The sequence below is a fragment of the Aliiglaciecola sp. NS0011-25 genome (assembly GCF_040370605.1).
GTDB lineage: Bacteria > Pseudomonadota > Gammaproteobacteria > Enterobacterales > Alteromonadaceae > Aliiglaciecola > Aliiglaciecola lipolytica_A.
Genome location: NZ_BAABWR010000014.1, coordinates 57,672 through 153,207, shown reverse-complemented (window position 1 = coordinate 153,207; position 95,536 = coordinate 57,672). Strand labels below are relative to the sequence as shown.

General features: G+C 40.2%; 90 protein-coding genes and 2 tRNA genes (1 of these 92 running past the window's edge). 26 read left to right on the top strand and 66 right to left on the bottom strand.

Translation table 11 applies throughout. The features are described 5' to 3' along the window. Positions 1 to 247 precede the first annotated feature (247 nt). The 22 genes from ABWV72_RS13790 to ABWV72_RS13685 form a co-directional block, all read right to left on the bottom strand. Positions 248 to 323 (bottom strand) — tRNA-Lys (locus tag ABWV72_RS13790). 94 nt (positions 324 to 417) lie between these two features. Beyond that, positions 418 to 493, bottom strand: a tRNA-Lys gene (locus ABWV72_RS13785). Positions 494 to 717: 224 nt separating this feature from the next. Further along, on the bottom strand, positions 718 to 1,488 hold the full coding sequence (gene ybgF, locus ABWV72_RS13780) for a tol-pal system protein YbgF (RefSeq protein ID WP_353371187.1): 771 nt from the start codon (positions 1,486 to 1,488) through the stop codon (positions 718 to 720). Positions 1,489 to 1,500: 12 nt separating this feature from the next. Next, entirely contained in the window at positions 1,501 to 2,067 is a 567-nt protein-coding gene (gene pal, locus ABWV72_RS13775; protein ID WP_353371185.1) for a peptidoglycan-associated lipoprotein Pal, read from the bottom strand. Between the two features lie 49 nt (positions 2,068 to 2,116). After that, on the bottom strand, positions 2,117 to 3,472 hold the full coding sequence (gene tolB / locus ABWV72_RS13770) for a Tol-Pal system beta propeller repeat protein TolB (protein ID WP_353371183.1): 1,356 nt from the start codon (positions 3,470 to 3,472) through the stop codon (positions 2,117 to 2,119). A 3-nt stretch (positions 3,473 to 3,475) separates the two neighbouring features. After that, entirely contained in the window at positions 3,476 to 4,342 is an 867-nt protein-coding gene (tolA, locus tag ABWV72_RS13765) for a cell envelope integrity protein TolA (protein ID WP_353371181.1), read from the bottom strand. Positions 4,343 to 4,349: 7 nt separating this feature from the next. Then, positions 4,350 to 4,772 (bottom strand): protein TolR, encoded by a 423-nt coding sequence (gene tolR / locus ABWV72_RS13760; protein WP_216048586.1) that lies wholly within the window; start codon positions 4,770 to 4,772, stop codon positions 4,350 to 4,352. 8 nt (positions 4,773 to 4,780) lie between these two features. Next, positions 4,781 to 5,470, bottom strand: a complete 690-nt coding sequence (gene tolQ, locus ABWV72_RS13755; protein ID WP_353371179.1) for a protein TolQ — start codon at positions 5,468 to 5,470, stop codon at positions 4,781 to 4,783. Next, positions 5,460 to 5,870: a tol-pal system-associated acyl-CoA thioesterase gene (gene ybgC / locus ABWV72_RS13750; protein ID WP_353371177.1), complete on the bottom strand. Its 411-nt coding sequence runs from the start codon at positions 5,868 to 5,870 to the stop codon at positions 5,460 to 5,462. Before ybgC ends, tolQ begins: the two co-directional genes overlap by 11 nt. A gap of 543 nt (positions 5,871 to 6,413) precedes the next feature. Then, positions 6,414 to 7,424 carry a Holliday junction branch migration DNA helicase RuvB gene (gene ruvB, locus ABWV72_RS13745; RefSeq protein ID WP_216048350.1) on the bottom strand — a complete coding sequence of 337 codons (1,011 nt, stop codon included), beginning with the start codon at positions 7,422 to 7,424 and terminating at the stop codon, positions 6,414 to 6,416. A 154-nt stretch (positions 7,425 to 7,578) separates the two neighbouring features. Continuing rightward, positions 7,579 to 8,202, bottom strand: coding sequence for a Holliday junction branch migration protein RuvA (gene ruvA, locus ABWV72_RS13740; protein WP_216048349.1), 624 nt, complete (start codon positions 8,200 to 8,202; stop codon positions 7,579 to 7,581). Positions 8,203 to 8,250: 48 nt separating this feature from the next. Then, on the bottom strand, positions 8,251 to 8,775 hold the full coding sequence (gene ruvC / locus ABWV72_RS13735) for a crossover junction endodeoxyribonuclease RuvC (protein WP_216048348.1): 525 nt from the start codon (positions 8,773 to 8,775) through the stop codon (positions 8,251 to 8,253). After that, on the bottom strand, positions 8,766 to 9,236 hold the full coding sequence (nudB, locus tag ABWV72_RS13730) for a dihydroneopterin triphosphate diphosphatase (protein ID WP_353371174.1): 471 nt from the start codon (positions 9,234 to 9,236) through the stop codon (positions 8,766 to 8,768). The genes ruvC and nudB overlap by 10 nt, the downstream gene beginning before the upstream one ends. A gap of 1 nt (position 9,237) precedes the next feature. Further along, a complete protein-coding gene (gene aspS / locus ABWV72_RS13725; RefSeq protein WP_353371172.1) occupies positions 9,238 to 11,004 on the bottom strand; it encodes an aspartate--tRNA ligase in 1,767 nt (588 codons plus the stop codon). Positions 11,005 to 11,302: 298 nt separating this feature from the next. Further along, on the bottom strand, positions 11,303 to 12,658 hold the full coding sequence (locus tag ABWV72_RS13720; protein ID WP_216048345.1) for a sigma 54-interacting transcriptional regulator: 1,356 nt from the start codon (positions 12,656 to 12,658) through the stop codon (positions 11,303 to 11,305). Then, positions 12,655 to 13,227: a hypothetical protein gene (locus ABWV72_RS13715; RefSeq protein ID WP_303499125.1), complete on the bottom strand. Its 573-nt coding sequence runs from the start codon at positions 13,225 to 13,227 to the stop codon at positions 12,655 to 12,657. The genes ABWV72_RS13720 and ABWV72_RS13715 overlap by 4 nt, the downstream gene beginning before the upstream one ends. Further along, positions 13,224 to 14,630, bottom strand: coding sequence for a sensor histidine kinase (locus tag ABWV72_RS13710; protein WP_216048343.1), 1,407 nt, complete (start codon positions 14,628 to 14,630; stop codon positions 13,224 to 13,226). The genes ABWV72_RS13715 and ABWV72_RS13710 overlap by 4 nt, the downstream gene beginning before the upstream one ends. Before the next feature lie 198 nt (positions 14,631 to 14,828). Next, on the bottom strand, positions 14,829 to 15,092 hold the full coding sequence (locus ABWV72_RS13705) for an EF-hand domain-containing protein (RefSeq protein ID WP_252729088.1): 264 nt from the start codon (positions 15,090 to 15,092) through the stop codon (positions 14,829 to 14,831). A 401-nt stretch (positions 15,093 to 15,493) separates the two neighbouring features. Next, positions 15,494 to 15,946: a tellurite resistance TerB family protein gene (locus tag ABWV72_RS13700; protein ID WP_353371169.1), complete on the bottom strand. Its 453-nt coding sequence runs from the start codon at positions 15,944 to 15,946 to the stop codon at positions 15,494 to 15,496. 150 nt (positions 15,947 to 16,096) lie between these two features. Then, positions 16,097 to 16,549 carry a GNAT family N-acetyltransferase gene (locus ABWV72_RS13695; RefSeq protein ID WP_353371167.1) on the bottom strand — a complete coding sequence of 151 codons (453 nt, stop codon included), beginning with the start codon at positions 16,547 to 16,549 and terminating at the stop codon, positions 16,097 to 16,099. 3 nt (positions 16,550 to 16,552) lie between these two features. Continuing rightward, positions 16,553 to 18,196 (bottom strand): ATP-binding SpoIIE family protein phosphatase, encoded by a 1,644-nt coding sequence (locus tag ABWV72_RS13690; RefSeq protein WP_353371165.1) that lies wholly within the window; start codon positions 18,194 to 18,196, stop codon positions 16,553 to 16,555. Between the two features lie 13 nt (positions 18,197 to 18,209). Then, positions 18,210 to 18,515, bottom strand: a complete 306-nt coding sequence (locus ABWV72_RS13685; protein WP_353371163.1) for an STAS domain-containing protein — start codon at positions 18,513 to 18,515, stop codon at positions 18,210 to 18,212. 206 nt (positions 18,516 to 18,721) lie between these two features. Here ABWV72_RS13685 and yciH point away from each other — a divergent pair, with 206 nt between their 5' ends. The 3 genes from yciH to pheA all read left to right on the top strand — a co-directional run bounded on the left by yciH (position 18,722) and on the right by pheA (position 21,362). After that, positions 18,722 to 19,045: a stress response translation initiation inhibitor YciH gene (gene yciH / locus ABWV72_RS13680; RefSeq protein ID WP_216048583.1), complete on the top strand. Its 324-nt coding sequence runs from the start codon at positions 18,722 to 18,724 to the stop codon at positions 19,043 to 19,045. Between the two features lie 27 nt (positions 19,046 to 19,072). Further along, positions 19,073 to 19,873, top strand: coding sequence for a response regulator transcription factor (locus ABWV72_RS13675; RefSeq protein ID WP_216048339.1), 801 nt, complete (start codon positions 19,073 to 19,075; stop codon positions 19,871 to 19,873). Positions 19,874 to 20,180: 307 nt separating this feature from the next. Beyond that, on the top strand, positions 20,181 to 21,362 hold the full coding sequence (pheA, locus tag ABWV72_RS13670; protein ID WP_342804653.1) for a prephenate dehydratase: 1,182 nt from the start codon (positions 20,181 to 20,183) through the stop codon (positions 21,360 to 21,362). 75 nt (positions 21,363 to 21,437) lie between these two features. Here pheA and tyrA read toward each other — a convergent pair whose 3' ends face one another. Both tyrA and ABWV72_RS13660 read right to left on the bottom strand, forming a co-directional pair. Further along, entirely contained in the window at positions 21,438 to 22,583 is a 1,146-nt protein-coding gene (gene tyrA / locus ABWV72_RS13665; protein ID WP_216048337.1) for a bifunctional chorismate mutase/prephenate dehydrogenase, read from the bottom strand. Between the two features lie 12 nt (positions 22,584 to 22,595). Continuing rightward, on the bottom strand, positions 22,596 to 23,687 hold the full coding sequence (locus ABWV72_RS13660) for a 3-deoxy-7-phosphoheptulonate synthase (RefSeq protein ID WP_216048336.1): 1,092 nt from the start codon (positions 23,685 to 23,687) through the stop codon (positions 22,596 to 22,598). Positions 23,688 to 24,358: 671 nt separating this feature from the next. Here ABWV72_RS13660 and ABWV72_RS13655 point away from each other — a divergent pair. The 3 genes from ABWV72_RS13655 (at position 24,359) to ABWV72_RS13645 (ending at position 27,685) form a co-directional block, all read left to right on the top strand. Beyond that, positions 24,359 to 25,894 (top strand): putative bifunctional diguanylate cyclase/phosphodiesterase, encoded by a 1,536-nt coding sequence (locus ABWV72_RS13655; protein WP_353371159.1) that lies wholly within the window; start codon positions 24,359 to 24,361, stop codon positions 25,892 to 25,894. A gap of 214 nt (positions 25,895 to 26,108) precedes the next feature. Next, the gene (locus ABWV72_RS13650) at positions 26,109 to 27,269 is read left to right on the top strand and encodes a hypothetical protein (RefSeq protein ID WP_353371192.1); all 1,161 of its coding nucleotides are present in this window, start codon (positions 26,109 to 26,111) and stop codon (positions 27,267 to 27,269) included. Then, positions 27,269 to 27,685, top strand: coding sequence for a hypothetical protein (locus tag ABWV72_RS13645; RefSeq protein ID WP_353371157.1), 417 nt, complete (start codon positions 27,269 to 27,271; stop codon positions 27,683 to 27,685). Before ABWV72_RS13650 ends, ABWV72_RS13645 begins: the two co-directional genes overlap by 1 nt. A gap of 35 nt (positions 27,686 to 27,720) precedes the next feature. Here ABWV72_RS13645 and ABWV72_RS13640 read toward each other — a convergent pair whose 3' ends face one another. From ABWV72_RS13640 to ffh, 13 genes are all read right to left on the bottom strand, one after another. Next, entirely contained in the window at positions 27,721 to 28,302 is a 582-nt protein-coding gene (locus tag ABWV72_RS13640) for a DNA-J related domain-containing protein (RefSeq protein ID WP_353371155.1), read from the bottom strand. A 123-nt stretch (positions 28,303 to 28,425) separates the two neighbouring features. After that, positions 28,426 to 29,166, bottom strand: coding sequence for an enoyl-CoA hydratase-related protein (locus ABWV72_RS13635; protein WP_353371153.1), 741 nt, complete (start codon positions 29,164 to 29,166; stop codon positions 28,426 to 28,428). A 40-nt stretch (positions 29,167 to 29,206) separates the two neighbouring features. After that, positions 29,207 to 29,779, bottom strand: coding sequence for a sugar O-acetyltransferase (locus ABWV72_RS13630; protein ID WP_303499112.1), 573 nt, complete (start codon positions 29,777 to 29,779; stop codon positions 29,207 to 29,209). 121 nt (positions 29,780 to 29,900) lie between these two features. Then, entirely contained in the window at positions 29,901 to 30,707 is an 807-nt protein-coding gene (locus tag ABWV72_RS13625; protein ID WP_303499110.1) for a Rossmann-like fold-containing protein, read from the bottom strand. A 137-nt stretch (positions 30,708 to 30,844) separates the two neighbouring features. Next, complete coding sequence (locus tag ABWV72_RS13620) at positions 30,845 to 31,471, bottom strand: YiaD family glycine zipper/OmpA-like lipoprotein (RefSeq protein WP_303499108.1); 627 nt, start codon at positions 31,469 to 31,471, stop codon at positions 30,845 to 30,847. A gap of 350 nt (positions 31,472 to 31,821) precedes the next feature. Continuing rightward, a complete protein-coding gene (rplS, locus tag ABWV72_RS13615) occupies positions 31,822 to 32,181 on the bottom strand; it encodes a 50S ribosomal protein L19 (RefSeq protein WP_216048581.1) in 360 nt (119 codons plus the stop codon). A 19-nt stretch (positions 32,182 to 32,200) separates the two neighbouring features. Further along, on the bottom strand, positions 32,201 to 32,986 hold the full coding sequence (gene trmD, locus ABWV72_RS13610; protein WP_502902146.1) for a tRNA (guanosine(37)-N1)-methyltransferase TrmD: 786 nt from the start codon (positions 32,984 to 32,986) through the stop codon (positions 32,201 to 32,203). 12 nt (positions 32,987 to 32,998) lie between these two features. Further along, entirely contained in the window at positions 32,999 to 33,523 is a 525-nt protein-coding gene (gene rimM, locus ABWV72_RS13605; RefSeq protein WP_216048328.1) for a ribosome maturation factor RimM, read from the bottom strand. A gap of 23 nt (positions 33,524 to 33,546) precedes the next feature. After that, positions 33,547 to 33,798 (bottom strand): 30S ribosomal protein S16, encoded by a 252-nt coding sequence (rpsP, locus tag ABWV72_RS13600; protein WP_353371150.1) that lies wholly within the window; start codon positions 33,796 to 33,798, stop codon positions 33,547 to 33,549. A gap of 212 nt (positions 33,799 to 34,010) precedes the next feature. Further along, positions 34,011 to 34,172: a hypothetical protein gene (locus ABWV72_RS13595; protein WP_353371148.1), complete on the bottom strand. Its 162-nt coding sequence runs from the start codon at positions 34,170 to 34,172 to the stop codon at positions 34,011 to 34,013. A gap of 29 nt (positions 34,173 to 34,201) precedes the next feature. Next, positions 34,202 to 34,396: a hypothetical protein gene (locus ABWV72_RS13590; RefSeq protein WP_216048325.1), complete on the bottom strand. Its 195-nt coding sequence runs from the start codon at positions 34,394 to 34,396 to the stop codon at positions 34,202 to 34,204. Positions 34,397 to 34,784: 388 nt separating this feature from the next. Beyond that, the gene (locus ABWV72_RS13585) at positions 34,785 to 35,342 is read right to left on the bottom strand and encodes a CHRD domain-containing protein (RefSeq protein ID WP_216048324.1); all 558 of its coding nucleotides are present in this window, start codon (positions 35,340 to 35,342) and stop codon (positions 34,785 to 34,787) included. Between the two features lie 321 nt (positions 35,343 to 35,663). After that, positions 35,664 to 37,070, bottom strand: coding sequence for a signal recognition particle protein (gene ffh / locus ABWV72_RS13580; RefSeq protein WP_342804661.1), 1,407 nt, complete (start codon positions 37,068 to 37,070; stop codon positions 35,664 to 35,666). Between the two features lie 172 nt (positions 37,071 to 37,242). Between ffh and ABWV72_RS13575 the strand changes: the two genes are divergently transcribed. Together ABWV72_RS13575 and ABWV72_RS13570 are read left to right on the top strand one after the other, a co-directional pair. After that, positions 37,243 to 38,034 (top strand): cytochrome C assembly family protein, encoded by a 792-nt coding sequence (locus ABWV72_RS13575; RefSeq protein WP_216048322.1) that lies wholly within the window; start codon positions 37,243 to 37,245, stop codon positions 38,032 to 38,034. A 79-nt stretch (positions 38,035 to 38,113) separates the two neighbouring features. Next, a complete protein-coding gene (locus tag ABWV72_RS13570; RefSeq protein ID WP_216048321.1) occupies positions 38,114 to 39,406 on the top strand; it encodes an HlyC/CorC family transporter in 1,293 nt (430 codons plus the stop codon). 37 nt (positions 39,407 to 39,443) lie between these two features. Here ABWV72_RS13570 and ABWV72_RS13565 read toward each other — a convergent pair whose 3' ends face one another. Then, a complete protein-coding gene (locus tag ABWV72_RS13565; protein WP_216048320.1) occupies positions 39,444 to 39,623 on the bottom strand; it encodes a hypothetical protein in 180 nt (59 codons plus the stop codon). A gap of 74 nt (positions 39,624 to 39,697) precedes the next feature. After that, the gene (gene sixA / locus ABWV72_RS13560) at positions 39,698 to 40,177 is read right to left on the bottom strand and encodes a phosphohistidine phosphatase SixA (protein ID WP_216048319.1); all 480 of its coding nucleotides are present in this window, start codon (positions 40,175 to 40,177) and stop codon (positions 39,698 to 39,700) included. A gap of 355 nt (positions 40,178 to 40,532) precedes the next feature. On the opposite strand from sixA, the gene ABWV72_RS13555 reads away from it, so the two are divergent. From ABWV72_RS13555 to ABWV72_RS13545, 3 genes are all read left to right on the top strand, one after another. Next, positions 40,533 to 43,298 carry an insulinase family protein gene (locus tag ABWV72_RS13555; protein WP_353371143.1) on the top strand — a complete coding sequence of 922 codons (2,766 nt, stop codon included), beginning with the start codon at positions 40,533 to 40,535 and terminating at the stop codon, positions 43,296 to 43,298. Between the two features lie 310 nt (positions 43,299 to 43,608). Next, positions 43,609 to 48,093, top strand: a complete 4,485-nt coding sequence (locus tag ABWV72_RS13550) for an EAL domain-containing protein (protein ID WP_502902145.1) — start codon at positions 43,609 to 43,611, stop codon at positions 48,091 to 48,093. A gap of 348 nt (positions 48,094 to 48,441) precedes the next feature. Beyond that, positions 48,442 to 48,672, top strand: a complete 231-nt coding sequence (locus ABWV72_RS13545) for a hypothetical protein (RefSeq protein ID WP_303499101.1) — start codon at positions 48,442 to 48,444, stop codon at positions 48,670 to 48,672. Between the two features lie 79 nt (positions 48,673 to 48,751). Here ABWV72_RS13545 and ABWV72_RS13540 read toward each other — a convergent pair whose 3' ends face one another. From ABWV72_RS13540 to fadI, 3 genes are all read right to left on the bottom strand, one after another. Next, positions 48,752 to 48,949, bottom strand: a complete 198-nt coding sequence (locus ABWV72_RS13540; protein WP_216048316.1) for a hypothetical protein — start codon at positions 48,947 to 48,949, stop codon at positions 48,752 to 48,754. A gap of 192 nt (positions 48,950 to 49,141) precedes the next feature. Then, the gene (gene fadJ / locus ABWV72_RS13535; RefSeq protein ID WP_216048315.1) at positions 49,142 to 51,331 is read right to left on the bottom strand and encodes a fatty acid oxidation complex subunit alpha FadJ; all 2,190 of its coding nucleotides are present in this window, start codon (positions 51,329 to 51,331) and stop codon (positions 49,142 to 49,144) included. 10 nt (positions 51,332 to 51,341) lie between these two features. Further along, the gene (gene fadI, locus ABWV72_RS13530) at positions 51,342 to 52,652 is read right to left on the bottom strand and encodes an acetyl-CoA C-acyltransferase FadI (protein WP_216048314.1); all 1,311 of its coding nucleotides are present in this window, start codon (positions 52,650 to 52,652) and stop codon (positions 51,342 to 51,344) included. Positions 52,653 to 52,907: 255 nt separating this feature from the next. On the opposite strand from fadI, the gene ABWV72_RS13525 reads away from it, so the two are divergent. The 9 genes from ABWV72_RS13525 to ABWV72_RS13485 all read left to right on the top strand — a co-directional run bounded on the left by ABWV72_RS13525 (position 52,908) and on the right by ABWV72_RS13485 (position 63,271). Next, positions 52,908 to 53,864 (top strand): AAA family ATPase, encoded by a 957-nt coding sequence (locus ABWV72_RS13525; protein WP_216048313.1) that lies wholly within the window; start codon positions 52,908 to 52,910, stop codon positions 53,862 to 53,864. A 10-nt stretch (positions 53,865 to 53,874) separates the two neighbouring features. Beyond that, positions 53,875 to 54,822 (top strand): DUF58 domain-containing protein, encoded by a 948-nt coding sequence (locus tag ABWV72_RS13520; RefSeq protein WP_216048312.1) that lies wholly within the window; start codon positions 53,875 to 53,877, stop codon positions 54,820 to 54,822. After that, on the top strand, positions 54,819 to 55,325 hold the full coding sequence (locus ABWV72_RS13515) for a DUF4381 domain-containing protein (RefSeq protein WP_216048311.1): 507 nt from the start codon (positions 54,819 to 54,821) through the stop codon (positions 55,323 to 55,325). The genes ABWV72_RS13520 and ABWV72_RS13515 overlap by 4 nt, the downstream gene beginning before the upstream one ends. Beyond that, the gene (locus ABWV72_RS13510) at positions 55,318 to 56,322 is read left to right on the top strand and encodes a vWA domain-containing protein (RefSeq protein WP_216048310.1); all 1,005 of its coding nucleotides are present in this window, start codon (positions 55,318 to 55,320) and stop codon (positions 56,320 to 56,322) included. The genes ABWV72_RS13515 and ABWV72_RS13510 overlap by 8 nt, the downstream gene beginning before the upstream one ends. Next, positions 56,319 to 58,223, top strand: coding sequence for a vWA domain-containing protein (locus ABWV72_RS13505; RefSeq protein ID WP_353371136.1), 1,905 nt, complete (start codon positions 56,319 to 56,321; stop codon positions 58,221 to 58,223). The genes ABWV72_RS13510 and ABWV72_RS13505 overlap by 4 nt, the downstream gene beginning before the upstream one ends. Before the next feature lies 1 nt (position 58,224). Continuing rightward, positions 58,225 to 59,973: a BatD family protein gene (locus ABWV72_RS13500; RefSeq protein WP_353371134.1), complete on the top strand. Its 1,749-nt coding sequence runs from the start codon at positions 58,225 to 58,227 to the stop codon at positions 59,971 to 59,973. 18 nt (positions 59,974 to 59,991) lie between these two features. Then, positions 59,992 to 61,845 (top strand): DUF885 domain-containing protein, encoded by a 1,854-nt coding sequence (locus ABWV72_RS13495; protein ID WP_353371132.1) that lies wholly within the window; start codon positions 59,992 to 59,994, stop codon positions 61,843 to 61,845. Between the two features lie 162 nt (positions 61,846 to 62,007). Continuing rightward, the gene (locus ABWV72_RS13490) at positions 62,008 to 62,565 is read left to right on the top strand and encodes a sigma-70 family RNA polymerase sigma factor (protein ID WP_216048306.1); all 558 of its coding nucleotides are present in this window, start codon (positions 62,008 to 62,010) and stop codon (positions 62,563 to 62,565) included. Next, entirely contained in the window at positions 62,558 to 63,271 is a 714-nt protein-coding gene (locus ABWV72_RS13485) for a DUF3379 family protein (protein ID WP_216048305.1), read from the top strand. Before ABWV72_RS13490 ends, ABWV72_RS13485 begins: the two co-directional genes overlap by 8 nt. Positions 63,272 to 63,373: 102 nt before the next feature. Here the strand turns inward: ABWV72_RS13485 and ABWV72_RS13480 are convergent, their stop codons facing one another. Next, positions 63,374 to 63,880 (bottom strand): DUF3087 domain-containing protein, encoded by a 507-nt coding sequence (locus ABWV72_RS13480; RefSeq protein WP_353371129.1) that lies wholly within the window; start codon positions 63,878 to 63,880, stop codon positions 63,374 to 63,376. Between the two features lie 130 nt (positions 63,881 to 64,010). Here ABWV72_RS13480 and ABWV72_RS13475 point away from each other — a divergent pair, with 130 nt between their 5' ends. The 3 genes from ABWV72_RS13475 (at position 64,011) to ABWV72_RS13465 (ending at position 65,706) form a co-directional block, all read left to right on the top strand. Next, a complete protein-coding gene (locus ABWV72_RS13475; protein WP_353371127.1) occupies positions 64,011 to 64,535 on the top strand; it encodes a protein-tyrosine phosphatase family protein in 525 nt (174 codons plus the stop codon). A 23-nt stretch (positions 64,536 to 64,558) separates the two neighbouring features. Then, positions 64,559 to 64,753, top strand: a complete 195-nt coding sequence (locus ABWV72_RS13470; protein ID WP_216048302.1) for a YwbE family protein — start codon at positions 64,559 to 64,561, stop codon at positions 64,751 to 64,753. 95 nt (positions 64,754 to 64,848) lie between these two features. After that, entirely contained in the window at positions 64,849 to 65,706 is an 858-nt protein-coding gene (locus ABWV72_RS13465) for a PA4780 family RIO1-like protein kinase (RefSeq protein WP_353371124.1), read from the top strand. Between the two features lie 57 nt (positions 65,707 to 65,763). On the opposite strand, the gene flhB is transcribed toward ABWV72_RS13465, so the two are convergent. From flhB to ABWV72_RS13370, 19 genes are all read right to left on the bottom strand, one after another. Next, on the bottom strand, positions 65,764 to 66,888 hold the full coding sequence (flhB, locus tag ABWV72_RS13460) for a flagellar biosynthesis protein FlhB (protein ID WP_216048300.1): 1,125 nt from the start codon (positions 66,886 to 66,888) through the stop codon (positions 65,764 to 65,766). A gap of 11 nt (positions 66,889 to 66,899) precedes the next feature. Beyond that, the gene (gene fliR / locus ABWV72_RS13455; protein WP_216048299.1) at positions 66,900 to 67,682 is read right to left on the bottom strand and encodes a flagellar biosynthetic protein FliR; all 783 of its coding nucleotides are present in this window, start codon (positions 67,680 to 67,682) and stop codon (positions 66,900 to 66,902) included. Between the two features lie 4 nt (positions 67,683 to 67,686). After that, entirely contained in the window at positions 67,687 to 67,956 is a 270-nt protein-coding gene (gene fliQ / locus ABWV72_RS13450; protein WP_216048298.1) for a flagellar biosynthesis protein FliQ, read from the bottom strand. A 12-nt stretch (positions 67,957 to 67,968) separates the two neighbouring features. Further along, entirely contained in the window at positions 67,969 to 68,718 is a 750-nt protein-coding gene (fliP, locus tag ABWV72_RS13445) for a flagellar type III secretion system pore protein FliP (protein ID WP_216048297.1), read from the bottom strand. Beyond that, complete coding sequence (fliO, locus tag ABWV72_RS13440) at positions 68,711 to 69,199, bottom strand: flagellar biosynthetic protein FliO (RefSeq protein WP_216048296.1); 489 nt, start codon at positions 69,197 to 69,199, stop codon at positions 68,711 to 68,713. The genes fliP and fliO overlap by 8 nt, the downstream gene beginning before the upstream one ends. Then, on the bottom strand, positions 69,159 to 69,572 hold the full coding sequence (fliN, locus tag ABWV72_RS13435; RefSeq protein ID WP_216048295.1) for a flagellar motor switch protein FliN: 414 nt from the start codon (positions 69,570 to 69,572) through the stop codon (positions 69,159 to 69,161). The genes fliO and fliN overlap by 41 nt, the downstream gene beginning before the upstream one ends. 27 nt (positions 69,573 to 69,599) lie before the next feature. After that, positions 69,600 to 70,658, bottom strand: a complete 1,059-nt coding sequence (gene fliM, locus ABWV72_RS13430) for a flagellar motor switch protein FliM (protein ID WP_216048294.1) — start codon at positions 70,656 to 70,658, stop codon at positions 69,600 to 69,602. Positions 70,659 to 70,689: 31 nt separating this feature from the next. Beyond that, complete coding sequence (gene fliL, locus ABWV72_RS13425) at positions 70,690 to 71,211, bottom strand: flagellar basal body-associated protein FliL (RefSeq protein WP_216048293.1); 522 nt, start codon at positions 71,209 to 71,211, stop codon at positions 70,690 to 70,692. Positions 71,212 to 71,304: 93 nt separating this feature from the next. Next, positions 71,305 to 73,593: a flagellar hook-length control protein FliK gene (locus tag ABWV72_RS13420; RefSeq protein ID WP_353371120.1), complete on the bottom strand. Its 2,289-nt coding sequence runs from the start codon at positions 73,591 to 73,593 to the stop codon at positions 71,305 to 71,307. Positions 73,594 to 73,634: 41 nt separating this feature from the next. After that, a complete protein-coding gene (fliJ, locus tag ABWV72_RS13415) occupies positions 73,635 to 74,072 on the bottom strand; it encodes a flagellar export protein FliJ (RefSeq protein WP_216048291.1) in 438 nt (145 codons plus the stop codon). Next, positions 74,072 to 75,406: a flagellar protein export ATPase FliI gene (gene fliI / locus ABWV72_RS13410; protein WP_216048290.1), complete on the bottom strand. Its 1,335-nt coding sequence runs from the start codon at positions 75,404 to 75,406 to the stop codon at positions 74,072 to 74,074. The genes fliJ and fliI overlap by 1 nt, the downstream gene beginning before the upstream one ends. 3 nt (positions 75,407 to 75,409) lie before the next feature. Then, complete coding sequence (gene fliH / locus ABWV72_RS13405; RefSeq protein ID WP_353371117.1) at positions 75,410 to 76,219, bottom strand: flagellar assembly protein FliH; 810 nt, start codon at positions 76,217 to 76,219, stop codon at positions 75,410 to 75,412. Between the two features lie 28 nt (positions 76,220 to 76,247). Further along, complete coding sequence (gene fliG, locus ABWV72_RS13400; protein WP_216048289.1) at positions 76,248 to 77,285, bottom strand: flagellar motor switch protein FliG; 1,038 nt, start codon at positions 77,283 to 77,285, stop codon at positions 76,248 to 76,250. An 8-nt stretch (positions 77,286 to 77,293) separates the two neighbouring features. After that, positions 77,294 to 79,000, bottom strand: a complete 1,707-nt coding sequence (gene fliF / locus ABWV72_RS13395; protein WP_353371115.1) for a flagellar basal-body MS-ring/collar protein FliF — start codon at positions 78,998 to 79,000, stop codon at positions 77,294 to 77,296. Between the two features lie 19 nt (positions 79,001 to 79,019). Next, complete coding sequence (gene fliE / locus ABWV72_RS13390; RefSeq protein ID WP_216048287.1) at positions 79,020 to 79,340, bottom strand: flagellar hook-basal body complex protein FliE; 321 nt, start codon at positions 79,338 to 79,340, stop codon at positions 79,020 to 79,022. 272 nt (positions 79,341 to 79,612) lie between these two features. Further along, on the bottom strand, positions 79,613 to 80,956 hold the full coding sequence (locus ABWV72_RS13385; protein WP_353371112.1) for a sigma-54-dependent transcriptional regulator: 1,344 nt from the start codon (positions 80,954 to 80,956) through the stop codon (positions 79,613 to 79,615). Continuing rightward, a complete protein-coding gene (locus tag ABWV72_RS13380) occupies positions 80,953 to 82,134 on the bottom strand; it encodes a sensor histidine kinase (RefSeq protein WP_353371110.1) in 1,182 nt (393 codons plus the stop codon). Before ABWV72_RS13380 ends, ABWV72_RS13385 begins: the two co-directional genes overlap by 4 nt. A 179-nt stretch (positions 82,135 to 82,313) precedes the next feature. Further along, positions 82,314 to 83,783: a sigma-54 dependent transcriptional regulator gene (locus tag ABWV72_RS13375; RefSeq protein WP_216048284.1), complete on the bottom strand. Its 1,470-nt coding sequence runs from the start codon at positions 83,781 to 83,783 to the stop codon at positions 82,314 to 82,316. A 348-nt stretch (positions 83,784 to 84,131) separates the two neighbouring features. Next, positions 84,132 to 84,932 carry a flagellin N-terminal helical domain-containing protein gene (locus tag ABWV72_RS13370; RefSeq protein ID WP_216048283.1) on the bottom strand — a complete coding sequence of 267 codons (801 nt, stop codon included), beginning with the start codon at positions 84,930 to 84,932 and terminating at the stop codon, positions 84,132 to 84,134. 304 nt (positions 84,933 to 85,236) lie between these two features. On the opposite strand from ABWV72_RS13370, the gene ABWV72_RS13365 reads away from it, so the two are divergent. From ABWV72_RS13365 to ABWV72_RS13355, 3 genes are read left to right on the top strand one after another with little or no spacing between them, the layout of a single operon-like run. Next, positions 85,237 to 88,785 (top strand): 6-hydroxymethylpterin diphosphokinase MptE-like protein, encoded by a 3,549-nt coding sequence (locus tag ABWV72_RS13365; protein WP_353371107.1) that lies wholly within the window; start codon positions 85,237 to 85,239, stop codon positions 88,783 to 88,785. Beyond that, on the top strand, positions 88,775 to 89,812 hold the full coding sequence (locus ABWV72_RS13360) for a zinc-binding dehydrogenase (RefSeq protein WP_353371105.1): 1,038 nt from the start codon (positions 88,775 to 88,777) through the stop codon (positions 89,810 to 89,812). Before ABWV72_RS13365 ends, ABWV72_RS13360 begins: the two co-directional genes overlap by 11 nt. After that, positions 89,812 to 90,516 carry a nucleotidyltransferase family protein gene (locus ABWV72_RS13355; protein ID WP_353371103.1) on the top strand — a complete coding sequence of 235 codons (705 nt, stop codon included), beginning with the start codon at positions 89,812 to 89,814 and terminating at the stop codon, positions 90,514 to 90,516. Before ABWV72_RS13360 ends, ABWV72_RS13355 begins: the two co-directional genes overlap by 1 nt. Before the next feature lie 17 nt (positions 90,517 to 90,533). Here the strand turns inward: ABWV72_RS13355 and ABWV72_RS13350 are convergent, their stop codons facing one another. The 4 genes from ABWV72_RS13350 to ABWV72_RS13335 all read right to left on the bottom strand — a co-directional run. Further along, positions 90,534 to 92,012, bottom strand: coding sequence for a PfkB family carbohydrate kinase (locus tag ABWV72_RS13350; RefSeq protein WP_353371101.1), 1,479 nt, complete (start codon positions 92,010 to 92,012; stop codon positions 90,534 to 90,536). Positions 92,013 to 92,270: 258 nt separating this feature from the next. Next, positions 92,271 to 93,134 carry an FkbM family methyltransferase gene (locus ABWV72_RS13345; protein WP_353371099.1) on the bottom strand — a complete coding sequence of 288 codons (864 nt, stop codon included), beginning with the start codon at positions 93,132 to 93,134 and terminating at the stop codon, positions 92,271 to 92,273. Between the two features lie 14 nt (positions 93,135 to 93,148). Then, positions 93,149 to 94,936, bottom strand: coding sequence for a thiamine pyrophosphate-binding protein (locus ABWV72_RS13340; protein WP_353371097.1), 1,788 nt, complete (start codon positions 94,934 to 94,936; stop codon positions 93,149 to 93,151). Positions 94,937 to 94,963: 27 nt separating this feature from the next. Further along, positions 94,964 to 95,536, bottom strand: the 3' portion of a protein-coding gene (locus ABWV72_RS13335; protein ID WP_353371095.1) for an SDR family oxidoreductase. 228 nt of this gene lie beyond the right edge of the window; only the last 573 of its 801 coding nucleotides appear in the window; its start codon lies beyond the right edge, outside the window — the gene reads right to left on this strand; its stop codon occupies positions 94,964 to 94,966.

Genomic DNA, 95,536 nt, shown 5'->3' with positions numbered 1-95,536 from the left:
GGTCTTTAGGCCGTGGCCTTAAACGAGGCCACAAAAACCACGGGGCTAATACACCCGCCTACACAACCTTGTAGCACGGTCTTTAGGCCGTGGCCTTGAACGAGGCCACAAAAACCACGGGGCTAAAGCACCCGCCTACAGAATTGTTCCCGACAATTTGTCGAACGGGCTGGTTCTCACCCTGCACGAATTGCATGATATTTTGTGGATTGATTGTTTAATTTTTATATTGAGAAATTTTCTAAGATGGTGGGTCGTGCTGGATTCGAACCAGCGACCAATTGATTAAAAGTCAACTGCTCTACCAACTGAGCTAACGACCCATCTATTGAAGCTTCTTGCTAATTCAGTAAATGTTGTACTGAATTATTTTGGACATCCTGTCCTCCCCGAAGGGATGTTACTCTAAACTGAAAGTGGTGGGTCGTGCTGGATTCGAACCAGCGACCAATTGATTAAAAGTCAACTGCTCTACCAACTGAGCTAACGACCCTTTTTCAGTTTTGTTACAGACCTCCTGCAACGGCGGCATATAATACTCAAATATCTTCGTGGTGCAACCTAAAACTGAGGTTATTTTAAATTATTTGTCTTTTCGTTGAAAAACTAAGCAAGTAAGGCGAAAACGGTATAAATTATGTGCACTAAAATATGATTTATACCGTTTTTAATCCTAAAATTAATTCAAACTAATTTAAAAAATTATTAATTTTTGAATTAATTCATCGCACTTAAACGTGAATTTGCGAGACGACTTGATGCAGAGTCTGGATATTCAGATAAAACCTGTTCGAACAGTTGTTTTGCTCTGGCTAAATTATCTCTGCGCTGTTCAACCACACCTAATTTAAATAATGCATCAGCACGTTTTGATGAATCAGGGTAACCACTCACCAATATTTGAAATTGTTCTGCTGCACTTTCCCACTGTTGCTTATTAAACAACAGTTGCCCCAACCAATAATGTGCATTAGCCGCATAACTGGAATTTGGGTAGGTTTTTATAAACGATTGAAATTCTGGAATCGCTAAATCGTATTGTTTATCCCGCAATATTAAATTAACAGCGCGGTCATACGCATCGCTTTCACTTACATTAGTAGAAACTGGCACTTCTACTTGCGAAATCTGTGCAGAATTATTGGAGCTTGAAATTGCGCTCGACTGTTGTTGATTACTTTGAGTATTAACAGCAGCAATACGTTTATCAATTTCCAAGTACAACTCTCGTTGTCTTTCTAAAATCTTTTCAAGTTGATGATTATGCAATTCTAACGTTCCGCGCATTTCGCTTACTTCGTTTTGCATTTCATCTAACTGTTGTTGTATTCGATGCTGCATCTCTGTGCGCGAATCTAAGATACGCTCTAACACTTCGACACGTTTAGTCAGGGATCCATCGTTTAAGTCTGTTACAGGCGCAGGAGCCGCATTTACTGCGGCTCCGTATACAAGTAAAAGACTAATCGCTTTTATGCGTTTAATCATAATGACTCAATCTTATTGATATACCAAAACACCACGGCGATTTTGCGCAAATGCAGATTCAGACGTGCCATTTGCTGCAGGTTTTTCTTCGCCATAAGAAACCACAGAAATCTGTGATGCGCTAACGTTAGCATTTAACAGGTATGTTTGTACTGATTTAGCACGTCTTTCACCCAATGCAATATTGTACTCAGGAGTGCCACGACGGTCACAGTGACCTTCAATCACCACAGACTGATTTGGGTTTGCCGCCAAAAACGCCGCATGCTTAGATAAAATAGCTCTTGCAGATGAAGTTAGATTCGACGTGTCAAAGTCGAAGTAAACGACTTGATCTTGCTCTAAACTTGCCAAATCTCTTGCCCGTTGTTCAGCTTCCATTTTTTCACGTTGCTGCATCGCCATAACTTCTGCTTGTTCAGCTTCTGCTTCTCTTGCTGCTTGATCAGCCGCTGCTTGTGCCGCTGCTGCTTCTTTAGCCGCTGCTTCGTCTACACCATTGTCTGTTGTAGTACATGCCATCACGGTCACCAATGGCAGTGCAATCACCAAACCTTTAAATACTTTTTTAAGTTGCATTTCGTTATTCCTTCTCGTTTTCGAAATTTCTAACAGTTTTGAATTTATATTACAAAAATGGTGACCAGCTAGGTGACTTAACCTGCCCTTCTGACACCGGCAACCTTGCCTTAAATCGTCCATCAAGTGACACCAATGATAATACCTGTCTTCCTTCGTGCAAAGTACTGTAGATTATCATACTGCCATTCGGTGCAAGACTTGGTGATTCATCTAAAAAAGTTTTAGTTAATACCAACATATCGCCTGAGTCCACGCCTTGCTTAGCAATATGGTAGTTCCCACGGGTACGATTAACCATGACCATTTGAGTGCCATCTGGTGTAAACGTTCCGCCTAGGTTCATATCACCCTCGAAAGTGACCCGCCGAGTCTTACCTGTAGCTAAATTTACTCGATAAATCTGAGGTTTACCACCCCGTTCTGAACTAAAAATCAAATGTTTACCATCTGGTGACCAACTTGGTTCTGTATCAATTGCCCGATTACGAGTTATTTGACGCAAACGCTTCGACGCGATATCCATCACATAAATTTCTGGATTTCCGTCTTTAGACAATACCATGGCTAACTCATTTCCATCTGGTGAAAAAGTGGGTGCACCATTTATGCCAGGAAAGTCGGTTAGCATGGTTCGGCTACCTGTATAGATATCCTGCATAAAAATTTGCGACTTTTTATTCTCAAACGACACATAGACTAGCTTTCTGCCATCTGGCGACCATGATGGTGACATTAGCGGTTCATTTGAACGCAATAATATATTTTCATTTTGACCGTCATAATCAGCCACGATTAATTGAAAGGGTTTGGCTTCCGTTGCAGAATCTCGAACAATTACGTATGCAATTTGCGTCAGAAATGCGCCTTTTTCACCGGTTAGTTTTTCGTAAACTATGTCGCTAATACGGTGAGCATACTGACGAAACTCATCACCGCCGATAACCCAGCTCCACTCGTCAAGGATATGGTCACGGTTAGTTACCAGCTGGCCATTGCTCATCATTTGTGTTTGACCACCGGTAATTTGGCCACGTATAACGTCTAGAAGTTGCAACGTAATTTTAAATTCATCCGCTGCTTGTTGTTGAATATGACCAATAAGCACAGCTTCTGCACCGGCTGCAGCCCATTCACTGTAGTCCACCTCGCTGTCTGATTTTGGTAACTGTGGCATTTTGTCGCGACTTAACGCGAAAAATTTGCCACTGCGAGTTAAATCAGCAGCAACCACTTCGTCAATGCTGCTTGGCGGCTGACTCCCTGCAGAGACGTGGAAAGGAACGATACCAATTGGACGGGCATTATTGACCCCTTCCGTAATATAGATTTCTAAAGTAGCACGTGACTCCAATGAGAAGCAAAGAAGTAAAAGGGTTAGCAAAATAGTGTTTATTTTATTCATTCATTAAAAACCAAAGTTAATAGTTATATCTTTTAGATTGTTGTACACCTGAGGGTCTGAGGACATCGGCAGCTCACCTGCTCTGCGAATTGCCTGTTCACCCGCCACACATACAACTTTATCTCCGCCAAGGGTACGAATCTGAATAACAAATCCAGATGATGATAAACGAATATTAATTCTGCATGATTTTCCTTTCATCGAATCATCTTTATAGGTATTTTGATCAATCTTTGCGTTAATCAACGCAGTATACTTTTCAGTCTCGGAGAGAACTTGACGCTGTCTTTGCTGATTACGTGAAGATTGTTCCATTTCCAACTGTTCTTGCATTAACCGTTCCTGTTCTCGCAATTCAGCTTCTTCTCGTTTTTTACGCTCGGCTTCTTTTTTCGCCCGTTCTTCATTTTCGCGCTTTTCTCTAGCCTTGCGCTCTCTTTCTTCTGCAGCTCTGCGCTCTAATTCACGTTGCTTTTTTTGCTGCTCTTCTACACGAGCTTTTTCTTCAGCTAAACGTTTTTTTTCTTTAGCTTCCGCCGCAGCTTGTTTTTGACGCTTTGCGTCTTCTATACGCTTTTTTTCTTTCGCTGCAATATCTCGTTTACGCTGTTCAGCTTCCGCCTTACGCCTTTGCTCATCTCGTATTTTTTGCAGCTCTTTTTGCTTTTCGGCTTGTTTTTTCTGCTCAATACGTTTTAGCTGGTCATTCACCGCCTTTTGATCAACTACAGTCGCTTCGATTGGCGTGAAATTGGCGGTATTTAATTCAATCTGCTTGGGGGGCGAATGAAAGTCGACACTTAGCGCCAGCAATCCGCCTAAGATAATGTGTAAAGCAATTGAAATGAAAATAGGGCTAAACTTAAACATGCAAAGCCTATTGTTCAGGAGACTCGGTCATTAAACCAACAGATGGTACCCCAGCGCGCTGCAATAAGACCATTAACTGAACTACGTTAGCATAAGGAACAGCACCATCTCCTTTTACAACAACAGGAGTATTCGGTTCTTTCTTAATTTGCTGTGCGACTATGACGGCCAAATCTGTGGCTGACATAGGATCCTCTTGCTTATCACCAACGTTAATAAAGTATTCACCTGCGGCATTAACCGAAGCAATAATAGGTGGTTTAGAATCATCTTGAAGCGCTTCAGCTTCCGCTTTTGGTAGATCAACTTTTACCCCTTGGGTTACCAAAGGTGCGGTCACCATAAATATGATCAATAGTACCAGCATGACATCGATGTAAGGAACAACGTTAATTTCCGATACTGGACGTCGCCGTTTACGCTCATACACAACCATGGTTAAACGCTCTCAACTCGTTGAGACAAAATCTGACGATGCAGAATACTGGAAAACTCTTCCATGAAATTACCGTAACTATTTTCTAGCTTTTCAACTTGATTACTAAAACGGTTGTAAGCAATAACCGATGGAATCGCTGCAAATAAGCCCATAGCGGTTGCAATAAGCGCTTCAGCAATACCTGGAGCCACCATAGCTAAGGTGGCTTGTTGAACTTCACCTAACGCAATAAACGAATTCATGATCCCCCAAACGGTACCAAATAAACCAATATAAGGACTAATAGAACCAGCAGTAGCAAGAAAGGATAAGTTAGCTTCGAGGTGATCGACTTCTCGTGATAGCGAGACGCGCATTGCTCTGTAGGTCCCTTCCATAGTGGCTTCGGTTGAACTGCCTGTGGCTTTACGCAATCGCACAAATTCTTTGAACCCAGCACAAAACAAACTGCCCATGCCCTGCACAGATTGACGGGCAGAAAGTTCTTGATACAGTTTATTCAGGTCAACCCCAGACCAAAATTTATCTTCGAATTTTTTGGTTTCAGTTTTTGCCAGTTTTAACACTTTGACACGTTGAAAAATGAATGCCCAAGAAACAACTGACGTTGCTAGTAGTAACAACATGACCAATTGAACCAAAAGACTTGCCTGCAAAAACAGGTCAAAGAATGACAAATTAGATGACACTTGAAATTTCCCCTAAAATGAATGCTGGTATTGCAATAGGTTTCATCTTTTTCAGATCAACACATGCAACCCTAATTTTCGCATTTACCAAACTTAAATTGTTTGAATTTGTTATTTGTTGTTGGAACAACATGCTAGCACGTTTTAATTCAATTATTTGTGTATTGACTTGCAATAAATCGTCGAATCTTGCTGCTGCAATATTGTCCATTTCCACCCGTTTGACGACAAAACCGATGAATTGTTCCAAAAGACTATGTTGTTCTATGCCAAAACTTCTTAACCACTCCGTTCTAGCACGCTCTAAAAATTTTAAATAATTAGCATAATATACAATACCACCTGCGTCTGTATCTTCGTAATAGACTCGCAATTTAAATTCATGAACAGGAAATTGCATCGAATTTTCTACCTCTTTAAATAACGCTTATGGTTAGTCCAGCGGACTTTAAAATAATTCAATTTTAATACGACAAATCGCATAATTATGTATGAGTTAAAATCATAATTTTAATGATAACCAGTAAATTTAAGCCTGTAACTAGATAATAGTGTGTTTTGCTTTTTAATAAGCATGCATAAGTTCAGCATAAAATTCAACTTTTACACTAGTTTTGTTAATCCAATTTTACTTCAATTGAGTTATCAAACAATAGCGAGAATCAGCTTAGAACAGCTAAAGCGTGAGATACAAAGAATTTAATCAAACAATTAAAAATATTAAGCATTATTTTTTCTAATCCGAAAATACAATTTTTTTCAATTGTGGATTTTTTCCTAACGTATAGAATGCGCGTCGTTCTCTTGACTAACGCAACGAATTTTCGAAGCGGTAGTCAGAAAATGTGTCAATTTTTGTTGATAGATGTGTTCCCTGGAATTTTCCTTTCCAAATACTTGTTGCTTTGCCCGCGATCTTCGCGGGCTTTTTTTTGCCTGTAGATTAATTTTGTGGTTTGTAGTCTTTACCAAAATGCAAGAAAGCGCGCTGTGACACTATTCGTCCTCGAGGGGTTCTTTGTAAAAATCCCTGTTGAATAAGAAAAGGCTCTATTACATCTTCGATGGTTTCTTTTTCTTCACCAATAGCAGCTGCCAAGTTATCCAATCCCACTGGCCCGCCCATAAATTTGTCGATAATGGTAAGTAACAGCTTGCGGTCCATGTAATCAAAACCTTCTTTATCAACGTCAAGCATATCCAGTGCTTGGGCGGCGATATTTTCAGATATATCACCGTCAGCTTTGACTTCTGCAAAATCTCGCACCCTGCGCAGTAAACGATTAGAAATCCGAGGAGTACCTCTAGAACGCCTTGCTATTTCTAAAGCCCCCTGTTCGTTGATGCTAAGGTTTAAGTATTTTGCTGAGCGTTTAACTATTTGCGTGAGATCTTTGAGATTATAAAACTCCAAACGCTGAACAATACCAAATCGATCACGTAAGGGAGAAGTAAGAGAGCCTGCACGGGTAGTAGCACCAATTAATGTAAAAGGGGGAAGCTCTAACTTAATTGAGCGAGCGGCTGGTCCCTCACCTATCATTATGTCTAACTGATAATCTTCCATTGCTGGGTACAGGACTTCTTCAACAACCGGGCTCAAACGATGTATTTCATCAATGAATAACACGTCATGTTCTTCTAGATTAGTTAATAAAGCGGCTAAATCTCCTGCCTTTTCTAAAACGGGTCCAGAGGTGGTTTTAATATTAACCCCCATTTCGTTAGCAACAATATTCGCAAGTGTGGTTTTACCTAACCCTGGAGGACCAAAGATAAGTAAGTGATCTAGTGCGTCACTGCGATTTCTGGCGGCTTGAATAAAAATATCCATTTGTTTACAGACATGATCTTGCCCAGTGTAGTCGGCCAGTAATTTAGGTCGGATTGCACGGTCCACCGCTTCGTCTTCGGTGTCTGCCGTGGGGTGGATTAATCGATCAGCTTCAATCATGAATGTATCTTCTGGTTAATATTTCGCATAGGGTAAAAGCAATTTTTGACGCGCTTTAGTTCATTTATTGCAAGTTCACAAACGACACTAAACAATAGTGTTTTTTTATACAGTAAATTGTAATATCTGTACAGTCTAGATTATGTTGCGAAGGTTACACCATCGAACGCAATGCTTCACGGATCAATTCTTCGCTACTAATGCCTTCTCGATACACTGAGTTAATCGTTTTCGCCGCTTGCGCAGGTTTATAACCCAATGCAACCATCGCACTTAGCGCATCCTCTTTTACGTCGGTTGGCTTGATTAGGCTATCTTGAGGCGCTTCTAATTGCATCGGTGGTAGATGGTGTTTTCCGTCGCCTTGCTCTTCTAGCTTTTTAAGGCGATCGCGCATTTCAACCACAAGTCTCTCGGCAGTCTTTTTACCGACGCCCGGTAATTTCACTAATCCAGAATAATCATCATGACTAACACACTGAATAAACTGCGATGCCGACATACCTGACAAAATTGTTAAGGCTAATTTGGGACCTACACCATTTACTTTGATCAACTCTCGGAACAAGGCTCGTTCAGATTTATCTGCAAACCCAAACAATAATTGTGCATCTTCGCGGACCACAAAATGAATATAAACTGTGGCTTCATGGCCAATTTCTGGCAACTGATAAAAGCTGGTCATGGGGAGTTGCACTTCATAACCTATGCCACCCGCTTCAATCAGAATTTCAGGGGGTTGCTTTTCTAATAGTTGGCCTCGAATTAAGCCGATCATAAACACGTCCTATTATGCTGGGTAATGTAATTGGGTATTTAGGAATGGTTATTTCCTCAATCTACCACGCACGGTCTTGCTAGCTTGACCAGCAAGCTTAATTAAAGTTTGGTAACTATGTCCATGGCACAATGCCACAGCAAGTGCATCCGCCGCATCTGCTTGTGGTTTTTTGGTTAACTTGAGTAAGTAGGTGACCATGTGCTGAACTTGGTTTTTTTCAGCGCTACCCTTGCCGACGACACTTTGTTTAATTTGGCGTGCCGAATATTCAGCTACCGGTAAATCAGCGTTAGTCGCTGCCACAATAGCAGCGCCCCGCGCCTGACCGAGTTTTAATGCAGAATCGGGGTTTTTCGCCATGAAAACCTGTTCTATAGCAAAGAACTGCGGTTGAAACTGGCAAATTATTTCAGTCACACCTTTGTAAATTTGATTCAATCTTGGGGCCAACTCATCACCTTGAACACGGATACATCCGCTGCCAAGATAACTAAAGGTATTGCCTGTTTGTTTAATAACACCGTAGCCTGTTATCCGTGAACCGGGATCGATACCGAGGATTATCGACATGCTTTTTCCACAGCAACTGTTAGCGCAGAATTGGGTACGAATTTTTCAATTGCCACCTTGTTGGTTGGTGACCAGACTTTTTCGATTGCCAATTCTTTAGACAACCATTGATAGGATAAATGTTCGGTTAACTTAATGTTTTCATCCCCACGCACTTGCAAAGCAAACACATGTTCAGTGTTGAATCGGCAGTCGGGAGGATATCGATGTTGCCATATATCGCGAATGGGATACTGATTGACACTTCGACAGTCCACAAGCTGAAGCTTATTTAGCGCTACATTTATACCTGTTTCTTCTTCCACTTCACGAATTGCAGTTTGTAACGGCAACTCCCCCGGTTCGAGTGTACCTGTCACGCTTTGCCAAAAATTAGGATCATCTTGACGCTGCATGACGAGTACATTTGCTGCCCCGTCAAAAATGACAACTAAAGCAGATTCCGGACGCTTAAACGCCATACTATTCGGCTTTTTTCTCTATGACTGTTGCAATGGATAGTTCTTTCAACTGCAAAGGGTTAGCTTCAGATGGTGCATCAGTTAAAGGACATGCAGCAGTGGTTGTTTTCGGGAATGCCATCACGTCTCTAATTGAAGTTGCACCAGTCATTAACATCACTAAGCGGTCTAAACCAAACGCAAGACCAGCGTGAGGAGGCGCGCCAAATTTAAGGGCTTCTAATAAGAAACCAAATTTCAATTCAGCTTCTTCTTCACTAATTCCCAACAAACGGAATACTTCAGATTGCATAGCTTGGTCGTGGATACGAACTGAACCACCGCCTAGTTCGACACCATTAAGTACCATATCGTAAGCATTAGAAATGGCGGTAGCAGGGTTCTGTGCTAGCTGAGAAGGTGTCATATCACGGGGGGCTGTGAATGGGTGATGTAGCGCATGGAAGTCTCCATCTACCTCTTCAAACATTGGGAAGTCAACAACCCAAAGAGGCTTCCACTCACCTTCAAGTAGGTCAAGATCTTCACCCAACTTCAAACGCAGAGCGCCCAAAGCTTCAGTAACCACATTGGCACTATCTGCACCAAACAAAATAATATCGCCATCAACAGCGCCACAACGCTTAACAATCCCCATGGCAACATCTTCGCTCAAGAACTTCAATATTGGTGACTGCAAACCATCCATGCCTGCGGAAAGATCATTGACCTTCATCCACGCTAAGCCTTTAGCACCGTAGATGCCGACAAAACTGCCGTAATTATCGATGTTTTTACGAGATAAAGCTGCGCCGCCAGGAACACGGAGCACGGCAACTCTGCCTTTAGGATCGTTGGCTGGTCCAGCAAACACTTTAAATTCAACATCTTTAAGTAAGTCAGCTACGTCAACTAACTCAAGAGGGTTACGTAAATCAGGTTTATCACTACCAAAACGACGCATTGCATCGGCAAAGGTCATGTGAGGAAATTCACCAAGATCGACATTTAACATTTTTTGGAATAGCTGTTTAATTAAACCTTCGGTTATAGACATCACACCTGCGGCATCTAGGAAGGTTGTTTCAATATCAATTTGGGTAAATTCAGGCTGGCGATCAGCACGCAAATCTTCATCGCGGAAACACTTAACAATTTGATAATAACGATCCATTCCTGACATCATCAACAACTGTTTGAACAGCTGAGGAGATTGCGGTAGTGCGAAAAACTCACCTTTGTGAGTGCGACTTGGCACTAGATAGTCTCGGGCACCTTCAGGTGTCGCTTTGGTTAGAATTGGCGTTTCAATGTCTAGGAAACCTTCACCTTCGAGGTAACTTCTTACCGCACTGGTTACTTTAGCGCGAAATTTTAAACGATCGCTCATAATTGGGCGACGTAAGTCTAAATAACGGTACTTTAGACGCTGTTCCTCTGAGTTTTCTTGGTTCCAATCTAATGGCAAAGCGGCAGATTTATTAAGTATAGTCAGTGCCTTACCTAATATTTCAATCTCGCCAGTGGACATATCTTTATTAATCTGGCCTTCAGGACGACTACGAACCAAACCACTGATTTGCACACAAAATTCATTACGCAGACTATTCGCAGTGGCAAATACATCTTCCAAATCAGGATCATAAACTACTTGTACGATACCTTCGCGATCACGTAAATCGAGAAAGATAACACCGCCCAAATCACGACGTTTATTTACCCAGCCACATAATGTGACTTCTTGACCTATATAACTTGCGTTTATGTTTCCGCAATAATCTGTGCGCATGAAAAGCCTCTGTTGCCAGTACATAACCAATAATTTTATAAATTATGTCATGTAACTAAAAAATTATGGATAAAATCCGAAAGGATTGAAAAGCCGCATAGTATAAACAAATCCGCGCCAAAGCACAGTCTTGAGAGTAACATTTATGGGGGATTTTACTTCAACCGATGAAAAATCCTCAGTAGTGGCAGAAAATTTAACTAAATTAATCTTGTGTGCTGTAAACCAAACACCTTGAAGGCTAGATTCGCTCCCTCAAATTATTATTTGAAAGAGCGAATATAGTGCTTATTGCGGATTAGGCGACTTCAGGTTTAAAGTCACTTGAATGTAAATCGTGTTTTTTCATTAATTTGTGCATATCGGTTCGATTTCGCCCAGCTAATTCCGCCGCACGAGTCACATTACCATCCGTCATTTTCAGCAATTTTAACAAATAGTTTTGTTCAAACGCGTCTCTGGCTTCAGTTAATGTTGGCCATTTTTGCTCAGAAGCCGACAGTGCTTGCTCGACTAAATGCGAGGCAATAACCGATGTTTGTGTTAACGCTACACATTGTTCTACCACGTTAACCAATTGTCTGACGTTACCAGGCCAAGGTGCAGTAGCTAAAAGCTGCATTGCATCATCAGAAAAACGGCTGACATTAACGCCATGGCGTTCTGCACTTTTGGCTAACAGATAGCGCGTTAATAATGGAATATCTTCTGAACGTTCCCGTAAAGATGGCAAGGTTAAATTCACCACGTTTAAGCGGTAGTACAAATCTTCACGGAAGTTTTGCTCTTGCATTTCTTTGGTAAGATCTTTATGAGTAGCAGATATCACTCTTACGTTAATTGGGATCTGTTTACTGCTGCCCACAGGACGAATTTGCTGTTCTTGCAAAGCCCTTAGTAACTTAACCTGCAAAGGTACCGGCATATCACCGATCTCATCCAAGAAAAGCGTTCCGCCGTCAGCTTCACGAAAAAGACCTTGATGCTCGTTGACCGCTCCAGTGAAAGCCCCTTTTGCATGACCAAATAATTCAGACTCCAACAAATTTTCTGGCAATGCACCACAGTTAATGGCTACGAATGGTTTGTTCCCCCGAGTACTGGCTTTGTGTAATGCTTTGGCAAGCAACTCTTTACCGGTTCCACTTGCGCCACTTATCAATACACTGACGTCGCGCTTGGCAACTCTGAATGCTTGGTCAAGCAGTTGCTCCATCTGCATCGAGCGGGTGATGATTTCTTCACTCCAAGTTCCATTTTGAGCACTTTGACTTTGACTCACTGCTTTGACTAATAACTCTCGCAACGCTTCATGATCAATCGGCTTGGTGAGAAAACCAAAAACCCCTCTTTGCGTTGCTTCAACGGCATCTTGAATAGTGCCATGGGCAGTCATTAAAATGACTGGAATATCGCGGCGAAGGGATACAATTTCTTCAAATAAGCTAAGACCGTCTAAGCCGGGCATACGTAAATCACTAAGAACAACATCAAAACTCTGGGTATTGAGCAATCTTAGTGCCTCTTTACCACCTTCAGCTGTAGCAACTTGATAACCCTCTCCTTGCAATCTGATAGTCATCAAACGCAACAAATTTTCATCGTCATCCACTAACAATATACGTGGTAATGCGTTTGTTTCAGATTTGCTCATTGGCTTATCCCCTCTTTTTTCTCCATCATAGATGCCTCAATTTTTAATAATTGGTCGATTTGCTGTTGCTGTTCAAACAATCTTTGTTGTTGAACATCTAGTTCTTTCGATTGATTGGTATTCATCCGAGTGAGAATCGTCAAAGCAGATTCAAACTCTAATAATTCCTGACTTGGCCGATAAACCAACACAAATAACAGCTGTTTCATTTGTTCGGTAAGCGAAGGAATCAAGTCATCAGCCCAACCTTGCGCTCTTAATCTATTTTGATACGGCGTACCTTTGCCTTGGCTTAACAGGACTTTTTTCATTAACTCGCCCGTTGAATCTCCTAGCTGATTTATTAACTCTTTTCGTTGTGTCCAAGAAAGAGTGTCGTGTTCAACCCAGAAATCTAGCCAATATGTCAGTTCACAATTATGTTCAACCGCTGAATCAGCCACAAACAAACAAAATTTATTCTGCTCTGGTAAAATGACCTGTGTTACCGGTACGGCTTCTTTAGGTGTGATTTCACATCCAGCCAACCCAATAAAACAGCCTAAAAGCAATAATGTTAACTTTTTCATGCCGCCACCTCGTCTTGTGGCAAACTTACTCGCATGCATACGTCTGCGTAGTCAACATCAACAATTTCAACAGTGCCATGCATCATTCGTGCACAATCTGCAACTATAGATAAACCTAGCCCCGATCCTATCACTCTATCGTTACGTCTATGTTCACCACGTTTGAAAGGTTCAAATAGTGATTTACGCTGTTCCATTGGAATTTTCCGCCCACGGTTAGCCACATCCAAAATTAAGGTATCCTTTTGTTTATAAAGCTTAATATCTATAGGACGACCTGCCGTGCCATGGGCTAAAGCATTCGACAAAAGGTTATCAATTATTCGTCTATATAAATTGGGATCTACAGTCATATCTATCACTTTGTTATCAACATTCACTTCATTTTTATGCTGTTGTATTGCTAAAGCGTTATCGATTAATGCTGCTTCTAGCAAACTTTTAGTGTCTGTTTTTTCATACACAGGCTTAGCCTGTTGCAATAGTAAGTTGTAGTCAAGTAATTGTTCAATGAGTAAATTCAATCGCTCTGTACTACTGGTTAATAAACTAACCACTTCTTTTTGTTGATCATTTAGCGGACCAACAACACTTTCAGAGAGTAATGAACAACCTTCTTTGATACTTGCTAAGGGAGTTTTAAGCTCGTGGGAGGCATGCCGTAGAAGCGCATGACGCAAATGTTCAAGTTGATTTAAGCGATCGGCTAACCAGTGTAATTTGTGCTCCACTTCGATCAATTCTTTAGGACCGGAGGTAGAGACTTTAGGCAAGGTTTCTGATTGTTTGGCAATTTCACTGATAATGCGTTCAATTTTTGTCACCGGCGAAAGAATCAATTGGCTGGCAAAAATGATTAACAACAATGAAAACGTGACCAGTAGAGCCGTAGACCAGGCTTGAGTTTGTTGCACCGAATTTACGTAGTCTTGTTGTTGTTTAATGCGTTCATCGAGTAACGAATCAACTTGTTGCTGTAACTCTTCAATAGAGCGACGAAATTCCGCTAATTGCGCATCGAGTAAGAGTTTATCTTCGATTTGGCCGTTATTTTCAAACCATGCTATGCGTTTTTGTAAAGCAGAGCAGACGTATTCACTGGGTAATTCAGCACACACGTTAACTAGCTTGGTTTCAAGCCGACTGATTGAATTATCAGTCAGTTGCTTTAATTCAGGCTTTTTTAATACGTGATATTGGCGGATCAATCTTTCCACATCAATGGCGATATTCTCCATATCACCGATTTGTCGCGCCATGGTTACTGAAAATTGAGCTTCACTGGCCGCTATTTGCGCCATTTTAGTCAACGTACTTTGGCTATGCCATAGCAACACAGCAAGAGGAATCAGCGCGATAAGAAAACTGATTAATGTGAGTTGTCGTAACGATCCAATTTGCATTTTCATACCTTAAACTACTTCGTACAAATTGGAGTATCCTATGTCAGAGACGTAAATGAAACCAAACAAATAATGAGTTTTTCATAAAGGACCTCAACATAAGGTTTTTTAGGGAAGTAACACGGTTTCAGAGCCGAAAAAACCAGAATGTTGAGGTAAAAAGGTTAAGCGTCAAAAATTAACGAACTCGCTGCTTAGCTAAGCTTTTTTGTTAATTTGTTTAATTATATTTGATTCGGACAACTCTTCGGCACTGATCTTTCCATCACCATTAGTGTCAATTTTGCCAAACGCTGCCAACAAATTAGGATCCGCGACCGCTTCTCTAATACTGATCATACCGTCTTCATCTAAGTCCATTTCGGCAATAAGATCGGATTGGGCATGGGCTACACTGCTAACTACCGGTTGCAGCATCATCATGCCCGCAAACATTAAGCCCGTAAAAATAAACTTTTTCATACAACAATCTCCATTTGAATTGCTTAGCGAAAAGGAAGAGGCATCCTTGCCATGCAATGCGATTAAACGCATTCAGAATGACTTAAAGTAAGTTGCAAACGCCATCGCAGCCAATAACAAAACCGTTATTTATAAGTCACCTTCGCTGTGTTCTTCCTTGAAAAGCCGTAGGAACCAGTACAGCTAACACAGTTACACCTAGGGGCTATAACATGTTTTATGCCAGACTTAAATTAGGCAATAAATTCAATCACTTATAATTAGTTCTCGATAGAAAGAACAGTGAACCCAAGTGCTACCGTTACTTTTTCGCAACACCAACCGTTCAAGATTAATATTATCTTTACAATTCAATTAGTTAGTATGTCTTCAATCAATGACAATTGGCATTTTCACTGGGGTTAAGAGGTACCATCTGTCACTTTGAGTTTACTTTGTATGAATTGACTGTGGGGTATATGCAATAGATCTGAGATACGACGGATTAGGTGAATTTCGTGCACATCAAGGTGTTTATCGGCATAAGCCACCCGCCACAATGATTCTAAAATTTGCAGCTTTTCTGGCACATCACAGTGTTGGTTAATAGTTCTGGTAAACTGGTGGTAATCCACCGCTTGACCTGCTTTATCTGAGGACAACTTGATTAAACTGTCTAGTTCATTGGCTGATAAATCAAAATGCCGTTTAAGTAATGTTTGATAAGCTAGTTGTTCCGACTCTTCAAACTTGCCGTCAGCCCGCATGATCTCATACAAAAGTACGGCTGTGGCTAATTCAACGGTGTGCTTTTCTGACACAGGTTCATTTTGTTGTAATTGTTGCTCAAACCAATCACCTAATGCTTTAAACATAAAAACTCCTACATTTTTAAAGCGAAATGTAAAAATAATACCGCTACTAAACGCAAAACAAGAGGTTTGGGCTGAATGGACTAACATTTACGTTTGCTGACCCAATTTAAGGGTGGTATTTCAAAATTCCACCCTAACCTTTAATCGTATTTAGTTTTCAGTCTCAAACATATAATAATGACTCGCTTTCATGCCAAGTTTTTTATAGGTTTCTTGAGCCACCAAATTATCGTGCTCAACATATAATCGAAAGCCACAAACCCCTTGGGATTGTTCAGCTAATTCTTTTACTTTTTGATATAGCATTGAATATACGCCTGTGCGTCTGTTTTCAGGACGAACATACACACTTTGAATCCACCAAAACTGGCTATTTCGCCAATCACTCCATTCCGAGGTCACCATTAAACTTCCAGCAATAGCACCATCATCTTGCTCGGCAACTAAATAAAAACCCTTTGCTCTGTCTTTAATAAGTGCGCTGACGCCGGCACTTAATACATCACCTTGCAGTTTTTTTTGTTCAGTTTCCCAAGCCATTGCTTGATTAAAATCCACTAGCGCTTGGATATCGGCTTTTGAAGCTTGTCGTATTGTTATCACTATTTACACCTTAATTGTCGCTGATACAGAGCGTCCTTGATCGGAATATTGAACGCTTTGACATAATGTTTTAATTAGAGGAATTCCCCTGCCATAGGTATCAGAGTCTTGGCTTGCCTGAATTTTTTGAAAGTCAAAACCCTCCCCCGAGTCCGATAAATTAATCGTCAAAATATTGATATTAGGGGTAAAACTAATCGCGATTTTGATTTCGCCTTGAGTCAATTTCGCTAATCGTTGATTACGCAGTTTAAAATATTCGAAGAACCCTTCAGTGGACTTTTTAATATCTGAATTTAATTTCAAAATACCGTGATCTAAAGAATTCATAAACAATTCGCTAATCACAGTAGATAAATCAGAACGCACTTTTTGCATACCCAACTGACTACACACCATCACCACAACATCATAAATTGGCGTAAATTTAGTTAACTGTTCGACTTTCATATCAACACTAATGTTAAAGGGTAATCGCGTAATTTCGATTTCAGCTTTTAAATCATCAAGATTTTGGCAGGTATAACTCACGAAGGTTATGTCGTCTAGTTGCTCGGCTTTTCCTCTATATTTTTCAGTTCGCTGGATAATTTGTTCTACAGTCATCAAAGGATTGGATGCCAACCAACTCATTACCACCTCTTCCCCCAACATTTGTTCTTCAGCGTTGGTAAGCTCAATAACGCCATCGGAATATCCTATTAATCTGTCACCGATTTTTGCATTAAAGTATTCAACATTTTCCTCAAACTCATCGACTTCAAGAATCCCCATTGCCATATGCGACGAAATAAATCGTTTTGATATGCGCCCCTCAGGCGTCATAACGGTGAGGTCTGGCATGCCTCCATTCCAAACAGAAAACTGATGACCTGACGCTGAAATTTCAACGACAACTGCCGCAAAAAACATATCTGAGGGCAGCAATGCTAAAAGAATTTGATTGAGGGTTTGTGAGATTTCAGAAACTGAAACGCCTTTTCTAGACATCGCTTGAAATGCTCTAGCCACAGGAAGCGCACCAATAGCTGATGCTAAACCATGACCAGTAAAGTCACCCATTAAAAAGTACATGCCTCCAGAGGGACTAGGTTCAGTTAAAAACACATCACCATTAAATGTACTGGCCGGGGCTAAGCGATAATCAAAATATTTCGTGGTGGCTTGATTGATAGTTAAGGCATTCGCAAAAATATGTTCAACAATGGCGTGCTCTCGTTCTACGCCCCTGCGAAAATAATTTAATTCGGCATTTTGCTTATTAGCGCGAATACTCAATAGTCGAGTACGGGCATGGGCTCTTATTTTTGCGGTTAAAATCGTTCGGTCAAAAGGTTTGGTAGCAAAATCATCACCGCCCACTTCAAGACATCGAGCTAACGCTGGCTGATCATCTATTGCGGTAATAAATATCACGGGTAGATAGGTATCACCTGCCATTTTTTTAAGAAGTGGGGCTACTTCATACCCGTCCATATCTGGCATGATCACATCAAGTAACACAAGGTCTGGACGAATCCTTTTAGCTAATTGCAGCGCTTCTCTACCCGACTCTGCTTCGAAGCAATCTAAATATCCTGCCTCTTCTAACATATGAACCAGCATGAACCGATTCAGGGACTCATCGTCAACTATTAATATACGCAAGGTATTGACTCATCTAGGACATATCGAACTTTTTATCAAAACGTGAAATTTTCAAAATTTTAGCCACTTGGGGACGACTATTAGCAATTTTAAAAGTGCGGACTTTATCTTCCATCGTTTTTTGCATATTCAACAGCATACCTAATGCGGAACTGTCCATGTATTCTGTATTCGACAGGTCTACTATGATTGTTTCAACATCATTTGAAGCGGATAAATAAGCGTCTCTAAATTCTTGTACTTTGCCAAAATCGAATTTTTCTTCCATGTAGATTATTAGCTCTTTTCCTCCGTCACCGGGGCGGGTCTCCAAGCTCATTTGTGACTCCATTTTTTACTTCTTGCTAAATTGCCCCTACTTTCGCACACAGATTCTATTTGGCAACTCTTTTTAGTATAGCCAAGATAAATATGTTTCAGCGAGTTAGTTTGTACCAGTTAAATGCATTGATCATTCTGATGTGGTTTTAATAGGTGCATTTTTTGTCTAAACTGGAGATATCCTTAGATTCAATTATTTCACATATGTCACAAAATAATCTTGTATACAGCACCGGCATCGGTAGATTAGAACCTCAAGTAAAAGAACAACCGAAATCAAAAAACACTGATGGGATAGTCAGGATTCGCCGCGAAACCAAAGGCCGGAAAGGTAAAGGTGTGACCACCATAGATGGCGTTGACTTACCAGCAGAGGCTTTAAAAAATCTATGTTCTGAGTTAAAGAAAAGCTGTGGAACAGGCGGTGCTATTAAAAACGGCGTGATCGAAATCCAAGGTGATAATCGCGATAAAATTAAACTGCTTCTAGAGAAAAAAGGTCTAACAGTCAAACTTGCAGGCGGTTAACCTTTACAACATCACTTCAGGATTTTTATGAACCATATTTCGTTGAGCGACGTCAATATTCTACTAATTGAGCCATCTGACACCCAAAGAAAAATCATTTCATCTTTGTTAATCAAAGAAAATGTCGGCTCCGTAGATTCTGTCTCCACTCTTGCAGAAGCTAAAAGCGTACTAAGATCTCACGGTAGTGATGTGGTGGTAAGTGCTATGTATTTTGAAGATGGAACAGGTTTAGATTTAATAAAACACATTAAAGGTAACGTGGAAACAGCCTCAATTCCTTTTATGTTAGTGAGTAGTGAAAATCGCGTCGCCAAATTAGAAGAATTTAAACAGGCCGGTGTCGCAGCCATTTTACCTAAGCCTTTTGAACCCTTGCATCTAGCAAGAGCATTAAATGCCACTCTAGACTTAATTAATTCTGAAGAATTGGATTTAGAATTGTACGATATTAAGGATGTGCGAGTGCTATTAGTGGATGACAGTCGTTTGGCGAGAAATCATATTCACCGCGTATTGGAGGGCATGGGATTAAGCAATATTAAAGAAGCTGAAAATGGCGCAACAGCACTGACTCTGCTCAAAGATAATATCTTCGACTTGGTTGTCACTGACTACAATATGCCAGAAATGGATGGTCGTGAATTATCTGAGTATATCCGATTTAATCCGGACACCTCGCATATTCCAATCATTATGGTAACCTCAGAAGCCACCAATAGTGCTCACATGGCGAATATCCAACATACCGGTGTTAACGCCCTATGTGACAAACCCTTTGAAGCACAAGAGGTACGTAAAATTCTTGCCACTTTGTTAGGTAGTTAACGGTTAATTCAACGAAGTTACATTGAAATTAGCAATAACTAATATCATCTTGCGATTGACAATATGGCGTTGAATTAATAGATTCTGCTCACCACTATCAAATCCAGTGATGAAGCTAGCTTGCAACTGGTTTCTTTACTCCTTTGAAGAACTTACAGATAGTTTTATATTTACCTGAAAAAGGCGCTTAAAACCGGTTTCATTACTTTTATCCACGGCCAATGGGAAAATATGATAATCCACTAGTCTTCTGCAAAGCCTCCATAGTTGGAGGCTTTGCATTTATAGTTTAAATAAAGTGAATTTTATGTCGACCTCAGAACTACAAAAATTACGAGAACAAATTACCGCTCTTGACTCCGAGTTACTAGAGATGTTGGCAAAACGTCAACAATATACCAACAGTGTTGCGGAAACAAAAATTCGCAATCAAATTCCGGTTAGAGATCATGTACGAGAAGAGGAGCTTTTGATCAGGTTGATCAAAAAAGGACAAGAGTATGGCCTAGATCCACATTACGTCACGCAAATATTCCACGTAGTGATTGAAGACTCAGTACTCAACCAACAGGCACTGTTAGCGGAACGAGCCAATCCAGGTAGTCGTCTGCCATTGAGCCGTGTTGCATTTTTAGGTGATAAAGGGTCGTACAGTTATTTAGCGACACAAAAATACTTTTCTAGAAGAGCTGGCGAATTGTTAGAAATTGGCTGTTCTAGTTTTGCAGAAATTGTCGAAAAAGTGGAATCTAATCAAGCTGACTATGCGGTACTACCTATCGAAAACACAACATCGGGCAGTATCAACGAAGTTTACGATTTACTGCAGCATACTAGCTTGTCAATTGTTGGTGAGCTAACTCATCCGATAAATCATTCATTGTTAGCATCAACAGATACGGATATTAGCAAAATAAAAACACTGTATGCCCACCCTCAAGTCTTTGCTCAGTGCAGTTATTTTTTAGCAGAATTAGGGAATGTAGAAGTTAAACCCTGTGCCAGTACCTCGGCAGCAATGTTAATGGTAAATCAACTTAATAGTGAATCTGTGGCAGCAATTGGCAGTGAGGCGGGAGGTAAGCTTTACGGCTTAGCTGCAATAAAGTCGAATCTGGCTAATCAAAAAGAAAATCATAGCCGCTTTATTGTTGTCGCTAGAAATGCAGTGAAAGTACCATTACAAGTGCCTGCTAAAACGACGTTAGTTATGTCAACAGTGCAAAAACCAGGGGCCCTAGTTGATGCTTTATTGATTATTAAAAATAATCAAATCAATATGACCAAATTAGAATCTCGACCAATCACGGGCAACCCATGGGAAGAGATGTTTTATATTGATGTAGAAGGTAATGTACAAGATGGGCCGATGCAAAAAACCCTAGAAGAATTAGCAGCAACGACCCGATACTTTAAGGTGCTTGGCTGTTACCCTAATGAAGAAATAAATGCGACTAAAGTCGCCGCAGTAAACGCCTTAACGGCTTAGCACTGCTAGGCATAAAAAATGCCCCTAATAGGGGCATTTTTTTGTTAACGCAAAAACTGTAACATCTACCTAATGTTAGGAATTAACATCCATAACTCTGTCATCGTCGGCCTTCAATAATAGCTTTTTACTGCTAACCAAACATTGCTTGGCGTAAGGTCCAAACCAATGTCCGATACTAAAGAATTGTTTAACAAATTCACCTTTGTCACCTTCTTCTAATAGTTTTAAAGCATCATCGAAACGATCACGGAAACGTTTAAGCAAACCTATACTTTCAGCATTGGTGAAAATGATATCTGCGTATAACTCGGGATCTTGCGCGAATAATCGGCCAACCATTGCCAACTCTAGGCGGTAAATAGGCGAACTAAAGGCAACTAACTGATTCAGATCAGGATCTTCACCGGCTAAGTGAGCGCCATACACAAAACTACTGAAATGGCGCATTACCTGAATAAATGCCATGGCATCATCGTGCTCTTTTGCCGTGCTTTCATGCACGATAGCACCCCAGATTTTGATTTGTTCAACCAACCATTGATATGTTTCAGGTTGTCTTCCATCGCACACCACAACCACTTGTTTTACCAAGCTTTGTACATCTGGACCAAACATAGGGTGTAAGCCAACAACAGGCCCTTTGTGGCAGGCCATCATAGCTTTGAGCGGGTTAAGCTTAGTACTAGTCACATCGGCTAAAATACAATTTTCCGGCAATAATGGACCTAGTTTTTGAATAATAGATTCAGTTATTTTGATAGGCACTGCTACCAACACTAACTCACTGTTAGCGAGTATATCTGCAGCATTTGGCCAATCGCTTTGTTCTAGCACGGTCACTGCATAGCCACTTCGGGTAAACATATCCACAAAAATACGTCCCAAAGCCCCTGCTCCACCGACTACCACAATTTTTTTAATTTCAGGGGCTTTACACAGATATTGGTTATTCTGAGTTTGGTATGACTCTCGCATTATTCTGCGTAGCAAATCTTCGATTAAATTTGGCGGAACGCCTTTGTCTTGTGCTTCGTCTCGGCGTTTTGCAATCAGTTCAGCTTCCCGCGTAGGAACATAAATAGGCATACCAGTGCGACTCTTAAACTCGCCAACTTGAGTGGTCAAACTGGCTCGTTGAGCCAGTATATCGACCAATTGGCTATCTAATTTGTCAATTTTGACGCGTAATTCATCAAGCGAAATGGGTTTGTCTGGCATGCTAGTTTTACCTTAAGCAGAATCTTTAAATTTATTTAATCTCATTGGCAATACCGTAATGAGTTTTTCTCTAGACCGATTAATCAAATCTTCAGTATCTTCCCAACCGATGCAACCATCAGTTATGGAGATGCCGTATTCTAGCTCACCCGGTAGCTTGCCGTCACTTTTTTGATTGCCAGCACGTAAATGACTTTCCAACATGATACCAATAATTGATTGATTGCCTTCCAAAATCTGGTTAACCACATTTTGCGCTACCAACGGCTGACGACGATAATCTTTACTTGAATTAGCATGACTACAATCAACAACTAGACCAGCGTGTAAATTGGACTTTTTCAATTCGATTTCACATTCGGATACACACACAGAGTCGTAATTAGGCTGCTTACCACCGCGCAATATAATGTGACCATCAGGGTTACCCTGGGTTTTAATTACACTGACTTGTCCTTGCTTATTGATGCCCATAAAACTATGACCTGAAGCAGCAGATTGCAGCGCATTAATCGCGATTCCTAAACTACCGTCAGTACCATTTTTAAAGCCAACCGGCATAGACAAGCCACTGGCCATTTCTCTGTGAGTTTGAGATTCAGATGTTCTCGCCCCAATTGCCGACCAACTAAATAACTCAGCTAAGTATTGTGGGCTAATGGGATCTAATGCTTCAGTGGCAAGTGGAATTTCCAAATCAGCCAACCAAATCAGCAGTTCACGGGCTTTGCGCAAACCGGCTTCGATATTAAATGTGCCGTCTAGTGCCGGATCATTAATCATGCCTTTCCAACCAACCGTAGTTCTAGGCTTTTCAAAATAAACACGCATCACAATAAATAGTGTGTCTTTGCATGACTCATGCAGTTCTTTGAGCTTGAGTGCATACTCTTTAGCGGATTCAATGTCATGAATTGAACAGGGACCGGAAATAACTAAAAGGCGATGATCTTTACGATGAATGATGTCGCTGATAATCGCTCGGGAATCTTCGATTGCTTTAAGGGCCTTGGCGCTCACTGGAAGCTGTTGAGCTAACTGCTCAGGTGTCACTAGCACGTCTTCGGCGCTAACGTGTACATTATTTACTAAATCTTTATACATAACTATCTTTGATTACCTACATCTAAAAACGCAAAAACTTAACCAGAAAACCCATGTAAACTTTTCAATACAGCAATATTTACATCAATTTTCAAAACAGGCTTGACTTTTTACCAGCCTTTATACGGTAGTGCAACCAGAATTTACTAAAACCAGTGATTTCGGTTGATTGCTGTGCGAATACGCTAAAAAAGGGAGTTAATAGGCACTTAATTGGATTTTAAAATAATACAAAAATTTACGGTTTACAGGATCAAAACTAGGGCTTAAGTAATTTACAGCAAATAAACACAAGGTAGTAATTTTACCCACTTTGTGAAGATTAAATCCACTTCAAGTCTCGATCTTTGAGGTCTGATCGTTTACCTTTAATAATGAAACCTATTGATTCGTTTCAGGTGAAGATTTTTCACAGCAAATAAAAAGGACTTTTAAATGGCAAATTCAATTTCGCTAATAATTCAGCTTCCATTAACAGGGTTTTGTGGAAGGCCAACGTGTTAATCAATTCGCTACTGTTCGTTAGTTTAGGCGTAGTAGCAGTTGTAATTTTGGCGAAGATATTATTACCTTGGATACGTAAAGCTAAACTGAACAAGGGCCTCGCTTTATATCCGCTACACTCCTCAAATTTATTTATTATTCTGGATAAAAACAACCAAGTTGTTTTTATGAACACCACTGCAACGGGATTTATAAAAGAACTAGGGTATCCAGGCAATGATCCTAAGTCGCTGCTACCGAAGAACTTAGTTGATTATCAAAACAGCGCCTTAGCAGACGAAAAACAACAACACTTTGAATTCAAAATTAATCAACATACATTTGACTGCGAATTATTGTGGCATGCTAATGCAAAGCAATGGAATATTAATATGGTTAATATTTCTAGTCGTAAACTTGAGGAACAAAAACGTGATTCACAAGCCCAAATTAACCCCGATACAGGCTTGGATAACCATTATGTTTTTAAACAAGTTATTGAGCAAATGGTGGATCAAAGATTAACTTTTACCGTGGGTCAAATAGAGATTCGCTCATACTCCAAGTTGTTGGCTGACAACGATTTTGAAACCAGCCGCAAAGTAATGAAAGAACTTTCTGATTTACTCCAAGGCACCTGTGTAGAAAAACATCAAAATGTGCGTTTATTCCAATTAACTGAAAAGAGTTTTGGGCTAGTTTTTCAAAAAAGTAACTGCCACGCAACAGTCAAACAAATAGTTGCAACGATAAATAATCAGGTAAAAAACCAGCTATTTTCAGGACAGCATTCTGTCAAACTTGATTATGGTTTTACTAGTTTTCCATCAGATGGAAAAAGCGCAGACGAAATTATCCGCAATACTCGTATTGCACTAGAAAACTCTGCAAGTCAGGAATTTACCGATTATATGATGTTCAGTAATGAGCTAGGTAAATCAGTAGAGCGACAAAACAGCCTTCAAGATGCGATGCGTTCAGCCATAGTAGACAATCATTTCCTGTTGTTTTTTCAACCCCAATATTCTCTAAAAGAAAAAAGAATCATTGGGGCAGAGGTATTAATTCGATGGCAATTAAATGAACAATGGATTTCGCCCTCTGAATTTATTCCCTTAGCTGAACATTCCGGTTTGATTTTACCTTTAGGTGATTGGATTCTGACGAGTGTGTGTCAAAAAGCCCAACACATAGTCGCAATGGGATTTGAAGATATTGTTATTGCGGTGAATATATCACCCAAACAATTTTCCGCACCAAACTTTGTAAAAATGGTTAAACGCGCATTGTTAAGCAGTGGCTTGGCCGCCAAAAATCTTGAATTGGAGATAACTGAAGGGGTACTGTTTAATAAAGAAGCCGATACCATAAACACGTTAAATCAGCTAAACCAAATGGGCATTAAATTAGCTATCGATGATTTTGGAACCGGTTACTCAAGTTTAAGTTACTTACAGGTTTTCCCCGTAACCAAACTCAAAATAGATCAGTCATTCGTGCGTAATATGCACCTTAATAAAGCAGACAAGTCAATTGTAAGAAGTGTTATAGAGCTTGGCAATGAATTGGGGGTGACACTAATAGCAGAAGGTGTAGAAGAGAGTGAACAAGTTGATCTATTAACCCAGATGGGCTGTGATGAAATACAAGGATATTGGTTAAGTAAACCTTTAGATGAAAGCTACTTTAGCCACTTTTTACACTCTAATAAGTTACTCTCTTAATTTCTTAGAGGAATAGCAAAACTCAAGAAAAAATACTAATTTGTTGCTGTTCAGAGCTCAAATGCCAAATTTTATATTTTTATTAGAATTTAAGTGGTTATGTTTATTGACTCTGGCTTTTAGCAGAGTATTTTATAGGTAACTATATTTCCTATTCAGAATGTTTCTTAACTTGAAAGTCCCAACTGTAAAAATCACACTTTGTATCGTCACCATGTTATTCGGTTTTAGTTCGCCTGCCCTTTCCCAAAGCAATGAAAAACTCCAATTTTCCGGGTTTGCACGAGTAATTTTAGGCTACCTTGATGATGAAAACGCTGAATACGTCGGTTACGACAACAGTGTTAGTTTGGATAAACAATCTTTATTAGGCATTCAAGCCGATTACTTATTAAACGATGAAATATCCATTACAGGACAAGTTGTCGGTTTTACCGATGAGCAGCGTAACTCAGGTTTAGAGTGGCTTTATCTCACCTATGCCCCCAGCAATGCTTTACAAGTCAAACTTGGCAGACAACGCATTCCGTTTTTTAATTATAGTGACAGTTTAGATGTGGGCTTTGCTTATCCTTGGTTGACCTTACCACAACAATTTTATGACACGGCTTTCTTTTCAACTTTCGATGGTCTGCTAGCTAACTATGAATTTACCTTAAAAGACTGGTTAATTAGTTACGAGGGTTACTGGGGGCGATTTGACGACAAAATTTATTTAAATAGCCAAGAAATCAACACCAAGGTAATTGGTCTTTTTGGTGTCAATGCAAGCGTGTATTACAACAATTTTACCGTGCGAGCATCTTTCAACCAGGGGGATGTCAGCATTGAACAATCAGAAGCTAGCGAATTTAGCCAACTGTTGCGCCAGTTGGGATTTAATAACAGTGCGGATTGGTTGAACGCTAGCGGTATTATTCAACTTTATCACTTTAGCGCCAATTATGAGAATGTAGATTATTTTATACGCAGTGAAATATCGAGATTTAACGGAAAAAGTGGCCTAGTGGCTGACATCGATAGTTTTTACATCTCTGTTGGTTATAATTTCTACCCATACACAGCGTACATATCTTACAGTAAAAAGAACTTGCACTTTGATCACCCTGGTAACGAAATCCCTGTTGGTATATCACCGGACTTAGATACACTCGCTGCCACTTACTTAGCGGTTTTAGCAGCCTTTCCTGATGACAAGGCAGAAGGTACTAAAGTTGGAATTCGTTGGGATTATCACGCCAATTTAGCTTTCAAAGCTGAAATGACCTTCGTAGAAGCTAAAGAGAATATTAGCAATGATTATGCAGTGAAAGATTTAGGTGGATTTGATGGCCATGGGCTTTTATACCAACTGGGTATTGAGTGGGTGTTTTAATGAAACTTTACCTCATTCTTATTCTGATCACCTTATTTAGCTGCGTGCACAAGGCTTCAGCAAAAGAAATTATTGTTGTCGCCAATACCTCAGATAAATCCATTCAACTTAATCGTCAGCAAATTAGAAATCTATTTATGGGAGGCGCGATTCCCTATGATTTGCACGCCATTGCCCTTTCTCCAGACAATGAGACGCGACTTATATTTAATACAAAAGTGATCGGCCTTACGGAGTCCCGAATTCAGTCTTATTGGGCACAGATGCGCTTTACTGGTCGCAAAAAAGAACCTAAAGAAGTTGGTTCCGAAGCCGAACTTGTAGAATATCTAAAAAATAACGAAGGGGCTTTGGGCTATTTCGGAACTGATGTTGATATTCCTAGCGAGTTGACGGTAATTCTAACAATCAATTAAACAAAATTGCAGTACAGCTTATTTATGTCTTAAGGTTATTTAAGTAGGTTGTATGCCCACTCTATTTTTTTACATGTTTCCACATCCCCGCCTTTATCGGGATGATGTTGATGGAGCATTTTTCGATAGTTAAATTTTAGCTTAGTAAGATCATAATTAGCCTCCAGCCCTAATAATGTTAATGCCGTATGTTTATCTTTGGGATTAACATGCGCAGAGCTAACCTTCATCTGCGTCCAAAATGATGCCAACATTTCTTGCACGTCATTTTCTGACGTCAAATCGAAGTTTTGCCAATCCAAATAATAGTCTTTTAGGGAATCAGAATTGTCAATCGATAAGCTAGTATTGTTCAATGGGGATAGCACTATTGTACTTACATTGATTCGCAACATTCCATGCCCTTGTCTTAACCAGCGCTCTTGCAACAAGTATAAGTGATGGAACAATATAAAATGACAACGAAAGAGCGTTAGAGGCTCCCTGAGAGCCTTTTTGTCAAATATTGAATAAGGAGGACGCTGTAGTAAAGTTATAATATCGTACTCGCTAATAGCGCGTTTACGAGCAAGCAATAAATCTTCGAGCGTATCCAGCAGTTCTTGGTTTTGCCACAAAATATTCTTTCACTTGATGATGGAATAAAACACGAATTCTATGCCATTTAACACCACAAAAAATTGATTCTCAACTATATTTAGCCTGCCAACTTTGTGCGCCCCAAAAATGACGATTTGGCCTTATTTCTTTTTAAAATAAGGCGCTACTGCTTGTTTAAATTCATCGGAGCCTAATTGATTAGCGAATTCAATACTTTCTTTAGCCATTTGCGTCTGAATCTCGCTGCGTTGCGGATCACGAATGAGGGCTTTACTTTTCATCACCGACTTAATAGGTAAGCTAGCTATATGCTGACTTAACTCGGCAGCAAGAGTCGCCAAATTATCATCTGTAGTCACTCTAGAAACTAGACCAAAATTCAGTGCTTCAGCGCTACTGAGAGTTCGACCTGCCAGTAAAATGTCATTCGCAACTGCATGGCCAACAATACTTGGCAGCAAAATAGATGATGCTGCTTCAGGCACTAACCCTAACTTGGTAAAAGGGGCTATAAAAGAAGCGGATTCTGAAGCCAAAACAATATCGCAATGCAATAACATGGTTAAACCGATACCTATGGCTTGTCCATTTACTGCAGCGATCAATGGTTTATTCATCTTCGCTAGGCCGCGCAAAAACAACTGTACTGGTGTGGCATCAGTCATTTCCATCTGCAAAAAGTCTTTTAAATCGTTTCCTGCAGTAAAAGTGTTACCTTCAGCACTTATCAAAACACAATGAATCTCATCATCGGTTAAGCTTCTTTCTAACCCTTTTGCCAACTCAGCATACATTTGCTGATTGATAGCATTTTTTTGCGCTGGGCGATTAAAGGTCATGGTTAAAACATTATTTTCGAGTGTTGTGATGATTTCTTGCATTTAGCTCTCTCTCGCTGTTTAGTAACGAATTTTTAGTTAATTAATCGCGTTGATTGTTTTTATTATCAATAACTGTAGCCGGCACGCCAGCCACAGTGGTATTTTCTGCAACATCTTTAGTTACAACTGCGCCGGCGCCAATAATGGCATTTTCGCCGATGTTTACTCCAGGCAAAATTTTAGCGCCCATGCCTATCCACACTCCGTTACCAATGGTAATAGGGCTGGCTGTTTCCATTCCTTTTTTGCGCTTTTGCGGATCTTTAGGATGAGTAGCGGTAGAAATTAATACGCTAGGAGCAAGTAAAACATCGTCGCCAATAGTCACAGGGGCCGCATCTAAAATGACGACATTATGATTGGCATAGAAATTCTTACCAATATGGATATTGTAGCCATAATCACAATAAAATTGCGGCTCTATCCAAAAGTTATGACAGCTTCCAAATAACGCTTTGAGCAACTTCATTCCCTGTTTATAGTCTTTTGGTTCTAGTTGATTGAACAAATGACATTGGGTTTTAGCGTGCATCCGCTCAGCGTGCATTTCTTTGTTACTGGGGAAATATTCCAACCCGGCTAACATTTTCTGTTTTTCGCTCAAATCATTCATTACGCACGACTTCCTCTATACTGATAAGCACTCTATATGATGGCACCCATTTTTTCGAATCATTGGCAATGATAACTAAGCATAAACCACCCACCCTATTCGCTTACACGGCTTTTCAAATCTAACCTTGTGTTTGCTCTTTGTGATTAAGATATGATTGCCAAAGCTGTTCATAACCAGCTAAACGAAGGTGGAATGAAGATGAACAATGCTCTTGCCAATCTTTATCAGCAGAAAATGGCCCTTTACCGCATAAAGAACAACAATTCGCTTGATGTTTTGAACTTGGGGTTAAATTAAGTTCAGAGTAATCAATGTTTTTACTTCCCCAAACATAGGTTTTGCTAGCGGTAGACTTGAGGATTTTATCGCGATCGACATTGCGTAGTTGATAGCGGGGAAAATCAGTTGGCTGAAATGTCATGTACCCTAAAAAATTGATTTGTTCCGGCACTGGGTTTAAGTTTTCAATATTCCAATGGGAATACGGCTTTACATCTTTGGAAGTGATGTAAGCTAACTGCCTTCCTTTTGGATCAAGAAAGTAATCAAAACTATGTTGTAAAAAGCGCCAGATAAGTAATCTATTTAAGGTGTTTTTATGTAACTTTCCCTTGGTATCGAATTCGGCTTTATTAGAAAAAGCGGGGATTAACGGAAATTGAAATATAATCAGGTCGAAAGCGTGATGTAGACTGCTCGAAAAACTACTCTGGTTACAGATATCCAACTCATGCAAAACCTTCACACCATGAGCGTGTAAATTAGCTAATTGGTTTTTACTATATTTGCTGGTTAAAGTGTCCTTGTCGTCTAAAACAGACGCTGTCACATTTTTAATCGCTAAATCTTTGAAAATAGACCAGGAAAAAGACAAATCACCATCACCAACGGTCAGTACTCTCCAATCTTTATCTAAATACATCATTTTTGTGGTAATCGTTTCATTGGTATAAGTCTGCGTGAGTTTATTGCAAATACAAAAACGGTTTCAAAAGAAACCGTTTAAAAGATTTATACAGACAGATAAAAGCATAAATCTACACGCTTATGGAGGTACCGCTATTATTGCACAGGTATAATCCGTAATTCCACTCGACGATTTTGTTGGCGACCGCTTGCCGTGTCGTTGGTGGCTATGGGTTGAGACTCGCCAAAACCTAAGGTTTGCAAACGACTGGTAGCTACGCCATTTGATTCTAAGTATGCTGCGACACTATTGGCTCTTTGGATCGATAATTGTTGATTATAAGCGGCATCGCCCACTGAGTCAGTATGCCCCTCAACGCTCAAACGCGTTTTTTCATAGCGATTGATAACTTTAGCGACATCATTCAAGACCGGATAGAAATTGGTAACAATTGACGCTTTGCCTGTTTCAAACGTGATATTACCTGGTATGGCAAGACGTATACTGTCGCCTTCTCGATACACTTCAACCCCACTTTGTGCCAACTCATCACGGAACTCTTCTTCCTGATTATCCATGTAGTTACCAATAGCGCCCCCTGCTAAAGCGCCTAAAGCTGCTCCCCATACGTATCGGCTTTTATCATTGTCGCCAGTACCTTTTCCGGCTAGCGCACCTAGCACAGCCCCTATTCCCGCGCCCTTCTGAGCATTGTTGGCATTAGAAGCACATCCGCTGATAATCAAACTTGAAAGGGTAATTGCTAGAAGTGTTTTTTTCATTCTGGTCTCCGTTAGTGAAAATACTAAATAATTTTTCAACTTTATTGCCAATAACTTGCATATAAATAATCAACTATGAGGTTAAAAAGCAGAATCTATACCAATGTCATTATAAGTTAGCTTCTTTTTTCAAATGTTGACGTAAATCATACAATTAGAATAATAACTTGAAAAAACTGAAGCTTGGCTGAACAAAATCTTTGGCCTGCTTGAGAATCTTTTACACTGTGATTTGAAATTATGAATAAAATGTTAAGGTTGAATAAGTTGCTCCAAGAATAACAAGCAGCCATAAAAAAACCCGCTTTCGCGGGTTTTCACAAGTTAACAATAACGCATTAATTAAAATCTTAGTTAAGCTTTTCTCTGATACGTGCAGATTTACCTGAACGCTCACGAAGATAATAAAGCTTAGCTCGACGTACCGCACCACGACGTTTAACTTCAATAGAAGAAACTGCAGGGCTGTGTGTTTGAAAAACACGTTCAACGCCTTCGCCGTTAGAGATCTTACGTACAGTGAATGCAGAGTGTAGGCCACGGTTACGCTTAGCGATTACAACGCCTTCGTAAGCCTGAAGACGCTCTTTGTCGCCTTCTTTAACTCGTACTTTAACAACAACTGTGTCACCCGGCCCGAAAGACGGAAGATCAGTTTTTAACTGTTCTTGTTCAATTTTCTTGATGATATCTTGACTGATTTTGCTCATCATATCCTCTCATCCTAGATTAACTGTCATCTTGCTGCGAAAACGATTTTTGAAATGCATCCAATAGTCGTTTTTGCTCCTCAGTCAGAGCTAGGTCATTTAACAATTCAGGGCGTCGTAGCCAGGTTCTCCCTAGCGACTGTTGTAACCGCCACTGCCTGATTTTTTGATGATTTCCACTTAATAACACTTCAGGAACATTACGACCATCTAAACTTTCTGGCCGAGTGTAATGAGGACAATCTAATAAACCGTCAGTGAACGAATCTTGTTCTGCTGACTGTTCATGCCCTAACACACCTGGCACAAATCGCGATATCGCATCCATTAGCACCATCGCTGGAAGTTCTCCACCACTAAGCACATAATCACCAATCGACCATTCTTCGTCGACTTGTGACTGTATGACTCGTTCGTCGATACCTTCATAACGACCGGCTACAAATATCAGACTGTCATTTTCAGACAATGCCTTCACGCCGGCTTGGTCTAACTTCTTTCCCTGAGGTGAAAGGTAAATCACCTTAGTTTGTTTACCCGCTGCTTTCTTGGCAGCGTGTATTGCGTCTGTTAATGGCTGAACCATCATTAGCATGCCAGGACCACCGCCGTAAGGACGGTCATCAACAGTTCGATGTTTGTCGTGAGTAAAATCCCTTGGATTAAAGAATTCTACTGCTAACAACCGGTTTTTCACCGCTCGACCTGTCACTCCTTGTTGTGTAAAACTGTTAAACATCTCTGGAAACAGACTTACCACACCAAACCAACGAAGTTCACAAGAGCTCGGCTCTTGATCTATCATTAGTGGGTTCATTTAAAACCCTGGATCCCAATCAACCTTGATTGTTTTCGCCTGCATATCAACCACTTTAATAACCTGCTCCCGCAAGAATGGCAACATGCGTTCTTTTTGACCAAAAGCATCATTTGAATTGGCTTTTACTAACATCACATCGTTAGCACCAGTTTCAAACAGTTCTTTCACTACACCCAAATCATAACCACTTTCAGTTACCACTTGCATGCCGACTAGGTCTCGCCAGTAATAGTCGTCATCGGCCAGTTCAGGTAGCTGTTCAGCTTTAATGAAAATCTCCAGATTTTTGATACTTTCAGCATCATCCCGAGATTCCACCCCAACCAGTTTCGCGACAACGCCTTTATTGTGCGTTCGCCAGAGGTCAACGATATATTCTTTTTTACCATCGCCCAAAAGCCATGGTGAATAATCAAATACACCCTGTGTTTCATCAGTATAGGTAGTGATTTTAACCCAACCTTTCACACCATAAGGTGCACCGATTTTGCCAATCACTATTGTGTCAGACGCTAGACTCATCTATACCTCAATTTCTGTAGTGCTTACGCAACTACGACTTTTGCATCTTTTACCAAGCGAGCTACGCGGTCAGACAAAGTTGCACCATGTCCTACCCAATGCTCAACACGCTCAAGATCTAAACGCAGACGTTCTGCTCGACCTTGTGCAGTTGGGTTGAAAAAGCCAATGTTCTCAATGAACTTGCCGTTACGTGCACGACGACTGTCTGCAACCACTACTTGATAAAATGGACGCTTTTTAGCGCCACCACGCTGTAAACGAATAGTAACCATATAAATGCCTCAAACTCGTAATAGCGTTACTGTTAACTTGTTTGCCCTGCTCTTTAATGTCAAAGACACCGAAAATCAAGGCCGCCGAATTATACTGATATGGCTTAGGAATGCAACTAAGAAAGGCTTAAAAATGCTAATATTTAAACAATTAACCGTGAATATTAAAAACTGTCAGAATAAACATGAAATAAGAGTGATTAAAACGCAGTTTAATTAGCCTCGGAAAACACGTCTAACCCAAGCTCTTGCCAGCGCTGTTTAAACTCAGTTCGCTCTATTTCAAGTAATTGTTCATACGTATTCATCTTTTCTTGATAAGCAGATGTCTGGGTAATTTGGTAATGACTAGGCAAATACTTTAAATTTTCCATCAAATAATAATCCTTCACCTCGACAGTTTCTAATAACTCATTGGCCAGGCTATTTCCCCCTGTTCTGCCAACAAAATGGCATAATAGGCGTCTCTGGTGGTGGAATAAAAGTTGAGTTTACCCCATGCAGTGAAAACCCTATGCAGTTGAGCATCAATCTGTTTGGCATCTTCAACTAAACCACTGATCCGAAAACTATTGGTAATACCGATTAAATTTAACATGAAATAGTAACTCCTCCTTTTTAAGTAATCTTCAGCAGCACCATAACAATATAAGAGGAAATCTGTTACGCGGTGCTCAATTGTACAAACAATAGAAGTAGATTCAATCTGCAGACAGGATGCCAACTAAAGCGAAAAAAATTAACATTGCTGTTCTGCAAAAACCAGCAATAGACGTGACCTCATCTTATGTATTTATTCCGTTGTGGATTAAATTGCTATTTGAGACGAAATTTAGTCGTAATACCAGAATACAATTTGCCGAATAAATTAGTGGTGAAAATGGTTAAACTTAGGTGTTTTGACTCTAAGCAGCTAAAAAACTACAGATGGAGGTTCCCCCCCATCTTTTAATAATTTAGCTAATTTTGTACATCAACACAGTTAGCTAACAACCCCTTTTATTGCGACTCATTACAAATAACATACCCGTCACGAATAAAAACCACGTTGCCGGCTCAGGCATTACGGTTAATTGGCCGCGCAATTCACCACCATTAAAGTTTTGAGTATGTAAGTTAATGTAGACATTACCAGCCATGAGTTGCTCAGCTAGAGCATCGGTAAGCGGGTTGGTGACATCATCGAAACGCCAGTCGCCCATAATTGAGCCTGAGGTTGTCCCGAGAAAAGTAAAAGTGTCAGTGTCAAAGAGGTGAATCACTCCTCCATTTGCCCCCAGAGGTGCGTTGTGAAAATGTCCACCACCAGCTATATCAATAATTGGCGAGCTTAAATCCATATAATCTATTTGATAGTTAAATACATAGGAACCTGACATTCCACTAAGCTCCCCCATCGCCATGCCAGAGGCTGTGGTTACAATGGATGGAACTTCCTGCTCCCCTTCCAAGGTTGCTGAAAACATGAAACTAGCATTGGCTAAATAAGAGAAAGTAGAAAGAAGTAGCACGTAAGAGATCTTTATCATGAATTTAATTTTCATAATATTATCCTGGGTTAAATGGTGATTAAAAAACAAGCAATTAATCAGCCAATTTTTTTTACCTTCGTTATTAGTAGGTTGCAAATCATCAATTGGCAAAGTGTTAAAAAGGGTGACAGTTTTAAGGTTTGTTAGGCCGCTAAACGAAGCAAAATGTAAACGGGGATTTAAAGCATCAAACAGTATTTTTCGGTGAAAAAAGGCTAGATATGAAATTAGCGCGAAATGAATATTTAACAGCTGTGATAAGAGTTAATTGTTATTGCTGATATTCACACAGATTGCTGGAGGATATTCCTCCAGCTTAAAAACGAAAGGTAATTAACGCTTGGGTGGGAACATTCCGCCCATACCGCCAGGACCAGGTCCCCCCATTCCACCACCTGGTGGCATCATGCCCTTCATGCTACGCATCATTTTTTTCATGCCGCCACCGGACATTTTTTTCATCATCTTTTGCATTTGCATAAACTGCTTGAGCAAGCGATTGACGTCTTGAATTTGCGTTCCAGAGCCTTGGGCTATGCGACGTTTACGTGATCCTTTAATAATATCCGGACGCTGACGTTCACCAGGAGTCATGGAATTAATAATGGCTTCCATTTGCGTGAACTGCTTGTCGTTGGCTTTTTCTTTCATTTGCGCAGTCATGTTACCCATGCCAGGCAATTTATCCATCATGCCCATCATGCCACCCATGTTGCGCATTTGTTCTAACTGCTCTTTAAAATCTTGCAGATCGAAGCCTTTTCCTTTTTGAACCTTCTTGGCCAGTTTTTGCGCTTTGTCTTTGTCAACTTTGCGCTCAACTTCTTCAATAAGGCTCAGTACATCCCCCATCCCTAATATGCGAGAAGCAATTCGCTCAGGGTGGAAAGGTTCTAAGGCATCGAGCTTTTCGCCCATACCAATAAATTTAATTGGTTTACCGGTAATATGACGAACCGATAATGCTGCACCACCTCGAGCATCACCATCAGCCTTGGTCAGAATCACCCCAGTTAACGGTATCGCTTCATTAAAAGCTTTAGCCGTATTGGCTGCATCTTGTCCCGTCATGGCGTCTACCACAAACAAGGTTTCGACTGGTTTTACCGCTTCGTGGAGGTTTTTGATTTCCCCCATCATTTCATTATCAACGTGTAAGCGACCCGCGGTATCGACAATCAATACATCAAAAAATTGCTTTTTAGCGTGATCAATTGCGGCATTGGCAATATCGATAGGACGTTGCAGTGAACTGGATGGGAAAAAGCCCACATCTAAATCTTCGGCAAGGGTTTGCAGTTGCTTAATCGCCGCTGGACGGTAAACATCGGCACTGACCACCAAGACTTTTTTCTTTTCACGTTCTTTTAGGTATTTTGCAAGCTTACCGACACTGGTGGTTTTACCCGCACCTTGAAGACCGGCCATCAAAATAACCGCTGGAGGCTGCGCCGCTAGATTGAGGCTTTCGTTAGCGGCCCCCATAACTGATTCAAGTTCAGATTGGACAATTTTGATGAAAACCTGTCCAGGCTTAAGACTTTTAGTAACCTCAGTACCCACTGCGCGCTCTTTAACCTGCGCAACAAAATCACGCACTACGGGTAAAGCTACGTCAGCTTCAAGTAAAGCCATTCTGACTTCACGCAAAGTTTCTTTGATATTATCTTCGGTTAATCGGCCTTTACCGCTAATGTCTCTAAGCGTTTTACCTAAACGTTCTGTGAGGTTCTCAAACATAATTCTATTATTTCCTATTTCTGATAGTCAGGATTATACCTAATGTATTTGAATATAAGAACCTTACTATTAAGAAGATTTATTTGGGCTGATCTAATATATACGGTAAACTTATCCCGTTTTCTAACTCTAACTGTTTGAATTACTACTACTTACCATAGGGCTTTTAAAAGTGTTAATACAAATTGTCTGCATCGTTTTTTATCTGTTCGCCGCAGGCTGGGTAACCTCTCGCTTATTTCATCACCAAGGTCCGAACCCTAAACTGATGATAATACCGGCTTTTTTAGCCTTAACAACGCATCTATATCTGTTAATTGAAGCCCTCAATCAAGCTCCAGGTGCGAATATGAGCATGCTCAATGTTGCGTCATTAATTGCTTGGTTAGTAACAGTAACTATGACGGTCGCATCATTTGCTTTGGCTACCGCGATTTTAATGCCTGTTGTATTCGGTTTTTCTGCCCTAATAGTATTGCTTGGTGCGTTGATCCCAGAAGTACATATCATGCAAATTCAACTGCAACCGGACTTGGTGATTCATATTACCTTGGCTCTTCTGGCTTATGGCTGTCTAATTATTGCGGTTTTATATGCCCTTCAATTGGCTTATATAAATGAACGTCTAAAACAGAAAAAAACATCTCTTTTGCATTCTTCGCTACCTCCTTTGATGACAGTTGAGACAATATTTTTTAAATTATTGTTAGCTGGAACCATACTTTTGACCTTATCATTGATCAGCGGTTTCGTATTTCTTGATAATATGTGGGCAAAAGAACAAGCGCATAAAACCATATTGTCAGTAATCGCGTGGATAATATTTTCAGTTACTGCAATAGGTCATCACAAGTGGGGATGGCGCGGAAAACCGGTTATATCGGCAACCTTAGTTGGCGCTTTCTTACTAACATTGGCTTATTTTGGTAGTCGTTTTGTGAAAGAAGTTATACTTGGCTCGTGAAGTATTTAAATATTCAGCTTGAATACTGATGAAGATAAACATACATTCATACCTGAACCTTAATATAGGAACAATTTAGTTGGACGACATCTCGACGAGTACGTTAATAACTCTGCTCGGCATTCTGATATTTCTTTCTGCATATTTCTCAAGTTCTGAAACAGGAATGATGTCTATTAACCGATATCGCCTGAAACACCTTGAAAATGAAGGCCACAAAGGTGCGCTTCGTGTAACCAAGTTACTATCGCGACCGGATAGATTAATTGGCCTGATCCTGATTGGCAATAACCTAGTTAATATTGCTGCTGCATCTGTAGCAACCATTTTATGCTTGCGTTTGTTCGGTGATGTTTGGGGTTTAGCCATCGCCAACTTCGGTTTAACCTTTGTGATTCTGATTTTTGCTGAAGTCACACCAAAAACCGTGGCCGCTCTGTATCCTGAGAAAATTGCCTTCCCTAGTTCGATTATTCTATTACCCCTAATGTTCCTGTTATATCCCTTGGTATACCTTATCAACGGAATTTGTAATGGATTATTAATGTTGTTGCGGGTTAATCCGGTCAACAATGATGGTAAAAATTTAAGTCGAGAAGAGCTACGCACAGTTGTGCATGAAGCCGGTGCCTTGATCCCTCAGAAGCACCAAGAAATGCTAGTCGGTATTTTAGATTTAGAAAAAGTTACCGCTGAAGACATTATGATCCCACGTAGTGAAATTGTATCGATTGATATTAATGACGAATGGAAGGATATTCAGCGCCAATTAGTCAACGCACAACACACTCGTGTGCTGTTGTATCGAGACAGTATTGACGATGCAGTTGGCTTTGTTCACATGCGTGACGCATTAAGATTGTTGTCTAAAGATCAATTTACAAAGGCGAGCCTGTTGCGTGCAGTGCGAGAAATTTACTTCACTCCAGAATCAACACCTCTGCACACCTTAATGTATCAATTTCAAGCGGCCAAAGAACGAATTGGTTTAGTCGTTGATGAATACGGCGATATACAAGGCTTAGTCACACTTGAAGATATCCTAGAAGAAATTATTGGTGATTTCACCACTAGTATTGCGCCAGATCATTCCAAAGAAGCAAATATTCAACAAGATGGCAGTGTCTTGGTTGATGGCAGTGCTAACCTTAGAGAATTGAATAAAGAAATGGATTGGCATTTTCCGACCGAAGGTCCAAAAACACTAAATGGACTTATATTAGAGCACTTAGAAGACATTCCAGACGCAAACATCAGTGTTCGTCTTTATGGTTATCCTATAGAGGTTATTGAAATTAAAGATAACATGGTGAAAACCGTGAGAGTATTACCAGCTTATTACAGCATGCCACCTGAAGAAGACACGAATTAACCGTAAATTTTCCTAGCGCGTAAAATTACTTTCCGTATTAAGATTGTTTTTGTGCACGCTTGAGTAGGATGGCTTGCTTCATTTTCTCTACGTTTTCGTTAAGTTTTGCTAAGCGCACGTAAATATTCTCCAACTCATCATCATGAGTTAGTTGCGATTGTTCCACGTGCTGCTGCAATGCCTGCTGTAAGTAAGCAGGTAAACTTTTACTAGACATAGGCCTCCCCTCAGATTTTTATCGGAATAAAACGCAAAAACTGTAGGATATTGAAGCGGAATTTAGCAGATATATTATTTAGGGGTGTATGTTTTAACGATGTGACCTTTCGACTCTTCAACATTATAGTCAATACAAACAATTGTACCGGTAGAAAACATTCTCAATTCATCTATTTCACACATCTCATCAACCAGATAACTGACAAATGGCATATGGCTAACTAAAAGCAATCCAGTAACATTTGGGTGTTGTTCAGCAAATTGGTCAATAGAATAATGTAATGCCTGACAATTGCCGCTAGGCACTAAATCTGAATTAGAGCGTATATCAACAATCTTTGTCGCAAGGTTTACTTGCTGAAATGTTTGTTGCGCCCTTACAAATGGGCTCACCATGGCGTGGCTTAGTGGTACCTTTGACTCTTCTGCAAACGATTGCAGCCAATTCCCACTTTGCTTAGCCTGAGAAATACCATAGTCATTTAACGGTCTTAATTGATCATTTTGCAAAGATGGTTTGGCTTCACCATGGCGCATCACAAAAATGTACATAATTGGTCCATATTACGAGAGCTTTCAACACAAACTATTGTGCAGATTGTTATGAATATCAATATTGCCTGAATTCAATTTCATATAGTAGAGTCGAAATGCAATAAAAACGATATGTTTTAGAGGTTTATTTTTTAATTTAGACAAAATAGCTGTTAAGGGTAAGTTAACTACTCATTTATTGAGATTTAAAGTCGATATGAATAATTAAGCACGAAAAATAAACAGGTTCAATTCGTTTCTACTTTTTCATTTTTCCAATTCGTCATTTTTTAATAAACAAATTCAGCCAGTTTATTTAAAAAAATTTTTATTGAGTTATGCTTGTTATCAAACTTCCAAGAAGGTGATCTAGTTGCAGCTAAGTATAAACGACAAACGGGCCTATCTACAGGTTACACTTGCCAATGGCCTGCGAGTATTATTAGTGAATGATGCTGATTGTCGAAAATCTGCAGCAGCAGTGTGCGTTCAAGCCGGACATTTTGATGATCCGGCTGATATTCATGGCCTAGCCCATTTACTTGAACATATGCTATTTAATGGCAGTGAGATGTTTCAAGATGCAGACAACTTAGATAAATTCCTTTCGCCCCATAGCGGCAGTGTTAACGCTTATACCGGCACGGAATTTTCGAATTACCATTTCGATGTATCACATACATATTTGCCAAAGGGGCTGCAGCGGTTTGCTGACATGCTGTTTAACCCGCTATTTAGCAAAAAGGCAATCGACAAAGAAATAAAAGCCATTGATGCTGAGTTCAACTTAAAAATACATGACGATTTACGACGCCTCTACCAAGTACACAAAGAAACATGCAATCCAAATCACCCATTTAGTAAATTTTCAGTGGGTAACGGAGAAACGTTCTGCGCGCACTCCATAGAAAAAATTCAAAGTGCGCTAATTGAGCTGCATAAAAAGCACTATATACCCAACAATATGACCTTATGTGTTGTCAGTAACATGTCTTTAGAAGAACAACAAAAATGTGTAGAAGACAGGTTTGGCACAATCAAATCTGGTAGTGATTTTGAGCGCCCCACGCCACCACCTTTGTATTTGCCAAACCAGTTGGGTGTCAAAATAAGTATTAAACCGATCAAAGATGCGCGCCGCTTAATAATTAGTTTCGCATTACCAGACATGCAACATTATTGTGATTCAAAACCACTGGAATTTATTAGTCATTTATTAGGGGATGAGGGTAAAGGTAGTCTACTGACGCATTATAAGCGCATGAATTGGGCGACTAACCTAAGTGCTGGAGGCGGCATCAATGGAACTGGCTTCAAAGATTTTAATGTCAATTTACAACTTACTGAAGTCGGCAAAGACAATATTTCAGAAGTGCTAAATAGTCTATTTTATTACCTCAAGCTCATTCGCAATAATGCACTTGACGAATGGCGCATTAAAGAGAAAGCCATTTTAGGAAAATTGGCTTTTGACCACATCGAAAATGCAAAACCCTTAGATGACGCAGTACAATTTTCCAATTTAATGTTTCACTACCCTGAAGCCGATATTTTAACAGGTGATTATTTAATTACCGATTTTTCAGTGCAACCAATTGAGACTTGCTTAACTTTCATGAGTCCAGAGAATATGCGCTTGAAGTTAATCAGTAAAGACGTGCAAACAAACAAAGTTGCACGTTGGTACGAAACCCCTTATGCGATTGAATCTATAGATGGGAATTTATTAAAAGCACTGTCGACACCTAGCGACCTCGATGACGTTCATTTGCCTCCCCCCAATCCATACATAACAGAATCCTGTGAACTGGTAGACGTGGATGACAAATATCTCTTACCTAGCAAAATTTTGCATGAGCAAAACTTACAGGTATGGTTTGCGCAGGATTCACTGTTTAGTCAACCCAAAGGAGATTGCTTTATTTCGTTTGATTGCGAGGCAGTTACCCAAGGGGCCAAAATTTCGGCCTACAAGCGTTTATGGGTTGCATTGATGGTGGAGCATTTAAACGACCAATTTTACCATGCCGGTGTTGCTGGGTTGCATTATCATTTGTATGCGCATCAAGGTGGTTTTTCTATTCACACAAATGGTTTTTCGCACAACCAACTTGAACTCAGTATAAATATTTTAAATCAAGTGATGGCCGACGTTGATCTAAAACCGCTGTTTGAACAGGTAAAACACAAACAACTTCAAAACTTACAAAATTCACTATTAAATAAACCGATTAACCGTTTGTTTTCGCGGCTTTCAGGCTTAATTCAGCGCTTTACTTATGCGCCACTAGAATTATTACCACTGGTTGAAAATGCCACAATAGAAGATATCTACTGGCTCAAAGAGCAATTATTTAAAAATTACTCGGTTGAGGCGTTTGTGTTTGGCAATTGGACAATGCAACAATCTAAGCAGTTTGCAAGTAGATTGAAAGATATGCCTAAACCTAGTCAAACGGGAAGTCAAATAAAGCGTGAAGTAGTTGATTTAAAGCATACTATTCACTATAAAAATCAGGTAATGAGTCAACACCCAGATTCTGCAGTAGTGCTTTATTTACAAACACCTACAGCCTCAATTAAAGATGTTGCGTTAACCATTTTAGTGGAACAGCTATTGGCCTCACCCTTTTTTCATGAAATTCGAAATGAAAAACAATTAGGTTACTTGGTTGGCAGTGGTTATTTACCCCTTAATCAACACCCCGGCATGGTTTTTTATGCACAATCACCTAATTTCAGCGCGAAACAAATTTTGATTGAAATACAGAGTTTCCTTGCACAAATCACTGCAAGCATAGATGACTATGAAGAAGTTTGGTCGCACGTTAGAACCAGCGTGTCTAAACAGTTGCAAGGTAATGACACCAATCTAACCGCTAAAGCACAAAGGTTATGGCTTGCCATTGGTAACCAAGACCTTGAGTTTAATTTACAGACAGCAATAGCAAAAGCCCTTTTTTCATTAACCTTTGACGACATCAAGACCTTCTGTCAACTACTGATAGCGCCTGCAAATGTTGGGACCCTCGTACTATATTGTTGTGGAGATAAAAATAAGCCGGAAGATATTCCAGCAGATGGCAAAGAGATCGATGATTTAACGGCGTTTAAACATCAAGCAAGTTACATTATCTAAATTTTGAGGTTGCGCAAAGTGACATGGCGCTTAACTACCATCACTTCCAATTTGCATGTTCCTGACTTTTTAAACCAGTATTTTAGAACGGTTTTTAAACGAAAATGTAAATATTTGTTATTTAAACGGTAAAGAAGTCACTCAGAACTTGTACAGTGCACTTAAATTGGGCATATTAGCTACCTTAGTTCGTCACATTGTCATTGCTTTTTATGAAAATAATAATAATAAAAAAACAAAATGCATTTGAGATAGGTGAAACATCGATTTGAGACGATTATTTCAGTCTACTGGGCTAATCGCATTAATCATGCTTTTGTCCTTATCCTATTCTAAATCCTACGCCAATGTAGCAGATATTCAGCTTCGTAATTTCTCGGTGCAACAAGGCCTGTCTCAAAGAACCGTTTTAGATATTATTGAAGATAAAGATGGATACATTTGGTTCGCCACAGTCGATGGCTTGAACCGTTTTGACGGCACAGATTTCAAACAATATACCCCTAAATTACCAGACGAAAAACAGTTTCCCATTGAAGTGATTCGAAAATTATTTATCGATTCCAACAATAACCTATGGTTTTCAAGTATGGGGGCAATTGCCAGGTACCTACCGGAAAAAGATGATTTCCAAGTGTATGGCCGAAAGAACTCTAATTTAAAATCCAATATATTTTGGGCTATTGGTGAAACCAAACAAGGTAAATTACTTTTTTCAGGTGAAACATCACTTTACGAATATAACCCAGAATTAGATGACTTTACTGTCGTTGAATTTAGTAACGGTGCTAAATTAAATGACTCAGTAAGAACTATTTACGCTGAAGACGATATTATTTGGTTAGGTACTGAAAAAAGCGGCATTTATGCTATCGACCCAAAAACTAACTATTTATACAATTTACAAGAGAAAAACCCCTGGAATATTCAGTTAAATGCGAAAACCCTGTTTGATATAGTAAAAATTGATAACCAGTATTGGTTAGGTACTTCGGTTGGCGCTATTGTTTTATCAGAAGATTACCAGATAGAGTTACAACTGGATGCCTTGCGAAATGATCAACTGAAAATTATTAACAACACTGTTCGTACCATAGTACAAAGCGATGATGGCAACGTTTGGTTAGGTACCACAGATGGTATCAGTATTTATGATAGTAGAGAGCAGTCAGTATTTTCCATTGACCGAGATAATGGGAAATACATAGGGTTAATTAACACAATCATTATTAAAGCTTATAAAAGTAGTAATAATTCAATTTGGTTTGGTACACATGCGGCAGGTCTTTTCCAATATCATAAATTGTTTTCCGCGATTAAACATTTCAAAATAGTTAATGATAATTTGCCGGGCATTAGTAATAGTGTCTGGGGGTTTGCAGATAACGGTGATAAAACTATATGGATAGCTCCGTTAAGTGGAGGAGTCAGTCTATATAATATCCAAACAGGTGAATTTAGACGCTTTTTGCAAGAATCCACTACTCTCGTCTGGGATGTGGAGGTTGATGCAGAAAAACGCTTGTGGCTGGCCACTGATACCGGTATTCATGTTTATGAATTCAAAGATGACAATTTAAATCATGTAAAAACGTTATTTTCAGGAACACCGATAACCGAATTAGAGCCGATGCAAGAGCAGTTCTGGGTAAAAGACATTAAGGAGCATTCTTTTTTAGTCGATGCTAAAGACCTAGCCAAAACGCCAACAAAAATATCTTATAAAGGCTTGAATAGTGGAGTGATAGCCCAACTGCTTTTAGATAGCCAAAACAATATATGGCTAAAAACTGATGCAGGCATTGTTGTTACCGATCAAAACTACGCAAACTCTACTCGTATCTTATTACAAAACAATTTAGACGAAGATCAACCCGTGGTTTATAACGTTCATGAAACGGCTGATGCGTTTTGGGCGTCCACAGGAAAACACGGAATTTTCAAACTTGATAAAAAAACATATGCCCCGATAGAACAGATCCACCCCCGTGGATATAACGTGAGAGGCATTGTCGTAAATTCCGTACTAGATACCCAAAATCAAACATCGGTATGGCAATGTAGTCAATCAGAAATTTGGCAAATTTCATTGGAAACAGGTGAGATATTACAGTTAATTCCTCGACAAACTTTGGATTACAATGATTTGAACCAAGGCGCCACCTTGATGACAGCAGAAGGTATGTTGTTTTTTGGTGGCACAGATGGCTTCCATGTTTTTAATCCCCAAAAACTCACAGATTTAACGCTGGGAAATAGCGGAACAGCATCCCCCTTACCAACTTTAAGTCCGCCCAAAATCACTGAATTATGGATTCACAATAAACCTGTGGCTATCGGTGTTGAAGGCTCGCCATTAACTAAACCCTTGAGTTTAACTAGTTCTATCTCTTTGTCTTACGAAAACATTCCATTTACTTTGTATTTCGATCATATCAATTCGTTGTATCAAAATGAGTTGAACTATCGTTATCGATTACTGGGTTGGCGAGATACCTGGATTGAAACCGGCAATAATGGAAGGTTTGCTTCCTTTTCCATTGAAACCTATGGAAACCATGTTTTTGAAGTCCAAGGACGTATTGGTGATGGGCCTTGGTCCAAGACCGCAAGACTTAACATAATGATTTCACCGCCGCTTTGGCTAGATACACCAGCCATGGCGTTGTATGGATTGTCAGCCATTCTTGTATTATTGCTGATGTTACGGCAATACAGGCGTAAACTGGCGGTACAAAATGCCATTAAAGAAAGTGAAGAACGTCTAAAGCTTACCCTTTGGAGCAGTGGAGATGAACTCTGGGATTGGGATGTTTACCGAGGGCAGGTATATCGTGCCAATACATGGGGAACGATGGATTTTCCACAAGACGACATTCGTTCGAACAGTTCCTATCAAGCCAATATCCATCCCAATGATATGTTACGGGTTCAAGAAGCGCTAAAGACCCACATCGATAAAAAATCGGACTATTTCCAAGTTACCTATCGAGCTCGCACATTTAAAGGTGATTGGGTTTGGATTTTAGATAGAGGGATGATTGTCAAGCGGGATAATAATGATCAGCCGATTAGGATGACTGGTACCCTTAAGAATATCAGTCATTTAAAACAAGCCGAAGAACAGCTTAAACTTTACGAACGTTCAATTGAAACCATTTCTGACGGTGTGTTTATTGCCGATACAACCTTCCGCTTTATTTCAGTTAATCAGTCTTATTGTAATTACACCGGTGAAACCCGTGAGCAGGGTTTAGCTAGCTATCTTAAATTCAATCAATACCCGGAAGCTTTCACCGAGGAAGTGAAAAAAGCACTGCGTCAAAAAGGCAATTGGAATGGCGAAGTTGAATCTAGACGCGCCAATGGCGAACGCTATGAAATGGAATTGAATGTCGATGCGATCCATGGAGAAGATGGCAAAACAACTCATTATGTGGGTGTATTTTCGGATATCACTTCTCGTAAAAGCACCGAAAAAGAATTGTTGAAATTGGCCAATACTGACCCACTAACAGAAATGCCCAATCGATCTTTTTTCCAAGCTAGCCATCACAACCTAGTGCGTAAAGATGTGCCCCATGCGTTAGTGTGTTTAGACATGGACAACTTCAAAAAAATCAATGACTCTTTAGGACACCAAACTGGTGATATTTTGATCAAGCAAATTGGTAAAAGGCTGCAAAAAATTACCGGCACCAATGCAACATGTTACCGCTTAGGCGGCGATGAATTTAGTATTCTAGTCGACCGCGAAGAAGATATGCAGCGCATTAACCATTATGCCCAGCGTATTTTAGATCAGATGGCCCACCCGTTTTTGATTAACAAACAAGAATTTGTTTTAGGGGCAAGTGTTGGTATCGCTTTCTATCCTGAAGATGGTACTTCAACTCAAGAGCTGTTAAAAAATTCTGATACTGCGATGTATTTTGCCAAAAATGCTGGCGGCAACAAATACCAATTCTTTAGCGGTGAAATGAACCAAAATGCAGTTCGCCAATTACAAATCGAAAACCTTATCCGCTATGGTTTGAAAGATGACTTGTTCACTGTTTTCTATCAACCTAAAGTTGATATCGCCACCGGCAGACTTGTAAGCATGGAAGCCTTAGTACGTTTTGAACACCCCGACAAAGGTATTGTCAGCCCAGCACAATTTATTCCCTTAGCAGAAGAAACGGGTCAAATCATTGACATTGGCGAGCAAGTACTTCGCAAAGCCTGTGAAGATACTAAACGTTGGGTTTCACAAGGGTTATTCACTGGGCGTGTAGCAGTGAATATCTCGGCTCGGCAATTTGAATTGCCGGATCTTGATGATCGTATTTCCCGTATACTACAAAAAGTAGGCTTATCACCGCTCCATTTAGAGTGTGAGATAACGGAAGGCACGCTAATGCAAAATCCAGAGCAAGCCTTGCAAATGATGCAAAGATTGCGTGAGAAGGGCATACACCTCGCGTTAGACGACTTTGGCACCGGCTATTCATCTTTAGCCTATTTGAAGAAGTTCCCGCTCAATACGCTGAAAATAGATAAAGCTTTTATTGATGACATCGCTATTAGTAGCGTAGACAAACATATGACCGCAGCAATAATTAATATTGCCCACAATCTAGGGTTAAAAGTAGTTGCTGAGGGCGTAGAACAAGAGAAACAGCTCGAAATTCTGAGCCTTTATGATTGTGAAATGTTGCAGGGCTACTTATATAGTAAACCCTTAAATGCCAAAAAGTTTGAAAAACTGTTGGCCGAAAATGTCCACATTAGCCAATTAATCGGCACGAATTAACCTACACTCCGGTTAATTCGTTATCTTCTAGGTATCACCAACCCGCTCGCTTGCTGACTAACAGTCAAAATTCCAACGCCAGAATATCGACTTTTGATATTAGTTGTGGAATTGACGTCCAATGATGAACTCTTAATTTTTAAAAAATCCTGCAAAAACAACAAAAATCCCAAACCATTGAATTATAGGGTTAATTTATCTGAATGTGAGGATTTCAACGCTCTAATCGGTAAAATATTTCAGCAAAAGTTAAAGTTGGCATATTCCTCGCAGATATATAAATGATTGACAAAAAATTGTCAGTTATAAAATTAAAATAATACAGAAGTATCAAAGAGGAACCGAAAGATGTTAAAAGCTTATGCTGTAGCACTAATGCTAACTACGACACCTACAAGCGCAAACTTAGATGGTGCCAATATAACCGAACAGCAAAAAACTGTATCGACTAGTTCAGACAAAGTCCTTAAGCCTGGTGGCGGTATTGGATTCGACACTAACAAGGTTCTTAAGCCTGGTGGCGGTATCGGATTCGATAATAATAAGGTTCTTAAGCCTGGTGGCGGTATTGGTTTTTAAGTGCTAATGCATTGGATTTTAGAATATGACAAGGACAGTATTTGAAAAAAGAGAGGTTATCCTCTCTTTTTTTTATGCCCTACACTCTTAGCAGAGAATTATTAAAACCACGAGATTGACGCAAAGCGACTCGTTGAGAAATTGAAAACATTGGTAAGATCATGGGACCAAACATAAGCCCTGCTAACGCCCACTTTTTAGCTGGTAACGCACTTTTGAAAGCTTCAACATAGTAATATACGCTAAACACTAAACAACTTATTATCGCTAAAATCATTTTCGCCCGCCTATGCATAGTTTCAATCGCGCAAATTATACTCAAGCAAACTTACAAAACTAGTAGTTTTAGAGGTTTCAACTAAAAAAGCCGAGCAAAGCCCGACTTTTAACAATTTAATTACAAAAACAAACCCTTTAAGTAGACAATTCATTTACCAGTAATTTACATTCCATCAATAGATTCAGCAGCTCAATAGAAGGTTTCATCATTATCCGCCATCTCAACCAGTTTGGTTGCTGGAAGATATCTATCACCGAATTTACTGCTGTAATATTGTAAACGCTCGACAACAAATTTTGCGCCAAGCTTATCCATGTAATGGAAAGGACCACCAAGAAATGGCGGAAAACCAATACCAAAAATAGCGCCAATGTCACCATCTCGTGGATTACGAATCACACCTTCATGCAAACACATTGCCGCTTCATTTAGCATTAACATTACGCAACGTTCAGATATTTCAACTCCGCTCATGCGTTGTTCTGGTTTTATGCCCAAAAGCTCATAAACACTTTCATCAACTTCTTTTCCTGAATTCTTTCCGGAATAAGCGTAAAAACCACGTTTGTTCTTTTTGCCTTTACGATCATCAGCAAGCACCTTATCGAATGCATCTGCTGACTTAAATCGGTCACCAAATTGAGCCATTAAAATAGGTATTATTTTCGTGCCTACATCTATACCAACTTCATCTAACAACTTAACAGGCCCCACTGGGAAACCGAATTTAACTAAGGATTTATCAATATGCTCAATTGGCTCACCGGATAAGAGTATATTTGCCGCTTCATTCATATAAGGAGCTAGAATACGGTTGACGTAAAAGCCAGCTCCATCTTTAACCACAATAGGTGTTTTACCCTGTTTACGAGCCAGCTCCACCGTAGTTGAAATGGTTTTATCTGAGGTTTTATCATGGGCAATAACTTCAGCAAGCGGCATCTTGTCTACCGGTGAAAAGTAATGCAATCCAATAACTTGTTCTGGTCGAGCAGCCTTTTCAGCTATTTGAGCAATGGGAATTGACGATGTGTTAGAGGCAAATATCGTATTTTCATTACAATTCGCCTCTACATCACAGACCATGGACTGTTTTAACGCTAAGTCTTCAAAAACGGCCTCAATCACCACATCGGTATCTTTAAATCCTGCGTAATCAACACTCCCAGTCAATAAAGACATTTGCTGCTGCATTTCAGACTTTCGCATAAACCGGCGTTTAACCTTTTTATTTAAAAGATCAAAGGAGTATTTCATCGCATTAGCGACTCCCTCAGACCGGATATCTTTAATTCTGGCGGGTAACCCTGCTTTAGTAGCGGTAACAAACGCGATACCACCGCCCATCAATCCACCACCTAAGATACCCACTTTTTTCAACTGTCCAGGCTCAACACCGCTAACACCTGTTTCTTTTTTCATTTCCGTAGTTGCGAAAAAGATATTACGCAGTTGTTCAGATTCAGGGGTCATAACCAAATAAGCAAAGTTCTTAGCTTCTACCGCCATCCCTTCCTGTATGCCTTTATCAAAGCCTGTTTCAATACAATCAATAATTAATTCAGGAGCGGGATAATTGCCCTTAGTTTTACTTATGGTTTGTTTTCTTGCTTGTTTGAAAAGAGTATTTCGTCCAATTGACGTTTTTTCTAAGAATTGGCTCGCTAAATTCATTTTAACGGGTGTGCGTTGCGGTTTTGACTTCAACGCCATTTCTGTGGCCACCTCGAGCAGAATCGAACGTGGAACCATATCATCAACAATACCGTATTTTAGTCCTTGCTTAGCTCGTACTGCAGCACCAGTGAGCATCATTTTCATCGCTTGCTGGATACCAATTAATCGCGGCAAACGTTGCGTGCCGCCGCTTCCTGGAAGCAACCCAAGTTGCACCTCAGGCAAGCCCATTTGGGTTATTTTATCGTCAGTACATACTCTTGAATGACAAGCTAAGGCCAACTCAAGACCGCCACCTAGTGCCGGACCATGAATTGCAGCGACAAAATGCACTCGCATGTCTTCTATACGCTGAAAGATTTGTTGTCCGCCTGTGGCAATCGTCTCGACATCCTGAGCAGTCTCACAAGAGGCTAACATACTAATATCAGCACCCGCTATAAAGGAGTTTTCTTTGCCACTGACAACCACCACCCCCTTAATTTTACTATTGCTTTCGATTTCATCTAGCATTACTGAAATTTGATCTGCAAATTCCATTTTTAGCGTGTTCATCGACTCGCCAGGCACATCAATAGTTAATATAGCAACGCCATTGTCTTGTAGATCTAGAGTAAAGGCGCTATTTTGCTGAGATACTTTAGTCTCTTCAGATACTTGGCCCGCTTGAGTTAGTTCAGTTTCTTTATTCGCATTATCCACGTAATTCCCCTTACTCTGTTTCAACAATCATTGCAGCACCAAGGCCACCTGCAGCACACGCAGTCACTAAACCTGCACCACCGCCTTTGCGGTTAAGATCATTTAGCATTTGAGTGATCATCCGCGTACCGGTTGCTGCAAATGGGTGTCCGTAAGCAATTGAACTTCCCATTTGATTGAACTTGTCCATATCTATTTCACCAGTGGCTTTACTTCGCCCTAGCTTTTCTTGTGCAAATTTGTCGCTTGCAAACATTTTGATATTTGCCAGTGTTTGCGCAGCGAACGCTTCATGCATTTCTATTAATGTTAGGTCGTTTAAGGTCATCCCTGCTCTGTCCAATGCAATTGGTGACGCATAAGATGGTCCCATCAACATATCTTCCCAAACGTCTATGGCAGCAAACGCATAACTACGAATGTACCCTAACGGTTTATAGCCTAATTCTTTTGCGCGGCTTTCCGTCATCATCACGATTGCAGATGCGCCATCGGTTAATGGTGTTGCATTGGCAGCGGTTACTGTACCGTGTTTTTTATCAAAAACAGGGCGAAGCTTGGCATAGCCTTCTAACGTTGAATCGAAGCGCACATTGTTATCTTTTTCCAATGCCCCTTTGTATGGTTCGGCGTAAGCTGTCATGACTTCATCGTCTAAAAAGCCTTCATTCCAGCTCTTAGCTGCCAAGGAATGAGAACGATGAGCTAAGGCATCTTGTTCCTGTCGTGAAATGTTATGGGTTTTAGCCATTTGCTCGGCTGTCTGTCCCATTGATAAACCAGTGGAATATTCAGCTACTGCGGGCGGAACAGGCAATAAATCTTTGAATCCAAGCTTTTTAAACACATTCCACTTCTGACCAAGTGTTTTGGTTTTTTGCAGATCGGTAAGCGCTCTAGCAAGAGGTTTTGAAACCCCAATAGGCGACACTGAAGTTGAGTCAGCTCCGCCAGCAATACCAACGGCGATGTTTCCTGCCATCATAGATTCAGCAATATTGACTGTGGCTTGAAAACTAGTCGCACAAGCTCTGGAAACGGAATACGCATCAGTATGCACGTTCATGCCAGTGCCAAGTACAATTTCTCTAGCAATGTTTGGCGCTTCAGGCATTTGCACAACTTGGCCATAAACAAGTTGCTCCACTAAATTGGGATCCAAATTATTGCGTGTAATCATCTCGTTGACGACTAATTTCCCCAAATCAACAGCGGGTACGCCATGAAAATAAGTCGCCATTTTCGCAAAAGGAGTCCGTAGACCCGCCACTATAGCGATCCTATCGCCACTGCGAGTAGTAACTGTTTGTTTTGCTGACATTATTTGTCCTCGTATTTTTGCCGGCCAGAGTGGTCTGACCTGTAATGTATGAGCCAATTGTACAGAGTGTTAGATAAAATTCAAATTCTAGTTAACAAATTAGCTTTTCGCATAGATTCCCGATTAATTTGGCAATTTGTAACATTGTATTTCGAAAAGGGAACCTTATATAAAAGGATGTGTCACTATGTAGCACCAAATGCACATCGCATTTATCTGATGTACACCCTTTTTCATCGTAGTTAGGACAAATTAATGGCAGTTGAACAATTCAAGCGATTACAAGCGTATCTTGATTCGCAGGTGATCGGACAAAACAACCTAACCCACAACATTATGATCGCCTTGTTGGCAAATGGGCATTTGTTGGTTGAAGGCCCTCCAGGTTTGGCTAAAACACGAGCGGTAAATGCTTTAGCGCAGGGGATTGAAGGTGATTTTCACCGTGTTCAATTTACGCCCGACCTGCTTCCTGCCGATTTGACCGGGACTGATATTTATCGTCCTGAAACCGGAGAGTTCGTTTTTCAGAAAGGTCCTTTGTTCCATAACTTAGTACTTGCTGACGAAATCAACCGAGCACCGGCTAAGGTTCAATCAGCATTACTTGAAGCCATGGCAGAAAAACAAATCACCGTGGGTAATAAGACCTACCCTCTTTCAGATTTATTTTTGGTAATGGCAACTCAGAACCCGATTGAACAAGAAGGTACCTATCCATTACCTGAAGCTCAGCTAGACCGCTTTTTAATGCACTTAGAAATTGATTATCCTGGGGCCGAGACAGAGTTAGAGATTTTGCGTTTAACGCGGGATGAAGCCATTGGCAGTCAAAAAATCAATTCTGATATTATGAATCAAGCGGATATTTTTGCGGCACGTAAAGAAGTATTGCAGATTCATTTAGCAGAATCTTTAGAAAAGTATCTTGTAGAGCTCATCATTGCCACTCGGACACCGGAAAAATATGATCCACAACTGGCTAATTGGATTGAATTTGGAGCCAGTCCACGGGCAACCATTGCGTTAGATAAGTGCGCAAGAGCACATGCTTGGTTAATGGGGAGAGACTTTGTGGGTCCCGATAATATTCGTGCAGTATTCCACAATGTATTACGCCACAGGTTATTACTAAGCTATGAAGCCGAGGCTGAAGGCGTCGATGCGAATCAGCTATTAGACCGTATTTTAACGCTTGTTCCAGTACCATAGACCTTATCCTATGCAAGATGTATCAAACTGGTTGACCCGGTTAAATGCTGATGGTGTTAGTTTAAACATCAAACAGCTACTGTATTACCAAAAAAAGACTAGCCTACTCAACTTGGCGCCCCGTAAAACCATCCAATCAAAATTGGCGGGAAGTTATTTGGCGAAAACCAAAGGCCGGGGAATGGAGTTTGATGAAGCGCGACATTATCAACCTGGTGACGATATACGAGCCATTGATTGGCGAGTCACCGCCCGTTCTGGAAAAACCCATACAAAGCTATATAGGGAAGAAAAAGAACGCCCCATTTTTATTTTGGCAGATCTATCGCCTAACATGCACTTTGGCACTCAATTACTCTATAAGTCGGTGCAAGTTGCTCATTTAGCGGCATTGATTGCATGGTCTGCGACAAATCGTGGCGATCGAATTGGTGGCCTGGTGTTTAATCAACACCAACACCGAGAATTCAAACCACTGACTAGGAAAAAGGCTGTTCTAGGATTACTACACGGATTAGTAGAGGTTCATCAACCTGATGATTTACAACCTGGAAACTTCCAATTTTCTGATGCTTGTGCACGCTTGAGAAGACTAGTTCACCCTGGTAGCTTAGTCTTTGTACTAAGTGATTTTCAAAATCTCAACGAAGCAGCGAAACAGCACCTGAGTCGTATATCAAGGCACAGTGAAGTAGTGGCTTATTCCATCACCGACCCCTTTGAACATGATTTGCCCAAAGTATCAAATTCACAAACGGTTGAAGTTACCGATGGCGTTGATCAGCAAACGTTAGTGTTAGGAGAAAAAACCGTTTCTCAACAATATCATCGATCTCATCAACGTCAATTTGAACAAATATCACGCACCTTGCAGCAATGCAAAACCCAGTTATTAAATGTTAGTGCTGCGGTTCCTATCGAACAACAGCTAGTTGAAAAGCGTGGAGAAATTGCATGAATCCGCTAGATCAGTTAGCCGACATTCAACTTCCCCAAGAGGTCAGTATCTGGCCTTTAGCCTGGGGATGGTGGGTATCAGCTATTTTGGTTTTGTTAATCTTAGTTAGCATTATTTATGGCGTTCGACACTACATACTTCATCGTCGAGCCAAAAAAGCAGCACTTTTGGCGCTATCAGCTATCGATTTAAACCAACAAAATGCGATTTCGCAAATCAATATTGTGCTAAAACGAGCGGCCTTAAGTTATTTTCCTCAAGAGCAAATAGCCTCGCTTCACGGGCAACAATGGAGCGCATTTTTAAGCAGTCAATTATCTGCAAAACAACAACAGAGTTTTCAACATGAAATTCAAGAATTTGTTGATTTACTGTATCGAGATGCGCCTAACAAAGATGTTAATAAAGCGGCCCTAACGGCTAAAACGTGGTTGCAATCGGCATTACCACCTAAACGAAAATCCAATCGCCCGGTGCTGATTGAGGAGGCTCCTAATGTTTGAGTTTGCTTGGTGGTGGGCATTGTTCGCATTACCGTTGCCGTTGCTTGCATTGTTACTGCCCAAAAAGGAAAGACAGCAAGGAGCTGCTTTACGCGTCCCAGCGTTAACGGCAAATTTGGCAACCAATAACAAAAAAACCGGCCCGAATCGAATCAATTTGATAATCGCCATTTTGGCCTGGATAGCATTAGTTATCGCAGCCGCTCGTCCACAATGGTTAGGCGAGCCTGTTAACATTCCATCTGAAGGACGGGATTTAATGCTAGCGGTAGATTTATCCGGCAGTATGAATCAAGAAGATATGGTGGTGAATGGCCGTCGAGTAAATCGCTTAATCATGATTAAAAGCGTACTCAGTGATTTTATCGAAAGACGGGTTGGTGACAGGTTAGGTTTAATATTATTTGCCGACACAGCTTATTTACAAGCTCCACTAACCTATGACAGAAAAACGGTTGAGCAACTGCTACTTGAAAGTCAGATTGGCTTAGTTGGCGAACAAACGGCAATTGGCGATGCAATTGGATTGTCTATAAAACGTTTTGCCAACCGAGAAGAATCAAACAAAGTGATCATTTTATTGACCGACGGACAAAACACTGCGGGCAATATTACTCCGGCACAAGCCAACGAACTGGCCATAAACAATGATGTAACCGTATACACGATAGGGGTTGGCGCAGATTCTATGATAACCCAAGGTTTTTTTGGGCAGCGTCGAACGAACCCATCGAGAGATTTGGATGAAAAAATGCTAACTGAACTTGCCGAGTCCACGGGCGGCCAATACTTCAGAGCCAAAGATACCCAGTCTTTACAGCAAATTTATTCTATTTTGGATGCTCTAGAGCCCATTGAACGAGAAAACCGCCAGATGCGCCCGTTGCAAGCGTTATATTTTTATCCGCTAGCATTGGCACTTATTTTCAGTTTTTTAATTGCTTTAAATAGTTCTCTAGGATGGATAAAACAACGATTTTTGGGGAGGCTACAATGATTAATTTAGACAGCTTCCATTTTTTACGACCTGAATGGTTTTTTGCATTAATCCCACTGCTGTTATTACTGATTTTATTGATGAACATACACAGACGTCAATCTGGTTGGCAGTCAGTTGTAGCAAGTCACCTTTATCAGCACCTTATATCTGAAAAAGGCAACAGCCAAAGGCGTCCACCATTAAGCTTAGTGGCTTTAGGCTGGATAATTGCCGTTACCGCGTTGGCTGGACCAAGCTGGGAAAGGCTCCCTCAGCCGGTTTTTCAACTCAATGCTGGCAAAGCAGTAGTGCTAGACATGTCCATGTCGATGCGCTCCACAGACTTAACGCCAGACAGATTGACCCGTGCAAAATACAAAGCTATTGATTTAATTAATGAAATTTCTGAAGGTGATGTTGGATTAGTCGCCTATGCGGGCGATGCTTTTACCATTAGTCCGTTAAGTTCAGATGCGCAGAACCTAACAGCTTTACTACCAAGCCTAACGCCAGAAATTATGCCGGTATCAGGCAGTGAACCCTATCTAGGTCTCAAAATGGCGGCCGAATTACTCAAAAATGCTGGTTTTTTAGAGGGCGATATATTTTGGATAACCGACGGTGTGGAAGTTTCACAATTAGCCGAATTGAATACTTATATTGAAAGCCTTCCCTATCGTATTTCCATTTTGGGAGTGGGCACAGCTGAAGGTGCTCCTATTCAATTGCTTGATGGTGACTTTTTGAAAGACAATAGAGGCGCCATAGTTATCCCTAAAATGGATGCACAAATATTGTCAGGTTTAGCCCGCAAAAGCGGTGGAAAGTTTTATGCGATTACAGCAAATGACAGTGATATTAAATATTTAACGGAGCAAAGCCTGATAAATCACGAAACAATTTCAAACAAAGATGACAATGAACAGTTTGGTGATGAATGGCAAGAAGCCGGTCCTTATCTGCTTTTGCTGTTGTTACCGCTCGCCGCTTTGGCTTTTCGAAGAGGTTATGTTGCGATATTTTTAGTTACCTTGGTAACCAGTTCATTGGCGCCCCAACCCGCCTTTGCAAATACCTGGCAAGACTGGTTTAAAAACAGAGATCAACGCGGTTTAGAGTCTCTGCAAAAGCAAGATTATGAGCAAGCAGCAAACGAGTTTGAAAGTCCTATGTGGCAAGGCGCAGCGCTTTACAAACAAGGTAATTATCAAGCCGCTTTGGATGCATTTTCAAAAGCTGAAGGCCCACAAGCACTATACAATCAAGGCAATGCACTGGCACAGTTGGGCGAATTAGATGAGGCCATACAAAGGTATGATGAAGCTCTTGCGCAACAACCTGATCATGCAGATGCGTTGAAAAACAAAGAGATACTCGAACAACTAAAAGAACAGCAAGAGCAAGAACAACAAAACCAACAGCAAGATCAACAAGGTGACGACTCTGAAGAGCAGCAATCTGAAGATCAACAGTCGCAGCAACAACAAGACTCGCAAGATCAGCAGTCGCAGCAAGATCAACAGAACCAAGACCAGCAAAATCAAGAGTCTCAGCAAGAGCAGCAAGAGCAACAAAATCAAGAACAGCAAGATCAGTCTCAAAATGAACAAGATGCTGAACAAAACCAACAAGATGATTCCGAACAACAAGACGAATCTGAACAACAAAACGAGTCAGAGCAACAGCAGGACCCGTCACAACAAGAGCAACAGACTGAACAAGAACAGCAAGCTGCACAGCAGGTGCAAGAAGCAGAAGAATCAATGACGGATGAGGAGCGTGAAGAAATGCAAAGAATGCAAAATTTGCTCAATCGCGTCCCCGATGATCCGTCCTATTTACTCAAGCGCAAAATGCTGCTGGAAAATCAACAACGACGTCGTCAACGTACGCCAAGCCAGTCGAAGAGGAATTGGTAATATGTTAGTTAAATTGTTAACCCGCAAAACCTTATTGTTAACTTTATTGTTTTTCAGCTTACTGAGTATTACCAATGTGTATGCACAAGTTGAAAGTGTGACGGCAAGTGTCGATAAAAATCCAGCCATGGCAGATGAATCTATCGTGCTGTCTGTCGTCGCTTTTGGTAACCCAAATAATGATGCCTTTGACCCTAGCGTGTTAGAAGATGACTTCGTTGTGGGTCGAACGTCAGTGAGCACGCAAACGAGAGTAATCAATTTTGATACGACTCGCTCTACCACCTGGACGACAATTTTAATTCCACGCCAGCAAGGAACGTTTACAATCCCACCCTTCGATGTGGGAGGCAAAAAAACTCAACCGATAACGGTTAGAATACTACCTGTTTCAGCTGCCAGTAACAGTAAAGCACGAGAAGCTTTTATTACCGCAGAAGTCGATGTAGGCCAACCCTTTGTACAACAAATGGTGAAATATAAAGTCAAAATTCACCTTGCTACCAGTTTACAACGAGGCAGTTTGTCTGAGCCTTCTTTGGAAAACGCAGACATCAGCCTAATTGGTAAAGACAAAGATTATTCAGAAATTGTCGATGGTCAACGTTACCGGATAATTGAACGCAATTACGCAATTATTCCTCAGGCAAGTGGTCAAGTTAAAATAAAGGGACCGCTGTTTGAAGCTGAGGTTATTGATCGAACTCAAAATAGCTTTAGTTACTTTAATCAGACGCGCCCTATCAATCGAGTTGCGCCCGACGTGGTTCTGGATGTTCAGCCTATTCCAGTTGATTTTAATGAGCATTGGTTACCCAGTGAATTTGTACAGTTGAATGAAGAATGGCAGCCTGACTTGTCACAAATAAAGGTGGGCGAACCTATTACACGAACGCTGACCTTATCGGCACTGGGTGTATCCGAACAACAATTACCGGAAATGACAGGAATATACCCACCTGATTTTAAAATCTATCCCGATCAAGCGACTACAGCGTCCGTTACTCGTGAAGACAACATTATTGCGCAACGTGTTGAAAATATAGCTATTATTCCAAATCGAGCGGGACAATTTGTTTTGCCTCCGGTGAAAGTAGCGTGGTTTAATACGTTAACTAAGCAAACTGAATATGCAGAATTACCCGCTCGAAGTATTGAAGTGGCTGCAGCCGCATCTTCTAATCAAACTGGTTTACCCCCTACTACCCCAAATCCGCTATTAGAAACACAGGCACCTACTAGTGTAGATTCCCAGACTCCAGGCCCATTAACGCCAACGGTGCAGACAGTCACAGTAACATCATTGTGGAGTATTAGTAGCTGGGTTTTATTAGCTATATGGTTGCTTACATTACTGATTTGGTGGTTTTCAAGTCGTTCGAAAAACGCTCCGCCCTTGGCCAATCAGGAAGTGAATACTAATAACCTAGAGTCTGAAAACTGGAAATTGCTAAAAGCGGCGTTAAAGAGTCATAAAATCGGCGAAATTTATCCTGCATTACTTAAATGGCAAACAAGCTTAGCAGTATATGGTGGCGCCAAATTATTAGATGAAAATGATATTTCAGACTCAGAATTACAAGATGAACTGAAATCAATGTTTGCCAGCCAATACGCGCAAGGTGACAAAAATTGGAAAAGTGATACCCTATTAAATGTATTAGCACGTTTACGTCAAGATATAATAAAAAATAAAAATAAGTCGCCTTCGTTGCAACCTTTATATGCATCCCAACGGGTTGCGCACTAACGTCAGGAAAATTACACCATGAAGACATTGAAATCATTTGTTCCGCTAAGCCTTATCTCACTTGCGCTAATGGCGTGCTCCGAACCGGCTCAAAACACAAATTCGGATACACAAGCTCAACTGCAAGAACAACAAAGCCAGCAAGTTAAGCTTAGTGAATCAGAAAGATTAGCTGCCTTTTTCGCTGACATGTTTGAAGAAGATTTGAAACGCTCCCCTATGTCCCAAAGTTATCTTGGTTATAAGTGGGATTACGATAAATGGGATGATATTTCAGATAACGCCGCAGACCAAGACATTACGATTTTACAACAACGTCTAAAAGCTTTAAACGAGTTCGATTCAGCGCAATTAAATCAGCAAGAAAAAATGAGCCTAGAAATTGCCAAAGTTGATATTCAACGTCGATTGGCAAATGACAAGTTTAGACATCACACTTACATCATGGACCAATTCCGCGCTTTTCATACAGTAGTGCCAAGCTTTTTAGTGAATATCCATAGAGTAAATGACGTTGAAGATGCGCAAGCGTATATATCACGATTGGAAAAAGTCGATGACCTTTTTGGGCAAGTGATAGAGCAATTAAAAATCAGACAAGAACTAGGCGTTTTCCCACCTAAATGGTCATACGACCAAATGATCCAAGCGTCGCATAACGTCATCAGTGGTAACCCTTTTATCGAGTCAGCTGAAGATTCCACCATTTGGAAGGATTTCCAAGACAAACTGAATGCATTAGATATTTCTAATGCCGAAAAGACTGGCATGATGAAACAAGCAAGAGATGCACTTCAAGAGTCTGTTTTACCTGCCTACCAAGCACTCATTGCAGAGCTAGAAATACAGCGTGAACTCTCCCCTGAAGGTGATGGTGTTTGGCGCTTACCTGATGGAGACAAATGGTATGACAACCGATTAGCCTGGTTTACAACCACCGATTTGAGCGCCCAGGAAGTTCACGAGATAGGTCTTAAACAAGTAGAACGTATTCACGACTTGATGCTTGAAATTATGGAGAAAGTCAATTTTGAAGGTTCTCTTCAGGACTTCTTTGTCTTTATGCGCACTAGTGATCAGTTTTATTATGCGAATGATGATACTGGCCGTGATCAGTACTTAGCTGATGCAACCGCACTCATCAACGAAATGAAAAGCAAGATCCCTGAATATTTTGGATTAATGCCACAAGCAGAAATGATTGTTAAGCGTGTCGAACCATTCAGAGAACAATCTGCCGGCAAAGCCTTTTATCAAAGCCCGTCAAAAGACGGTTCACGACCAGGAAGTTACTACGCGAATCTGTACAACATGAAAGATATGCCAACCTATCAAATGGAAGCACTAGCTTATCATGAAGGGATCCCTGGACATCACATGCAACGAGCGATTGCGCAGGAATTAGAAGGCATACCAGAGTTTCAAAAATATGTATCTTTTACGGCTTACACCGAAGGCTGGGGTTTATACTCTGAAGAACTCGCCAAAGATATGGGATTTTATCAAGACCCTTACTCTGATTTTGGACGTTTAGCAATGGAGCTTTGGAGAGCATGTCGTTTGGTGGTAGATACAGGGATTCATTCGCAAAAATGGAGCCGTGAACAAGCCATTCAATACCTCGTTGAGAATACGCCGAACCCCGAGGGAGATTCAGTCAAAGCGATTGAACGCTACATTGCAATGCCTGGCCAAGCCACGGCGTATATGATTGGTAAATTAAAAATCATGGAACTACGCGCCTATGCAGAGCAGACCCTTGGCGAAAAATTCGATATTCGTGGATTTCATGATGAAGTGTTAAAAGACGGTCCCGTGCCGCTTAATATATTAGAAGATAAGATTAAAGTGTGGGTTCAAAGCCAACAATAAATGAAGCTAAATTAGCTGTGACATTAAAAATCCGGGTAATACCGGATTTTTAATGCCCTAAACCCTGTCAATAGTTAGCTCCATAGGCTAAATTTATTGTCATAAACTTAAAAATAAATTCTTATACTAATCATAAACTTAATAAAAAAGGCTTGAGAACCTATGTTTTTTCGAAAGCAATCTGCCAATGACTCGGTCTCTGATGATGTGGTAGCAAAACAAAAACGGTATGAGGCGTTAGTACATAGCCTACATGCCGACATATTTAGGTACGCCTACTGGTTAGTAAAAGATAAAGCAGTGGCTGAGGATATTGTTCAAGAGACCTTTTTACGTGCTTGGAAATCATTAGATTCGTTAAAAGATGAAAAAGCTGCGAAGTCTTGGCTAATCACCATTCTTCGTCGCGAAAACGCTCGGCGATTTGAACGTAAACAGTTTGATTTAGTCGATATGGACGATGTGTCTTTAGAAGGTGATAATTTGTCAAACGAATTAGAAATTGAGTATCAAGAGCTCAGATTACTAATGGCAGGTTTAAACGAAGAGTATCGAGAACCCCTTATACTTCAAGTTATGTACGGATATAGCGGAGACGAAATTGCTCAGCAATTGGATCTCAATAAGAATACGGTAATGACCAGGTTATTTAGAGCGCGCAGTCAGTTAAAAGAAGCTTTAGAGAAATCAAATAACAGCAGAGGTTATAAAAATGGATGATTTAACATTCCGTCGTACCATTTACGCAGACCCAAACTGTGCTGAAGACGACGTAATACAAGCAGCTAAAGAAGATGCTAAAAAACAAGAGTTTTGGGACGAAATTAAGCAATTAGATGAATCTATTGCTAAGGCAGCCAGTATTTCTGTTCCTGAAAACCTTGCTGAAAAATTAATTTTAAGACAATCAACAGAAGTAGTTAGAACACAGCGAACTAAAAGTCGCATACATTTAGCCGTTGCAGCATCAGTGGCCTTTGTTATTGGTATTAGTTTTAGCCTATTTCAACAACCACCAGGTATCGATTTAGGCGAACATGCGTTAGCCCACGTTACTCAAGAAGGTAATGGTTATGCACTGCAAGTTGATGGTGATTTTTCCTTAGATAACGTCAATGTTCAGTTAGCGAACCTTGGTGCGGAGTTCACCCAAAAAGTAGGACGCATTTATTTTGCTAATTTTTGTGTATTCGATAACGTTCGCAGTTTCCATATGGTGTTGGAATCTGAAGAGGGTGAAAAGATAACCGTCTTTGTAGTTCCTCAATCAAATGATATGCACAGCGATGAAAACTTTTCAGGTAACCACTTAAAAGGGCAAATGTTTAGTAGCCATCAAGCCAACGTAATCGTTGTTGGTGAGCATGGAAAGTCTGTTGGAAAAATGAAAGAAAAACTGCAAAAAACATTACGCTTTAGTGCTTAATTATTATAGCTAGAAAGGTTAATTCTTTCTCATCAACTGATGATAGTGGCTTGTAACTATCCCACTATCATCAGCGCTAAGTTAACAACTCTCTGATCTGATTTAAAACTGCTTTAACATCTCTTCGTTGTAATCATTTGCATCCAAGGTTAAGTTGTATTGCGAGGCAATAGCGTCAAGCTCAGCTTGATGAATGGCTAATTCATCCATCGTAATCGTATTATCGTCTAACTGCCAAAGTTGCCTTGAGCCAGCGTAGCTATACTGTAAGGTAATCAAAGCGTCGATGTTCCCCTTTTGTCCTGCAGCCTTAATTTGGGTCATCTTACGATTAATTTTATTCAGCGCTTTTTTAAGTTCCCATACATAAACCACCTCAGTCATAAATTCGTTCGACCGGTACTTATTTAATAACCATCCAATGGTTATGGCAGTTATTAACACTCCTAGAAAATTCCAATGAAAATGGCTACCGCTTGGATCTGGAAATAGCCAGATCAACAGTTGCGAGATGACTAAACTGCCTAACGCAAAAATGATGACACAAGACAAAATAATACGATTTAGGCGCTTGCGATAACGTGCTTTGTTAATGTCTATGAGATGCATAATTATCTGAGTACAACTTTTTAAGATATTTGATGTATTCAATTGTAACTAAGTTACTACCTTAACTAAAAAGTATTTTATACTGTGAGCCAATAAACTACTTTTCAATATATTGCTAAGGGAAAACCACGTGAAGAATATCGCATTCGTCTTATTTGCAAGCTGCCTTCTTGTGTTTAACGCCCATGCAGCGGAAAATACCCTTGATATATCCATTCCTGAGTTAAAGAACTATCAAGTTAACAACGAAAAAATGGTGAGTTCAGGTTTACCCACGAAACCACACCTTGAGATGTTGCAGAAGATTGGTTTAAACCAGGTTGTGGATTTGATTCCAGGGGATCGGGCTGAACACCAACAATTAATAAGCAGCTTAGCGTTGGGGTATCATAATATTGCTGTTGAATGGGAAAACCCCACCCTAGCAAATTTCCAAGAGTACGTTTCAATTATGCAGAATCTCAATGAGCACGATGGGGTTACGCTCACTCATTGCCGTTTGAACTGGCGAGGTTCTGTTTTCACATATTTATATCAAGTCACGCAATTACAAGTACCAGAAGAAACTGCGAAACAAGAAATGTTAGCGATATGGCAGCCAAATGAAATTTGGTTAGGCTTTATTGACCATGTATTAGCTCACTACCAAAAATAGGGCTAGGTTAAAAGGAAAAATGAATGGACGGCAGTAAACGCGAAAATATTAAAATTGGTTCAAAGGTAGCAATTGTTTTGAAGCAAGATCAGCGCAGCGGTAATCTTACAGAAGGTGTCGTTTCGACGATCCTGACTAAATCTAGCAACCATCCCCACGGTATAAAAGTGCGACTTGATGACGGTCAAGTCGGCAGAGTGAAACAGATTTTGTCTTAAAAGAATCGCTAATATGTTTTTTTTGCTTGTACATAAACAACATAATTCACCCACCAGCTATTTAAAAACACCAGTGAGTGCTGTATAAACGCGCCATGAAAATTCCAAAACGTTTACAACCTTTAGTCGAAGACGGACTAATCGACGAAGTACTTTACCAACTTATGAGCGGTAAAGAAGCCACTGTGTTTGTGGTGAAAAGCCAAGGAGAGATCCGCTGCGCCAAAGTCTACAAAGAGGCAATGAAACGCAGTTTTAAAAAAGCAGCACAGTATCAAGAAGGTCGAAAAGTTAAAAATAGTCGGCGCGCAAGAGCCATGGAAAAAGGTTCTAAATTTGGCCGCAAACAACAAGAAGACGCATGGCAAAATGCCGAAGTAGACGCGCTTTTTACCCTTTCTAAAGCGGGGGTTAGAGTGCCGCAGCCTTTTGGTTGTTATGATGGGGTGTTGCTGATGGAGCTTGTCACTGTTGAAAATGGTGATGTTGCCCCACGTTTGAATAATGTGTCCATGTCAAAAGAACAAGCCTTAGAAGATCATGCCCAAGTCATGTTCTACGTAATGTTGATGTTGTGTTGTGGCTTAGTACATGGCGATTTATCGGAATTTAATGTATTAGTTGATGATTACGGCCCAGTAATTATTGATTTGCCGCAGGCAGTTAATGCAGCGGCGAATAATAACGCTTTTAGCATGTTACAGCGTGATGTGCGCAACATGACCGATTATTACGCGGAATTCGCGCCAGAATTACGCCACACTCATTATGCTGAGGAAATGTGGGCATTGTTTGAAGCCGGTGAATTAACCCCTGAATCTGTGCTAACTGGGCAGTTTGAGTTTGATGAAAGTGCCGCCGATGTCGACAACGTTTTAGAAGAAATAAAAGCCGCATTTGCCGAAGAAGAAGAAAGATTAGCGCGCATTCGTGCCGCTGACAGTGACGAATAACCCAGCATTGTCATTTTTGATGTTTTGGCGCTTCTGTACGGGTTTCTCACTCAGGACTTAATAACGCATATCCTCTGGTATCGGAAGATTCTTGTTCAGTGGTGCAGGTCGTTTTCCTTTGCCGCTCTTGAACGATTTAACCTGATATACATAAGCCAATACTTGAGCCACAGCCATAAATAATTTTTCAGGAATTTCGCTATTTGCTTCTGTGGTGTGGAATATTGCACGGGCTAATGGCGGCGAAGAGATAATAGGAATTCCGTGTGCGCCAGCTATCTTACGTATGTGCATGGCTAGTTCATCTGCCCCTTTGGCCACCAGAATAGGCGCTGTAGCGCCATTTTTATCGTATTTCAAGGCTACTGAGAAGTGAGTTGGGTTAGTCACCACCACATCAGCTTTAGGCACTTCTTGCATCATGCGTTTTGCTGCCGCTTGATATTGTAGTTTTCGAATTCGACTTTTAACCAGTGGATCACCTTCAGAGTTTTTGCGCTCATCTTTCACTTCTTGTTTAGTCATTTTCATTTCTTTGTCATGTTTCCAAGTCTGATAGGGCACATCAAAGGCTGCGATCGGTATCAAGGCACAACACAAAAACAAAAAGGCCCATGCCAATAGCTCCATGGCGTGGAAAAGATTACGAGGATATATTTCCATATCTAAATGCAAGGCTTCGTCTTGAAAAACAATAAACGCGATGTATGCGGCGCAAGCCACTACTACAAACTTAGCAATTGCTTTTAATAACTCGACTAAACCATTGACTCCAAACATGCGTTTGAAACCGGCTAAGGGATTAATTTTACTCGCTTTAGGTTTAGTGGATTGCCAAGTGAAGTTGTATCCCCCCAAGGCTATGCTGCCATAAATACCAGCAATCATAGCAATTAACAGGAAAAACAATACGGGGATACTGATAGTTTCAAAGGCGTATCCCCAAGCTTGAAACATATGAATAAAATCATAGCTTTCATCTCTGGAGAGTGTGAAAGTTCTTTGCATAACTTGGAATAATGCGGTGGCGATTCCTTCGCCAATTAACAAAAATGCAATGGCACTTCCCACTAACACTAGGGTAGTTGATAACTCACGGGAGCGGGCAATCTGCCCTTTCTTTCGGGTATCACCCTTCTTTTTTGCCGTGGGGTCTTCTGTTTTTTCGCTTGAATCAGCCATCTATGCCGTCCTCAATTCGCGCAAACTTGCAATAAATTACACATCAACTGCTGGGCTCTTTGCCATTGCAATTCGAAATGGTGGGTGAAGTTATCCATGGTTAACCAAATAATGAGTAGTCCCATGATTTGTGCTATTGCAAAGCCAATACTGAAAATATTCAGTTGTGGCGCGGCTTTTGTCATAACACCAAAGGCTAAGTTAACCAGTAAAAGCGAAACAATAGGTGCAAGAGAGAGTGTTACCGCAGCAACAAACATCCAACTTGCCCAATGGGCAATTTCTCTAAATTGCTCAGGTTGAAACCAAGCTTCACCAATTGGGAACGCCTCAAAACTCATAACAACCATACTAATCATCGCTAAATGGCCATCCAGAGCCCAAAAAAGCAACGTGGCTAATATTAGGTAAAACTGACCTACTGCAGGTACGTTAATGCCATTAACAGGGTCAACAATTGAGGCAAAACCTAGACCGGTTTGCATCGCAACAACTTGCCCAGCAATAACGAATGTATCCAGCATCATTGCTGAAATAAATCCAATCGCCAAACCGATAATTAATTGCTGAATAATTAACACAAAAGTGCTGACTGAAAATATCTCTGATATATCCACAGGCGGCACGACTGGCATAATAAGTAAGGTAAGAAAAAGCGTAAGTAGAGTACGAATTGGAGTGGGAACCGTTTTCGCACTAATACCCACCATAGCTGCAAACAAACCAGAGATACGCATAAATGGCAGTAACATATCTGCCATATAATCGGTGATGGTGGACGCAGCAAATTCCAAAAGGTTAACCTACAACTTCAGGTATGCGTTCAACCATGGTGAAAGTGAAATCCATTAACTTTTGCACTAACCAATGGCCTCCCCAACTCAACACTAATAAAGTCACAATTAAACGGGGTAAAAAACTCATGGTTTGTTCGTTGATAGAGGTGGCAGCTTGGAAAACTGCCACTATTAGACCGACGAATAAACTCGGTAAAATAATCGCCGAAACCAACAAAATGACCATTTGTAAGGCTTCTTTTAGTATTTCGACAAAGACTTCTGGTGCCATAGCAGTATCTCCCTAACCTAAACCAAAGCTTGTGGCCAAGGTGCCAAAAATAAGATTCCAGCCATCCACTAACACAAACAACATAAGTTTGAATGGCAGCGAAACGATCATAGGAGATAACATCATCATCCCCATTGCCATCAGGATTGATGCCACCACTAAATCTAAAATGAGAAAAGGAATAAACAACATAAAGCCAATTTGAAAGGCCGTTTTCAGCTCACTGGTCACAAACGCAGGGATTAATACATTCATCGGCACTTCTGAAGGATCATCAAACTGCCCTTGCATATCGCCCAACTGCACAAAGGTTTCTAAATCTTTGATACGTGTTTGCGAAAGCATAAAAGCGCGCATGGGAATCTTCGCCTGTTCATAAGCCTCAAGAGAGGTCATTTCTTCATTCAGATATGGCTGCAAGGCATTTTCGTTAATTTGTTCAAAAACTGGCGCCATAATAAACATAGAAAGAAATAAACTGACGCCAATCAATATTTGATTTGAAGGCGATTGCTGAAGACCAATAGCTTGACGCAAAATTGACAGTACAATAATAATTCGCGTAAACGACGTCATCATCATAACAAACGCAGGCAACAAGCTCAGTGCAGTCATTATTGCCAGCACTTGCAACGTCATGGTGTAATCTTGTGTACCGTCTGGATTGGTAGTAATTGTTAATGCATCAACACCAGGAGCCGCTAGCGCATCCGTAGGAGCCAATAAAATGGCGCCCAACAATACCAGTAAAAATCTAATCATTGTTTTGCCCATTTTGTTTATCAAAGCCAGGATTGATTTTACCGGCAAGTGCTTGAGTTAATTTGTCTTTAAAGCTATCGGCTGATGAATTGGTCGGTTTTTCCAGAGGCTTTTCGAGCTTTGCTAAATGGTTAATATTAGTCGCCGTTACCCCAATTAAATGCTGCTCGTCACCAACTTCGATGACCATAATTCGTTCTCGAGTGCCTGCCACCATAGATGCTACGACATGCAACTGACCATTTCCGGTTGCAGTGACATTAAACCGTCGCATTAACAACGCCAACGCAACAACTATCACGATAACCAGCAATAATGATAGAAAAATTGACACTACAGAAGTGGGGTTTGAAAGGCTTTCGACTTGCGCGAAAGCACTTTTAGAAAGGATGAAAAGTGGGCTCAGCGCAATCCAAGCCCATGTTTTATATGAGTTTTTACTACCTAAGCTTTTTAATTCTCTCGATTTGACTAATAACATCCGTTAACCGAATCCCAAATTTATCGTTGACGACTACTACCTCTCCATGAGCAATCAACGTGCCATTTACTAACACATCAAGAGGTTCGCCTGCGACTCGGTCTAATTCAACCACCGATCCTTGGTTCAATTGCAATAAATTACGGATGCTAATATGACTGCGTCCCACTTCCATAGAAATGGTTACAGGTATATCCAAAATCGTATCGAGCTTTTTCTTTTCTTTTTGAGTTATAGGCGCATCTTCAGACAATTCGTCTAATTCAGCTACCGATACTTCAGCGTCTTGATCGGCGTTTTTATCTGCACCTTCTTCTTCAGCTTGTTCAGCCATGGCTGCAGCCCAGTCGTCCATTGCATCATCTTCACTCATTGTTCTTTACCTCGTTTTTGCAGACGCTCATAAATCTTCCTCAAGTATAGAAAGTTCAGCATCACTGTCTATTCGGCGTCCGCCTTTCGTTAATAATTGCAATTCAGATTTAACTGAAGTGGGTCGTGGAATCTTTTCCGTAATTTTTACCGCTATATTGTCTCGTGAGCGGCCTAGTTTGGCCCTAAACGTGGGTAACTCCTCAATCAATACGGTTATTGTTTCAGGCATTTCAATCGGAATAATATCGCCAGGTTCAAAATCCATTAACCTTTGTAGGGAGATGTCCACATCTAACATATGGGTTGATACAGCCACTGTCACATCGAGGATTTCATCTCGAAGCGCTTTACTCCAGCGTAAATCAGTGTCTTCCTTATCACTTTGCACGCCGGCATCCAATAATTCTCGAATCGGCTCTAACATAGAGTAAGGTAACGAGACGTGAAAATCACCACCTCCCCCATCTAGCTCAATATGAAACGAACTGATCACGACCACTTCTGTGGGGCTGACGATATTAGCCATTGCCGGATTCACTTCTGAATCTAAATATTCAAAAGAAACATCCATCACAGGCGCCCATGCTTCTTTGTAATCTTCAAAAATTAATTTAAGTAACATTTGGGTTATGCGTCGTTCAGTTGGTGTGAACTCACGGCCTTCAATTTTTGCATGATAGCGACCGTCACCACCAAAAAAGTTGTCAACTAAAATGAAAACCAAACGCGCTTCCATGGTAATTAAACCAGTACCTTTGAGTGGTCTAAAACGAACCATATTTAAACTTGTAGGCACAAACAACGTATGGATATATTCACCAAACTTAATCATCTGAATACCGTTGATTGATACCTCTGCAGAGCGACGCATCATGTTGAACAAGCTCACACGCATGTGTCTTGCAAATCGCTCATTCACAATTTCCAGCGTGGGCATACGGCCACGCACAATGCGGTCTTGTGAAGAAAAGTCGTACTCAATCATCGAACCATCAGATTCGAGATCCTCTGTATCGTCTTCTTCAACGTCATCAACACCGTGGAGTAGCGCGTCAATTTCGTCTTGTGATAATAAATCGCTCAAAGTTTTGCTCGCTTAAATCAACATTTACCGATTATTGCATTACAAAGCCAGTGAATAGTACTTGTTCAACTACTTCATTACCGACTGTTTCTTTTAATACTTTTTGTACTTCTCTGCCTGCTTGGTCTCTTAATGAAACTTTACCGGCCTCAGTGACTAAATCATCTGCATTTGAACTACTGAATACTTTTAACAAGGTGCCTTCAATTAAAGGGACGTGCATTTTCGCCAATTCTTCATTATCGGTTCCGCGCACCATCAATTGCACTTTTATTTGTGCTAAACGGTCTTTACCTTGTCCAGGGACATTAAACACAAATGGACGTGGCATCGCCACATACAGAGCCGTTCCTTTATTAGCAGAGGACATCGCAGCGCCATCGTCACCTGACTCTGCTGTCATTTCAGAATTAACTGCCATATCTGGCTCATCTGAACTACCAAGTAAAAAATAGGCTGCGGCACCACCGCCAATCAAGACTACAGCGATGATGATAATAATCATCATTTTGCCTTTACCGCCCTCTTCCATTTGTAACTCTTCTTCTGCCATTGTCTTCTCAGTTAAATTTGTTGTGACTATTAGGTTGATTGTATCAATAAATTGCTTTGACGGATCGATTCAAATCAAACAATCACGCATCTATTACACAAAGTAGTCTATTCCACCTAATCTGCCATGGGAAATTCGTTGCTCAATAACCTGTGACTCTTCCCCTTGCATATTCTCTTCTGCTTGATGAGTGCCAACATATTCTGAATCTTGTTGCCCCTTATCATTTTGTTCCTGTTGTACTGAAGACTGCCCAAGTTCAATACCTTGCTGTTCAAGTAGTTCTTTTAGTCTTGGTGTTGCCTGCTCAAGCACATCGCGGGCCTGTTGCGATTGCACCACAATATTGACGCTCGCGGTGTCACCAGACATGTTCAGACGCACTTTCATGGCTCCCAAGTCCGGCGGATCTAAACGAATCTCGGCTTGCAAATTGTTTTGATTCGCCATCCAGCGCACTTTTTCAGTTAACTGCTGCAAACCTTCATTGCGAGTGATATTCACCGCTTTATCAAATTGCGCTAACTGCTGACCTTGTTTAGTTTGCAAATGTTGCGCCTGATTTATATTTTCTTTCACTAATGTTTTTTCAGATACAAAATGATGCTGCAACTGTTCTATTTTGGCATTTAATTGACTCGCCAATTCTAAGCTTTGGTTAAATCGAGTCACCGATTGATCCAACACTTCTGGCACAATTGGCATTGCACCGACTTTAGTTGCAGCATCAGTTACCAATGTAGATAAATCTATTGCCGGTTGATGACCTTGCTTAATTTGCGCTTTTACCTCTTCAACCCCACTTTTAAGAGCACTGATAAAATCAGTTTTAATGCTAGTGCCAGAGGTGTCAGCTTGGTCAGTAGACGGTTTAACGTCTAACCGCTGAGCCAGATTTGCTAAGGCCGCGTCAAGTTTGTCAGAAGGTATATCGAGTAATGCACGAACACTTTTATCCAGTTGTTTACCCGAGGCTGTTAATTCTTGGTTTGCAATAGTTGTAATATTTTGCGCTTGCGATGTTATTGTTTGCTCGTCACTGGGCTGAGTATCGCTATTAGCCGGCATCTTAGTGGTTGCATCTGTGACGTTTGAAACGGCCAGTAAATCTAACAGTAACTGCATATCTTCAGTGATAGCGTTATCCGTGGGCATTTCTGTGTCCGCCAGCATGTTATTTGACACCGCCCCCGCTTCTGACTCAAGTGTTAAACTTTGCTGTAATTTTTCCATGACCTTGGGATCAATCTGTTCGACAAATTCGCTAATGCGAGTTAACAGTTGATCTAAGGATTCTGCTTCACCACTTTCCGTGTTTTGCTGGGATGCTTTAAACGCAGCTTGTAATTCAGTGATTAAGGTCGTCAATGTTTCCAATGTTGACTTGGTTTCTTGCTCTAGTGAAATATCGTCCCTTTCCACTTTGTTTGACTCATCGTTTGACAAATTATCGACACTCGCCAAAATCGTTTCTTGACTGCTCGTTTCCAGTTCACTATTTGTGATGTTAACTTCAGATTGAACATCATCATTTACCAATTCAGAATTTTCAGTTGGTAGTAAAGCATTAAACGCCGCTAAATCGATACCTTCATCTGACTCCAATGCAGATTGATCAGTTGAGAGTTTTTCGGCTATCGAAGGGTCTAGCAACTCCCCTTCTTCTTTTACTTGCGGTTCGCCACCATCAGTCGCTTTGGCAATGCTTTTTTCCAACAATGATAACCAATCTATTAGGCTAGCTTCGTCAACCATTCCTTGTTCGGAAACAGATTCATCAAGATTACGACTATCCTGCTCAAGAGACGTTGAAACCGTATTTTCCAGATCTTTTTGTTCAGCAGAGATAAGCTCACTTTCATCTCCTGCTTTGTTCAATTTTGACTCTTCAACGCCGTTAGCTTGTTCCGAATGATGCTTTGAATTAAGCCCATTCGTTTGGCCACTTACACTAACTTGTTCTTGGACGTCTTGTACTGTTGAATCAAGACTGTCTTTAGAGCCTGAGGTTTGAGGATTATCTGTATTCGAGCTCTGAGGTGCATGATTGGAAGATTTTTGCTCAACAGGCTTAGCGTATTCTCGCGAATCATCTTTGCTTTTTTCGCGTAGCGCATTTTTTTGATTGTCATCAACGGGCTTTATATTTTCCTGAGCAGTATGATTTTTACGAGGCTCATCAGGATAGCCATATACTCTATCGGCTTGTTTCAAATACGAACCAAACTCTTGCTGTTGATTAAAATTGTTGCCAGAATAATCATTCACCTTGGTTACCAAGGCGGCAATTTCTGATTTAGTGGTGGCAATATCTTGCATCTCTAATTCCCGTTTCAGCATTGATTTATGGCTTAAATCAATCATCTTAACTGGATACAGCAAAGAGTGTTCCAACCTGTCAAATAAGGGCTAGAAGGAACAACTTACTGATTGCGGATAAAGCGTTGAGTTGAAAGCTCGTCCATAAACAGCTGTTCAAGTTTATTATTCCTCACTTCTTGCGCTTGACGTTTTTTCTCTAGCAGCATCTCCACAGCTTTGCGTTTACGCTGTTGCGCTAACCAAAGATTTTTACGTTGTTCAGCAACTAAAACAGATTGATTGTGCACTTGCATTTGTTGCTGACAGGCTCTATCTAATTTGCCAATAAATGAATGTAACTTATTAAATTTATCAATATTGAGCGCTCCTGCTCCCTTCATTTGCGTCTGACGCAAATAATCAAGGCGATAGCCTTCTAAGCTCGACAGCTTTTGCTTGTTTAACTCGGCATGTTGTTGAGCCAACTGAAAATCCTGGGCAAGACGATCTTCTTTGTCTTTTTCCCATCTTGCTACTAATTCTAGCTGCCGCTGCGCCATTAGCCGTTACCCAAACCTTTTGTTAAAGACATCATCCCTTCAAGACATTCATCATAGGGCAATATTTGTTTCATGCCTTGCTGCAGGAACGTGTTGATTACGGGTTCAGCCGCTATGGCTAAATCCATTCTCGGGTCGGTTCCTTTCGTATATGCACCGATATTGATTAGATCTTTATTCTGTTGATAATTTGAATACACCTGTTTAATCCGACGACTCGCCATTAGGTGTTCTTCACTCACAACCATCGGCATAACACGACTGATAGAAGCTTCAATATCGATTGCCGGATAATGACCCGCTTCGGCTAGATTTCTTGATAGTACGATATGACCATCAAGAATCGCCCGCGCTGAATCTGCTATGGGATCTTGTAAATCATCACCTTCGGTTAACACAGTGTAAAACGCAGTAATAGAGCCCTGACCTTCTTTACCGTTTCCGGCTCTTTCTACTAATGCAGGCAACCTGGCAAATACTGAAGGTGGATACCCTTTGGTTGCTGGCGGCTCACCAACCGCTAAGGCAATTTCACGTTGCGCCATTGCGTATCGGGTTAATGAATCGATTAGCAGCAGCACATTAAGGCCTTTATCTTGAAAATATTCAGCGATAGCCACCGCGGTTTCGCAACCTTTAAGTCGCATTAATGGTGAAGTGTCTGCAGGAGACGCCACAACCACTGACTTTTGCCTTTCTTGATCACCTAAAATATCTTGAATAAATTCTTTTACTTCGCGGCCACGTTCACCCACTAACCCAACTACCACAACATCGGCTGAGGTGCCGCGAGTCATCATCCCCAACAACACACTTTTGCCTACACCACTACCTGCAAACAATCCCATTCTTTGGCCTTCACCAACGGTAATCATTGAGTTAATCGCGCGAACGCCAACATCCAAAGGGTTAGTGATAGGTTTACGGGATAAGGGGTTGATGGGTGCTTTGCTCAGTGGAACTCGTTTTTCTGCTTTAATCGCACCAAGGCCGTCTAATGGTTGACCATTACCATCAACTACACGTCCTAACAAAGACATGCCAACAGGCAAACCAGGCTCGCGATTGAGTGGTTCTACACGGGAGCCAGGCACTATCCCTTTAACCGCTTCGGTAGGCATAAGATAAGTGATGTGTTCCGCAAACCCGACGACTTCAGCTTCAATCTGTCCGTCTACTGTTTTAACTAAACATTGACTTCCCACCGGCATTTGACAGCCAACCGCTTCTAGCGTTAAGCCTATGCCTCTGACTAATTTACCAGATGCAACAGTATGCGCTTCAGGGATTTGGCTTTGCAGTGATTTAATTCGATCAAGCAGCTGTTGTGACATGGTTTAGGACTCACTTTCAATATCGCTAAGTCCCTGCTCAAGCAAAAATTTATTCAGCACGTCCTTCACTCTTCGTTCAATTGAAGCATCAACTGCGTTATTTTGTGTGCTGATATCACAGCCTCCTCTCGACATATTCTGGTTTTCCACAAATACCCAAGCGTTTTTTTCTATTTGTTCAGGAGTATAGCGTTCTTTGACCAGCTCGATATCGTCAGGATGCATGTGAATTTGATATTGAGATTCATGGATAGGAAGTGCTTTTAAGCCTTCGTTTAAAGCGTTAAATAGAATTTCTGGATTAGTTTGTACTTCTGTGCGAATAACTGATTTTGCCAAGGAAACGGCCAGTTTGACTAACTCAGACTGCAACACCTCTTCAACTTGGGATACCGGTTGATGTAACTGTTCCATCAACCCATGCCAAGACTCTATTTGCGACTCAACTTGTTCTTTTCCTTCGACCAGACCTTGCTCTTTACCTTCTTGCAGACCTTGTTCTTTACCTTCTTGCAGGCCTAACTCTTTACCATCATTATAACCTGCTTGATGACCTTCTTTTTTCCCTTGTTCAAAACCTTCTTGATAAGCAGACTCGCGGATTTGCTCGATTTCTTGGGCCGTAGGCGGCAAGACATCTTCTTCCACCTCCGGAGGTTCATATTTCCAGGTTGACTGTCGATTAAATACGTTGGTTTTGCTGGGATTGGCATCAAATGTTTCTTCTAAGACAGGCAATTCCCAAGCGGCAATGTCGTCATCACTTAAGCCTTTATCACTGTTATCTTTTTCAGTCACATTTTTATCCGTCACAAAAAAGCTCGTTTAATAATAGGTGCCATTATAGGAATTCTTCCCCGCCGCCACCGCCAAGCATAATTTCTCCGGAATCAGCCAATCTTCTGGCCACCGATAAAATTTCTTTTTGCGCTGTCTCTACTTCACTAATACGAACAGGACCAAGCGCTTCTAAATCATCAATTAGCATTTCTGCAGCTCGTTTGGACATATTCTTAGTGATTTTATTTTTCAGTTCTTCATCGGCGCCTTTAATCGCTTTGAGCAATGAATCTTGTTGCACTTCACGCAGTATTGCCTGAATTGCGCGATCATCCACATCAGCTAAGTTATCAAAGACAAACATTAAGTCTTGGATTTGCTGACTCATTTCCTCATCTTGCTCGCGTATTGCGTCCATCAACTGACCTTCGATATTGGTATCAAGGTAATTCATGATATCTGCTGCAGATTTCAAGCCGCCCATTTTAGCCGCTTGCGTACCCGCTTGACCGGCAAATTGTTTTTCCATAATTTCATTTAATTCTTGCAAGGCTGCTGGTTGCACTTCTTCAAGATTGGCCACCCGCATCATCAGATCTAAACGTACTTTTTCTGGGAATTGCGACAATATCTCTGCGGATTGTTCCGCATCTAAGTAAGACATGACGATGGTTTGAATTTGAGGATGTTCATTTCGGATGATACTGGCAACTTGCTTAGAATCCATCCACTTAAGGGAGTCGAGACCTTTCGCACCACTTCCCATCAGAATCTGATCAATAAGATTAGCCGCTTTATCTTCACCTAGCGCAGCAGTCAACGCACGTTTCACAAAGTCTTGGCTTTGGAAACCGATAGTGCTGTAATTTTGAATCTCTTCGATAAAATGTTTATGCACGGCCGTGATTTTAGGCTGCGTCATATCATCGATTTGCGCCATTGCTTGACCCAAACGCTGTACTTGTTTGGGCTCTAAATGTTTAAGAATTTGTGCGGCATCCTCTTCTGATAAACTCAAAAGTAAAATTGCAGCTTTATCTACACCTTCTAATTTTCCAACGTCATATCCGCTGGATTCAGTCAACTCTTCATCAGGCATGTTCAATCCTACTCATCTTGCATCAACCAGCCTTTTACTACCTGAGCTGATAATTCCGGTTCATTGGCAACTAAGGCGCGAACCGCTTTTAATACGTCTTCATCTTTGTGTAAATCAGGCAACATCAAAGAACCGTCTGCAGCAAAACCAACCTGCCCCTCATCAAATTCCTGAGATAACATACTAATGGTTTCATCACCTAAGTCCAGCGCGCTATCAACATCAAAGTCTTCGCTTTCAGTGGTGTCTTGAGGATTAATTAAGCGACTTAACATCGGTCTAACTAAGGCAAATATCAAGACGATGATGATTAGTGCACCGGCAGCTACTTTTACCGTTTGCGCAAACCATTCCTCTTTATAATAAGGAACCTCAACTGGCACATAATCGTCGTCTTTACTAAAGGGGATACTCACCACTTCCAACGAATCACCGCGGGTAACATCAAATCCAATTCCACCTTGTAATAAACGGCGAATATTAAGTAATTCCTGTTGTGCTCTAGGTGAGATTGACTCAGTGCCATCTTCTGCCACTTCAGTAATATAATCCACTGCAACCGAAACACTCAATCGTTTAATAAAGCCAGTCTGCTGCTTGGTATGACTAATTGTAGTATCTAACTCGTAATTTCGCGTTTCTTCCTTAGAATTTCTACCCGGTAATGTCGTTTGCGAATTACTACCAGTGGCATTTTCAGGAATTGTCGAATCTAAAGGCGGTTGGTTCGTTAATGCTCCAGGTATACCTGCGATTGCTCCGCCTATGCTGTTCTCTTCCACCAGCATTTCACTGCGTATTGCCGGCAAATCTGGGTTATATCGGCGCTGGGTCTGTTCAACAGCGGTGAAGTCCATGGTTACGTCAGCTTGCGCTGTGTAATTTCCTAAGCCCAATACTGGGATCAAGATAGAATCAATTTTTTCTAAATAGGCATTCTCGCGCTGTTTCTCTAACTCATATTCTTTTCTTGAGCGCGCAGATGCTGCATCTTGAGAACCGGAGTTGAGTAATCGGCCATTACTATCTGTGACCGTAACTCGGCTTGGTTCCATACCTTGAACGGCTGAACCAACAATATCAATAATCGCGTCGACTTCTTCATTTGATAAACTAGAGCCTCGCCCAGAGGTAACAACAACAGTTGCACTGGCTTTTTTCTCACGTCGCGCAAAAACGTTTTCAACCGGTAAAGCTAGTAACACTTTTGCCCGTTTAACCCCATTTATTTCCTCAATAGTTCGCGCTATTTGTTGTTCTCTGGCGTGTTTTAAACGTTCTTTTTCAACCCGTTGTGAAACCCCAAATCCCATGTCTTGCATGATAATGTCTGCACCAGAGTTTTCAGAAGAAGAAGAAGAAAGCCCCTGACGAGTCATATTTAGTTTTATATTTTTGTAATCGCTTTCTAAAACTTTAACGACATTACCCTCAAGAATATAATCTGGATAATTTTGATCAAGATAATCAAGGGTCTCGATAAGCTCTTGGGTGTCCATTTTGCCCAATGGGCGGTATGTAGGTTCTTGCGCCCAAATGACAATAAAAATAGCAATGGCGATACAAATTACCAGAGCAATCACTATGGTTACTTGGCGCATTAAATCTACGCTACCTAATGCGTCCATGAAACCAGATTTATGCTCTAGTTCTGTGGAGTCTGAATAATTATCATTGTCACTAAGTGCAAGCTCAGTGCTAGTTGCCTCGGCCACGAGTTATCCTCTTGCTATGTTAAACTGGCATGTTCATGATTTGCTTGTAAGCTTCTAGCACTTTGTTTCGTACTTGTACTGTAGCTTCAAAAGCAATACTGGATTTTTCTTTAGTCAACATGACGTCAGCTAAACTCATATTCGGATCACCCATCTCAAATGCCTCTTGTTTGCCTTTGGCATCGAGTTGCATATCATTAACTGTGTTAATAGCCTGACCTAGCATCTCGGCAAAATTATGGGAGGAAGGATTGGTGCCAGGAAGCTGGGCAACATCCATTTGTGCATTTGACGCCATTGCCTGCATTTCTTGATATAAAGATTGTGCTTTGATTTCCATGTGTCGCTCCAGTGGTATAATCAATAGGCTTTGCGAGAGTCAAAAAAATGCGGCAAAGCGATAGTTTTTTAAACGTATAGCATAACTAAGCAATCTCAATGCCAACCTTTATTTACAATAAATATCAATGAGTTACAAGTTTTGTCATTTTATTGACGGAGCCACTTGCTTTAAGTGTGATGGGGGTAGGATGGAAGTCATGCGGAATCCCCCCCGTAAAAACCATAAAAAATAGCCGTTGGAGAAACGGCTATTGTGAAAACGTGGGATAATTAAGCGGGTAGCTCGATTCCTACCTCGCGCATACGCGCCAATTTATATCGCAAGGTTCTGGGACTAATACCCAATCTTTCAGCTACATCTTTACGACGACCGTTGCAGGATTGCAAAGTGTCTAAAATGATTTGGTGTTCTTGATGACGCAGTTCACTACCTAATTTACTATCATCAACTTCATTTTGACTTGATTGGTCACTAACAAGTGTTTGGCCTGTCTCGATTTCAATCATCAAGTCATTGGCATCAATTGTTTCTCCATCGGATAAGATAAGTGCGCGCTGAATTACGTTCTCTAATTCTCTCACGTTGCCAGGCCATGCATGCTGCATCAACTTACTTCGCGCAGAAGCGATTAAACTAGGAGCAGCCTGTTTACCATTATAGTGTCGTTCTATCATGTGCTCGGCCAAAGGCACTATGTCCCCTGCTCGCTTATCCAACGGGTGCCACATCAATGGAAAAACATTTAATCGATAGTACAAATCTTCTCTAAATTTTCCGTCACTAACCACTTGTTTTAAATCGCGGTTACTAGTGGCAATTACGCGTACATCCAATGCAATGGTTTTACGGCCACCTAGTCTCTCAACTTCTTTTTCCTGCAATACACGCAATAGCTTCGCTTGTAGTGCTAAATCCATTTCGGTGATTTCATCTAATAAAATACTACCACCTTGGGCCAGTTCAAACTTACCTGGCGAGGCTTGAAATGCACCGGTAAAGGCACCTTTTTCATAACCAAATAAAGTCGCTTCCAACATATTCTCTGGTATCGCAGCACAATTAATTGCTACAAACGGCTGGTCTTTGCGACTAGATTGATCATGGATATAACGAGCCAATACTTCCTTACCTGATCCACTCGGTCCCAATACCATTACAGTGGCGTCAGAGGTAGCGACTTTCTTAGCAAGATTAAGCAAGTTAATACTTAGTGGATCAGCAGCAATAGGATCGCGAGACTCCACCTGCTGAGCAGGTGCATATCGCCCAACCAAATTTAGCAACACTTCAGGACTAAATGGTTTTGATAAATAATCGGTAGCGCCATCACGCATGGCTTGAACCGCATCATCAATAGTGGCGTATGCTGTCATAAGCAAAGTAGGTAAACTGGGAAACTTGTTTTTAATACTGCGCAGTAATGAAAGACCACTCATCTCACCCATTTGAATATCGCTAACCACTAAGTCAACTTTATGTGAGCTGAGTTTGACCATCGCTTGTTCAGCCGAGTTTGCCTCTATCACTTCATAACCGCCAAGTAATAAGGTGTCGACTAATGCCTCTCTTAACCCGGCATCATCTTCTACAATTAATATGCTGGTTTGACTCACGATTTCTCTCCCAAAGCCTGTTTAGTTGTCTGGCTTGATTTAATGATTGGAAGCATGAGACTAAAACATGCTCCTGCGCCTGGCATATTTGAAACAGTCACCGAACCACCGTGGGATTTAGCCACTGTGGCAACTACCGAAAGTCCCAAACCTGTGCCATGGCTTTTTGACGTATAAAAAGGTTCAAAAACTCGATTTAGACTTTGTGGATTTATGCCGGGGCCGTTATCTTGGATTTGTAAACTCACTTGCTGACTATCGCTCAAACAGCTAATAGTTATCTGGCAATCTTCAGGCTGTTCTTGAATCGCATTGTGTACAATATTTTGTAGCGCACCTATAAGTGCGGGCTTGTTACCTAAAATTGTTAATTGTGGATCGATATCTTTCACGCTCAACTGTGCGTTTGCTTGCTGAACCATGTTTTCTGATGAAACCAATAATTCAGACATCAATTCTGCTACAGAGATGTTTTGAACGACTTGCTCTTCGCCACTTTTAGCAAACAACAACATGTCATTTACCTGACCTTCTAAGTCTTTCAACCTGAGCATTAACTTTTCACTAAAACGCTCTCGCGCACTATCACTAAGTTGGTTACTTGCTAAATTAGAAGCGTATAAAATGGCTGCCGACAGAGGTGTACGTATTTGATGCACGATCGAAGCCACGGTTTTGCCCAACGAAGATAAGCGTTGCATATGGCTAATGCGCTGCTGCAACTGTCTGGTTTCAGTCAAATCGGTTAAAACAATGAGCTGTCCAGGTTCGGCTGTTAATGGCGTGATTGATAATTTAACCTTTCTACCATCATGTAATGAAACTTCATGACCATCGTCGGCTTGAGGTTTAAACGACCGGGCAATAATTTTTCGCCAAGCTTGCCCTTCTAAAGGCTCTCCTAACAACGCTTTGGCTAAGGCATTAGCTTGTTTTACCTGACCTTGTCCATTAATTACGACAACGCCAGCCGGCATTACCTGTAAAAGGTGTTCAAGCCGAGTGGCTTGGCTTTTCAACTGTTCGAATTCTTGTTTAGACACTTCAGTAGTAGATAAATTCAGCGGTTGAGATGCAGCTAAACAAGGGTCAAGCTCACGTGAATGAGACGATGATGTACTGCGAACTTGGTTCTGGTCGTCTTCATACGATATGTTGAATGCACTGCTTAGCGCCATAATGTCCTCACGTCAAAAATATTACATATAGTGAGTATTTAGCATATCGCATGCCAATTATTTTACTCGTGATATCAACGAGTTAAATGATTTTAGAAGAAATATTAAACGTCAACAAAATGACGGGAGGGAGTTTTATCAAAAAATAGCGCAATCAATGTATCAATTAAAACATCGCGTTAGTCGCGAACAATTCCGTATTTACGCATTTTCTCAACCAGAGTTGTACGGCGCATCCCCAAGACTTCAGCGGCTCTTGCAACAACACCATCTTGCTGATCAAGCGCTTGATTTATCATACTGATTTCCAATTCAGATAAATATTCTTTGAGGTTCATACCATCTGATGGCAAAGCTGAGTTGGTATGTAACTCACCATTTTGAACTTGTTCGCTATTGTCATCGGAATCAACCAATTCATCATCGCTGTCATTTGTATCGTTAAATAATGCGATTATAGCTTCACGTTCTAACAACTCTTCAGGGTAGTCAGGTTCGAAGTTATCACCATCTGTATACTGATATTTCGTTGGTAAATCGGTGACATCAACCACTTGATTGGGGAACAAAATGAGCAGTCTTTCCACTAAATTGGAAAGCTCACGGACGTTTCCAGGCCAAAGGTGCTCTACCAGTGAATTGATTGCACTTTCGGTAAAACGCAGTGATTTCTCATTTTCTTGTTCCAATCGCGAGACCAGTTCTTGCAACAATAATGGAATATCTTCTTTGCGCTCTCTTAATGCCGGGCTTTCGATAGGGAAAACATTTAAACGATAATATAAATCTTCTCGAAAAGAGCCTTCAGCGATCATCGTTTCTAGCTCTCGGTGGGTAGCAGCAACAATGCGAACATCACATTTTATGGGTTTATTTCCCCCTACTCGTTCATATTGTCGTTCTTGCAAAACACGTAACAATTTAACTTGCATTTGCAAAGGCATATCACCAATTTCATCTAAAAATAAAGTGCCACCTTCGGCAAGTTCAAAACGACCTTTGCGAGAGTTGATAGCGCCAGTGAACGCGCCTTTTTCATGGCCAAACAACTCACTTTCTAAAAGTTCAGCAGGAATCGCTCCGCAATTGACAGGTATAAAAGGCCCATTATTTCTATTCGACATAAAATGTAGATTACGGGCGATAACTTCTTTGCCAGTTCCGGATTCACCTAACACCAGCACATTCGCATCAGAGCTTGATACTTGCTCGATTAAGTGACGTACATTTTGAATTTCATCACTTTTGCCAACCAAGCTGCGAAATAATTTAGTTTTACTTGTATTTGCAGTCTTTGCAGGTCTTTTGCGCAAGTATTCCTGGCAACGATGTAACATCTGAGTCAAAACGGGATATGTTACGGGCTCAACTAACTGTCCGACGATATTAGCTCGGAACTCTGCATCACCATCAACGGCTGAATTGCCAATAACAATGAAGGGCTGGGCTGGAAATTTACTGACTACGTCATCAGTAAGTTCTGGCGACTCAAAGTCGATGATGACAGCTTCAAAACTGTCTTGTTTTTTCAACGAAGAGATAGCTTGGGAGAACGGTACAATCGCACAATGCTCGCCTAAGAAAGACAAGATAGTTTTGAGATTATTGGCGCGCGTCATTTGCTCGCTGATAATCAGAATAGTGCTCATCCTTTCCCCAACTTTGTTATTTTTATTGTTTTTATTCAAGCGCGTGTCAATTCCAAGTAAATGTTTGCTAAGCTTTTCTATTCAAAATAGGCATCCGAAGAGAACTATACTGAACATTCTGTCTAATCAAAGATTAGCGTATATTTTTACTCGTGTCAGCAAAGCATAAAATGAAACTTAAACACACTTATAAATGTTCACTTGATTTTAAACATTCGTTGTCGGATAGCAACAATCAATTTTTATGTTTATGAATAAAATCAGTTAATTGAACAAAATAAAAGCAGCCTAAGCTGCTTTAATGTGGTTATTGCGGTTTTCAAATAAACAAAACCATTTTTACCTGAATTAACTCAAAAGAGACAACACCTGACCTTGTTGCTGATTAGCTTGAGATTGAACAGATAACGAGGCCTGACTTTGAATTCCAGTGGCAATACTATCTGCTGTCGCTTGGGCATAATCGGTATCTTGAAGTCGACTTCTAGCAGCTGAAACGTTGACATCGGCTTGGCTTAAGTTTCGAGCCGCACTTGCAAATTGATTTTGCGTCGCACCTAAATCCGCTCTAGCACCACCAACAAACTCCAATGCATTATCCGCAATTTCTAAAGCCTCTTCAGCTCCAGCAGACGTGGATACATCGATATTCAATACATCATCAAGTTGTGCGGCAACATCTTGAGTTCCAACACCAATACGTTGGCCTGAATTAGCCCCCACTTGAAAATCAATATTACCTTCTTCTGACAACAAAGGCTTTCCACCAAAATTGGTTTGCTCAATGGTTTGGGTTATGTTGCTTTGTAATTGAGAAATTTCGGATTGCAGCGCTTCTCTATCTGAGTCACTCAAAATGCCATTACCAGCCTGAACAGACAATTCACGGATTCGATTTACATCAGTGTTAATCCCCGACAAGCCGCCTTCGGCAACTTGAGATAAGGAAACACCATCATAGGCATTGGAGATAGCTTGTCGATTCCCCTCTACTTGAGTGGTTAATCGATCAATAATCTGTTGCGCAGCAGAATCATCGGCAGCACTATTCACTCGCTTACCGGAAGCCAGCTTTTCAAACAAGGTTTCTTGTTTCTGCTGTAACTGCTGTAAAATGGATGAATTGTTGCTTGAATCAATATTAATCATAAATTTATCCTCTAACACCTCCCCTTGAGGATAGCAAAATATTGCCGATAAAGTAAGCAAGTGGCGACACAAAGGACCTGAACTAGGTATCGCTTTTCATAACTATGTATATTTATTCATCTTATTGTTTAGCAAAATAATACGAAACCAATAAACACGATTGACTCGGATACCTATCAACGGTCACAATCATTTTAGTACATAAAAAGAAAATAAAATTATCGATATAACAATGCTAAATAACACTTTAGACTCGTTGTTAGGTTTGAATGAGTTAACTTCTGGCGCAAACAAATAAGAAATCATGCTTAAAAATATACGACTACACATTGAAAAAGATGAAGAAAAACAGGAAAAATTAGATCAGAAGCTAGCTGCAACTATTGTAGACATGCAGCATAAAAATATTAATAGCTTTACCCGTAATATTCCCTCTTTAGTGCCGACACTTAAATCTACGTCTTTGCAAAATCATTCATTGTTTAGCAATAAGTATGGTGAAATTAATATCGTTGATTATGGTATCGGAAGAACCTTGTATGGATTCCATCCTCTAAACGAAGTAAGCCAGCAAGTAGGCAGGTTTGAACATCACAGTCCAAAAATAACGTTAACTCAAAGCAGCGAAGTAAAATCAGACACAGAAAGCGCAACCACATCCCCATTAGATTTTCATCAGCTTGCTGCATATCAAAATAGACAAAAGCAGCCACCATTAGACGAAGAAATAGAATGCTTAATAGTACTTGGTTGTGGTCTAGGCTTGCATTTAGAGTTGCTGCTTCGTCAACATAAAATCAAATACCTGATTGTTTATGAACCACAGATTCAATATTTTCAATGCTCAACTTTAGCGATTGATTGGTCTTCAATTTTCGCGTTAGCCAAGCAAAATGGTACTGGGATTTTCTTACAAATAGAAAAAGATGGACGAAATTTAATTGAAGATATAGAACAATTACAAGAACATGAAGGTATTTCTGAGTTCCGTATTTTCAAACACTACAACCACCCAATTTTTGACGCTATTTTCAATGAACTAACCAAGCGTACTTGGGCTGATATCAAAAAGAATGGTTTTAAAGTTAGCGCTACGGAAAATTACCTCACTTATGTGCCCAGCTGGACTCCAGAAATCGATCTTCAAAAATGTAAACCAGTCTGTGAAGAACAAACGCTATTTAGTAAAAATCTAAACGCTTTTAAAAAGTATTATCCGGCTATCTATAAACAGTTTAAATCTTATACTCCAGTCAATTGGCTACCTATTGATAATCAAGACAATGAAGTTAATTTATTAAATAAAGAAAATCTCACAACTTGGTATGGTGAATCACCTATCCATGATTGTGAGTTGAATTTCAAAAACTTTTACTCTCAACCGAATAAAGATGGATTAGTTTTAGGCTATACCGGTACCAAATTAGCGCACTATGAACACTACAAATTTGTAAAGAAAACCGAAGATCTTTTAAAAGAAGCGGAGGATGAAATAGGCGAACTACCTGGTACTGTAGCTTCCATCATCATGTTCGGTTTAGGGGTTGGTTACCAACTTGAACGTTTATTAACAAACCATAAAGTTGAAAAGCTATTTATTTGTGAGCCAAATTCCGACTTTTTCTATGCCTCACTGTTTGCCATCGATTGGACTGCTATTTTCGAAAAAATTGATAAGTCGAATGCCCGTATTTATTTAAATATCGGTGACGATGGCACCAATTTATTTCGGGATTTGTTAAGTCAATTCCACTCCATTGGTCCATACATCTTAAACAATACCTACTTCTATCAAAGCTATTACAACTCATCATTAAATAGTGCCATTGGCCAACTGAGAGAACAGCTACAAGTTGTTATCTCCATGGGCGAATATTTTGATCATGCGTTCTATGGTATTGCGCATACTAAAGAAGGGATGAAACGCAAGATCCCACTATTGACCAGCAATCCTGCTGACAAGCTAAGTTACGACGACAAAGAAGTTCCAGTGTTTATTGTTGGCAATGGACCGTCGTTGGATAGTTCGATAGAAGCGATTAAAGAATGGCAACATAAAGCAATCATTGTTAGTTGTGGTACTGCACTTCAAGTTATGTATAAAAATGGAATAGTACCGGATTTTCACGCTGAAATAGAGCAAAACAGAAGTACTTACGACTGGGCAACACTAATCGGCAGTTTAGATTTTTTAAAGAAAGTCACCTTAGTATCTTGCAATGGAGTGCATCCAGATACCTGTGACTTATACAAAGACGTATTGGTAGCGTTTAAAGAGGGGGAATCCTCTACAGTTTCAGCTTTGAATGTATTAGAAGATAAACATTTTGAGGTCCTCAAACACGCCTTTCCTACAGTAAGTAATTTTGTTTGCGATCTTATTAATTCACTAGGCTTTACTAGTGTCTATTTTATGGGCGTAGACTTAGGCTTTGTAGATGTAAAACACCATCACTCTAAGGATTCAGGTTACTACCTAGAAGATGGAGAAGAGAGTTACGATTATGCAGAAAAAAACAATACTTCTTTAGTGGTTCCAGGAAATTTTCGATCTTCGGTCAACACGAAACACGAATTCAAAGTATCCCGTCAAATTATTGAACAGGTCACGGCCAAAAAATCTCAATATCAAACATTTTATAATTGCAGTGATGGCGCGAGAATTCACAACACCACCCCTCTACATATTGAGGAACTACTAATCGTAGCAACTGAACAGCAAAAACAAGTTGCCTTAGAAAACATTCGGAAAAAAGCATTTTCGTCAGACCATATAGAAGGTTTTTGTGAGAAATTTGAGAATAAGTATTTACAGACTAACCTAAACAACGAAATTAACGCGATAGAAAAGCTTCTCAGTCAAGATATCAACACCCAAGAACAAGTAAACCAGATCATTGCTCAGCAAAAAGCCATGTTATTCCATTCTTACCGCAGTGGAAAATCACTATTATTTTATTACCTATACGGCACAGTAAATTATGCGAATGCTTTATTACTGAAACTATCACTAAGCTACTCAAATAAAAATCAACTATCAGACAGTGTTGATAAATGTATGCAACAGTGGCGGAAAACCATTAGTGGATTAAAAGATAAAATTAGCTCAGATATTGTGGAGTTTGATACCTCATCGTTTAGTTCTCAAAAAAGAGAAGCTAAATCGATAGAGTTACATTGCAAGAATCAATCTTTACTCTTGATAACTGATTCACCTAGGCTGCGAGCGGTATACAATCATATAATGCATGTCGCCTATCCTTGGCTCGCGGCATTCAAAGTGATAGCCCCTCAAGATTTAGATACGTATCACGGCAGTCCAAACTATGTAATTTACGGTGTAACAGAAAACCTTACTGATGTTAAAATAAAAGGTAAGAACACGACTATAATAATAACCGATTCATTTAATTACACCGAATTCCCCATACCGGGCTTAACATATTTACCAATACCTGAAATTAATCCAAAGGTAATTATTAAGAATGAATTATTAATAGCCGGACTCGCTATTAGAAGTGCAATCAGCTCACATCAATGTGAGCTGATTTTACCTAAATATTGGACTTCTAATGAGGAGCTATTCGAAAATCAGCCATTGTCCATCAATATGGATAATCGTCTGGCATTTAGTTACAAACTGTACACTTGTATATACAAAAAAGAGGCATACCAAGCGAACTTCGCAGTATCTAATAGTGGTACCAGAGGAGTTCAAATAACGGAGCCATTGCAAATGAAACATTTATTGTATGGGTTAATGGAAAAAGATGAGCTTGTAAACGCAGTCAAACAAAATATGACTCTAATTCAATCCGCAATACAAAAAGAAAAAACTGAAAATGAAATTTAAGGGAGCAGTACTAACTCAAACCCATCACCCGTTAATGATAATAGACGGTATCGAAGTTCCTTTACTAAAACCAGGGCAAGTGTTAGTTAGAATTTTATATTCTGGAGTGTGCCATAGCCAATTGATGGAAATGAATGGTTTAAGAGGTGAAGATAAGTATTTACCGCACCTCCTCGGACACGAAGCGACTGCAGAAGTATTAGATGTAGGTAAATCGGTAACGAAGGTTATACCTGGAGATAAAGTTATCTTAGGATGGCTCAAAGGCGCTGGACTAGATGCAGGAGGAACTGTTTATAAATCTCCAATTGGAAATATAAATGCAGGGGCAGTAACCACTTTTAGTGAGCTGTCAGTAGTATCCGAAAATCGTTGTTATCTATTACCATCGAAAATAAACTTGCGAGAGGGTGTTTTATTGGGCTGTGCGCTACCCACAGGAATGGGGATGGTAAACAACCAAATCAATTGTCAGCCTGAGCACTCTATTGGAATATTTGGACTAGGTGGCATTGGAATGTCGGCTTTAATTGCAGCGGTAAACAGTCAAAGCCGATTAATTGTAGCCATAGATTCAAATCAAGCCAAATTAAACTTAGCACAAAAATTAGGTGCGCATCTTTGTATTCACGCGACTCAACAAGATGCAAATGAAATTATAAAGGATGCAACTAAGGGAGAGATGTTAGATTTTGTAATTGAAGCAGCTGGCAGTTGCAAAACCATTGAACAAGCATTTTCATTAGTCCAAAAAAAGCATGGTAAATGTGTATTTGCTTCTCATCCTGAACATGGTGAAAAAATATCGCTAGATCCCTATGAGCTCATCTGTGGTAAAAAAATTGAAGGCTCTTGGGGTGGCTCAACAGATCCTGAAAGCTTAGTTAAATTAATGGCAGAAAAAACACCATCAACGGATCTGTCTACATTGGTTTCAAACAATTACACTTTATTAGAAATAAACGAAGCACTAAAAGACCTTCAAGCTCAAAAAGTTGTTCGAGCAATTGTTGATATGGGAGTCTGATGAAAATGAAAGCGGTACTTCTTGCAGCTGGAATTGGTTCAAGACTCAGACCTTTAACAGATACACTACCAAAATGTCTTGTTCCCATTAATGGCAAGCCTCTTTTGGATTTTTGGCTCGAAATGCTCCTCGCTTCAAAACAAATTTCACAAATATGCGTTAACTTACATTACTTAAAAGAAAGAGTTGAGGAACACTTAGATTTGCAGTGGCAAAAAGAACCTCGTATATCACTTCATCCAGAAAAAGCACTATTGGGCACCGCAGGTACCTTAAAAGGGTTAAAAAAAATATTAATTCACAACCCAATAATGGTTATTCACGCAGATAATCTTTCCAAATTTTCTCTAAATAGTTTTATTCAAGCTCACAAAAATAGACCACGTAGTTGCTCTATGACCATGATGTTATTTCAAACAGACACACCATCTTCATGTGGAATTGTAGAGTTAAGCGATGATGGGCGAGTTGTGAATATGCATGAAAAAATTAAAAATCCCCCAGGGAACTTGGCCAATGGCGCGGTCTATATATTTGAGCCTGAAATACTTGATTGGATTATAAAACATGATGCTGATGACATCAGTGCACAAGTGATACCCGCTCACTTAGGTAAAATTTATACTTGGTTAAATGATGATTACCATAGGGATATCGGAACCCCGGAAAGTTACAGATTGGCAAATAGCGAATACATTCTTTGAATGACGGAACATTTATTCTACCAAAATAGATCAATGGCACGCCTAAAGCGCTTAGCGTTAATAGGTTGATTTCCAACATTACTCACTTGACAAGCTGCAGCAACGGAGCCGATAAATGCAGCCTCCCATATAGTAGCCCCTGCGGCCAAAGCAATTGCTGAAGCCGTAAACAAACAATCTCCAGCTCCTGCAGGATCAACTAAATTTGCAGATAGTGCTTTTACCCTGTCATTTTCCCAGTTTTTAATGGTTGGGTGGTGAATAAGAATACCTTCATCTGCAAGCGTAACTAACAGATTTTTACAATTAGAGTCTTTTGTAAGTTTCTGAGCCAAAACGACAAGCCCATCTTTATCATTTTTTAAAGCTACCCGTATTTCTTTTTCAGTTGGAGTAATCAAGTCCATATTTTTAAAACGAGAAATATCACCAACCTGCGAAGATGTTTGGCTATCAGCAGCTAAAATCACGGATTTTCCGTTGGCAAGATGAATTATCTCATCGACCAAATTTTGCGGTAACATACCGTAGTTAAAATCGGAAAAAAGTAACACATCAGCACTTTCAATAGCAGACTTCAAGTCGGAACGAATAGCGGACTGAAGTGACTCCGAAATATCATGAGAGCGAACTTCATTAACTCTTAATAACGTTTTAGCACCCACTCGATAACGTGTTTTCAGAATAGTTGGCCGAGTGTCGTCTGAGTACACGAATGGCTCAATACCGTAATCATTGAGTCGTTGATGAACAAATTCTGCATGGTCATCTTGCCCAACAACGGAATAATACTTAACGTTGTCAGCACCTAATGACTTAGCATGACCAGCAACAATTCCTGCCCCACCTAAAAATAGTTTTGACTCATCAGGTGTAACAACGATTGTAGGATCTTCTTGCGACATACCAACCGCATTACATTGAATATATTGATCGACAATGGTATCGCCAATAACCAATATATTCTGATGGCAAAATTTATCAATTATGCTTAAAACGTTCTCTCGGATTATATTATGTCTTAGTAAATAACCATTCAGTTTTTCAGGTAATACATCAGCAGAAACCGATTTTGACCCTAAATATGAATAAGAACTATAACGACTACTACCTGAACTGAAAATAAGCTTTCCACCCAACGACTCCAGAACTGACTTTTCAGAATTAAAAATATTTTCGTATTCCTGGCCTTTTACAACTGCCCAAGGTTTGATTTCTTTTATTAAACTTTCAATAGGTTGTGAATTAATAAAAGCATAATCGATGTATTCCAAGGAAGATATAACTTCTAATCTATGTTGCTCATTCAAATAATTAGGATCTTGAATAACTTCATCAGAATTAACAGCAACCACGAGAGTATCACCACATTCTTTAGCAAAACGCAATAATCTAATATGACCGGGATGAAGGATATTAAAGTTTCCTGAAACTAAAACGACCTTGCCACCCAATTTTTTACTTTCTATAATCAAGTCTTGCTTTTCTATTTTCATAATCAAATTACACGATTCATTTTTATTTTATACAAGCACTTATATATTCATTTAGAATTGTTATCGGCAAAAATTCCACCAGCTAAAATAAGGTAGCAATTCCATTCTAAAATTCATGTTAAATTATGGTTTTAGAAGAATATGTTAAGTTGGTGCGTTTTATATCCAACATCAAGAATTTCAACCTCAGTTAAACCTGTAGTAGCTTACTAAAGCTGACCATCTAACCACTTATAAAATAATAGATATATTGACTTTTTAGTTCCCTTTCTTCCAAACAAACTCTTTTTGGGACGAGATAAAAAGGCTCCCATCTTGATAACTAAATGGCATATCTTTTAAATGGAGTACTTCTTGCCATCCGATTTTCTGACTGAATAATCTTACCCCTAACTTTCTAAGATGACGAAAAATATTTTCGGCATTTTTTTCGCTACCTACTTCCAGCATAACATCCGTATTTACCCAGTTTTCTTTAACAGTTGAACAAATAGCATCTGCTTCAGCACCTTCAATATCCATCTTAATAAAATCAAATTCACTCATCACTTCACTTAAAGCAACGCAGTTAACAGTGAACTCATCTATTTCACCATATACATTAGATTTTTTACCTTTTAAATGACTGCCAGTTCTATTACCTTTCAAGCGAGTAAAAGTTAGTGGCATATTTTTATCCGCTATCGCATTTTCTTTAACCGTAATGGTTGAAACTGAATTTAGATTGATGTGTTGATGTATTTTTTCAACATGGACCGGATCAGGCTCAAATGCATTAACATTCCAACCTAATCGCGACATCAAAATGCTATGTAATCCAATATTTGCCCCCATATCGGCCACATTTTTATAGTGATTTTTATTCGATAAATAGAAAGAAAACAAAATTAATTCATCTAATCCAAATAATTTTAACGAATCAATATTTCCCATAGAGTAATACGGTAAAAATAAAGTGCCAAAAGGTCCGAATTCAACACTTGCAGGTACTTCTGAAGCAAATGAACTTTGCATTATAGTCTGTTCACAAAAATCGCTAATTATTCGATGAAAATCACCTTTTCGCTGATGTTGATGAGATTGGTCGTGTAAATGGGAAAATAATGCGTTGAAAAAATTCATGACAATACCTATTTTTACGATTTGTATGGTGGAATATACATATCATGCTGAATCTGTTTGTTAAAACTATCAGGGCTCATTGACTCGAGTGGATTTCCATATTTGATGATTGGTTCATATCGAAAATCCGGATGAATACTAAGTTCTATTAAGTATGGTCCAGTTTGACTTTCGAGATTGGAAAGTACACTTTCTAAGTGTCTATTTTCAGAAACACTTACAGAACTAATACCATATGCACTAGCGACATTTGCAAATTCAATAACGGGCAACCCTTGTTCAGTTGAAGCCATGCAATAGTTACTTTCTAACCAGTCATCTTGAGTTTGCTTGATCATCGCATGTCCGAAATTATTATAAACAAATATAACAATATTTAATTCAAGATTAGCAATTGTAGCTAATTCCTGAATGTTCATTTGAAAACCGCCATCACCAACAATACAAAAAACTTTCCGGTTACAGGCAATGGCACTGCCGACTGCAGCGGGAAGTCCATACCCCATAGGTGTATTATTAAAAGAAGAAATATATTTTTGCCCTGATTTTTCTTTGCCATATACCAACGTTAAAGGTAAGCAGGTTCCCGTATCTACACAAATAACGTCATCAGCAGCAAAACATTTCGATATACTGAGAGCTGCTTCATAAGGATTTATCAAGCTCATTTCATGTTGAGGCATTACGTTATATTTAGCTCTAATTGTCGCTATATATGAATGCCATTGACCTAAATCGTTACCTCTAACTAATGAATTTAATAATTCCTGTGTTTTGATTATAAAACCTTCAGCTGACATATTAATCGTTTGATAAATCTCAAAATTAAATTTTGCAAACTTTTGCAATTCGTATCGATCAATATCAACCATACAAATTTTGGCACCGCGCGCAAAGCTATCTAGTTTAGCAGTGGCTCGCGTATCTAACCGACTCCCCACAGACAAAATGAAATCAGCATTCTGCAAAACAACATTATTCCCCCTTGCTGAATGCGTGCCAAAGGTTCCTAAGTTAAGCGGGTCATTATCATCAGACATTCCTTTTCTAGGCCATGTTATGAAGTAAGGAATATCAAGTTTTTCGGCAAGTGTTTTGTACGAGTTTTGTAATTCACTATTATCTAAACCCGCACCAAAAATAAAAACCGGTCGCTCTGCCTGCATCAATAAATTAATCGTTTTAGCAATTTCTTCTTCAATAACATTCGAATTAACAACTGTTTTTATCGGTTTTATTAGTGTCAACAAATCACCCAAAGCTTTCTGACAATGTACATCATCTAAATCGAAACGTTGGAAGTCATCAGGAATATCAATCAAAACAGGTCCCTTACGACCTTCCAATGCAATCCGCACGGCTTCTGGGAAACTGCTTAAAATCTCAACCGGCGTTTCAATTCTTTTAGCAAACTTAGTTATCGGTTTTGCCATGGAAACGATGTCCGTTTCTTGAAAACCGTATTGTCTGATACCAAGAGAATCGGACTGTCGAAATGAGGCTACGTTTCCGGTAACATGAACCGTAGGTATCGAATCAAAATAAGAACATGCAATTCCAGTAAGTAAATTGGTAGCACCTGGCCCTGATGTAGCAATCGTAGCACCTACCGATTGATTCACTCTGGCGTACGCATCGGCTGCCATTGCAGATGCTTGCTCATGCTGCATTGCAACATTAATTATCCCATCACAATTATCTATGGATTCGATAAGATGCAGCGCAGCGCCCCCTTGAACCACGAAAACGGCTTTACATTCTATAGTTGCTAGGCATTTAGCCACAAAATTTGCAAGCTTCAATTTTTTGTTAACCTTGTATTCACTCTACTATTTCGGTGAAAAGTCATTGTTTGCGCGTCGGAGTTTAAAAGCATCATCACTGCTTGTTAGCAAATCGAATAATCTCTCACTTTGCATACAGTCCGTTGCGGCACTAAAGTTTCGCCCGCTAAATGATGAGGGTGCATCTGCAAGAAAAAAAGTTAACGCATTAACTACTTTTTCCATTGGTACAAATTCATTCTGTTGATAACGTCTCAACGTTTCTTGATAAGCTTTTCCAGCATTTTCATTCGCGTTTAGAGTTTGTTGATGGATAGCTGTATCAACAAAGCCAGGACCGAGGTTAAAAAATAATAAATCAGGGTACTCCGCTGCGAGTAATTCGGTCATTTTGAGTAACGATATCTTCGACAGAGTGTATGCACTATAGTTTTCTGTTGCACCATTAACGCCCCCTCCTGCCAGTGTAATAATCCGGCACCCATGTTTGAGCTTTGGAATTGATGAATGTAATGTTAGTAAAATAGACGTACAATTTAAATAAATATTTTGCTGCCAATCAGCGAAAGAAACTTGGGAAAACTTACCAATCGGATTTAATGAGCCATGCAAAAAATA

Bases quoted from the DNA above. Each gene is read 5' to 3' on its own strand.
- ybgF (WP_353371187.1), bottom strand. From the start codon at position 1,488: ATGATTAAACGCATAAAAGCGATTAGTCTTTTACTTGTATACGGAGCC.
- pal (WP_353371185.1), bottom strand. From the start codon at position 2,067: ATGCAACTTAAAAAAGTATTTAAAGGTTTGGTGATTGCACTGCCATTG.
- tolB (WP_353371183.1), bottom strand. From the start codon at position 3,472: ATGAATAAAATAAACACTATTTTGCTAACCCTTTTACTTCTTTGCTTC.
- tolA (WP_353371181.1), bottom strand. From the start codon at position 4,342: ATGTTTAAGTTTAGCCCTATTTTCATTTCAATTGCTTTACACATTATC.
- ybgC (WP_353371177.1), bottom strand. From the start codon at position 5,870: ATGCAATTTCCTGTTCATGAATTTAAATTGCGAGTCTATTACGAAGAT.
- ruvB (WP_216048350.1), bottom strand. From the start codon at position 7,424: ATGATTGAAGCTGATCGATTAATCCACCCCACGGCAGACACCGAAGAC.
- ruvA (WP_216048349.1), bottom strand. From the start codon at position 8,202: ATGATCGGCTTAATTCGAGGCCAACTATTAGAAAAGCAACCCCCTGAA.
- ruvC (WP_216048348.1), bottom strand. From the start codon at position 8,775: ATGTCGATAATCCTCGGTATCGATCCCGGTTCACGGATAACAGGCTAC.
- nudB (WP_353371174.1), bottom strand. From the start codon at position 9,236: ATGGCGTTTAAGCGTCCGGAATCTGCTTTAGTTGTCATTTTTGACGGG.
- aspS (WP_353371172.1), bottom strand. From the start codon at position 11,004: ATGCGCACAGATTATTGCGGAAACATAAACGCAAGTTATATAGGTCAA.
- ABWV72_RS13720 (WP_216048345.1), bottom strand. From the start codon at position 12,658: ATGAGCAAATCTGAAACAAACGCATTACCACGTATATTGTTAGTGGAT.
- ABWV72_RS13715 (WP_303499125.1), bottom strand. From the start codon at position 13,227: ATGAAAAAGTTAACATTATTGCTTTTAGGCTGTTTTATTGGGTTGGCT.
- ABWV72_RS13710 (WP_216048343.1), bottom strand. From the start codon at position 14,630: ATGCAAATTGGATCGTTACGACAACTCACATTAATCAGTTTTCTTATC.
- ABWV72_RS13705 (WP_252729088.1), bottom strand. From the start codon at position 15,092: ATGAAAAAGTTTATTTTTACGGGCTTAATGTTTGCGGGCATGATGATG.
- ABWV72_RS13700 (WP_353371169.1), bottom strand. From the start codon at position 15,946: ATGTTTAAAGCATTAGGTGATTGGTTTGAGCAACAATTACAACAAAAT.
- ABWV72_RS13685 (WP_353371163.1), bottom strand. From the start codon at position 18,515: ATGAGCTTGGAGACCCGCCCCGGTGACGGAGGAAAAGAGCTAATAATC.
- yciH (WP_216048583.1), top strand. From the start codon at position 18,722: ATGTCACAAAATAATCTTGTATACAGCACCGGCATCGGTAGATTAGAA.
- ABWV72_RS13675 (WP_216048339.1), top strand. From the start codon at position 19,073: ATGAACCATATTTCGTTGAGCGACGTCAATATTCTACTAATTGAGCCA.
- pheA (WP_342804653.1), top strand. From the start codon at position 20,181: ATGTCGACCTCAGAACTACAAAAATTACGAGAACAAATTACCGCTCTT.
- tyrA (WP_216048337.1), bottom strand. From the start codon at position 22,583: ATGCCAGACAAACCCATTTCGCTTGATGAATTACGCGTCAAAATTGAC.
- ABWV72_RS13660 (WP_216048336.1), bottom strand. From the start codon at position 23,687: ATGTATAAAGATTTAGTAAATAATGTACACGTTAGCGCCGAAGACGTG.
- ABWV72_RS13655 (WP_353371159.1), top strand. From the start codon at position 24,359: ATGAACACCACTGCAACGGGATTTATAAAAGAACTAGGGTATCCAGGC.
- ABWV72_RS13650 (WP_353371192.1), top strand. From the start codon at position 26,109: ATGTTATTCGGTTTTAGTTCGCCTGCCCTTTCCCAAAGCAATGAAAAA.
- ABWV72_RS13645 (WP_353371157.1), top strand. From the start codon at position 27,269: ATGAAACTTTACCTCATTCTTATTCTGATCACCTTATTTAGCTGCGTG.
- ABWV72_RS13635 (WP_353371153.1), bottom strand. From the start codon at position 29,166: ATGCAAGAAATCATCACAACACTCGAAAATAATGTTTTAACCATGACC.
- ABWV72_RS13630 (WP_303499112.1), bottom strand. From the start codon at position 29,779: ATGAATGATTTGAGCGAAAAACAGAAAATGTTAGCCGGGTTGGAATAT.
- ABWV72_RS13625 (WP_303499110.1), bottom strand. From the start codon at position 30,707: ATGATGTATTTAGATAAAGATTGGAGAGTACTGACCGTTGGTGATGGT.
- ABWV72_RS13620 (WP_303499108.1), bottom strand. From the start codon at position 31,471: ATGAAAAAAACACTTCTAGCAATTACCCTTTCAAGTTTGATTATCAGC.
- rplS (WP_216048581.1), bottom strand. From the start codon at position 32,181: ATGAGCAAAATCAGTCAAGATATCATCAAGAAAATTGAACAAGAACAG.
- trmD (WP_502902146.1), bottom strand. From the start codon at position 32,986: ATGATAGATCAAGAGCCGAGCTCTTGTGAACTTCGTTGGTTTGGTGTG.
- rimM (WP_216048328.1), bottom strand. From the start codon at position 33,523: ATGAGTCTAGCGTCTGACACAATAGTGATTGGCAAAATCGGTGCACCT.
- rpsP (WP_353371150.1), bottom strand. From the start codon at position 33,798: ATGGTTACTATTCGTTTACAGCGTGGTGGCGCTAAAAAGCGTCCATTT.
- ABWV72_RS13595 (WP_353371148.1), bottom strand. From the start codon at position 34,172: ATGGAAAATTTAAAGTATTTGCCTAGTCATTACCAAATTACCCAGACA.
- ABWV72_RS13590 (WP_216048325.1), bottom strand. From the start codon at position 34,396: ATGTTAAATTTAATCGGTATTACCAATAGTTTTCGGATCAGTGGTTTA.
- ABWV72_RS13585 (WP_216048324.1), bottom strand. From the start codon at position 35,342: ATGAAAATTAAATTCATGATAAAGATCTCTTACGTGCTACTTCTTTCT.
- ffh (WP_342804661.1), bottom strand. From the start codon at position 37,070: ATGTTTGAGAACCTCACAGAACGTTTAGGTAAAACGCTTAGAGACATT.
- ABWV72_RS13565 (WP_216048320.1), bottom strand. From the start codon at position 39,623: ATGTCTAGTAAAAGTTTACCTGCTTACTTACAGCAGGCATTGCAGCAG.
- sixA (WP_216048319.1), bottom strand. From the start codon at position 40,177: ATGTACATTTTTGTGATGCGCCATGGTGAAGCCAAACCATCTTTGCAA.
- ABWV72_RS13550 (WP_502902145.1), top strand. From the start codon at position 43,609: ATGCTTTTGTCCTTATCCTATTCTAAATCCTACGCCAATGTAGCAGAT.
- ABWV72_RS13545 (WP_303499101.1), top strand. From the start codon at position 48,442: ATGTTAAAAGCTTATGCTGTAGCACTAATGCTAACTACGACACCTACA.
- ABWV72_RS13540 (WP_216048316.1), bottom strand. From the start codon at position 48,949: ATGATTTTAGCGATAATAAGTTGTTTAGTGTTTAGCGTATATTACTAT.
- fadI (WP_216048314.1), bottom strand. From the start codon at position 52,652: ATGTCAGCAAAACAAACAGTTACTACTCGCAGTGGCGATAGGATCGCT.
- ABWV72_RS13525 (WP_216048313.1), top strand. From the start codon at position 52,908: ATGGCAGTTGAACAATTCAAGCGATTACAAGCGTATCTTGATTCGCAG.
- ABWV72_RS13520 (WP_216048312.1), top strand. From the start codon at position 53,875: ATGCAAGATGTATCAAACTGGTTGACCCGGTTAAATGCTGATGGTGTT.
- ABWV72_RS13515 (WP_216048311.1), top strand. From the start codon at position 54,819: ATGAATCCGCTAGATCAGTTAGCCGACATTCAACTTCCCCAAGAGGTC.
- ABWV72_RS13510 (WP_216048310.1), top strand. From the start codon at position 55,318: ATGTTTGAGTTTGCTTGGTGGTGGGCATTGTTCGCATTACCGTTGCCG.
- ABWV72_RS13505 (WP_353371136.1), top strand. From the start codon at position 56,319: ATGATTAATTTAGACAGCTTCCATTTTTTACGACCTGAATGGTTTTTT.
- ABWV72_RS13500 (WP_353371134.1), top strand. From the start codon at position 58,225: ATGTTAGTTAAATTGTTAACCCGCAAAACCTTATTGTTAACTTTATTG.
- ABWV72_RS13495 (WP_353371132.1), top strand. From the start codon at position 59,992: ATGAAGACATTGAAATCATTTGTTCCGCTAAGCCTTATCTCACTTGCG.
- ABWV72_RS13490 (WP_216048306.1), top strand. From the start codon at position 62,008: ATGTTTTTTCGAAAGCAATCTGCCAATGACTCGGTCTCTGATGATGTG.
- ABWV72_RS13485 (WP_216048305.1), top strand. From the start codon at position 62,558: ATGGATGATTTAACATTCCGTCGTACCATTTACGCAGACCCAAACTGT.
- ABWV72_RS13480 (WP_353371129.1), bottom strand. From the start codon at position 63,880: ATGCATCTCATAGACATTAACAAAGCACGTTATCGCAAGCGCCTAAAT.
- ABWV72_RS13470 (WP_216048302.1), top strand. From the start codon at position 64,559: ATGGACGGCAGTAAACGCGAAAATATTAAAATTGGTTCAAAGGTAGCA.
- ABWV72_RS13465 (WP_353371124.1), top strand. From the start codon at position 64,849: ATGAAAATTCCAAAACGTTTACAACCTTTAGTCGAAGACGGACTAATC.
- flhB (WP_216048300.1), bottom strand. From the start codon at position 66,888: ATGGCTGATTCAAGCGAAAAAACAGAAGACCCCACGGCAAAAAAGAAG.
- fliQ (WP_216048298.1), bottom strand. From the start codon at position 67,956: ATGGCACCAGAAGTCTTTGTCGAAATACTAAAAGAAGCCTTACAAATG.
- fliP (WP_216048297.1), bottom strand. From the start codon at position 68,718: ATGATTAGATTTTTACTGGTATTGTTGGGCGCCATTTTATTGGCTCCT.
- fliO (WP_216048296.1), bottom strand. From the start codon at position 69,199: ATGTTATTAGTCAAATCGAGAGAATTAAAAAGCTTAGGTAGTAAAAAC.
- fliN (WP_216048295.1), bottom strand. From the start codon at position 69,572: ATGAGTGAAGATGATGCAATGGACGACTGGGCTGCAGCCATGGCTGAA.
- fliL (WP_216048293.1), bottom strand. From the start codon at position 71,211: ATGGCAGAAGAAGAGTTACAAATGGAAGAGGGCGGTAAAGGCAAAATG.
- fliJ (WP_216048291.1), bottom strand. From the start codon at position 74,072: ATGGCGCAGCGGCAGCTAGAATTAGTAGCAAGATGGGAAAAAGACAAA.
- fliI (WP_216048290.1), bottom strand. From the start codon at position 75,406: ATGTCACAACAGCTGCTTGATCGAATTAAATCACTGCAAAGCCAAATC.
- fliG (WP_216048289.1), bottom strand. From the start codon at position 77,285: ATGCCTGATGAAGAGTTGACTGAATCCAGCGGATATGACGTTGGAAAA.
- fliE (WP_216048287.1), bottom strand. From the start codon at position 79,340: ATGGAAATCAAAGCACAATCTTTATATCAAGAAATGCAGGCAATGGCG.
- ABWV72_RS13380 (WP_353371110.1), bottom strand. From the start codon at position 82,134: ATGGCGCTAAGCAGTGCATTCAACATATCGTATGAAGACGACCAGAAC.
- ABWV72_RS13375 (WP_216048284.1), bottom strand. From the start codon at position 83,783: ATGAGCACTATTCTGATTATCAGCGAGCAAATGACGCGCGCCAATAAT.
- ABWV72_RS13370 (WP_216048283.1), bottom strand. From the start codon at position 84,932: ATGATTAATATTGATTCAAGCAACAATTCATCCATTTTACAGCAGTTA.
- ABWV72_RS13365 (WP_353371107.1), top strand. From the start codon at position 85,237: ATGCTTAAAAATATACGACTACACATTGAAAAAGATGAAGAAAAACAG.
- ABWV72_RS13360 (WP_353371105.1), top strand. From the start codon at position 88,775: ATGAAATTTAAGGGAGCAGTACTAACTCAAACCCATCACCCGTTAATG.
- ABWV72_RS13355 (WP_353371103.1), top strand. From the start codon at position 89,812: ATGAAAATGAAAGCGGTACTTCTTGCAGCTGGAATTGGTTCAAGACTC.
- ABWV72_RS13350 (WP_353371101.1), bottom strand. From the start codon at position 92,012: ATGAAAATAGAAAAGCAAGACTTGATTATAGAAAGTAAAAAATTGGGT.
- ABWV72_RS13345 (WP_353371099.1), bottom strand. From the start codon at position 93,134: ATGAATTTTTTCAACGCATTATTTTCCCATTTACACGACCAATCTCAT.